Consider the following 105,690-nt stretch of genomic DNA (forward strand, 5'->3'; position numbering starts at 1 on the left):
CGTGGGACACGAAGGCCTCCTGGTGGTGAAGCGGTGAACTAGACAGCTCCACTTCACACCCGGGGGCCTTCTTCCGTCAGCCCGACTCACCGCCGCGAGGCGGGACAACCTCCCTGGACATCACAACTAGACCGGCTTCTCGAGCTCCGCGGCGATCGCCTCGACGCCGGTCGCCACATCGGTGAACGAGGTGCTGAGCGGACTCAGTCCGAGTCGGATCCCGCTGGGGCGTCGGAAGTCCGGGATGATGCCCCGCTCCCACAGTCGCGCCGTGATGCGTTGCGACTCGGGGTGGTCGATGGTGACGTGGCCGCCGCGACGGTCGGGGTCGCGGGGTGTCGCGACGGTGACGCCGTGGTCGGCAAGACGTTCGTCGACGAGGGCGATCGCGAATCCGGTGAGCGCCGTCGACTTCTCGCGGATCGCATCGACACCGGCCTCGTCGATGAGGTCGAGCATGTCGATCATCGGCTGCATCGCGACGATCGGCGGTGTCCCGCTCAGGAGGCGTCGAACACCATGGGCGGCAACGTAACCCTGCCTCATCTCGAATGATGACTCCGCACCCATCCATCCCCAGATGGGCTGGGTGACGTCGGCGAGGTGTCGGTGCGCGACGTAGGCGAAGGCCGGCGAGCCGGGCCCACCGTTGAGGTACTTGTAGGTGCAGCCGACGGCGAGATCGACGCCCCACTTGTCGAGGTGGATCGGCAGGGCCCCGGCGGAGTGGCAGACGTCGAGCAGGACCAACGCTCCGTGGGCGTGCGCGGCATCGGTGATCGCCGCGGCGTCGAGCAGGTGCCCCGAGCGGTAGGCGACGTGGCTGACCAGGACCAACGCCGTCTGATCGCCGAGCACCGGCGCGAGGAGATCGGCGGTGACCCCGGCGTCGTGGTCCGGGTCGATCCAGCGCAGTGTCGCACCGGTCTCGGCGGCGATGCCCTCGGCGAGGTAGCGGTCGGTGGGGAAGTTGCCGCGGTCGACGACGATGTCGGTGCGGCCGGGTCGCAGCGCCAGGGCCGCGCGGATCAGTTTGTACAGCAGGACGGTCGTCGAATCCGCGACAACGGTCTGTCCCGCAGCGGCACCGAGGGTGACCGCGCCGATCCGATCACCCAGTCGCAGCGGCAGATCGAACCACCCCTCGTCCCAGCCCCGGATGAGTCGCGTGCCCCACGCCTCGTCGACGAAGGCGCGCATCCGTTCGGCCGTCACCCGCAGCGGGCGTCCCAGCGAGTTGCCGTCGAGGTAGGCCTGCACGTCGCCGCCGCTGACGAATCGATCGAGATGCGGGCGTAGCGAGTCCGCAGCATCGAGGTCGGCGGCCTGATTCTGCGCGGTCGATCGTGACGTGGTGCCCACCCGACGAGGTTACGTGCCCAACTGCGGGGTGTATCTGCCCAACTGCGGTCGTTACGTGCCCAACTGGCGGGGTGGGGTGGGGCAGGTCAGGGTGTGGCTGCGGGGATCTTGGCGGTCGCCTCGATGAGGATGGTGCCGGCGAGTTCGCGGAACTGGTCGAACTGGGTGCGACCGTATTTCGCGCGCAGGGTCGGGTACTCGGCGAACGCCGCCGCTGCCACGATCGCATTGGCCTCGCCGAGGTAGCCGGGCAGCACGTTCTGGATCGACGGGTCACGACGCAGCCGCGTCACCGTGTCGCGATGGACCGCGGAGTTGGCCTTGTACTTCGTGATCACAACACCGAGTTCGACGAGGCGACGGCCGATCTCGTCGCCGAAACGGCCGATGTAGGTCTGCACCTGCGGAATACCGTAGGTGGACAGCACATCCGGGATGGTCGGGATGATGTAGGCGTCGGCCAGGGCGAGGCCGTTGAGGGTGATCGGCCCCATGTTGGGCGGACAGTCGATGAGGACGATGTCGTAGTCATTCGTGATGGGCGCCAGCGCATCCCGTAACGCCGACACCCCGGCCAGGGTGTCGTCGGTGCGTACCCGCATCGCGCTGACCTCCTCGGTCACCTCGATGAGGTCGAGCGACGACGGGATGAGGTCGATGCCGCCGACCCCACGGACCGTGGACACTCCTCGCTGGCGGGTGTTCTCGAGCGAGAACTCGGCGGTGCCGTCGACGGCGTCGGCGAACAGGGTCGCCAGAGTGTGCCCGGCGGAGTTCAGTGCGAGCCACCGCGCGTCGCCGAGGAACATGGTGGTCAGGTTGATCTGCGAGTCGAGATCGACGAGCAACACGCTGCGTCCGAACTCACCGGCCAGGAACTCCGCGACCCCGGCGGTCACGGTCGTCTTGCCGACCCCGCCCTTGAGGCTGATGGTCGCGATCACCGCGGTCACGCGCGCACCCCAGCCGGGGCCGGTGTCCGCGGTGCGCGCATACCGATGAGACTAGGGAGCCGATCGCCACCACGGCGACCGGACGCGCGAATTCACCGCGGCGTGCCGACCGCCTTGCGCCACGCGCTGAACGACCGGACCGGCGCCCGCCGCGGCGTCACCAGCCACGTCCACGGGTGCAGCTCCACCGGCGTGACCTGCGCGGAGATGCGGCCGAAACCGGGGACGGGCGCCCACGTGGCGGCCAGCGAGCGGCCGTCGAGTTCGTCGGCGACGACACCGCGGCGCACCTCCACCTCGCGGCCGGCGGCGATGTCGCCGAGGCATTCCGCCAGGAAGACCAGCCGCTTCCCGGACAGCCGTAAGCGTCGGAGCAGGGGCTCGTCGAACACGAACACCGCGGGCCGGTCGGGGTCGGCGGCGAGAGCGGGATCGTTGTGTCCCAACGATTCCGCGGTCAACCAGACCTGGTCGGCGCCCGCACCGTCGACCTCGGTGGGTCCGGTGGGGATGTCGGAGGCACCGAGATACGGCCCGTCGAGAGGTGCACCGTGGTCGCTCGGCGGCCAGTCCTCGATGGGACAGTCGGCGTTCAGCGCGCACTCGCCGCACAGCGACGGCGATCGTTTCTGCACCTGCCAGCGACTGAACCCGTAGGGCTTGCCCGAGCCGGTCCCGACGGTCCACTGCCAGCCGAGCCGGTTGGCCGCGCGCGATCCGTCGAGCAGGTGGGCGAACATCTCGTCCTCACCCTCGCGCCACGTCGCCCCGACCCGCACCGTCCACTGCGACGCCATCCACATGCGGGCCTGGTTCACCAGCCACCCGTCGTCGTGCAGCTCGTCGAGCGTCGCCGACATGCAGTTCATCTCGGTGGGCCAGGGGTCGCCGCCGAACGGCCGATCCTCCGGCGCCACCGGGCGTCGGGGTTGCTCGTACCGCAGCGACTCCCCCAGCTCGGTTCCGACGCGGGCGTAGAGGTGTCGGGCGTACTCCTGCCACAGGAGTTCGTCGCGGTACTTACTCTTGTCGCGGCCCGATGCGTCGGACACCGCGTCCCACACCTCGCGCAGTGACAACAGCCCGTGGCGGATGTAGGGCGACATCCGGCTGGCGCCTCGACGCCCCACGGGCAGCACGGTGTTGCGGTCGCGCGCGTAGCCGGTGATGTCGAGCGACGCCAGCGCGACGTCGGCCGCGGTCTGGCCTCCGGTGAACGCGCCGGCGGCGATGTCGGTCGGGTCCTCACGGGCCAGATCACCGAGATGCTCGGCGACCCAGGCGATCGTCGCGCTGTGGTCGTCGGTGCCCGTGGGCGCCGGCGGAGTCGGTATCAGGGCCATGTCATCGACAGTAGCCACGGCCGCCGACACCGCCTCGGCGGTGACGTCAGACGAGGCGCTTCTCGGGGCTCTTGGTCAGCGACGCGTCGCGGATGATGCTGCCCGACAACGCCTCGTCGATCTTCGCGAGCACATCGGCGTCGAGGGTGACCTCGGATGCCTTCACGTTCTCGCTGATCTGCTCGGGCCTCGAGGCGCCGACGAGGGCCGCGGCGACGTTGTCGTTGGCCAACACCCATGCGACGGCGAGCTGCGCCATCGTGATGCCGAGGTCGGCGGCGATCGGTTCGAGCTTCGCGACGTCGGTCAGCACCGAGTCATCGAGGTAGCGCTTGATCATCTGATCGCCACCTTTGTCGTCGGTGGCGCGCGACCCGGCCGGCGGTGCCTGGCCCGGCTTGTACTTACCGGTGAGCACGCCCTGGGCGATCGGCGACCACACGATCTGCGAGATGCCGAGCTCCTCCGACGTCGGCACCACCTTCTCCTCGATGACGCGCCACAGCGCGGAGTACTGCGGCTGGTTGGAGATGATCGAGAAGCCGGCCTCGCGGGCGAGCCGCTGGCCTTCCCGCAGCTGCTCTGCGGTCCACTCCGACACCCCGATGTAGAGGGCCTTGCCCGACCGGACGACGTCGGCGAACGCCTGGATCGTCTCCTCGAGCGGCGTCTCGTGGTCGTACCGGTGGGCCTGGTAGAGGTCGACGTAGTCGGTGCCGAGGCGACGCAGGGACGCGTCGATGCCCTCGGAGATGTGCTTGCGCGAGAGACCGGTGTCGTTGGGACCGCGTTCGCCCACCGGGAAGTAGACCTTGGTGAAGATCTCCAGCCCCTCGCGACGCTCCCCGGCCAGCGCCTGACCGAGCACCGTCTCCGCGGCACCGTTGGCATAGACGTCGGCGGTGTCGAAGGTGGTGATGCCGGCGTCGAGTGCGGCGCGCACACACTTCTCGGCGATGTCGTTCTCCACCTGCGAACCGTGGGTCAGCCAGTTGCCGTAGGTGATCTCGGAGATCTTCAGGCCGCTGTTGCCCAGGTACCGATACGCCATCGCTCCACACACTCCTCGTCGTTCGTGCCCACCGGTCTCCTGACACGGTTCGCCGTCCACACGACTGTAGGCGCGCGGCCTGAAGTGCCCGAGGGCATGGGTGTGACCTGCGACTCTTACAAAATATTTGCACTCGTTCGCGACCATCGGGCCTCGAGAGCGAGGTGGTGGGGATGAGCCAGCGGGAGATGCAGGACAGCGAGGTCGGTGGCCGCCGACCTGTGGACCGTGATGAGCAGACCGACACGCTGCGACGGTGGGCCGGGCGCGCGTTGCGGGTCGGCCACCCGCTGACCGCGGGCGGTGCGGCGATCAGCGGGCACCTCTACATCGACGACACCGATCCCGTCTCGGTGCGACACCGGATGACGGTGCTGCCCCGTCACGGCCGGGCGACCGTCATCGGTGCAACGGAGTTCCGCTACGCCCCGACTCGCGCCGCACTCCGTGCCGCCGCGACCGGCGGACCGACCCACGACACCTTCGTGGTGACCGGCACCGAACGCAGCGGCACCGCACGCCGTATCGCCGTGGTGGTCCCCGTCGGCACCGGGTCGCCTGCGTCAGAGGTGGCGACCAGCGCGAACACCTCGAGCGCGACGATCCCCCTGCCGCACACCCCGTGCGCCCTCGTGTCGAGTCCCGACCGCGAACGGCTGTTTGCGATCTCGCCCGACGCCGCCGTCGCGATGGTCGTCGACGCGATGTCGTGTCGCGTGGTGGAGACGTTCGACCTCACCGGTCCGGCCGCCGCCATCGTCGTCGATCCCCTCCGGCCGCGGTTGTACGCCGCGATCGCCGGGAGCAATTGCGTCGACGTGGTCGACTCGCGCTCCGGCGAGATCCTCGATTCGCTGTGGATCGACGACCCCATCCGGCTCGCGGTGTCGTCGGACGGGTCGCGTCTCGTCGTCGCGACCGGCGGGGGGGAGATCGAGGTGATCGACACCGCGACGACCCGCACCCTCGTGAACCTCGACGAGCTCGGGGCGGTGCGCGATGTCCTGCTCTCGCCCGACGACTCCCGGCTGTACGTGATCGCCCACGACGGTGCGGCGTGCACCGTGCAGCTCATCGAGTCGCCGATGCACGCGCCGCTACCGACCCACCGCTTCAGTGCGCGCGGCGTGATCGGCGGTGTCGCCATGTCGGCCGACGGTCGCCGCCTCGCGCTCCTCGACGTCGGCTCCGATCACCGCGGGAACGGCGACCGGCTCGTCGTCCTCGACGCCGCGACCCTCATGACGCGGAACATCGTCGCGATCGCACCGGGACACGGTGCCCCGGCGTTCGCCGCCGATCAGCGATCGGTGGTGATCGTCAACGCCCTCGACGAGACCGTCACCGTGATCGACATCGATGGCGAGCGCACCGGTGCGGTGACGGTGCGCGCCGGCGCACGGCCCCGATGTGTGGTCGTCGCACCCGACGGCGACACCCTCTACTGCGCGGGGGCCGACGGCGTGACGGTGCTGTCGCGGACGGTGACGGGCACCGTGCTCGGCGGCCTGCTCGACTCCGGTGTCCACCACGAGCTGTCGCGCGCCCCTCGCCACGGCACGGTGTCGGTGTGCGAGGACGGTTCGTTCGTCTACACCGCCGACGGTCCGTTCGTGACCGACGATCGTTTCGCGGTCCGGATCACCGATCTCTACCGACGCAATGCTCCCGTCGATGCCGACGTGGTGGTCGTCGGCGTCCACTGAGCACCGACGGACGCGTGCTCGATCGTCAGACGCCGAGCGCGTCGGCGAGCAGGGCGACACGACGCACGATCGCGGTCGCCCCGATGCGTTCGGCACGCGCCGACACCGCCTGCAGCTCCCCCGGCTCGACGCCGGCGCCGGTCTCGGCCGCGAGCATCAGGGCGAGGTGCTCGGTCTCGATCTCCCACGCCACGTAGCCGCGACGTCGATGCTCGCGACGCGCGTCGGCGAGATGCACGGCCGCACATGTGTGGTCGCCGAGGGTGACGGCGAGGTGCGCCAGATGGTGGTGCACCACACCGAACACCGCCGCCCACACCATGACCGTCTGATCGGCGAACGGCAGCAGTCGCGCGTACACCGCACGGCACGCCTCGAGGTTGCGCGTCACCGCCGCGGCGCGGGCGAGCGCCGCGAGGTACAGCGACGACAGCACCGACGTCGGGATCTCGGCGACGCGTTCGGCGGTGTAGTACTCCATCACCTCGACGGCCTCGGCCCGCAAGGCCGCCGCACCCTCAACGTCGGTGTGTCCGATGTCGTCGAGGGCGAGTGCCAGGATCGGTCGGAACATCGGCACCACGCGCGCGAGCTCGGCGAACGTGTCGCGTTCGGCGACCTGGGCGGAGAAATCACCCCGCAGGGAGTTCACCGCCAGCAGCGACAGTTGCAGCCGCCCCCACTTGCCGTGATCGCCGGGCGCGGTGGGCAAGGCGTTGAGCATCGCGATCCGTTCCTCGGCCTGCGCGAGACGGCCGACGGTGACGTCGATGCCGACGAGCCCGTACTGCACCAGCGCCGCCAGCTCCGGGTTGCGTGATGTCTGGGCCTCGGTGATCCGGTCCAGGATCCGCAGCGCGACATCGGGATCGCCGTGCTCGACCTCCGCGCGTGACGACCAGATCGCCACCGCGGGGTCACGGACACGACGGGTGGCGAGCGACATCAGGTCCGACAGCTCGGTCCGCGCCAGCTCACGCAGATCGGCGCATTCGGGCACCCGCAGACCGATCAGCACCGAGAGCATGACCGCGGCGAGTGCGTCGCGGTCGCCGGTGGCGCGGGCGGCGGCCAACGCGCGCAACGCGAATCCGCGGCGCGCCTCCCAGTCGTTCTCCCACCCGAGTTCGATCACCAACTGCGACAGCAGACGGGCCGTGTCGGCGTCGTCGGCGACACCGGCGGCCTCCTGCGCCGCGAGCGCCTCACCAAGACTGTCGACCCGCTCGTGGTCGATGCCCTGGATCTGGACGAACAGGATGCCCTCGAGCGCATTCGCCAGCGTCGCGGCGATCTGCAGGTCGAGTTCACCGAGGCGACGCGCCATCGCCGCCGCCTCGAACAGGGTCGGGCGGGCCTGCGGATCGCGGATCCGGCGCATCGACCGACCCCGGGCGATCAGCACTTCACAGCGGGCCACCGAGTCGCCCCGCGGGACCATCCGCTCCAGCGCGTCGCCGAAGTACTCGATCGCGTCCTCGTAGGCGGCGACGCGATGGGCGCTCTCCCCCGCGCGGCGCGAGTACATCGCCGCGGCAGGCCGATCGGCGTCGAGTGCGCGACTGAAGTGATAGGCCAGCCGCACGAAGTCGTCGGTGTCGACCGACGCACCGATCGCCTCGAGTGCGCGCGCCACCGACGAGTGCATGCGCGCGCGGACCGCGCCGGCGGTGGTCGCGTACAGCGTCTCCCGCACGAGCGGGTGTCGCAGTCGCATGGCGTCGTCGGAGTCGTCGTCGGACAGCAGGAAACGCCGCAGCATCAACTCGTCGATCGCCTCGGCGAACCGGGTGTCGTCGTCGAAGGCGTCGGGATCGAACGAGCGGGCGGCCTGCCGGAGCACGCTGCGCGACACCGACATCCCGATCACCGCGCACAGGTGCAGCAACCCGGCGGTGGCGTCGGACAGGCGTCGTTCGAGCTGGGCAACGGCATCGGCGACCGAGGAGGGCAGGGCCTCCTCGGGCATCCGCCAGTGCGCAGCCATCAGCGACGCGATGAACATGGGCAACCCGTTGGAGCGCTGGTGCAACGCGTCGGCGTCGATGTCGAAACCCGCGAGCTCGACGAGTTCCTTCACGTCGGTCGGCGTGAGCAACCCCAGCGGGATGCGGTGCAGGCGGCCCGCCGACTCGGCGGCGTGCATCGTCGCGAGGAGTTCGTGGTGCGGGGCGAAATCGTCACGGACCGTGGCCACCACACACAGATTCGACCGCGCGGACGCCCCGACGACGTAGCGCAGCACCGCCAACGTCGCCGCCGACGCCCACTGCAGGTCGTCGATGACCAACATCGTGACCGTGCCGGGATCACCGGTGAGCCACGTCGCCACCGCCTCCATCACCAGCGGCCGGTCGTCGGACACCGACGCCGGCGCGAGGTCTCCGAAGCGTCGCGCCGCACGGGGCGTCAGCCGCAGGATGTCGGCGCCGTGGCGGGTCAGCCACGCGCGGGTGTCGGCGGTGTCGCGGCGGTCGATCTCGTGGGTGACCGCCTCGACGAAGGGTTCGTACGGGGTGGCGGCGTTCTCGCTGCACCGACCGACGACGACCTCGACACCGGCCGCGCGCGCCCGGCGCGCGGCCTCGGTCACCACCGTCGTCTTGCCCGTGCCGCTCTCGCCGGACACCACGACGAACCGCCCGTGCCCACCGACGGCGGCCTCGATCGCGGTGTCGAGTTCGCGCAGCTGCTCACCGCGACCGACGATGTGCAGCCACGGATAGGTCGACCAGCCGACGGGCACCGGCTCGTCGGCGACGTCGACAGTCGCCGAGATGTGGGTCGCCGCGTCGTCACGCAGGAGGCCCGTGAAGACGGCGTCGGTGTCGGCGGAGGGGCTGACGCCGAGGGTGTCGGCGAGCACCCGACGACACCGTGCCGCGACCGACAGGGCCTGGGCGCGGTCGCCGAGCGCGGCGTAGGCACGCATGGCCATCCGGTAGCCGACCTCGCGCAGGGGATCGGCGGCGAGCAGCGCCTCGGCCGATGCCACGGCCTGCTCGTATTCGCCTGTCTCCAGCGACGATCCGGCGTCGAGGTCGAGGGCGCGCAACCGCAGGGTCACGCATTCGGCGCGAATCGGGTCGGCCCAGTCCCCCGTCACACCGACGAGCGCCTCGTCGGACAACACCGCCAACGCCGCACGTGCTCGTTCGGCCACCGCCCGGTGATCGATCTCGCCCCGGGCGTCGGGGATCGCCGGCCGACAGTTCGCCCGCGCCGTCTCGAGGTCGACGGTGGCGGTGTCGGGGAGCAGCAGCCGGACGTTGCCGCCGCGCGACCGCACGCACTCGCCCGCGATGCCGGCGGCCTCGACCGCGTCGCGGACCTTCGAGATGAGTCCCCGCAGTGCCGAGGTCCACGATCGGGGCCGCCCGTCGGGCCAGATGAGGTCGGCCAGTTCGGTGGTGCTCACCTCACGCTGACGGTGCAGGGCGAGGTAGGCCAGGATCTCGACACACCGCGGTCCACCGACCACGCGCGGATCGACGACGCGTTCGCCGTGGACCGCCGACACGACCCCGACCGACACGACGCCGATCAGGCGAATCGTGATCGGAGCCCCGGTGTCCATCCGACGACGATATGCCGATGTCCCGACGCCGACCCTGCCGAGGCGAGCGCCCGGCCCGATCCACGTCCGCAAATCGCGACTCAACCATCTGTGAACTGCGGTTTTTGCACTTTTTTCGCGCTTCGGGAGCACTATGGGTGTCGGCATCACACAGGTGATCTCGTGGCGGCGGGGAAGGCAACGCGCGAGGTCGAGACGATGAACATCTGATACGAACCAGCGGGGGCGCGACATGCACGGGGTGGACGAGAACGGTCCGATCGAGACGGGCGTGATCCAGAGACGGGTCGCGTCGCTCGACGGTGCACGGGACGAGAGCGGGATCGACGGACCGACGGCGACCGCGCCGCGAGCCCGTGGCGGCCCGGCACATCTGCCGACCCACCTCGACCCCGTCGCGCCGCGGCTCCATCCCGGAGTCCCGGCCGTCCCGACCGCACCCGTACCGGCGACACCGCGGTGGAAGACCTCACTGCGGCGACGCGTGTTCCACACCCCGACATCACCCGTCGGCGACACCGGCGTCCGACGGATCGTCGGTCGCGCCTCGGTCGTCGAGACCGGAGGGACGGACGCCGGCGACACCACCTGTCGTCACATCCTGGAATCGGCACCGCAGCACGGTCGGGTGACCGTGCGCGCCGATGGATCCTTCGACTATCTGCCGGGAACGGCGGTGCACCGCATGAGCCGCACGGCCGGCCCGATCGCCGACCGCTTCCGCGTCGTCGTGTCCGACGACGCGGGCCGACGTCACACCCTCGCGATCACCCCGATCGTGTCCGCGGACCCCACGCGCACGCCGGTACGGTTCACCGCGAACGCGACCGGCAGCGCGTCGATCGACCTGGGCGCGACCCCGCGGACCACGGCCCTCGACGCCACCGGCACCCGCCTGTACGTCATCAGCTCGGAAGCATCGACCCTGACGGTCATCGACACCGCCTCATCGAGCGTCATCGCGGTGGTCGATCTCGCGGGCGTCCCGGCGGCGCTGTGTGTCGACCCGACCGGCACGCGCCTGTTCGTCACCCTCACCGATGACGACACGATCGCCGTCGTCGACACCGCCTCGGCGACGGTGACCGGAGCCATCCGCGTCGCGTCCCCGGTGGCGATCGCGATGGCTTCCGACGCGACGCTCATCGTCGCCGGCGCCGACGGATCCCTGCGCATCCTCGATGTGTCCGGCCGCGAGCTCGGGCGCGTCGACGGACTGGGCCGGATCCGCTCCCTGCTGACCAGTGCCGACGACCGGCGCGTCTACGTGCTCGACGAATCGGGTTCCGACGCCGTCGTCCATGTCCTCGCGCTGCACGACGCGGCGACGGGCGCACCGCGTAGGGTCGGCGCGATCCGTGCCGACGGCTTCGTCCTCGACATGACCCTCGGCGCGGACGACACACGGCTGCATCTCATCTCGGCGAGCGCGCGCACCCTCCTCACCGTCGACACCCGCACCCTCATCGTCCAGTCGGCCATCGATCTCGGGGGCTTCCACACCGGCGTCGCCGCCGCACCCGACGGGCACACCGTCTACGTCGCAACATCATTCGGCGACGCCGTCTCGGCGGTCGATCTGCGCACCGGAACGGTGGTCGCCGCGGCACCCACCGGCGAGTTCCCCCGCCACCTCGTGTGCAGTCCCGACGGCACCCGCGTCTACGCGGCGACCGCCGACGCCGTCACCGTGCTCACCCGGTCGGTGCCGGGCGCGATCGTGGGCCCCGACGACGGCATCGGGCGGGTCTACACCGTCGCCGGTGGTCCGCGCCACGGCTCGGTCCGCATCGAGGCCGACGGCAGCTTCGTCTACACCTCGGATCTGCCGTTCGTGCAGAACGACGAGTTCCGCGTGCTCGTCGACGACGGCCTGCGCACCGCGGGCACCGCCGTCATCTCCCTCTGCGCCGCCCCGCCCGTCAAGGCCTGAGCCTCAGCCGTCGGTGTCGGCGGTGACCGTCCCGGCGAACTGGCTGTTGTAGAGCCGGAAGTAGGCGCCGCGGGCATCGATGAGCTCGTCGTGCGAGCCCTGCTCGACGATCTCGCCGCCCTCCATCACGAGGATGGTGTCGGCGTCGCGGACCGTCGAGAGTCGGTGCGCGATGACGAAACTCGTGCGGTCGGCACGCAACGCCTGCATCGCCTTCTGGATGAGCAGCTCGGTGCGGGTGTCGACCGAGCTGGTGGCCTCGTCGAGGATCAGCAGTCGCGGTTGGGCGAGGAACGCCCGCGCGATGGTGATGAGCTGCTTCTCGCCGGCGCTGACACCGCCACCCTCCTCGTCGATCACGGTGTCGTAGCCGTCGGGGAGGATCGACACGAAGTGGTCGACGTGGCCCGCCCGTGCGGCGGCCATCACCGCGGCGTCGTCGGCATCGGGGTCGCCGTAGGCGATGTTCTCGCGGATCGTGCCGCCGAACAGCCAGGAATCCTGCAGCACCATGCCCGTTCGCTCCCGCAGGTCCGCACGCGTCATGTCGCGCGTCTCGACCCCGTCGAGCGAGATGGTGCCCGAATCCACGTCGTAGAACCGCATGAGCAGGTTCACCACCGTGGTCTTGCCGGCGCCGGTCGGGCCGACGATGGCGACCATGTGACCCGGCCGCGCCGTCAGCGACAGGGCCTCGATGAGCGGGGCGTCGTCGCGATAGCTGAACGACACGTCGTCCACCACGACCTTTCCCGCGTCGCTGACGGGAACCTTCGGCGACACCGGGTCGGCGTCCTCGACCTCGGCGTCGAGGATGTCGAAGATGCGCTCGGCCGAGGCGACACCGCTCTGCATCAGGTTGAACATCGACCCGATCTGGGTGAGCGGCTGGGTGAACTGGCGGGAGTACTGGATGAACGCCTGCACCTCACCGAGACTCAGGCTTCCCGACGCCACCCGCAGACCGCCGACCACCGCGATCGCCACGTAGTTGAGGTTCCCCAGGAACATGATGGTGGGCATGATGATCCCGGAGATGAACTGTGCTCGCCAGCTCGACGCGTAGAGCGATTCGTTGCGCTCGTCGAAGCGGTCGGCGACCTCCTGGGCGCGCCCGAACACCTTGATGACCTCGTGGCCGGTGAACGCCTCCTCGACCTGCGCGTTGAGCGCGCCGGTGCTCTTCCACTGCGCAAGGAAGTGGGGCTTCGACCGCTTGGCGACCATCGCGGTCGCGAGCACCGCCAGCGGCACGGTGACGATCGCGATCAGCGACAGCAACGGCGAGATGATGAGCATCATCACCAGGATCGCGATGACCATCAGCAGCGAGTTCAGCAGCTGGGAGATGGTCTGCTGCAACGACTGCGAGACGTTGTCGATGTCGTTGGTGACGCGACTGAGCAGCTCCCCGCGCGGGGTGGTGTCGAAGTAGCGCAGCGGCAGTCGGTGGATCTTGTCCTCGACCTCGGTGCGCAGTTCGCGCACCGTCGACTGCACGGTGACGTTGAGCAGCAGGCTCATCAACCACGCCAGCAGCGCCGAGGCGACGTAGAGCACCAGCACGAGCGTGAGCGTCGACCCGAGCGCACCGAAGTCGACTCCGGTGCCCGGCGTGACGTTCATCGACGACACCATGTCGGCGAAGGTCCCGTCGCCGCGCTCGCGCAGACCCGCCACGGCCTGGGCCTTGGATAGACCGTCGGGCAACGACTTCCCGATCACGCCCGAGAAGATGATGTCCGTCGCGTGGCCGAGGATCCGCGGCGACAGCGCGGTGAGGACCACCGATCCGACCGCGGCCACGAAGATCACCACCAGCGACAGCCGTCGGGTCGCGAGCCTGCCGCCGAGGCGCTTCACCGACGGCTTGAACGAGCGCGCCTTCTCCCCCGGCACCCCGCCCATCGGGATGCCGGGGCCGCCGCCACCGGGGCGCGTCATCGGGCGTCCACCGCCATCTGCGACTCGACGATCTCGGTGTAGGTGGGGCAGGTGTCGACGAGGTCGTGGTGTCGGCCCACGCCGACCACCCGACCGTGCTCGAGGACGACGATCTGATCGGCGTCGATGATCGTCGAGATGCGTTGGGCGACGATGATGACGCACGCCTCGGTGGTCGCCGGCCGCAGCGCCGCGCGCAGGCGGGCGTCGGTGGCGAGATCGAGCGCGGAGAACGAGTCGTCGAAGAGGTAGATGTTGGGTCGCCGGATGAGGGCCCGGGCGATCGCGAGGCGTTGTCGTTGCCCGCCGGAGACCGTCGTCCCGCCCTGCGCGACGGCGGTGTCGAGCCCATCGGGCATGTCCCGCACGAAGTCCGCCGCCTGGGCGACGGTCAACGCCTCCCAGATCTCGTCGTCGGTGGCGTCGGGCCGTCCGTAGCGCATGTTGGTCGCGATGGTGCCGGAGAACAGGTAGGGCTTCTGCGGCACCAACCCGATGACGCGTCGCAACTCCTCGGGGTCGAGCGTCCGCACGTCGGTCCCGCCGACCGACACCGCGCCGCCGGTCGTGTCGACCAGCCGCGGGATGAGACCCAGCAGGGTCGTCTTGCCCGAGCCGGTGGAGCCCACCACGGCGGTGGTGGTGCCGGGGGTGGCGGTGAACGAGATGTCGCACAGCACAGGCGCATCGGCGCCGGGATAGCGGAACTCGGCACCGCGGAACTCGACGGTGCCGGGGTCGGCGACGAACGGCGCGGGCTTCGCCGGCGGTGACACCGAGGTCTCGGTGTCGAGGACCTCGGAGATGCGTTCGGCGCAGACCGTGGCGCGCGGGGCCATCATCGCGAGGAACGACGCCATCATCACCGCCATCATGATCTGCATGACGTAGCTGATCATCGCGGTGAGCGAACCGATCTCGACGGTCCCGTCGGCGATCTTGTAGCCGCCGAACCACACGATGGCCACCATCGTGACGTTGGTGATGAGCATGACGACGGGGAACATCAGCGCCATGAGGCGGCCCACGCGCAGCGCCGAGTCGGTGAGGTCGTCGTTGGCGCGGTCGAACCGCTCGCGCTCGTAGGGCTCGCGCACGAACGCGCGCACCACGCGGATACCGGTGATCTGTTCGCGCAGAACACGGTTGACGGTGTCGATGCGGCTCTGCATCGCACGGAACCCGGGGATCATGCGGGCGATGATGAGCGCCATGCTGCCGCCGAGGACGGGGACGGCGACGACGAGCACCCAGGCCAGCGAGCTGCCGACGTGGAGGCCCAGGACGATGCCGCCGATGCACATGATCGGCGCGGTGACGAGGATCGTGCACGCCATCACCGCGAGCATCTGCACCTGCTGGACGTCGTTGGTGGTGCGGGTGATCAGCGACGGCGCGCCGAACTGGCCGACCTCCCGCGCCGAGAACGTGCTGACCCGCCCCATGAGGTCGCGGCGGATGTCGCGGCCCGCACCGAGCGACGCACGCGCACCGAAATAGCTCGAGGCGATACTGCACAACACCTGCACCAGCGAGATGCCGAGCATCCACATGCCGATGTCGACGATGTAGTCGGTGTCGCCGCGTGCGACACCGGAGTCGATGATGTCGGCGTTGAGCGTGGGCAGGTAGAGCATCGCGATGGTGGCGACGAGCTGGAGAACCACCACGGCGAGCAGTTCACGACGGTAGGTCGCGAGATAGGTACGCAGCAGCCGGATCAGCATCGGCTCGACGATCCGGACATCTGACAGCGAGGGCCATTCACCCGGCTGAGGCTATCAACGTCCGACCGCGCGCGCGTCAGCCGAAAGTGCGTCACACGGTCGTCGAGATGGCCCTCGCGGGACAGCGGTCGACGGCGTCGGCGATCTGAGATGTCCGCTGCGTGACGGGTGCGTCGGGGAGGACATAGGAGATGCCCTCGTCGTCGGTCTGATCGAACACATCCGGTGCCGCGAGCACGCACTGGCCTGCGCCAACGCACGCGTCGCGATCGATCTCGATGCTCATGACGCCTCGACGGTCGGGGTGTCGAAGGTGATGGGGAGCGACCGGACGCCGTAGACGAACATGTCGTCCTTGAAGTCGATGTCGTCGAGCTCGGCGGCCACGGCGAGACCGGGGACACGCGTCACGAGGGCGCGGTAGGCGATCTCGAGTTCCAGACGGGCCAGCGCCTGGCCCAGGCACTGGTGGACCCCGAATCCGAACGCGACGTGGTGTCGTGCGGCCCGGTGGATGTCGAGGGTGTCGGGATCGCCGTCGAAGGCATCCTCGGCGCGGTTGCCGGCGTCGGCGGAGATGATGACGCCCTCCCCCGCGGCGATGGTGGTGCCGGCGATCTCGATGTCGTCGGTGGCCACGCGCCGCAGGCCCTGGTGCACGATCGTCAGATAGCGCAGCAGCTCCTCGACCGCGGAGGTCATCAGCGCGGGGTCGTCACTCGCGCGGAGCTCGGCGAGCTGGTCGGGATGACGCAGCAGCGCGAGCGTTCCCAGGGCGATCATGTTCGCGGTCGTCTCGTGTCCGGCGATGAGCAGCAGGCTGCACATGTCGGCGACCTCGGCGGTCGTGAGGTGACCGGGGCGCACCTGGTTCACCACGAGGTCGCCGATGAGATCGTCGCCGGGGTTCTGCACGGCCTTGTCGACCAGGTCCCGCAGGTAGTCGGCGAGATCGTCACGTGCGGCCTCACGCTCGGCGATGGGGGCGCTCAGGGTGAGCTGCACGCTGCTGCACCGCTGGAAGAAGTCGTGATCGGCGTAGGGCACGCCGAGGAGGTCGCAGATGACCAGCGACGGCAGCGGCAGGGCGAAGTCGGCGACGAGGTCGGCGTGGCCGTCCTTCGTCAGCATCTGCTCGAGCAACGTGTCGACCAACCCCTCGATGGCCGGACGCATCGACGCGATCCGCTTGACGGTGAAGTGCTTGATCAGCATCCGTCGCTGCTGCTGATGTTCGGGATTGTCCATCGAGATGAACGACCGCGTCCGCCGTGCCAGCACTCGCGCGGGGTAGCCGGGCCTGCGGAAGTCGGAGCTCAGGCGCGGGTCGACGAGGGCCTCGCGCTGCTCGTCGTATCCGGTGACCAGCCACGCAGTGGCGCCGGTCTCGATCCGTACCTTCGAGACCGGGCCGTTCTCGGTCTGCTCGGCGGGTGGGTCGAACGGACAGGTCCGGGTCATCGGATAATCCGGGATCACGTCAGACATCTAGCCTCCCTAATTACGTGTACTCACCAACCATATCGGAAACGGCGGCGGGAACGCGTCGATCACGTCACCATCCGACGTCGAGGGTTGGTGCGAACCGTTGCCATGAGGGAACAATCGACCCGGGTCGGTGACCTCATGAAGCAGAAAGTGACATCCATGCGCATCAGAGAACGAGTGACGGCACTGACCGTCGCGGCCGTGACCGTGCTGACGCTGGCGTCGACGCAGCTCGCCGGAGTGGCGAGCGCCGACGACGTCTATGGCGAGTACACCGTGGGCGGGAAGATCGAGGAGGCCTACACGGCCACCGGCGGACCCGACAAGTGGGGCAACCCGTTGATCGCGGAGTCCCCGGCGTTCCAGGGTGGGCGGTTCCAGACCTTCGAGAAGAACGTCTCGTTCTACTGGAAGGCGAACGTCGCCGGCGGCACCGCGCACTTCGTGGGTGGAGCGATCCGCGGCAAGTGGGCGTCGTTGCGCTACGAGCGCGGTGTGCTCGGCTGGCCTCTCACGAACGAGATCGACGTTCCCGGTCGCGGGAAGCGACAGGATTTCCAGGGCGGCAACGTCTACTACTCCTCGGCCGGCGGAACGCGCACGGTGTGGGGCGGCATCTTCAAGCGATGGGCGGCCAAGGGTGGATCGACCGGCTTCTTCGGCTTCCCGGTGAGCGACGAGTACCGCAACGGTCGGGGCTGGGCGCAGGACTTCAACGGCGGAACGCTGTTCTTCCCCTGATCCCCACCTCGTGAGCCCGATTGCGGCTCAGGCGAACCGGCGCATCCGTGCGTCGGTTCGCCGCGCCGGGTCAACCTCCGCGAGTTCGGCCAGCGCCGTGGCGACGGCGTCGCCGATGTCGCGACAGAACGCGACCGGGTCGTCCGCGGGATCGTCGGTCTCGGCCACGACGACGTCGACGAAGCCGTCGGCGAGCAGATCCGCCGCCGAGATCGACTGCGCACGTGCCAGTTCCGGCGCGTGGTCGGTGTCGCGGTGGACGATGACACTGGCCCCCTCGGGCGGTAGCGGCGAGAGCCAGCCGCTGCTGGCGGCGATCACCCGGTCGGCGGGATACAGCGCCAACGCGGCGCCACCCGCGCCCTGACCGAGCACCACCGACACCGTGGCCACCGGCAGCGCGATGAGATCGGCCAGGCAGCGGGCGATCTCACCGGCCAGTCCGCCCTCCTCGGAGTCGCGGGACAGGTCGGCCCCCGGGGTGTCGACGACGGTCACCAGCGGCAGGTCGAGGTCGGCGGCCAGGGCCATGCCCCGCCGGGCGACCCGGAGCGCCGCGGGGCCCAACAGCGATCCGGGCCGCTGCAGCCGACGGTCCTGACCGATCACCACCACTCCCCGACCGCCGATCCGTGCCATCGCCAGCAGCAGTCCGCGGTCGCTCTCCCCCTCGCCGGTGCCACTCAGCGCGACGACGTCGGTCGCGATGTGACGCAGCAGATCTCGCACGCCGGGCCGGTTCGGGTGGCGTGAGGCGAGGACGGCGTCCCAGGCGTCGGGCGCCGCGGGCGCTGCGACAGGGGCGTCCGCGGATCGGGCCGTGACGGTCCGGGATCGGTGGATGCGCAGCAGCGCGTCGACGTACTGCGGCAGGTCGGCGACCGGCGCCACGATGTCGACGAGACCGTGGGCACGCACGTTCTCGGCGCGCTGGACGCCCTCAGGAAACGGTTCACCGGTCAGACCCTCGTACACCCGCGGCCCGAGGAACCCGATGAGTGCTTCGGGTTCGGCGAGGGTGACGTGCCCGAGCGATCCCCAGGAGGCGAACACGCCGCCGGTGGTGGGGTGTCGCAGATGGACGAGGTAGGGCAGTCGGGCCGCCTTGTGGTCGACCACGGCCGCGGCGATGGCCACCATCTGCAGGAACGCCGGGGTCCCCTCCTGCATGCGGGTCCCTCCCGAGGCCGGCAGCGCCAGCAGTGGCAGCCCCTCGGCCGTGGCGCGTCGGACGGCGGCGACCATCCGGCGGCCGGCGGCGCGACCGATCGACCCGGCGAGGAAGCCGAATTCGCTGACCACGACCGCGACACGGTGACCCCGCACGAGTCCCGCACCGGTCAGCAGGGATTCGTCGCCCCCGCTCGTCTCACGCGCCCGGGCGAGATCGGCCGCGTACCGCGGATCGTCGGTCTCGTCCGCAACCGGAGCGTCCCACGACACCCACGTGTCCTCGTCAACGACGACGGCGAGGACCTGCGCAGCACTGCGGGGAGTCATCGACCGATTATGTCAATGCTCCCCGCAGCGCCCGGGCGAAAAGCCCGGTCCGATCTACTTCTGTTCGGGCAGAACGTGTTCGCCGGTCTTGTCACACGACAGCGCCAGCGACGAGATGTATTGCTTCTCGCCGTTCGGGCCGGGCTTGGCCGAGGCGATCATGTCGGGCCGCTCGAACTCGATGCCGGTGACGCAGCACATCAGGCGGGCGTCGGACGGGTTGCCGTTCTCGTCGAGCATCGGCAGGTCGATCCCGTCGTCGGTGCGACGCAGGTAGTACTTGCCCTTCGTCGCGACGGCGAAGATCGGCGGCAGCACCACCGCGAGGACCAGGGCCACGATCGGCGAGTACGGCTGGATGGCGTCGCCGAACACGTGGAAGTAGGTCATGATCGACAGCCCGCCGGCGATCACGACACTGCCGAACCCGACCGGGTTCACGCTGTAGAGCATCCCGCGACGGAACTCGGGCTGCTTGGGCGAGAGCTTCAGCAGGAACTTGTTGATCGCGATGTCGGAGGCGACGGTGGCGATCCACGCGATGCCGCAGTTGGCGTAGAAGTTCAGCAGGTTGTTGAGGAAGCTGAACATGTCGGCCTCCATCAGCACGATGGCGATGGCGACGTTGAACACCAGGAATACGAGTCGACCCGGGTAGGTCTTGGTGACGCGGGTGAAGCTGTTGGTCCACGCCAGCGAACCGGAATAGGCGTTGGTGACGTTGATCTTGATCTGGCTGATGACCACGAGGATCACCGCGAGGGTCAGCGCCAGCCAGTGCGGCATGAAGTCCTCGTAGATGGCGAGGAACTGCTCGACGGGCTGGTTGGCCACGCCGGCCTGGTCGGCGAAGTTGAGGATGAGGTACACCGCGAGGAACAGGCCGACGACCTGCTTGATCGCGCCGAAGAACACCCAGCCCGGACCGGCGGTGAGGACCGCGGCCCACCAGCGGCGGTTGTTCTCGGGGGTCTTGGGCGGCATGAAGCGCAGGTAGTCGATCTGCTCGGCGATCTGGGCGATGAGCGACAGGCAGACGCCCGCGGCCAGCATGGTGCCGGCGAACGACACCCCTTGGCCACCCTTGGCGTCGATACCGCCGCTGTAGGAGAGGAAGTCGCCGACGGCGCTCGGGTGGCTGATGAGCAGGTAGAGGAACGGGAGCACCATCATGACCAGCCACAGCGGGGTGGTCCACACCTGCAGCTTGGCCAGGGTGTTCATGCCGTAGATGACCAGTGGGATCACCAGCACCGACGACACGAGATAGCCCAGCCACAGGGGGATCCCGAGGCCGAGCTTGAGACCCTGGGCCATGATCGAGCCCTCGAGGGCGAAGAAGATGAAGGTGAACGACGCGAAGATGACGTTGGTCAGCACCGAGCCGTAGTAGCCGAAACCGCTACCGCGGGTGATGAGGTCGAGGTCGATGTTGTAGCGCGCGGCGTAGTAGGCCAACGGGTAGCCGGTCAGCACGATGACGACGGCGAAGAACAGGATGCCCCACAACGCATTACCGGTGCCGTTGGCGATACCGATGTTCGCACCGATGGCGAAGTCGGCCAGATAGGCGATGCCGCCGAGCGCCGAGATCGAGACGACACCCGGCCCCCACTTGCGGTAGCTCCGTGGCGCGAACCGAAGGGTGTAGTCCTCCAGCGTCTCTCGTGTCGCCGCGGCCTGCGGTCCGGTGAGAGCCGGATTCGGCTCCACTACTTCCTGGGTCATGCGTTCTCCTCGATCGCGCGTCGCAGTGATGTCCACCCCCTGGCGGGCAATATCGCGACGCTAGAGGCGACGTGTATCCCGAACGGTTCCAGCATGTTTCGAGCACGAAAACTCGCACCCTTTAGCCTTGCGCATGAAAGCCGGGTAGCGTAGAGCAAGTCATCGCAAATGTCGTAGGCTCGTCGAGATCACCGGGCCACGCAGGTCCCCCGAACATCGGAGCTCATGCTGTCCGGCAAGAAGTCCGCCACCACCCTGCCGACGGCCACCGTGTGTCGTGGCTGCTGCTGTGGCACCGCACGCAAACACCCCGACATCGACCACGACGAGCATCTCGACGCCCTGCGCGCGTCGGCGAGCGACGCCGCGCGGGTGCGCACCAGCGATTGCCTCGACGACTGCGCGCGATCGAACGTCATCGTGGTGTCGCCCTCACGGGCCGGTCGGGTGAAGGGCGGGCGCCCGGTCTGGCTGCAGAAGGTGTTGACCGCGTCGGCGATGGCCGAGGTGGGCGACTGGATGCGCGCGGGCGGTCCCGGCATCGCGCCGCCGCCGGCGTCGGTGAAGCGACTCGTCTACCGACCGGGGTCGTCGGTCAAGCGCCTGACGTAGTGCTCAGCGCCCGGTGAACCGAGGGCTGCGCTTCTCGGTCCGTGCGGACCGGCCCTCGGCGAGATCCTCGCTCTCCCAGGCGCGCATCATCGCGGCCGCTCGATCGGTCGGCACCTCGTCGCGGGCGCCGTCGCCGGCGAACACCAGCTTGTAGTGGGCGAGCGTGAGCGGCGCGAGTTCGGCGATGGTCGCCGCCCACTCCTGCGCCATCGCCAGATCGCCGATGCGATTGGCGAAACCCACCGACAGGGCGTGCTCGGCGGTGAGCGGGTCACACCCGATGAGCATCCCGCGCGCGGTGCCCGACCCGACCAGTGAGATGAGGCGACGGATCGTCCACTCGTCGACCGCGACACCGATCTTGGCCGCCGGTATCCCGCACAGTGCGTCGGGCGCCATCACCCGCAGATCGGCGACCATGGCCAGCTGCAGGCCGGCGCCGAGCGCGCTACCGTTCAGCGCCGCGATCACCGGCACCGGCACCGCCTCGATCCGTTGCAGGGCCGACACCAGCTTGGTCAGGAACTCGGGGTCGTAGACCGGACCCGACAGGTCGGCCCCGGCGCAGAACACCCGACCCTCGCCGGTGAGGACGATGGCGCGCGCACCGGCCTCGACAGCGGAGTCGACCGCGGACACCAAGTCGTCCACCATGGCGTGATCGAGCGCGTTGCGCTTGTCCGATCGCTGCAACTCGATGGTGGTGACGGACCCGTTCGACGTGCTCCCGATCATGGTCGTCAGCGTATCGCGCGACACATACCGCGCGGCCGCGACCACAGATCGAGCAGCGACGAGGGGTTTGTGTTCGAACACACTTGCGAATGTCGTATTCCCGAACTAGACTTGTGGCAGTCGATGCATCCGGGGGGGAGGCTGCGCTGGTGGGGAACACTCTGATCGCCAAATATGCTGCGCTGGAATCACTCCTGGCCGAGATCGCCGACGAGTCCACCGACGCCTTGACGGAGTCGGAGATCGCAGAGATCGCGATCACCCACGAACGACTCACGCGCACCATGGGGTCCACCGGACTTCGGCGAATCGCCGACGTGTCCGATCGCGAGGCCTACCGAACGGTGCAGTGCCGCAACCTGATCGAGTTCGTCGGCGAACGTCTGCGGGTCGCAACTCCCAGGAAGAGACTGCGCGAGGTCGCCGAACTGTCGTCGATGCTGTCGATGACCGGCGAACCGTTGCCCCCGCGCTGCCCGGAGACCGCGGCCGCCATGGCCGACGGCGATCTTTCCCATGAGCACGTCATCGCAGTGCTCGACGTCCTCGACAAGGTGCCTGCCGCAACACCTTCGGTCATGCGCGAGGGCGCCGAGGCGCAGCTCGCCGACATCGCCCGCGACTTCGGCCCGCGCGAGATCGCCCGCGCCGGCGCCCGCATCCTCGCCCATCTCGACCCCGACGGCGACCTACCGTCGGACCGCGATCGCGCCCGCAACCGCGGCGTGGGTATCGGCACCCAGGACTCCCTGCTGATGTCGAAGCTCACCGGACATCTCGACCCGATGACACGAGCGCTGTTCGACGTCGTCCTCGCAGCGTGGGCCGCGCCGGGAATGAACAACCCCGACGACGAGCACTCACCGCACGGCGGCAACGACGACGACGGCATCGACCCCGCCCTCCTGCGCGAGGCCGCCGATCGCGACCACCGCTCGCAGTCCCAGCGCAATCACGACGCACTGAAGGCCCTGCTGCAGGCAGCCGTCGACGGCGGGCTTCTCGGCAGCTCCCATCGAGGTCTGCCGCCCCACATCATCGTGTCCATCACCGACACGCAGCTGCGACAGCACGCGGGGATCGCCCACACCGCCACCGGCGCCGACCTCCCCATGACTGACGTGGTCGCGATGGCCGCCACAGCACAGATGCACCTGTCGGTGTTCGAGGACGCCACCGGCGAACCGCTGTTCTACGGTCGCGCCAAGCGGTTGGCGACCCAGGCCCAGCGATTCGTCCTGTTCTCCCAATACGGCGGATGCGGCAAGGCGGGATGTCCCGCACCCTTCGCACACGCTGAGATCCACCATGCCGAAAACGACTGGGCCGATGGCGGTGTCACCGACGTCACCGACCTCGCCCCCGCGTGTGGACCCCACAACCGCGCTGTCGGCGACGGCCCGGGCCAGTTCACGACCGTCAAGATCGACTCCGGGCCCGACCGCGGACGCTACGGCTGGGTACCCAACGGCAGCACCGGCCCACCACGCGCCAACCACCTGCACCGACCCGCGCAGATCGTCGCCGACCACGTGCCACCGGACCCCGTTTCGGAGGCGGTTCAACGACGGTTGCAGTTCCTCATCACCGAGAGCATCAGGCTCCCCCGTGTCCACCGGCAGGCCGCACTCGCTGAGTAGAGTTCTCGTCGTGTCCACCGACGAGCAGCTCGACTGCGTCGTGATCGGTGGCGGCCAGGCCGGACTCTCGGCGGGCTACTTCCTGCAACGCCGTGGCCTGGACGGCCGGTTCGCCATCCTCGACCACGCGCCGTCGTCGGGCGGGGCGTGGCAGTTCCGGTGGCCCACACTCACCCTCGCGGGCGCGAACCACGTCCACGACCTCCCCGGATACGGCCTCGCCGAGGCCCTCGGCGTCGACTGCGACGAGTGGCCCGCGTCGACAGCCGTCGCCGACTACTTCGGGCGCTACGAACGACGATTCGACCTCCCCGTCCGCCGACCGGTCCACGTGAGCGCGGTGCGCCTCGCACCCGGACGCGACCCCGACGACCCCCGGTTCACGGTGACCTCCGGCGCCGGCCCCGGTACCCCGGAGACCACGCTCGAGGCCGCGACCGTGATCAACGCGACCGGCACGTGGGATCGGCCCTTCGTGCCGCACATCCCCGGCGCCGAACGCTTCACCGGCCGCACCCTGCACACCCACGACTACACCGGGCCGCACGAGTTCGACGGACTGCGCGTGCTCGTGGTCGGCGCGGGGATCTCGGCCGTCCAACTCCTCATCGAGATCGCCCGTATCGCAATCGATGTGGAGACCTTCTGGTGCTCTCGCACCGAGCCGGTGTTCGCCGACGGCCCCTTCACCCCCGAGCAGGGCCGCGAGGCCGTCGCCCGGGTGGAACGGCGGGTGCGCGCGGGACTGCCACCGACATCGGTGGTGTCGGTGACCGGCCTCCGGCGCACCCCCGCGATCGCCGCGGCCCAGGCCGACGGGATCCTCGCGTGGCGACCGATGTTCACCCGCATCACCGAGACCGGCGTCGATTTCGCCGACGGAACGCACCTCGACGTCGACGTCATCTTCTACAACACCGGATTCCGCAGTGCGCTCGACCATCTCGCACCGTTGCGGCTGCGCAGCGCAGGCGGTGGGATCACCATGACCGGCCGCCTGGCGACGGTGGTCGCCGCGCAACCGCGAGTCCAACTGCTCGGGTACGGCCCGTCCGCCTCCACCATCGGCGCCAATCGCGCCGGTCGCGAGGCCGCGCGGGTGGTGGCCGAGACGATCGGGACGTGACCGACGCCCTCGAGCTCGAACACGCGTATGCTTAGCCAGACTATGGACATGAACGGTGTCGCCGAGCGATTCATCCTGCTGGCCCTCGATCCGTCCACCGGCGAGCCGCTGACGCAGGCCGGTTTCGCCGACGTGGCAATCGCCGGGGCGTTCCTCGCCGACCTCTCGCTCCGGGATCGGATCGCGATCTCCGACGACAGCGTCGTGGTGACCGACGATTCCCCCACCGGCAGCACCGCACTCGACGCCTGCATCACCACGATCGGCGAGAAGCCCCGCGATGCCGGCGCACTGATCACCGCGTTCTGCCCGATCGCCCATCGCCGACGCGACGAGGTGTTCGTCGAGGCGGAACAGGCCGGCCTCGTGGAGCACCTGACCCGGCGACACCTGTGGCTCTACACGACGCATCGGTACAAGCCCGTCGCCGGATCGTCGCTGGTCCACCTGTTCGCGGAGGTCCAGCGCGCCATCACCTCCCCCGGCGTCTCGATGACGCCGGAGATCGGCGCCCTCATCGCGGTACTCGACGCCGCCCAGATCGCCACCCGTCGCTTCCCCGGGGCCGACCAGCAGCAGATCGAGGCGGCGCGCACCGGCGCCTGGGCGCAATCGGCCGTCCGATCAGCGACAGAACAGATCCAACTGGCCGTGATGGTCGCGCTCACGGCCGCCACCACCGCAGCGACCACGGCGGCAATCACGTCCAACTGAACACATGCTCGATGACCTGGCGGCCTTCCGTTCAGCCTGATCGTTGCCCTGAACCTTTTACTTAACAATGCTATTTTGATCGGCGTGTCCGCTTACGCGTCGCCACCCGAACTGTCGGTGTTGCTGCCGTTCGTGCCACGACGCCCCGAACAGGTGCACCCGTTCTCCTCCCTGGTCCAGTGGACCCGGGCCGCCCGGTTGTGGCAGGGCCATGGAGCCACGATGGACACCTTCGGGACGTTCGCGGCGACCGCGGGCGCAGGATTCCGGGTTCCCGTGGGCGTCGGGGTCACGCTCATGCCGCTACGTCATCCCCTCGACATCGCCCATCAGGCGCGATCGTTGGCGAAGACCACGCAGCACCCCGTGTGCCTGGGTATCGGCCCCGGCGGCCGCGACTTCCAACGGGCCCTGCTCGGGGAGCCGTACCGCAGTCAGATCGGCGCGGTCGGTGAGTACGTCGACATCGTCGCGCGCCTGCTGCACGGTGAGACCGTCGACACCACGGGCGAGTACTTCTCCTGTCACACAGCCCTTCCCGCGGAACCGGTGCCCGACATCGAGGTCGGACTCGGCGTACTGCGTCCGGCCATGGCGCAGCTCGCCGGGCGCAGCGCGGACACCGCCATCACCTGGCTCACCCCTCCGAGCTACCTCGACGAGGTGATCGTCCCCGGGCTCGAGGCCGGGCGCGCGCAGCGTACCGCGGAGTCCACGCCGATCACCGCGACCGACGTACCGTCGCGTCCCCGTGTGGTCGCGATGGTTCCGGTCGCTCTGGATCGCCCGGGCCGTGACCGACACGACGTCGTCGTCGCATCGAGCGGGCGCCACATGGCCGCGCCGCACTACCGCGACATGCTCGATCGCGCCGGGATCGCCATCTCCGGCACCGAGCGGGCCGACACCGAACAGCTCGTCAAGGGAGGCGCTTTCGTGTTCGGCGACGCCGACGAGGTGCACGAGGCCCTGCTCGACTTCGGTCGGGCCGGCGTCGACGAGGTCGTGCTCAACACCGTCGGCGTCTGCGCCGTGAGCGGTATCGGGGCGGCACTGGCCGACCTCGGTGACATCCTCTCGGTGCCGCACCCCTGACCTCCCGACCTCGCCGCCCTGACCGCTGGATCGAAGGAGTACCGGATGACCGCGTCACCGTTCGACATCGCCGCCGCCACCAGGACGCTGCTGGTGGGTGACACGGCATCGGGCACATCGGGTCGGCCCGGGGTGCAGCTCTACGTGGCCGACCCCGAGGGTGTCGCCGTCGCGCGAGCGGCGATCGACCACGTCCCGGCGGCGGTGTTCACCCCCGCCGATCACGTCGACACCATCGCGGCCGCATTCGACCGATCGCCGGTCGTCGGGATCGACGGCGACATCGACGCTTTCGACGATCTGTACCTCGACGCCCACGGTGGCGCGGAGTGGACGCAGGTCGAACCGATCGCCGTGCGGATCCAGGACTACGCCTCGAGCCCATATGTCTCCATTCTCGGGACCACCCTCGTGCGGCTCGATTCCGACGACGACGTCGAGGCGTTCCTCGCCGATGCCGACGCCGCCCACGACGACGGCGTGTTCGCACCGTTCACGATCCACCCCGCGGTGGAGATCGCCGACTCCGGTGAGATCGACGGCCCTGCGACCCGCCTGTGCGTCCACCCCGGCGGTCACCTCTCCGTCTCCCCGTTCGTACCGACGACCGCGGAGTCGACCGCCCCGATGCTCGCCGCGGCGATCGGGGACGACGAGTGGTCGCGGCGCCCGTGGCTGCCGCGGTACCTGCGCGCCATCCGCGCGGTACGTCGGATCGGGGCCAACGGCCATGAAGGGGTGCGGGTCTCGGGCTTCGGCGCCCGGTTGGACAGCCGTGTCGCGCCCACGGGCGCCGACGTGTCCGACGCGCACCGGCCGATCCTCGCCTTCAGCCGCGAGAGGGCGTTCGTCGCCCAGGGCGGCGCGCTCGTCACCTGTTCACTCGAGGCCGGGACCCTCCTCGAACCCCTGCTCGCCGACGACGACGTCACGGAAACGACCGACACCGGGGAATCCCTTCGCCGGCTGCTCGACGCCCTGGCGTCGCAGGGCATCTCTGTCGGCACCCGTTCCGAGGCGGTGGTCGCGTGAGCACCGACATCGCCGACGACAGGACCGTGGCGCCGTCACAGGTCCCCGCCCCACTGCGAGAGCTGTTCGGCGATCGCGCGCGGTTCGTCGACCTCTACGGCGACCCCCGCGGCGCGGCGCTCTACGACGACATCGGGTTCTCCAACACCGCCGAGATCTACGAGATCCTCAGCGCCCTGCGCAAGCGGCCCGGCCCGGTGCTCGAACTGGCCGCGGGCAGCGGACGCATCACCATCCCCCTGCTGCGCGCCCACCACACGGTGACCGCCGTGGACCTCGCGGCGGACATGCTCGCGATCCTCGCCGACCGTATCGCCGCGCTGGGGTCGTCGGCGGGGTCCTGCGACCTCCGTTGCGCCGACATGGTCGACATCGACTGTGCTCCCGCCACGTTCGACTCGGTCGTCATCGCGACCACCTCGGCGTCGTTGCTGACCCCGGAGCAGCGAGCCGAGATGTTCACCGGGATCGCCCGCGCGCTCACCGACGACGGCATCCTGCTGATCTCCACCGTCGACTCGGCCGACGGTCACCGGGAGGGCGGCGACCTCGACATCTCGACGGTCACCGGCAGCAGCGGGACCACCTACCGCATGCACGAACTGTGGCCCGCCCACGCCGACGCCCGCCACCTCGCGGTCGTCGAGATCGACCCCGCCACGGGCGAACCCCGCCACGACACCGAGGTCCACCTCTCGCGGGTCGGGGTGGTGCCGGTGGCGACGCTGACCGACGAGCTGCGATCGAGTGGGTTCGAGGTGCGCCGCGAGCGCGCGATCCGCGACACCGCGGGGACCCGACACCGGTACGTCCTCCTCGAGGCGGCACTGCGATGACCGCGTCGCGGGATGCGCTGTGGCCCGCCCTGATCGACCACAGCCGCCACGGCGACACGGCCATCCGGACGCTCTCCGCCCGCGGCACGCGCATCGAGTTCGACTCGGGGTGGAAGTTGTGCGGCACCAGCGGTCTGTGGAACGTCAACCTCGGGTACGGCAACGAGGTGATCGCCGAGGCGATCACCCATGCCGCCCAGGACGCCTCGTACCTGTCGGTGTTCCGCCACGAGAACGCCTACGCACGGCGGGCGGCCGAGGACCTCGTCGCCTACACCGGCGGCCGATACCCGCGGGTGATGTTCTCGACGTCGGGCGGCGCCGCGAACGACCTCGCGATGAAGCTCGCCCGCCAGTTCCACGCGGTGTCCCCCGCCCGCAACCGCGACCTGTTCGTCTCCCTCGACGGGAGCTTCCACGGACTCACGTTCGGTGGATTCGCGCTCACCGGTGAGGATCTGGGCCAGGCGACCTACGGCGTGGACACCCGCACCATCCGCCACGTCCCACCCAACGACCCGCAGGCGATCACCGACGCGATGCGTCGATTCGGCAACCGGGTCGCCGCAGTGGTCGTCGAACCGGTTCTGGGCACCGGCGCGGTGGTACTCGACGACGAGTTCATCGACACCCTGCTCGGCCTTCGCGAGCAGTACGGGTTCCTGCTCGTGGCCGACGAGGTGGCCACCGGGTTCTGGCGGACCGGCCGACGATTCGCCAGCGATGCGTGGAGCAGCGCACCCGACGTGCTCATCACCTCCAAGGCCCTCACCAACGGCACGTGCGCGGGTGCGGCGGTCCTCGTCGGCGAGCGGATCGACACCGTGTTCGCCGAGACCGGAGCCCTGTTCGTCCACGGCGAGACCCAGGCCGGCACACCGATCACCTGCGCGGCCATCAGCGCCACCCTCGCCGAGATCGATCGCCTCGACATCGCCGGGCGCGCGCCGACCCTCGCCACGGGGATCACCGATCGCGTCGCGTCGTTCGTCGCCGACTCTCCGATCGCAGTGCACCACAAAGGGATCGGCGCCATGCACGCGCTGGCCTTCGCACCGCACGGCGAGCCCCTCGACAACGCACGGGTGCCCGAGCTCGTCGCACGGATCCGTGACGCGGGCGCGGTGGTCCATCCCGGACCCTCGGGGGTGCAGCTGCTGCCGGCGCTGGTCTACTCCGAGGCCGAACTCGACGAGCTGTTCGCCGCGATCTCCACCGGTCTCACCGATGTGCTCGCCGACGACCACACCACCGTCTCGGTCGGTGCACCGTGTTGACCTTCACCCCCGTCCTGCACGGTCTGGCGTCGCTGCAGACGCTGCTGAGGGATCCGGCCGCGTCGCGCGGTGCCGGCGCCCGGGCGATCGTGGCCCTCGACCCGGCTCTGGTGGGATCGGCAGCCCTCGCCGAGCTGACCTCGATGCTGACGTGGTGCGCCATCGACCACGAGATCGTGCCGACCCCACCGGTCGTCGATCTCGACGCCGTGCGCGGTGCCGCCGCGACGTTGGGCGGGGCGTCGCAGGTGCTGTCGCTCGGCGGCGGCTCCACCCTCGACCTGGTGAAGATCGGCCTGCACCTCGGCGCCGTCCCCGGCCTCGGCGACCACCTCGCCCGGTGCGGCCGGGCCGGACTCATCCACCTCGGCGACGACGCCCCGAACCGGCCGCGGCACATCGCGATCCCGACCACCCTGGGTACCGGCGCCGAACGCAGCCCGCGCGCGTGCCTGTCGCTCGACGGCCACAAGCGCCTCCTCGTGGGCGGTGGACTCGCGCCCGACGCGGCGCTTCTCGACGAGCGCGCCACCCGTGACCTCCCGCACCACCTGGTCACCTTCGGCGCGGCCGAGGCGTTCCTCCGCCTCGCGGGGGTGCTCACCGGCGACGTGGCGGCGTGGGCCGACGGTCTCGAGGACCGACTGTCGCTGGAACTGTTGGCGCACACGGTGGAACACGCCGACCGCGCCGCGGCCGCGCAGGGCCCGGTCTCGGGTGATGTACGACTGGCCCTGGCGAAGGCGAGTGCCTGGAGCCAGGCACCGGAGTTCCACCGCGTCGGTCGCGACCCCTTCGCCGCGAAGGGGTGGTACATCGCCAACGAGCTGTCGACGGCGACGGGCGCGACGAAGGTGTCGGCGTTCGGTGGTGTGACCGCCGCACTGTGGGCGCGTCTGCAGGCCGGCGATCTCCGCCTCGGATCGCCGCAGCGCCTGCGCCTCGTGTGGGATCGGGTTCGCGACGCGAGTCCGGGTCTGCCGCACGCACCGGCCGATGGCCTGCGAATCCTGCTCGACCGATGGGGTGTGGCGCCTCTCGCCCCCATGACCGCCTCGCAGAGCGAGGCGGTGGCAGCCGCATGCGATCGGCGGTGGGGGCGTGGACAACCCGCGCTGGGCGGATTCACCCGCAGCGAGCTGGCCGACATCGTCACCGACGCCGCGCCCGGTGTCGGTGCATCGGCACGCGCGGTTGACCTCGCCGTCGGGGCGGTGTCGTGATGGCAGCGGTCGACGAACGTCTGCGCGCACCCGAGCTCGCCGACAACGTCCGCATGCGCGAGATGCCCGACTCCCAGCCGATCCGGTGGGTCATCAGCGCCGGGACCGACCGCTACTTCCGGGTGGGCGCCGACCTCGCCGAACTCGCCCGCGCGCTCGACGGCACCCGAGGCGTCGACGACCTGTGCGCGACCCTCGGCGACCGGTGGGACCGCGACCGGGTCCTGGGCGGACTCGGCGTGCTCGAGACGATGCAGGTGCTCACCGACGACGACGGCGCGAGCCCCCCGACCCGACAGAGCCGCATCCGGTTCATCCCGCCGCTGACCGTCCAGATCTCGCTGATCGGCACCGCGGTCCATCGGATCCTGCCCGGCCCGTCGACCCGGCGCATGGGCACGGCGGCTCGACGACTGTCCGCCGTCACGGCTGCGGTCATCGCCGCGGTCGCAGTGGGATGTTTCGCGACGCTGGTCCCGACGACGATCGATGCACTGGCCACGACGATCGACCTCCGCGTCCTCGCGACCGTGATCGCCGTGTCGCTGGTCGCGACCGCGGTGCACGAGTACATGCACGCGTGGGCACTGAGCCGGTACGGCGGACGCGTGAACCGCATGGGCGTCATGCTCTTCTACCTCGTCCCCGCCTTCTTCTGCGACATCTCCGACGCCTGGACACTGGACTCGCGGCGACGTCGTGTCGTGGTCGCCCTCGCCGGGGGCAGCGTGCAGGCCGTGGTGTTCGCGGCCACGGCGATCGCCGGAGTGTGCGCCCGCCAGGGCGGCGCCGGCGACGACGTCGTCGCGACGCTGGCGCTGGTGTCGGCCACCAGCATCGTGATGGTGGTCGTCAACCTCGTCCCGTTCGTGAAACTCGACGGCTACATCGCCCTCATGAGCGCCACCGACATCCCGAACCTCCGCGACAAGTCCCTCGCCGCGTTCGCCGACCGTGTGCGCGCGGTGCTCTTCGGGACCCACGCCCCGGCACCGCTGCGACGGTGGCTGCCGTGGTTCGGCGGGGCCTGCACTCTCGTCCCGGTGCTCCTGGTGTACCTCGCGGTGTCGAACTGGTCGGGCGCCCTCGCGGCGACCGGAGCGGTCGGCGACACCATCGTGATGCTGCTGACCTGCTACCTGCTGCTCATCGTCGTGGCCGTGATCCGGCGAACGGTGGCCCGGGCCCGCGCGGACGGCGCCGGACTGATGCGCACCGTGGTCGTCGGCGTGCTCGGTGCGGCCGTCGTGGTCGGGGTCCTCGGCGGCGTCGACGTGACCCGCACCGCATCGGTGAGTTACCTGCGCACCGGCGACACGACACTTCTCGTCTCCACCGACCGCGCGACGCTGGCGCGGATCGGGGCGGACCGCGAGGTCACGCTCCTCACCAACGGGGTCGTGCTCCACCATCACGTGGGCCGCGCGGAGACCGGCGCCGGGGTGGAATCGGCCCGCTTCCCGCTGTCGGCGGTGCTGCCGACCCGATCGCCCGACCTGATCACGCCCGGCTACGCCGTCGTCGTCGAGGCATCGCTCGATCCGTCGGCACCGTCGTCGGGCCTCGCGCGTGTCGAGGTCGGTCGGACGTCGCTGGGCCGCGACCTGGTCGGCCGGTACCTCTGGCCGGCGTCGATGCGCGGCGGCGCGACCGACCTGTGGCGGTGGATGACCCGATGATCCCCGTCGAGTACTGCCACCCCGATTCGGTCTTCTTCGAGGCACCGGGCACGCGGCCCCTGCACGACACCTACGGCGAGGGACTGTCGATTCCGTCGCCCTGGACGGTGGGCGTGGGTCCCGACTGGACCATGGTCACCCACCCCGACGCCGTGCTCCCGCCGCAGGGATGGAAGGTCCACGTCTCGGCGACACCCGCGAACGCCACCCAGGTGGTCGGGGTCGCGGCGAAGTACTGCCTCGCCGAGGCGATCCCGTTCAAGTACATCCGCTCACCCGAGGTGCTGCTGCGCCGCAACGGGAAGTACGGATCGCGTTCGGGCAGCGGCAAGTTCGTGACCATCTATCCGCCGGCCGAGCGTCTCGACGACGTGCTGACCGACCTCGGCGGCATGCTCGAGGGTGTCGACGGTCCCTACATCCTCACCGACGTGCGTTGGCGCTCGGGCCCGCTCTACGTCCGCTACGGCGGAATCGCGCCGCCGACGGCCCGCGGCGTCGACGGGCAGGTGCGCCACCTCATCCAGGACGGCACCGGACGATGGGTTCCCGATTCCCGGCGTCCGTTCTTCCGTGTCCCGGAGGGGGTTCCGGTTCCCGAGGTCGTCGCCCGTGCCGTCGCCGACCGCGATCGCGCCACCCTCGGCGACTTCCCCTACACCGTGACCTCCGCGCTGCACTACTCCAACGGCGGTGGCGTGTACCGGGGTACCGACGACCGCACCGGGACACCGGTGCTGATCCGGGAGGCGCGTCCCCTCGCCGGGATCGATCTCGGCGGCAACGACGCCGTCGACCGGTTGCGCGCCGAACACGCCGCACTGACCGCACTGTCCGACATCGACGGCGTCCCCGCGGTGCTCGACCACCGGATGGGTGCCGAGCACCACTACCTGATCCGTGAGTACATCGACGGCGAGACGGTGGAGGCGGTGGCCGCGCGACGTCGGGCCGATTGCGACGCCGAGGATTTCACCGCCTGGGCACGGTCGACACTGTTCGCCGTCGAGTCGCTCGTCGACCGGATCACCGCGCGCTCGATCACCGTCGGCGACCTGCACCCGGGCAACCTGCTCCTCGACACCGACGGCCGGCTGCAGATCATCGACCTCGAGACGGCCTCGACCGCACCCGACGCCGCGCAGATCCAGGCCGCGATCGGATTCGTCGCCCCCGCCGACCGTGTGGGCCCCGCCATCGACCGCTACGCGCTGGCCTGCCTCGCCATCTCGGTGTTCGCGCCCGGACTGCCCGCGACCCTCGCGTGGAACTCCGACGCCGCCGACGTCATCGGCGACGTCCTCACCGCGCGCTTCGGCGTCGGCGACGACGACCTGCGCACCGTGCACGACCGCCTGGGTGCCACCCGCCCGACCGCAGTGCTGAGCCGACCGTCCGACACCGCCCCCGACGCCACGGCGTGCACCGACATCGTCGGTCTGGCACGCGGTGTCGTCGCGCGGGCCCGCGACTCCGGTGACGATCGCCGATTCCCGGCCGATCCCGGCGCCGACGCCACCCCGGAGGGACCGCTGTCGCTCGCGCACGGTGCCGCCGGGGTGATCGGCGCACTGGACCGCGCCGGTGTCGACACCACCGACCACGTCGACTGGCTCGTCGAGAGGGTCGAGCGCGTCCTCACCCGCGCGCCCGGTGACCTCGGATGGGGGCTCTACAACGGACTCGGCGGGGTGTTGTGGACGCTGCTCGATCGCGCCGACACCCACGACGACCCGCGCGGCCGCGTCGCCGCCTCGGCCCTCACCGCACACCTTCTCGCCGTCGACCGCGCGACGGCCCCGCTGACCGGAGCGCTCTACGGGGGCCTCGCGGGGATCGGGCTCACGATCCTGCGCGCCGAGAGGAGCACGCCCACCGCCGAACTGCGCGATCGCGCCCACCAGATCTTGGCCCGGATCCGCGAGATCGGGCCCGGCGCCGGGCCCCGTGCGCACGGGCTGATGCAGGGCGCGAGCGGTGCGGCGCTGTTCGCGACCGCTCTCGCGTGCCGATCCCGCGACCCCGAACTCCTCGACCTCGCCGTGGAGTGGATCGACCGCGATCTCGACGGACTCGACGCACGGATCATGCGCCCGACGCTCGCCGCCGACCTCGGTGTCGCGCTGCCCCTGCTGGGCCTGCTCTCGACTCCGACGGCGCCACAACCCATCCGGGACCGACTCGACGCGCTGCTCGCACATGTGCCCGCTCATCACGTCGCCGACGGCGCCGGACTCTTCCACGGGTGGGCGGGTGCCGCGACCGTACTGGGTGCAGCGCACGCACACGACATCGCCGACGCCGAGCGCCTGCGGCCCGTGTACGGCACCGACGTCCTGCGCGCCTATTCCGTCCGCATCGACACCGGGGTCGCGGTGCTGGGGTCGGCGAATCTGCGGTTGTCCGACGATCTCGCGACCGGGACCGCTGGGGTGATCGCCGCGCTCACCGGACTGCGGTCGGGGGCCGTCGGCCTCCCCGGCCTCGACACCGCACCGGGGGCACGGTGGTGACCGCGACCGGCGCACCGACGGTCTCGGTGATCTGCCCGACCCACAACCGGTCGACGGCGATCATCCCGACCATCGCATCGGTGCGCGCCCAGACGTTTCGCGACTGGCAGCTCGTCGTGGTGTCCGACGGCAGCACCGACGACACCGACTCCGTGGTCTCCGAGATCGCCCGCGCCGACCACCGCGTGGTGGTCGCCCGCATCGATCACCACGGCCATCCGTCACCGGCCCGCAACGCGGGCATCGACCTCACCGACGGTCCGATCGTCGCCTACCTCGACCACGACGACCGATGGCACCCCGAGCACCTGCAGCGTGTGGTCGACGTCGTCACCGGCGGAGCGGATCTCGTGGCGACCGGCGGCCGGTACGTCGACACCACCGGGGCGACGACGTTCGCGACCTCCGCGGGCAACGCGGTGTGGCATCCCGAGATGCAGCTGCTGGGACCGATGTTCGAGCCGTCACGCTTCGCCCACCGCCGCGAGCTGCTCGCGCGCAGCGGCCCGTGGAGGACCGGGCCCGGCGTGGAGGACTGGGATCTGTTGCTGCGCATGTCCGATGCCGACGCCCGGTTCGCCACCCTCGCCGCACGCACCGTCGACATGCTGACCTCGACCTCGGCTCGGCGCGGCCGCATCCGTCTGCGCCACCACGTGCCGCTGGCGACGTTCGCCACGGCCCGCCTCGCGCGGGCGGCGGCCGACCGGCTCACCGCGCCCGGCGCGGTCGCCTCGCTGCGCGCCGCCTACACCGCCGACGTCACCGCGTGGTTCGACCGTCTGCGTGACGGCCCCCGACTCGTGCTGCCACTCGACGCCGACGCAGACCTCGCCGTGGAGGAGTGGCGTCGCACGCGCCACGACCCCGTCGACCTCGGACCGCTCGCGGTCGTCGCCGATGAGGGCCGCTACAGCGTGGCCCAGCCGGTGGCCTGCGTGACCGCCGACCACGCCTCGCGGATCACCGCTGCGGCACAGACCATCCGGACCCACCAGCGCCGTGTCATCGCCGACCTCTGCGGCGATCTCGACACGACGACACCCGAACCCGCGGTACGGCCTGCGCCGCACCGCGCCACACACGTCCGTCCCGGGCGACGGCTGCAGCCCGCAGTCGGTTCGATAACGAAGGAAAGGTAGGAGATGAAGTCACCGCACGGAAACCCGAAGTCGATCGAGCTCGCTCTGCAGGAGTTCGAGGTCGAACAGCTCGACGATCTGGACGCCCCCGGTTGGAGTGACGCCCTGAGCGCGATCGGCGGCCTCAGCGTCGGCGGAGCGATCAGCTACTCGGCGGCCGTGTCGATCCTGACGTGATGCCCCGGTGCAGCGCATCCCGCGCTGCACCCACCGTCCAGAAAAGGATTCGCCATGTCGAAACCGGATTCGTCAGGATCACAACCGGCAGTTGTCGCTCTCGTCCTCGCCCTCGTCGTCGGTGCCGCGGTCTCGGTGACCTACGCACTGTCGGCCGGGTCGACGATCGCGTTGCCGGTCATGATCGTCGTCGACGTCGCCGTGATCGCACTCGTCTTCACGGCACTGTTCTACGTCCGGGCGCGCCGATCGCGTTCGTGACGACCACCGCACCACATCATCGACGGGTGTGACCCGTCGTCGGCAACAGGAGAACACCATGACCAGCAAGACCACCGAGCTCGCCCTGCAGGAGTTCGACGTCGAACAGCTCGAGGACCTCGACGCCATGGACTGGGGAACCAGCTTCGCGACGAGCCTGGGCGCCGGCGCCGCGGTCAGCGCCGCGATCTCGATCGCCGCTCTGACCTAGGTCGATCCCGACGCGTTGTACGGCGTCAGGGGCGGGTGTCACGCACACCCGCCCCTGACGTCTTTTCCACCATTTTGTTGTCGAGCATTGACATTGTGTTGTGTTTTCCTAATACTCAGTTGGGTGAGCCCAGTACGTCGCGGAGCACAGCTCCCCATCTACAACCGCATCGGCGTGTTGCGCGCCGAGCGGCGTATGACCCGCGCGGCGCTCGCCGATCTCGTGGGGATCAACGTGCAGTCGGTGGGCGCACTCGAACGCGGTGACAACTACCCCAGCCTCGATCTGGCGTTCCGGATCTGCGCCGTGTTCGAGCTGCCCGTGGAGGCCGTCTTCAGCCGCACCGAGTTCACCGCGATGTCGGCCGAGCTCTACTCGAACCGAAACGGAGCACACTGATGACCGATCCGCACTCGGCGATCCCGGAGCACGCGCAGCCACAGAGCTGGCGACGCTACGAGAACTGGCGCGCGCGACGGTACGAACGTCTGCTCGCCAAGAACGCCACCAGGTGGCCGCGGCTGCGGAACCGTCGCTGGTTCCGGCGGTTGGTGGTTCTTCTCGCGATGTTCCTCCTCCTGCTGCTGGTGGCCGCGGTCATCGCGTTCTTCACCAACGAGTGGTTGTTCTTCATCCCGTACCTGGTCTCGCTGTCGGGCATCCTCGCGACCTTGGTGCTGCTCAAGACGGTGACCGGTTCGGTGGCCGACGCACCGGTGTCGGCACTCGACGAGATCCAACTGGCGCAACGCAACTCGGCCCGGTCGATCGGCTATCTCGTGCTGTTCACGCTGTCGTTCATCCCGTTCATGATGCTGATCGTCATGGGTTCGGCGTTCACGCTGGTCTCCGGGCGCAACGTGTACGGCATCGGCGTCCTGCTCATCACCACCACACTCATCGGGACCTGTACCCCCACCATGCTGACCTCGTGGTGGATGACCGATCCCGACCCCGAGGACTTCGATGAGCTCGACGAGTTCGGCGAGAGCTCGACCGTCGAGGAGCAGCCCGGCCCCGCTGATCCGCCAGGCCCGCCGACTCCCATTGCGACGCAACCGCATCCGACCGCACACGACGACCCACCCACACCGGCGACATGGTGACGCCCGCCGCGGTGCACCGACCACGACCATCCGCGCTCGACCGAGAGAGGACGATCATGACCCACCCGCTCATCATCGACGGCCTGACCAAGAGATACGGCGATCTCGTCGCCCTGGCCGACATGACCTTCACCGTGCACCCTGGCGAGATCTTCGGCTTCGTGGGCAGCAACGGTGCCGGCAAGTCGACCACCATGCGCATCATCCTCGGTGTGCTCGCCGCCGACTCCGGACGTGTGCTGCTCGGTGACCGACCCATCGACCTGGAGATGCGTCGCCAGATCGGGTACATGCCCGAGGAGCGCGGCCTGTACCCGAAGATGAAGGTGGGAGAACAACTCCGGTTCCTCGCCGAGCTGCACGGGCTGTCGACCGCCGACGCCCGCGACAACGTCGAACGGTGGGTCGCACGGCTCGGCATCGCCGAACGCATCGACGACAACGTCGGCGACCTGAGCCTCGGCAACCAGCAGCGCGCACAGTTGGCCGCGGCACTCGTGCACGAGCCGTCGGTGCTGGTGCTCGACGAGCCGTTCTCCGGCCTCGACCCGGTCGCGGTCGACGTGATGAGCGACGTGCTCAAGGAGAAGGCGGCCGAGGGTGTGCCCGTGGTGTTCTCGAGTCATCAGCTCGATCTGGTGCAGCGGCTGTGCGACCGCGTCGGCATCATCACCAAGGGCAGCATGCGCGCGCTGGGCACCGTCGACGAACTCCGCGGCCGCGGCGGCGTGACCCTCCACGTCACCGGCCCCGACACCTCCACGCGGTGGGCCGACGGCCTGCCCGGTGTCATCGACGTCGACTACCGCGGCGCCGACAGCTTCCTCACGCTCGACGCCGGCGCCGACGACCAGCAGATCCTGGCCGCGGCCATGTCCCACGGGCCGGTGCACCGCTTCGCCACCAGCCTTCCCCACCTGACCGATCTGTTCCGAGAGGTTGTATCCGCATGAGCACCACAGGCCAGAACGCCCCCTCCTCCACCCGGCTCGGCGCCTCCCGCGCGGTGTCGCTGATCGCGCGTCGCGAGATCAGCACCCGCGTACGCGCCCGCTCGTTCCTCATCACCAACGCACTGCTCCTCGTGGTGATCATCGGCGGACTCATCGTCGCGTCGATCTTCACCGGGGGTGACGACAAGCCCGAGAAGATCGGCGTCGTCGGCACCAACACCGCGCTGTCGCAGTCGATCACCGCCGCAGGGCAGGTCACGGGCACGAAGGTCGAGATCGTCCCGCTCGCCGATGCCGCGCAGGCACGCACCCAGGTCGACGCGGGTGACGTGTCGGTGGCCGTGGCCCCCGGACAAGCCGGCGGGGCCGCGTTCAACGCCGTCACCAAGGACGGTCTCTCGGGTACCTCGGAGACCATCGTGCGGACCGCGATCGCCCAGCTCGCCCAGCAGCAGGCGCTGGCGCGCAACAACATCGACCCCGCGGCGTTCGCCGCGGCCCAGCAGGCCGGCAACCGACTGGACGTCACCGAGACCACACCGGCCAAGGCCGACGAGGGCCAACGCCTGGCCATCGCCTACGTGGGCGTGATCCTGCTGCTGTTCGCGATCATGACCGGTGGCGGAATGGTGTCGGCCGGTGTCGTGGAGGAGAAGACCTCGCGTGTGGTGGAGCTGCTACTCGCCACCATCCGTCCGCTCCACCTGCTGTGGGGCAAGATCCTCGGCATCGGCGCGATCACCTTCGGACAGCTCGTGGTCCTCGGTGGCGCCGGGTTGATCACCGCATCGGTGACCGGTCTGCTCACCGTGCCCGGCGCGGCGGTGTCGATGCTGGCAGCGGTGGTGGTGTGGTTCCTGCTCGGCTTCCTGTTCTTCGCGACCCTCTACGCCGCGACCGGCGCGATGGTGTCGCGACAGGAGGAACTCGGCTCGACGGCGGCACCTATGACCATCCTGTCGCTGGGCGTGCTCTACGCCGGCATCTTCGGCATCAACGCGCTCGACTCCACCTTCATCAAGGTGCTCAGCTGGATCCCACCGTTCTCGGCGTCGCTCATGCCGATGCGGATCGCCGCCGGTGAGACCGACACCGTCCAGGTGATCGGCACCGTGGTGATCATGGTCGTCGCGTGCCTCGCCGCGGTCTGGGCCGCATCGCGCATCTACCAGCGGTCGATCCTGCAGACCGGCTCGAAGGTGCGGTGGGCCGACGCCCTCAAGGGATCGGCGGGTTCGGCGCCGGCGCCCGAGAAGGTCGGCGTTACACAGGGTTAACAGCACAGCAACCACCGGCACCTAGCGTCGCCCCCATGGTTGCTCCCCACCCGTCCGTCGGTACCCGTCCCCCTGGGACGGGTATCGACGTCTCCGGGCTCACCAAGGTGTTCGGGTCGCGATCGTCGACGGTGACCGCGCTCGACGACGTGACCCTGCAGACCCCCGAGGGTTCCTTCCTCGCCCTGCTCGGCCCCTCGGGCTGCGGCAAGTCGACGGTGCTGCGCATCCTCGCGGGCCTCGAACAGGCCAGCGGCGGCACGGCGCTGATGAACGGGAAGTCCCCGCGCGACCTGCAGCGCGACCACGGTCTGGGGATCGCCTTCCAGGACTCGGCCCTGCTGCCGTGGCGCAGTGTCGCCGCCAACATCAAGCTTCCGCTGCAGGTCGCGGGCCTACCTGTCGACGACGGTCTCGTCGCGGAGCTCATCGACCTGGTCGGGCTGACCGGCTTCGAGAAGGCGAAGCCCGCCACCCTCTCGGGCGGTATGCGTCAGCGGGTCTCGATCGCTCGTGCCCTCGTCGTCCGGCCGACCGCGCTGCTCCTCGACGAACCGTTCGGTGCGCTCGACGACATGACACGCCAGCGCCTCAACATCGAGCTGCTCCGCATCTGGACCGAGAAGCCGGCGACCACCCTGATGGTCACGCACGGTATCGCCGAGGCGGTGTTCCTCTCCGACGAGGTCGCGGTGATGAGCCCGCGCCCGGGACGCGTCATCGAGGTGTTGCCCATCGACCTGCCGCGACCCCGCGTGCCGGAGATGATGCGCACGCCGGAGTTCCACGCCCTCCACGATCACCTGAGCGGACTGCTGTTCGGCGCTGCCGCCCCGGCCCAGACATGAGTTCGATCGACACGAGCACCGCGATCGAGGGCGTTCCCGTTCCGGGGGCGCGATGGGGAGGACTGCGGAGCGCCGGATCACGCTGGGGCGCAGGCGTCGCCGGACTCATCGCCGTCATCGCCGTGTGGACCATCGCCGGTGTCGCGCGATGGTTCTCCGGCACCATCCCGACGCCGTTGGCGGTGATCGACGCGCTCGGCGAGCAGGGCTCGCAGTTCTACTCCACCAACGTCACACCCACCGTCGAGCTGGCGCTGCGCGGATTCCTGTGGGGCAACCTGCTCGCGATCGTGGTGGCGCTGCTGGTGGTCGTGATCCCACTGATCGAGGGCCTGGCAACGCAACTCGCCATCATCAGCTACTGCACGCCCCTCATCGCGGTGGCGCCGATCATCCAGGTCGCGTTCGCCGAGGTGCAGACGATGATCGTGTTCCTGGCGGCGATCTCGGTGTTCTTCACGACGATGATCGGCACACTGACCGGTCTGCGGTCGCCTCCGCAGGCCGGGCTCGACCTGGTGCGCGTGCACGGAGGCGGGGTGTTCGCGCAGCTGGTGCGGGTGCGTGTCGTCGCGGCCCTGCCGAACATCCTCGGCGCAGTGAAGATCGCCGCCCCGGCCGCCGTGCTGGGCGCGGTGCTCGGCGAGTTCCTGTCGATGCCCGAACAGGGCATCGGCCCGGCGATGATCCTCGCCCAGCAGAGTGCCGCGATACCGCAGGTGTGGGCGATCGCCCTCATCGCCGGCGCCGTGGCCGGCATCGGCTACGCGATCGTCGCGGTGGTGTCGATCTTCGTGACCCGCTGGGCCACCGGGAAATCGGTGCGGTCCGGATCGGGTGTGGGCCGATGACCCGCTCCTCCGTCTTCTCCACGACCACCCGCTTCCTCGGCGCGCTCGTCGGCTCGCTGGTGCTGATCGTCGTCATCTGGTCGCTGTTCCTCCTGGCGTTCCCCGACATCGGGCCCATCATCGGTCGCACCCCGATCGACGTGTTCGAGTTCCTCGTCTCCGGTTCGGACGCCGCGTCGCAGAGGTCGGCGATCTTCGACGACCTGTGGATCACGCTCGGTGACACCGGGATCGGGTTCGTGACCGGCATGGTGGCGGCCATCGTGGTCGCCGCGGTGTTCGTGATGTTCCGCCCCGCGGCGCAGACGTTCATGCCGCTCGCGATGTTGCTGCGATCGGTCCCGCTGGTCGCGATGACGCCGCTGATCACCATGATCGTCGGCCGCGGACCGGCGTGTGTGGCCGTGATGGGCGGTATCATCGTGTTCTTCCCCGCCCTGGTGATGATCATGACCGGACTGAACAACGCGCCGCGGCAGATCAGCGACGTCATCACCGCATACGGCGGAACCCGGTTCACGACCATGCGAATGGCGTCGCTGCCCTCGGCCGTGCCCGCGCTGTTCGCCGCGGCGAAGGTGTCGGTGCCCGGCGCGATGATCGGTGCGACGGTCAGCGAATGGCTGGGCACCAACAAGGGTCTCGGCGCCAGCCTGCAACAGGCGCTTCCCGCCGCCGCCTACGACGAACTGTGGGCGTCGGTCGTCGTCATCACCGTCAGTTCCATCGTCCTCTACGCCATCGTCGGCGTCATCGAGAACATCGTGCTCGCCCGCATGGGCACCGAACCCACCTGAGGAGAATCATGAGTCCCACCTTCGATCGTCGTTCCTTCCTGCGCTATTCGCTGATCGCCGGGGGCGCCGCGACCGCCGTCGGCGGCTCGGGGCTGCTCGCCGCGTGCAGTTCGGGATCCTCGTCGTCGAGCTCCGACGCGATCAAGATGCAGCTGTCGTGGATCAAGAACATCGAGTTCGCGGGCGAGTACCACGCGCTCGACAAGGGGTACTACAAGGCCGCGGGCCTGTCCGCCGACCCCGAACTCATCACCGGTGGCGGCGCGGGAACCGGCGTCGAGACCGGCCTCACCTCGAACAAGGTGTGGATCGGCACCACCGCACCGCAGCTCACCGCACCGGTCATCCTGCAGGGCGCCAAGCTGAAAACCGTTGCCGCGACCTATCAGAAGAACCCGTTCTGCATCATGTCGTCCGCGAAGAAGCCCATCTCGACGCCGGCGGACATGAAGGGCAAGAAGATCGGGGTGCAGGCCTCCAACGAGAACGTCTTCAAGGCCCTGCTGACCGCGAACAACCTCAGCGAGAGCGACATCCAGAAGATCACGGTGCAGTACGACCCGACACCGCTCACCACCGGTGACGTCGACGGCTGGGTCGCCTACAGCACCAACGAGCCGATCACGCTGGCCGCGAAAGGGTTCCCCACCGAGACCCTGCTGTTCGCCGACTTCAACCTGCCGCTGGTCGCCGAGACCCTCGTGGTGCGTCAGGAGACCATCGACACCGAGCGCGACAAGCTCAAGAAGTTCCTCAAGGCGGAGGTGCAGGGCTGGAACGATGCCGTCGCCGACCCGCAGAAATCCGCCGAGCTCGCGGTCAACGTGTACGGGAAGTCGTTGGGCCTCAAGCTCGACGAGCAGGTGAAGGAGGCGCAGGCGCAGAACGAACTGGTCGTCTCCGCCGACACGAAGGCCAACGGATTGCTCACGATGACCGACGAGCTCATCGCCAAGAACATCGAGGCGCTGGCCAAAGCCGGCTACACCATCTCCGCCACCGACATCTTCGACATGTCGGTACTGGCCGAGGTCTACGCCGAGAACCCCGACCTCAAGAAGGCCTGACCCGACGCGACGCCGACGCGCATCCACCGTTCATCCGCGCAGGAAGCCTGGCGCGCGTGTGAACGAAGGGCGCGCGTTGTCCGTGCGGGTCAGCCGGTTCCGGTGACCGTGAGGGCGATCAGGGCGATGTTGAGGGCGACGACCACCACGGCGATGGCGATGGCGACGCCGCGCAGGCTGCGGGAGTCGGCGAACTCGCCCATCAGCGCCCGGTCACGGGTGAGGCGGCCCAGCGGGATGATGGCGAACGGGATACCGAAGCTGAGCACCACCTGGCTGATCACCAGGGCCCACGTCGGGTCGACACCGCTGCCGAGCACCACCAACGCGGGGACGAGCGTCACCAACCGCCGCACCACCATCGACAGCCGGATCCGCAACAGGCCCTGCATGATCGACGCCCCGGCGTAGCACCCGACCGAGGTCGAGGCGAGTCCCGAGGCGAGCAGGCCGACGGCGAAGACGGTCGCCATCACCGGGCCCATGGCGTCGCCGACCGCGCGCTGCGCGCCCTCGATGGTGTCGGTGCCGTCTTTGCCCTGCAGGTTCTGTGCCGCCAGCAGGAGCAGCGAGATGTTCACCGCACCGGCGACCACCAACGCGCACACCACATCCCAGCGCGTCGCCCGTACCAGGCGACGACGACGGGCGTCGGTCGTGCTGGGCCCGTGCCGGTCGACGACGAGCGCCGAGTGCAGGTAGATGGCGTGGGGCATCACGGTGGCCCCGAGCATGCTGGTCGCCAGCAGTACGGTGTCGGTGCCCTGGAGACGGGGTACGAGACCGCTGAACACGTTGCCCGCCGACGGCGGGTTGATGACGAGACCCGCGAGGAATCCGACGACGATGATCAGCAGCAGCCCGGCGATGATCGACTCGAAGGTGCGCTGCCGGTTGCGGGACTGGAATCCCAACAGCGCCATCGAGATGACGCCGACGATGGCGCCGCCCACGACGAGGGGGAGGTCGAACAGCAACTGCAACGCGATGGCGCCACCGACGACCTCGGCGATGTCGGTGGCCGCGGCCACGATCTCGGCCTGCCCCCAGAACGCGAGGCGCCGGCGACGCGGGAGCCGCTCACCGAGCAGCGCGGGCAGCGTCTTACCGGTGACGATCCCGAGTTTGGCCGACTGGTACTGGATGACCACGGCCATCGCGCAGGCCACGACGAGAACCCAGACGAGCAGGAAGCCGTACCGTGCACCGGCGGTGACGTTGGCCGCGACATTGCCGGGGTCGACGTAGGCGATGGCCGCGACGAACGCCGGCCCGAGCAGCGCCACGCCGGCGAAGCGACGGGTGCGTCGGCCGGCACCGTCGGTCGAGGTCGGGTCGGCCTCGGGATCCGAGGTCGGCGAGTCGACGGGAGGGGTGGCCATCGGACCAATCTGACACACCCCGACGCCGAGTTCAACTCGGGCGAAGAAAAAGTTTCGGCTGACCTAACTCAGCAGGCCGTTGGTCACTTCTTCGACAGCGCCTGATACCTGCGCAGGGCCTCTTCGCGTTCGGCCTTGTGGTCGACGATGGGGTCGGGGTAGTCCGACGGCCGACCGTCCTTCAGCTCGTGGACGGCCTTGCCCTCGATGTCGGCGAGCTCGGGCACCCACCGGCGGACGTAGTCGCCCGTCGGGTCGAACTTGAGGCCCTGGGTGGTCAAGTTGAACACGCGGAAATACGGCGAGGCGTCGGTGCCGCAGCCCGCGGTCCACTGCCAGCCGTGCTGGTTGCTCGCGAGGTCGCCGTCGATCAGCTGGTCGAGGAACCAGCGTGCGCCCCACTGCCACGGGACGTGGAGATCCTTCACCAGGAACGAGGCGACGATCATGCGCAGACGGTTGTGCATGAACCCCGACCCCGACAGCTGCCGCATGCCCGCGTCGACGATCGGGAAACCCGTCTTGCCCGCCTTCCACGCCTCGAACGCGGCGTCGGCGTCGGTGCCCTCGTCGACCTCGATCGCGTCGAAGTCACGGTTCCAGTTCTGCCAGGCGCTGTGCGGCCATTGCTTGAGGACCGAGGCGTAGAAGTCGCGGAAGCACAGTTCGCGCAGATACGAGGTGGCGCCGGTCTTCGTCTCAGCGTCGGACTCGAGGCGGGTGAGGTCGGCCAGCATGGTGCGCGGATGGATGTTGCCGTACTTGAGGTAGGCCGACATCCGGCTGGTCGCGTCGTGGTCGGGACGGTCGCGCTCGTCGTCGTAGTCGCCGACGGCGTGGTCGCTGTAGTCGCCGGTGCCGCTCCGGAACTGCTTCCACCGCTCGAGGGCCGCGCGCTCGCCGGCGGGGATCGACAGGTCGACGTCGAGGTCGGGGATGTCGTGGGCGTGGATCTCCGACGACGTCACGTCGGCGGGATCGACCCACGTCGCCGACGTCGGTCCGGACTTCGCGGGCGTGTGCCAGCCATGATCGCGCCACGCACGGAAGTACGGCGTGAACACCTTGTACGGCTCACCGTCGGACTTCGTGACGCGGCCCGGCGTCACCGCGAACGACGAACCGGTGGCGTGCAGTTCGACACCGTCACCCACCTTCGACAGCGCCGCCTCGACACGTTCGTCACGGGCCACGCCGTACGGGGTGTGGTCGGCGGAGATGTGGACCGAGTTCGCGCCGACCGCCTTCGCGATCAGCGGGATCCGGTTCTCGGGCTTGCCGCGCACCACCAGGAGTCGGCCGTCGAGCTGCTCGTCGAGATCGCGGAGCGAGTCGTAGAGGAACTTCAGGCGACGCTCGCCGGAGCTCGCGATGAGCGTCGGGTCGAGCACGAAGCACGCGAGCACCTCGTCGGCGGCGTCGGCGGCCGCCAGCAACGACGGCAGGTCGGCGAGACGGAGGTCGCGGCGGAACCAGAGCAGCGCGGTGTCGGTCATCTCCTCCATGCAACCACGACACCGCGCGCGCCGACCACGTGCCCGGCCCGGCGCGCTGGGCACAATGGAACCCATGCCCGACGAGTCGACCTCCGCCACCGACGTCAGTGTCCTCGTCGTCGACGACGACGCCGACGTGCTCCACTCGCTGCAACGCGGGCTGCGCCTGGCCGGGTTCTCCGTCGACACCGCCACCGGCGGCGCCGAGGCGCTGCGCGCGATGCAGGTCCGCCGACCCGCACTGCTCGTGCTCGACATCAACATGCCCGGACTCGACGGTGTCGGCGTGGTGACGGCCCTGCGCGCGATCGGCGACGACATCCCGGTGTGCGTGTTGTCGGCGCGGACGTCGGTCGACGACCGCATCGCCGGACTCGAGGCCGGCGCCGACGACTACCTCACCAAACCGTTCGACCTCGGCGAGCTGGTGGCGCGGATCAAGGCGCTGCTCCGCCGACGCCCCGCCGACGCCCCGGCCCCGGTCACCGCCGCGGCGGGTGGCGCGGAGCGCGACAGGACCGCCGTCGCGGTGCGCAGCGTCGCCCACGTCGACCTCGACCCCGGTGCGCGTCGGGTCTACAGCGACGGCCACCTCGTCGACCTGACGCGACGCGAGTTCGAACTCCTCGCGGTGCTGATGGAGCACCCCGGGATGGTGCTCAGCCGGGTGCAGCTGCTCAGCCAGGTGTGGGGTTACGACTTCGCCGCCGACACCAACGTCGTCGACGTATTTGTCGGTTACCTCCGCCGCAAGCTCGAGGCCCACGGTCAGCCGCGCATCGTCCAGACCGTCCGCGGGGTGGGTTTCGTGGTCCGGACGACGCCGTGACCCGCGCGGCCACGGCCCGGGTGCGGGCCCGACGCGCACGCACACCGTCACTGCGTACCCGCGTCACCCTGGCCGCCACCGCGGCCACCGTGGTCATCGTCGCGATCGTCGGCGCGGTCGCCTGGACCCAGGTGCACACCAGCGCCTACCGCGAACTCGACGCCCGCGTCGACACGCTCTCGGCGGCGATGCAACCCAGCATCTCGAACCCCAACGCGACGACCGTGGCCACCGGCGTGGCCGCCGGCGCGCTCGCCACCATCCGGCTCGGCACCCTCTCGGTCGCGTCGACGACACCGCCGGTCCCGTCGCAGTCGGTGGGTGTGCGCGACCAGACGATCAACGGCACCGACTACCGCGTGAAGACGGTGTCGGTGCTGGACTCGACGGTCCTCAACGGGTTGGCGACGGTGTCGGTCGCGATCCCGTTGCGCGACACCGAGAATCGCATCGACGACCAGCGCCGCGCACTGCTGTTCATCGCGGCGGGCGCGGTCGTGGCGGCGGCGGTGTTGGCGTGGCTGCTCGGCGGTCTCGCCGTGCGTCCCCTGCGTCGACTGGCCCGACAGACAGCGGCCATCGGGGTCGACGCCGGTCCCGAATCCCCCGAACGCACTGCGCTGCAGTCGGTTCGCGGCGCCCGGGAGGCCGAGGACCTCGCCGAGGCCATGGACGCCCTGCTGCACAGGGTGGACGACGAACGCACACGTACCCAGGAGGCGCTGGCCACCGCCCGCGACTTCGCGTCGGTCTCGGCCCACGAACTGCGGACCCCGCTGACGGCGATGCGCACCGACCTCGAGGTGCTCGACACCTTCGCACCCGACGCCGCCGCGCGGGCCGAGATCGTCGGTGACCTGCGGCGCGCCCACGCGCGGATCCAGGAGACCCTCGCGGCGCTGGAGAGTCTCGCCCAGGGCGAGCTCGGCGGGCGGCACCGCGAGACCCTCGACGTCGTCGACCTCCTCGACCGCGTGGTGACCGAGGCGAGCGCGCGCCATCCGGGGGTGCGGATCACCCTCGCCGGCGCGCGGTCGGTGATCGCGCCCGTCGTCGAGACCGGTCTGCGGATGGCGGTCGACAACGCCGTCCTCAACGCGATCCGCCACGGCGAGGCGACCGAGGTCGTCGTCGCCGCGCACCCCGCGCCGACCGGTGCGGCCGTCGTCGTCGACGACAACGGGCGGGGCATCCCCGTCGCCGACCGCGACCGTCTGTTCCGACGGTTCGAGCGCGGCACCAGCAAGCACTCCGGCTCAGGCCTCGGGCTGGCGTTGATCGCCCAGCAGTCGGCACTGCACCACGGCACCGCGACACTCACCGACAGCCCGTCGGGCGGGACGCGGCTCACGATCACCATCGGCGCCTGACCCCACGGCGCGGTTCTCCGGGCTGGTCAGAGCCCGAGCACTGAGCGTGTCCGATTTGTCACGCTACGGTGGAGGACAGGTCGCGACGCTGCAGAACCGCCGGTGCCTGCGCGGCCTCCACCGTGACACTCCATGAGGAGACTCCATGGCCCAGCACATCTCTCGCACCCGCATCTCCCGCGCCGTCGGCGTCGCGATCGCGGCCGCCGGTGTCGGCGCGATCGCCCTCATGCCCGCCACCGCGTCGGCCGCACCGGCCGATCGCGCCGTCCCCGGCACGTCGTGCACCGTCGGCCAGGTCGAGCGAGCCACCACCGCGGTGTCCCCCGCGATCGGCGGCTACCTCCGCAACCCGCAGATCCGCGCCGAGTTCGAGCGCATCGTGGTCCTGCCCGAGCCGCAGCGGCGTGCCGAGGTACGGCGCTACCTCGACCGCAACCCCGACGTCGCCGCCCAGGTCGACCGCTACCGGCCGCAGATCGACCGCGGCGTCGCCCGGGTGATTGCCACCTGCGACCGGTTCTGACCGACCCGCTCTGACCGACCGGGACTCAGCGTTGCGCGAGCAGCGCGCGCCCCAGATCGGCCGCACCCACGATCCCGGCGTCGTCGCCCAGTGCCGACACCACGAACTCCCGATCGGGATTCGGTTGCAGCACCCACGGGGCGGCGGCGTCGGCGATCCGGTCGGCCAGTGCGCCGCCGAGCTTCTCGGCCAGCCCGCCGCCGATCACCACGAGGTCGAGATCGAGCAGGTTGAGCGTCGAACCGATGGCGACGCCCAGGGTCTCGACGGCGGTGTCGAACAGCGATGTCGCCAGGTCGTCGCCGGACTCGAGGGCCTTCTTCCACACCTTCGAGGTCACCTTCGTCTTGCCGACCTCGTCGCGGATCTCGAACAGGCGGGTCTCACGGCCCGCGTCGACCATCGCCTGCGCGGTCGTCTCCATCGATCGCCGACCCGCGTAGGCCTCGACGCAACCGCGGCGCCCACAGCCACACAGCGCGCCGCCCTCCCGCACCACCACGTGGCCGATCTCGCCGGCCGCGCCGCGGGAACCGGAGAAGAAGGCCCCATCGAGGATCAACGCGCCGCCGATACCTGTACCGAGCCACACACCGAGAACGTTCGCGACATCGCGCGCCGCACCGGCACGCCACTCGCCACGCAACCCGACGTTGACGTCGTTGCCCAGTGCGACAGGCAGATCGAGACGGTCGCCGAGGTCGTCGTCGATCGCGACCCGCTCGTGCCAGTTCTCGAGATTGGGGACGGTGAGCACCTCACCGTCGTGCACGACGCCGGGGATGCCCACCCCGACCGCCGCGGGGCGGTGCTCCAGCGATCCGACGAGGTCGGCGATGGTCGACAGCACGGCGTCGGGTCCCTCGGTCGGTGTCGACGCCTTCGCGCGGTCGACCACCTCGTGATCGGCGTTCACCAACCCGACCTCGATGTTGGTGCCGCCGACGTCGACGCCTGCGACCAGTCCCGACCCGCGATGCTGTTTCACCGTCAAAGTCTGTCACGCGGCCGCGCCGTGCTGAGATCAACGGGTGAACGGTGAGAGTGCATGAACGACGACGTATGGAACGAGAACGTCCGCGGCGAGACCCCGATCGAACGCCTCGACCGCAACTGGTCGTTCCTGCTGCAGGAGATGCGCGTGATCCAGACCGGGATCCAGCTGCTCACCGGGTTCCTGCTGACGTTGCCGTTCCAGTCGCGGTTCACCGGTCTGTCCGACCGGGATCTCACGATCTACCTGGTGACGTTGACCGCGTCGGCGCTGGCAACGGTGTTCCTCGTGACACCCGTCGCCATGCATCGCGTGCTGTTCCGTCGGCACGCCATCGCCTCGGTGGTGCGATGGGCCAATCGGCTCGCGGTCGCCGGACTCGTCCTGCTCGGGGTCGCGGTGATCGGCGTGGTGACGCTGATCTTCGACGTCGTCGTCGACGAGACCGCCGGACTGGTGGTGGGTGTCGCGGTCGCGGTGGCCGCGATCGCATTATGGGCGCTACTGCCCCTGTCGATCAGGCGGCACACGCCGTGAGTGGGGCTATCCCACGCCCAGCAGGTCGATGACGAACACGAGCGTCTTGCCCGAGAGTCGGTGTCCCGCACCCGCGGGTCCGTAGGCCAGCTCCGGCGGAGCGATGAGCTTGCGGCGACCGCCGACCTTCATGCCGGGGATGCCCTGCTGCCAGCCCGGGATGAGGCGGTCGAGGGGGAAGTTCGCGGATTGCCCACGGTCCCATGAGGAGTCGAATTCCTCGCCGGTCTCGTACTCGACGCCGACGTAGTGCACGTCGACCATGCCGTGCGGCACGGCCTCGGCGCCGTCACCGACCACGAGGTCCTCGGTGACGAGCTCGGTGGGCGCGGGGCCCTCCGGGAAATCGACCTCCGGCTTGGTCTGGTCGGCCATCAGCGCTGTCCCATCTCGGTGAAGTCACGCTCGGTGTACCCGGTGTAGATCTGGCGCGGGCGGCCGATCTTCGTGCTCGGGTCGGCGTTCATCTCCTGCCAGTGCGCGATCCATCCCGGCAGACGGCCGAGGGCGAACAGCACGGTGAACATGCGCGTCGGGAAGCCCATCGCGCGGTAGATGAGGCCGGTGTAGAAGTCGACGTTCGGGTACAGCTTGCGCTCGATGAAGTAGTCGTCGTGCAGGGCGACGTCCTCGAGTCCCTTGGCGATGTCGAGCAGGTCGTCGGTGACACCGAGGGTCTTGAGGATCGTGTCGGCGGTCTCCTTCACGATGGCCGCGCGCGGGTCGTAGTTCTTGTAGACCCGGTGTCCGAAGCCCATGAGCTTGACCCCGGCCTCCTTGTTCTTCACCCGGTTCATGAACTCCTTGGTGTCGCCACCACCGGCGCGGATGTCGTCGAGCATCTCGAGGACGGCCTGGTTGGCGCCACCGTGCAGCGGACCCCACAGGGCGTTGATGCCGCCGGAGATCGAGGTGAACAGGTTGGCCTGCGACGACCCGACGAGACGGACCGTCGAGGTCGAACAGTTCTGCTCGTGATCGGCGTGGAGGATGAAGAGCATGTCGAGGGCCTTGGCGACCTCGGGATCGACCTCGTAGGGCTCGGCGGGGAACCCGAAGGTCATACGCAGGAAGTTCTCGACCAGGCTCAGCGAGTTGTCCGGGTACAGGAACGGCTGACCGACCGACTTCTTGTACGCGTAGGCCGCGATGGTCGGCAGCTTGGCGAGCAGACGGATCGTCGACAGCTCGACCTGCTCGGGATCCTTCGGATCGAGCGAGTCCTGGTAGTAGGCACTCAGCGCGTTGACGGCACTGGAGAGCACCGGCATCGGGTGTGCGTTGCGGGGGAACCCGTCGAAGAACCGCTTGAGATCCTCGTGGAGCAGGGTGTGCCGCTGGATGCGGTTGGTGAAGTCGTGGAGTTCGCTCGCGCTCGGCAGCTCGCCGTAGATCAGCAGGTAGCTGACCTCGATGAACGTCGACTGCTTCGCGAGCTGGTCGATCGGGTACCCGCGGTAGCGCAGGATGCCCGCGTCACCGTCGATGTAGGTGATGGCCGACTTGGTCGACGCGGTGTTGACGAACCCGCCGTCGAACGTGGTCATGCCGGTCTGGGCGAGGAATTTGCCGAGCCCCACACCGGCGGCACCCTCGGTGGCCTCGATGATCGGGAGGTCGAGTTCGCCCCCGGGGTACTCGAACTTGGCGGTCTGGGCTTCTGCCCCGTTGGACGAGACTGTTTCCGCGGACACTGGAGGCCCCTTTTCGACTGGCTGGAGGGCCTCGTGGGCCGTTTCCAGGGTGTGCGTATGCCTTCCGCTCAACCTAGTCGCTCGTCAGCTCCCCCGCCCACGGAGGGTCGGCGCCGGGTCGCGACACCGTGATCGCCGCGGCACGCGCGGCGAACGACAGCGCCGCCTGCCAGGCCTCGCGGTCGAGGTCGCGCACGGCCTGCGCGCCGAGCGACCCGTGGGCGCCGAGCCAGTGCAGCAGGGCCCCGACGACGGTGTCACCGGCACCGATGGTGTCTGCGGTGACCACGACCGGGGCGGCGACCTCTGCGGTGAAGTCGCCGGTGGTGACGGCGAGTCCGGCACCGCCGCGGGTGGTGACCACCGCACCGACACCGGCGTCGAGCCAGTCGGCGGGACGGGAACCGTCGGATCCGGCGGCGAGCCAGTCGGCGTCGTCGTCGGACACCTTCACCACGTCGACCGACGGCAGCCAGCTCAGGAACCGACGGCGGTAGGCGTCGGCGTCGGCGATGACCGGTGTCCGGATGTTGGGGTCGAGCAGGATCAGGCGTCCCTGGGCGTGATGGGTGTGCATCATCTGCTCGTAGACCGAGGCGCCGGGTTCGAGCACCAGAGACAGCGTGCCGAAGGCGAGCGCGCCGACGGTGCCCGGCAGCGGCCCGGGATCGACGACCCGACGATCGGCGGTGCCCTCGACGTAGAAGGTGTAGCTCGCCGCGCCGTCGTCGCCGAGCGACGCCAGCGCCAGCGAGGTGGGGGCGTCGGGGTCACGTTGCAGCAGAGACAGGTTCACCCCCGCCGCACGCAGCGACGCCACGAGTTCGTCGCCGAAGTGATCGGTGGACACGCGCGAGCAGAACGACACCGCCGACCCGAGCCGACCGAGCGCGACGGCGACGTTGAACGGCCCACCGCCCAGCGCCGGGCGCAGGGGCGCGAGCCCGCCGGTGTGCGCGACGAGGTCGACGAGCGACTCCCCGCAGACCACGATCTCCTTCACGTCGCACCGGCCTCGTGATGGGCGAGTCCCCAACTGCCCGACCACATCTGGCCGGGAGCGCAGACGATGAGGTCGGTGCCCGAGGCCAGGGCGTTCGGCGGCGCGGTCATCGGCTCGATCGCCAGCGCGCGTCCGCGGCCGGGGAACGCCTGATCGTGGGCCGGGTCGGCGGTGAACACCTGCGCCCACCCGAAGCCGAGGTCGGTCCACAGTTCGGTGGACCCGCCGTCGGGTGCGGTGAGTCGGTTGCGGTGGCGGCCGTCGGTCTCGACGAGGTCGGTGAACGGGGTGTCCATCCACACCCCGTCTATACGTCGGGGCGAGGAGAAGTCGAGGTCGGTGCCCGCGACGGGTGTCGGATCACCGGCGGGGAGCTGGCGCTCGGGGTCGAGCGGCAGCGTCGAGGCGCCGGCGAGTTGCAGCGTGCAGTCGTCGATGTCGGCGTCGCCGGCACGCACGAACGTGTGGTGGCCCAGCGCGAACGGTGCGGTGGTGTCACCGACGTTGGTGACGGTGACCGTCACCGTGAGGCCGGTGTCGGCGTCGAGGGCGTACTCGGCGACGAGGGTGAGATCGAACGGCCAGCCCGGGTGCCGGCCGATCGGGACGCCGAGGGTCACCGACCGGTCGGTGACCTCGTGCAGGTTCCACTCGACGGTGCGGACGAAACCGTGGTTGGCGTTGTTGCGGGCGGTCTCGGTGATCTCCAGCTGGTGGTCGACGCCGTCGAACGTGTAGCGGCCGTCGGCGGTGCGGTTGGGCCATGGCGCCAGCACCAGCCCCGCCGACAGCGGCGGTTTGCCGCCCTCGGTGGCCAGCACCTGCGCCGCGTCCCACGTCTCGGTCAGCAGTCGGTCGCCGTGCCGTACCGCCCGAAGGCCGGCCCCGCGGGCCACGATGTCCGCGCTGTAGTCGCCCGCCGCGATCCTGAATTCGCCCACGCCGTCGAGTCTGGCACACCGGGACCGGCCGACGACCGGGCTCGGGAACAGCGATCGACGCCGTCGCGGTGGTGCGCCACGGCGGACGCGACGTACGGTTGGCCGATGCGGGAGTTGCCTGCCGGAATCGACGCCGTGCTGCTCGATTTCGCCGACGCCGAGGCCCCCTGGCGCCACGCTCTGCTCGCCGCCGACGCCGTGCGCGCGGCGGCCGCCGACGGTGTGCTCACCGGTGTCCTCGACGTGGTCCCGACCGCGGAGACGGTACTGGTCCAGGGGACCCCCGGGGCCGGCCTCGACCGTCTCGGCATCCGTCGCGTGCTGCGCGCCGCGGGCTCCGCCCGACCCGACACCGCCGACCCCACCGCGCCGACAGCCCCGTCGATCACGGTCGACGTCCGCTACGACGGCGCCGACCTCGCCGACGTCGCCGCGGCGATCGGCGTCGACCCCGAGCAGGTCGTCGCCGCCCACACCGACACGGTGTGGCGGGTGCAGTTCATGGGTTTCGCCCCGGGTTTCGGCTACCTCGTGCCCGACTCGACCCGATCACCGGACGTCGCGCACGGTCCGACCCTCGACGCCCTGTGTGGGCTCGGCCGGCGCGCGGAGTCGAGGTCGTCGGTGCCGGCGGGATCGGTGGCGATCGCCGCGGGCTACAGCGCCGTCTACCCGCGCTCGAGCCCGGGCGGCTGGAACCTGCTGGGCACGAGCACGATCGACCTGTGGGATGTAGACCGCACCCCGCCCGCCGTGCTGGCGCCCGGCGCCACGGTCCGGTTCCGCGCGACATGACCGGGCCGACCGTCCTCGAGGTGCTCGCGACGGGACCGCTCACGACGGTGCAGGACCTCGGCCGACCGGGGCACGCCCATCTCGGGGTGCCGCTGTCGGGGGCGGCCGACCGGGGAGCGCACCGGCTCGCCAACCGCCTGGTGGGCAACGCCGAGACGGCGGCGACGCTCGAGGTGACCCTCGGTGGGTTGCGGTTGCGTGTGGGCGGCGACGCGTTCGTGGTGGTGACCGGGGCGCCGTGCGCGGTGACCCGCGGCGACACCCCGATGGGCCACGGTGCCGCGTTCGCGGTGCACGCCGGGGACGTGATCACCCTGGGCTCCCCGACCGTCGGGCTGCGTTCGTATCTCGCCGTCCGGGGCGGCCTCGACGTCCCCGCCGTGCTCGGATCGCGCGCCACCGACACCCTCTCGGGACTCGGACCGTCGATCGTGGCGACCGGGCACCGACTACCGATCGGGTCCGACGCCGCGGCGTGGCCGACCGCCACCGAATCGTTCACCGCCGCCGCCGCGCACCACGGCCCGGTCACCCTGGCGATCTCGCCGGGACCGCGCGCCGACGCCCTCGTCGACCACGACGCGCTCACCACCGGCATCTGGATCGTCAACCCCGCGAGCGATCGCGTCGGCGTGCGCCTCGACCGCGACCCCCGTCGCACCGATCCCCCGGCGGCCGTCCACCCGGCGAGCACCGAACGCGCCTCGGAGGGTGTGGCACTCGGGTCGGTGCAGGTGCCGCCGAGCGGACAACCGGTGCTCTTCGGCGTCGATCACCCGGTGACCGGCGGCTATCCCGTCGTCGCGGTGCTCACCGCCGACGCGATCGACGCCGCCGCCCAACTCGTCGCGGGCGAGCGGGTGCGGTTCGTCCCGACGGCTCGGTGATCAGGCCCGCCGCGGACTCCATTGACGAGCACGGTGAGACGGAATTACTATTTCGTCTCATGACGGCCACCCACCCCGACCGGGCCCCGCGCACCGACGACGAGATCCCGACGCTCGGTCCCGACTCGGTGACGTGGCGGTACTTCGGCGGGTGGCGCGGGATGCTCATGGGCCTGTGGTCGGGGTCGATGCAGAACATGCACCCGAAACTCGGTGCCGCGGTGTGGGAACACTCGGACTTCTTCGGTGAGCGGTGGCAGCGGTTGATGCGGTCGCTGTACCCGATCTCGGGCGTGGTGTTCGACCGCACGCCCGCCACCGGTCGCGAGGTGCGCGACTATCACCGCACGATCTCCGGGACGATGCCCGACGGCAGTCGCTACCACGCCCTCGACCCCGATGTCTTCTACTGGGCGCACGCCACGTTCTGGTACGGCGCGGTGCGGTGCGCAGAGGCGTTCGGGCCCCCGATCTCCGAGGCCGACAAGCGCGCGATGTTCGACGAGTCGCGGGTCTGGTACTCGATGTACGGGCTGAGCATGCGCCCGTGCCCGGACACCTACGAGGACTTCCTCGCGTACTGGGATCGCATGTGCCGCACCGTCCTCGAGGACCATCCCGCCGTGCGCACGGTCCTCGACATCGCCGAGTTGCCCCCGCCGCCGTGGATGTCGTGGATGCCCGCCGTGCTGTGGCGCCCGGCCGCGAAGGTCGTCGCGCGGGGCTTCGTGTGGGTCACGACGGGTCTCTACGACGAGCCGGTCCGCGAGCTGCTCGGCCTGTCGTGGTCGGCCCGCGACGAGCGACGATTCCGCCGGTTCGGTCGCGCCGTCGACGTGACGATGCGCCTGGTGCCGCCCCGGTATCGCCTGCATCCGCGTCCGCGCGACGCGTGGGACCGGGTGTCGGGTCGCGTCGCCGTCGACGCCCCCCTCGTGGAGACCCCGATCCGCAATCTCCCGCCGCTCGACCGCCGCGGCCTGCCCGAGCACTACTGCCCGGTGAGCGCTGCGCGGCGGGCCGATCTGCCCTGGCAGCGCTGATCGGCAACTTCAGAATCGACTTTCACACGAACCCTTGGCATGTGTTTTCTGTTGCTCTACAACCATTTCCGAGGCAATGTTTGATCCCACGTTCGGGGGACATACGCGTCAGAAAAGCCTTGTTAGCTTTCGTTCACCACTAGAAAGCAGAGGACCAAACGTGAACAACTCGATACGAAACCTGATCTCCGGGACCCGACGACGGAGTACCTACGCGGTTGTCACGCCGCTAGTGCTGGCGGTCTGCGCAGGGTCTCTTGTCGTGGGCACCGGGAACGCTATGGCTGCGCCGACGGCGAAGGTCATGACGCAGACACAACGAATGTCTGACGCGACATTGAACTCGCGCCAGTTGGGCACCTACGGGCGCGGCAACACACTGAGCCTGTCCTGCTACAAACGCGGGCAATCCGTGAAGGGCTATTTCAGCAAGTACATCGCGGGCGGCTTCGACAACCTCTGGTACAGGACGAGCGATGGCGGGTTCGTCGCGGATGTCGATATCGAAACGCGCTCCAACAACCCGGTGACGGGACCGTGCGCCGCCGCCGCACCCACAGCGCCGGCCCAGCAAACGCAACCCGCCTCGGGAGGTAGGTCGAGAGGCCAAACCCGCACGAGCAACGGCTTCTCGGCTCCCCAATGCACATGGGGTGCAGAGAATTTCTGGAAAGCCGCAACGGGTTCTTTCATCAACGTGAACGGCGACGCCAAGGACTGGGCCACCAGTGCGCGAGCGAACGGCTGGACCGTCACGAATGACCCGCAGCCACGAAGTCTGGTGGTGTTCGTGGGCGGCCACCGTCACATGGCGGGCTACGACAAGATCGGCAACATCTATCGCGGCCACGTCGCGTGGGTCGAGTCAGTCGAGCGTCGTGCCGATGGCCTCTACGTACATGGAATCGAGACCAATTACTACAAATCCCCGTATGCGGCTCACCAGTTCGTTGAGAAACACAGTGCGGGGATGTCTTACATCCTGGCGCCCTGACTGTCGGCGGCGGCGGTCCGGCTGGACTGGCCGGCCCGCCGCTGCTCTGCTCGACATCCCAGCACGGCATGGCACGGAATATATGACCGCGCATGTTGTTGTCCGAGGGGAAGCGGGCGCGACCACCGACGCCCGCACCAACAGAAACGGTGCGCCATGCAGATCGGTATCGACAACTTCGTCTCCTCGGTCGTCGAGTACGACACCGGGCGCGAGATCGACGGTCGGACCCGCATCGGGCATCTGCTCGAGGAGGTCGAGGTCGCCGACCGGTCCGGGGTCGACGTGTACGGCATCGGCGAGCACCATCGCCCCGAGTTCTACGATTCGGCGCCGACGGTGTTGCTCGCCGCCGCCGCGGCCCGCACGCGTGACATCCGGCTCACCAGCGCGGTGTCGGTGCTCTCGGCCGACGACCCGGTACGCCTGCACCAGCAGTTCGCCACCATCGACCTCATCTCGAACGGTCGCGCGGAGATGGTCGTCGGTCGCGGGTCGTTCACCGAGGCGTTCCCGCTGTTCGGACTGGAACTCGCCGACTACGACTCGCTCTTCGCCGCGAAACTCGATCTGCTGCTGCGCATCCGGGAGAACCCGGCGTCGGTCACCTGGAGCGGCCCGCACCGTCCGGCACTGCGCGGGCAGGGTGTGTACCCGAAGCCGGTGCAGGGCGCGATACCGATGTGGCTCGGCGTGGGCGGGAGTCCCGAATCATTCGTGCGCGCAGGCCGTCTCGGGCTGCCGCTGATGGTCGCGATCATCGGCGGTGAGCCACGACGGTTCCGTCCGCTGATCGATCTGTACCGCGAGGCCGGGTCGCGGTCGGGCTTCACCCCCGAGCAGCTGCCCGTCGGCATCCACGCGCCCGGGCTGGTCGCCGACACCGACGACGCCGCGGTGGCGGCCGCCTATCCGGGCTGGGCCGATCTGTTCGGACGCATCGGACGCGAACGCGGCTTCGGCGCACCGGGCCGAGCGGAATTCGACGCCATGGCCGGACCCCACGGGGCGATGTTCGTCGGCTCGCCCGACACCGTCGCGGAGAAGATCGCGCGCGTCTCCGACGATCTCGGCGGCCTCGCACGCCTCACCGTGCAGATGACGAACACCAAGCTGCCGCACGACGCGATGCTGCGCGGTATCGAGTTGCTCGGCGGGTCGGTGAAGCCCGCGGTGGCACAACTGATGGGGGCGACGACGCCGGCCGCGAACCCGTCGGCCACGGACCGGGCGTGATCGAGACCGGCGTCGGCGTCGCCGCAGCCGGGAGAGCGCCGGCCAACGAGGCCTGGGAGGCGCTGTACCGGGCGCAGGCGACGATCGCCCGCGACCTCGCCGACAGCGCCGTGTGGGACGAGGTGCACCCCAGTGAGTACGGCGTGCTGCACGCACTGTCGGCCGGCAAACGCGGAGCGGGCCGGGGCCGGCGGATCACCGAGCTCGCCGAGGACGTGTTGCTGACGCAGCCGGGCCTGTCGCGCCTCATCGCTCGCATGGAGGCCCGCGGCCTCATCGCGCGCAGCCGCGACGACGGCGACGGACGTGCGGTCGTCGTCACCCTCACCGCCACCGGCCGCGAGCTGGCACGGCGGGCTGGTTCCGCGCACGCCCGCGAGGTGTCGCGGGCGATGCGCAGCCGCCTGACACCGGGCCAGATGACGCAGTTGCGCGACCTGTGTCTGCTGGTGATCGACCCGCACGAACAGCCCGGATGACCGGACACCCACCACGACCGATGTATGCTGTACTGCATAGTCCGACGACACGGCTGAGGCGAGAGGTGGGCAGTGATGGCACGACGCGGTGACACACGCGCCCGCATGGTGCGCAGCGCCATCGGCCTCATGCAGCGCAACGGCGCCGCCGCGGTGACCGTCGACGCCGTCCTGGCCGACAGCGACACCCCCCGCGGATCGGTGTACCACCACTTCCCCGGTGGTCGCGATCAGCTCGTCGGCGATGCGCTGCGCAGCGCGGGCGACCTCATGACGTCGATGATCAGAGAGAGTGTCGACAAGCCGATCCCCGAGGCGATCGACACCTTCCTCGAGTTCTGGCGACACCTGTTGACCACGAGCGACTACCGCGCCGGCTGCCCCATCGCCGGCGCGGCGGTCGGCGGCGCCGAGAGCGACCCCGCCCTGCACGATCAGGTGGCCGCGATCTTCGCCGAGTGGCACGTGATCATCCGCGACGCCCTCGTCGCAGCCGGGGCGCCGGCCGCCCGTGCGCAGTCCGTGGCGATCATGCTCGTCGCCGCCACCGAGGGGGCGTTGATCCTCGCCCGTGTCGAGCGCTCGCTCACACCGCTCGACGACGTGGCCGACGAGATCCGGCACGTGATCGACTCGCTCGACCTCACGGCCTGAGACGGCGTCGCGCCTCACCTCCCCGCGGCCCGCGTAGGAGAGCCTGACCTTGCTGGTGCAATCGCTAACACGGTCGTAGCGTGATGCGTGCCAGGCGATCTCGACGCCCCGCGGTCGCCGTGCCCCACGATCACCCCGGAGGTTCCCATGGCCACTCTCGAGATGCCGCACGTCACCGAGTGTTCGGTGAGCGCGTGCTCCTACAACCACGACGGATGCCACGCATTCGCCATCAACGTCAGCGGTGACAACGGCACCGCCGACTGCGCCACCTTCATCCCCCTGTCGACCAAGGGCGGCCTCGACGTCGTCTCGCCCCAGGTCGGTGCCTGTCAACGGGCCGACTGCACACACAACGCCGACCTCGAGTGCACGGCCGCGGCCGTACGCATCGGCGCGGGCGAGTCCTCGGACACCGCCAACTGCCTCACCTACTCGAAGGCCTGACGCAGGCACTGCTCCATCGATGAGAACGCCCCGCGCTCCTTCGCGGGGCGTTCTCGCGTCCACGGGGCACGAGCGATGAGTTCTCACCCTCCCCCGAGTCGACCCCACCGACGAGAACATTCTCGAGGAGAGGACGACGCATGCGCGTGGTGGTGATCGAGCATCTGAGCCTCGACGGTGTCCTCCAGGGACCCGGTCGCATCGACGAGGATCCCCGCGGCGGTTTCGAGCACGGCGGATGGGCGCTGGCGGCGGCCGACCCGAGCACCGGCGCCGCGATGGGCGCGGCGATGGGCACCGACTTCGCCTGGTTGTTCGGTCGTCGCAGCCACGACGACATGCTGGCCCACTGGAACGCGGCCGGCGGCCCCTTCCGTGACGGACTCAACGCCACCACGAAGTACGTCGTGTCCCGCGACCCGACGACACCTCTCCCCTGGCCGAACTCGATCCTCCTCGCCGGCGACGCCGTCGAGAACGTCGCGCGACTGCGTGAGCGCCCGGGCGGGAACCTCGTCGTGATGGGCAGTGGTGAGCTCGTGCGAGCACTGCTGGGCGCCGGACTCGTCGACGAGATGCTGCTGATGGTGCATCCGGTCGTCCTGGGTTCGGGTACACGTCTCTTCGGCCCGGGTGATGCACCGATCCGCCTGCGGCTCGTCGACACCGCGTCGACGCCGACCGGGATCCTGATGACCACGTATCGGCCGCCGACCGACTGATCGCCCGGCGCCGACCCGACGCGGATGCGTCACGCGGTCACACGCGGGCCGGCCACCACACGCGGTTGCCGATGACGGCCATCGCCGCCGGCACCAGAACGGTGCGCACGATCACCACGTCGAGGATCAACCCGACGCCGATGGTGAACCCCAGCTGCAACAGATTGATGACCGTGGCGCTCATGAGCGCGAACATGGTGACCGCGAACACGATTCCCGCCGTGGTGATCACGCCCCCGGTGGAGCCGAACCCGCGCACGATCCCGCCGATCATCCCGGTCGAGGAGTGTTCGCGGATCCGTGACGCGAACAGCATGCTGTAGTCGGCGCCCACGGCCACCAGCGCCATGAACGCGATCGGGATCACCGACCAGTCGAGATCGATGCCCAGAAGGTGTTGCCACACCAGCACACTCACGCCGACGGTCGCGGAGAACGACAGGACGACCGCCAGCACGAGCAGCGCGGGCGCCAGCAGGCTCCGCAGCAGCACACACAGGATCGCGAACACCGCGAGGATCGCCACGATGGCGTAGAGCGCGAAGTCGCGGTCGACCTGGTCGCTCATGTCGGCCGACAGCGACGCCAGTCCGGTCGACGACACCTCGGCCCGCTCGAGCACGGTGCCGGCTGCGGCGGTACGCGCGGTGTCGGCGATCCGGCCGACGTCACGAAGTGCTCTGTATCCGTAGGGGTTGTCGCTGCGGATCACCAACATGCGTGCGGTGTGACCCGTCGGCGAGAGCAGCAGTCTCGACCCGGCGACGAAGCGTGGATCGCTCAACCCCTGCGCGGGGAGGTAGAAGCCGGCGCCGGGGCCCGAGGTGGTGTCGCGGGCCATCGTCTGCAGGTAGCCACCGGCCTGCCCGAGTCCGGCGGTCAGCCGTGCGGTGAGGGCGACGGTCTTGTCGGTTCCGTCCTTCACCTGACGTAATCCGTCGGCCAGGCGGTTCATCCCGCCCGTGAGCTCGCTCATCCCCGCGGTCAGTCGACCGAGGTCGCCGCGCATCTGCTCGATGCTGCGCCCGCCGAGTCCGTCGAGCAGAGCCTGTATCTGGCGCAGTCCGGTGCGGATCTCGGGCAGCGCGGCGGTGGCGCGAGCCACGACCTCACCGGGTACCCCGGCGATCGCCGACACCTCGCGCAGCGCCCTCGAGGCGCGTCCGGCGGTGGCCTGATCGAACATCCCGAACGCCGCGCGGGCGGCGAGGCAGCGCGGATCGGTCCGGCAGGTCGCGTCGGGGGCGGCGGTGAGCATCGGACCGAAGACGTCCTGCAACCGCGCCGCCGCGGCGAGGGTCGACGAATTGCTCTGCGACACATCACGGATGAGGTCTCCGAGCACGTCGGCGAGCACCGAGAGCGCGCGCACGCCCTGCGGCAGGTTCAGCGATCCCCCGGACGCCGCGGCGACGATCCGGTCGGCGGTGTCGGCGGCACCGAGCACCCCGTCGGCCAGCGACACCACCTGATCGGTGCCGGCGACGAGATCGGGCAGCCGGGCGGCCGCCGAATCGGCGCCGTCCCGCAGATCGGTGACACCCGAGGCCAACTGGCGCAGTTGTGGTGTCGCATCGAGCACCTGACGGTGGGCGTCGTCGAGTCGGCCGCCGACCTGTCCGACCTGATAGCCGGTGGACGCCTCCGGGATCGGCGCGCCGTCGGGTCGCGTGATCGAGCGGACGTGGGCGATGTCGGGCAGCTTCGACACCGCCATCGCCATCATCTCCAGGGCCGCGAGGTCATTCGTGTTGCGCATGTCGTGGTCGGCACGCACCACGAGGTATTCGGGGAGGATCTCGTTGACCCCGAAGTGTTTCAGGACCGCGTCGTATCCGCGCGTGGAGTCGTTGGCATACAGCTGCACCGACTCCTCGTCGAAACTCACCCGCATCGTGGGGATCACCATCGCCAACGCGATCAGCACCACCAGCGAGGCCGCGGCGAGCGGTCCACGGTGTCGGATCACCTGCGCGCCGCGCCGTCGCCAGCGACGCTCGGTGTCGGCGCGGGGCTCGAGGTGCCCTCGTCCGGCGGCGACCGCCATCAGCGCGGGGGTCAGCGTCAGCGACACCGCCAGGATGACCAGCACCCCGATCGCGGTGGGTGGACCGGAGGTGGCGAACATGCCCACCTTCGCGAAACCCATCGCGGCGGCGGCCGCGGCGATGGTGAGGGCCGAGGCGACCAGGATCGGCGACACCCGCCCGCTCGCCGTGGCTATCGCCGTGCTCGGATCCTCTCCGGCGCGACGCGCATCGTGGTAGCCCGCGATCAGGAAGATCGCGTAATCGGTTCCCGCGCCGAGCAACAACGCGGTCATGATCGCGATGGTGAAGTTGGAGATCGACACCACCTCGCCGGCGCCGAGCGCGGAGATGATCGGCCGCGCGATCCCGAGACCGACCCCGATGGTGATCAACGGGACCAGCGCCGCCACCAGCGAGCGGTAGGCGATGAGCAGCATCACGGTGATCAGCAGCAGGGACACCACCGTGATGATGAGCAGCGAGACGTCGATCGACGAGAAGAGATCGGCCAGGGTCGGCGAGGCGCCCGTGTAGTACACGTCCAACCCGGGCGGTCGCGGGATCGCGTCGATCTGCGAACGGATCTCGACGGTGCTGTGGTGCGCACGTGTGCTGCCGACGTCACCCTGGGCGACGACCATCGCGGTGACGGCCTTGCCGTCGGGGCTGCGCGCGGAGTCCCGCGTCGCGGGGTTGCCGTACATGTCGAGCACGTAGGCGACGTTGTCGGTGTCGGCGGCGAGCCTGCGGACCAGTTCGCCGTAGAACGTCGTCTCCGCCGGCCCGATACCGCGGTCGGTCGCGAGCACCACGTTGCCGACGGCCGTCGAGGCCGGTGACCCGAAATCGGTCGACATGTCCCGCAGCGCGTCCACCGAGGGCATGTGGTGGGGCAGGAACGCCGCGGACTTCTCGGCGGCGGTGTGTTCGATCTGGGGCACCGCCAGGTTGAGGCCCGCGACGGCGATCAGCCAGAAGCCGATGACCCACCATCGGCGGCGGGCCACGAACTCGCCGGTGCGACCGAGGACCGAACTGTGCCCGTGCGACATCGTGCTCCCACGCCTTCCTTACCAACCGACATTGTTATGTCGGAATGCATAGTAGGACACAGCGGTGGGTCGTTTGCCCACCCCGAGTGACGAGCGACACACAGGGGTCCAGGAGGCGGAGAGGAGGCGACACCGGGCCGCGGTCAGCGACCGGCGACCCACCGCGATTGCGGGACGAACGGTTCCGCGAGCGGAACGCCCCTGCGCGCAGGTGTTCCGATACCCGCGGTGAGCAGCGCGAACACGCCTGCCGCGACGACACCGATGGCGGCGAGCACGAGGTGACCCGTGTGCACGGCCCACACGACGGGGCCGATCGCGGCGACGACAGCGGTCAGCGCCGCGACGCCCGGCGGTACACCCGAGCGCGTCGAATCGGGCACGAGGATCATCGCGGCGCCCACCATGAACAGGGATCCGACGATGTCGCTGGGCCGATGCGCACCGACCTCCATGAGCCCCTGCCCGACCACGGTGGTCCACATGGCGCCGACGACCGCGACGACCGGAGCGACCACCCGGGGCGCCGCACGGATCGCCGCCGCGACACAACCGGCGGCGGCCGCGGTGTGACCGCTGGGAAAGGTGTTGAACGCGGCGCGGGCGATGTCCAACAGCTCGGGCCGCGGGAGGATCTCGGTCCGCAGCATCCGGGCGATCACCACACCGAGCGCGGGCAGGACGAGCAGCGCGATGATGCTGCCCCGGCGGCGCGCCAGCAGGCCCAGCACGATGACGACGACCGCGGCGATGAGCCACAACCGCGGATCGGTGACGCGTTGGAAACCGACCCGGTGCAACAGGTCCCGCCACGAGTCGGCGCCGTACATCGCCTCATAGACCCGTTGGTCGACACGTTGACCTGCCGTGGTCCACACGGTGACGAGATAGACGACCGTCATCGCGGCCAGCAGCACGACGCTGCCGACGATGCGTCCGGTCATCTCCTTCACCGGCTCAGGGTACCGACGCGGCGGGAGAACCCGCTGGGTCAGTGGACCAGGCGATACCGGACGAACGCCGGCACCGCGAGTGCCGCGACGACCGTGAAGACGATGACCGCGACACCGCCGCCCGCGGTGGTCACGGCCACCCCGGCGGTGGCCGCCACACCGCCGTGCGCGACGTCGGCGATGCGGGGCCCTCCGGCCACCACCACCGTGAACACACCCTGCAGGCGGCCGCGCACGTCGTCGTTGGCCGCCGACTGCAGCATCGACTGCCGGAAGGCCGCCGACGCCATGTCGGCCGCACCGCCGATCATCAGCAGCGCCACCGCGATCGGCAGCACCGGCAGCGTCGCTCCCCCGGCGAACGCCACCACCACGCCGAGCCCGGCGATCGACGCACCCCAGATGACGATGCAGACGATCACCGCCAGGCCCTGTCGCTGCACGCGCGACACCCACCCGGAGAACACGCCGCCGACGACCGCGCCCGCCCCGATCGCGGCGAACAGCAGCGCGAAGGCGAGGCCACCGCCGTCGGGACCGCCGAAGTTCTCGTGGGCCATCTGCGGGAACAGTGCGCGCGGCATGCCGAACACCATCGCGATGAGGTCGACGACGAACGACATCATCAGCACCTTGTGTCCGCGCAGGTAGACGAACCCGTCGATCACCGATCGCAGTCCGGCGACCCGTGGCGCGTCGTCGCTGCGTTCGGGTGTCAGCGAGGGCAGCCGGATCACCGCCCACAGCGTCGCGAACAGGAAGATCGTGTCGACGAGGTAGAGGGTGGAGTACCCCAGCTTCGGGATGAGTGCGCCGCCGATGACCGGTCCGGCGATGGCGCCGGCCTGCATCACCGTCATGTTCAACGAGTTCGCGGCGGGCAGGTCCTTGATGTCGACGATCTTCGGCAGGATCGCCGACTTGGTCGGCTGGTTGACCGCGAAGAAACCCTGCTGCACGGCGAACAGCGACAGGATGACCCACACGTTGTCGATCCCCGCGGCGGCCTGCAGCCAGAACAGGGCGCTGCACCCGATCAGGCCGATCGTGGTGATGATCAGCAGCAGCCTGCGGTCGACGATGTCGGCCACGGCGCCGCCCCACAGCCCGAACACGACCAGCGGGACGAGGCCGAACAGACCGGCGAGACCGACGTAGGCCGAGCTGCCGGTGATGAAGAAGATCTGCGCAGGCACCACCACGACGGTGAGCTGGGCGCCGATGACGGTGACGATGTTCGCCGACCAGAGTCGACGGAAGTGCGGACTGCGCAGGGGCGCGGTGTCGGCGAGCAGTCCCGCCATCAGGGCTGCAGCCTGCGGGCGTCCCACACGCCCGTGTCCGGGTCGCGTACGACGCGCACCCGATCGTGCAGGCGGTCGGCACCGCCCTGCCAGAACTCGACGGTCGTCGGTTGGATGCGGTAGCCACCCCAGTTGTCGGGCAGGGGCACCGGCTCGTCGCCGTCGACGCCACCGAAGCGATCGGCCACCGCGCGTGCCTGGGCCTCGAGATCGGCCCGCGACGCGATGGGGTGCGACTGGGTCGAGGCCAGCGCACCGAGCTGTGACCCGCGGGGGCGACTGGCCCAGTACGCCTGCGTCTCGGCACGCTCGATCTGCACCACCGGACCACGGAAGTGGACCTGCCGTTCCATCGCGATCCACGGGAACGTCGCCGAGGCGACGGGTTGCGCCGCCAGATGCCGCCCCTTGTCCGAATCGTGGTTGGTGTAGAACACGATTCCGCGGTCGTCGACCGCCTTGCACAGCACCGTGCGGGTCGCGGGGACACCCTCGGCGTCGACGGTGGCGACCACCATCGCGTTGGGTTCGGGGATGGCGCGGGCGACGCCCTCGGCCAACCACCGCTCGAACAGGTCGAGCCACACCGGCTCACCGGTCAGCGACTCCGGCCCCAGTCCGCCGCCCCCGGCCGACCCGTAGCCGACGCGCATATCGGACACGTTCACTGCCTCACCATCCACGCGAGACGACGCTACTCGCGGGCATTAGAGTTCACGTCGTCAGCAGTGCGCACGGGCGACGAAGGAGTCGACACGATGGCAGAGAGCTCACCGACCCCCTCGGACACCGCACACGTGCCCGACGACTTCGTTCCCGGGCTCGAAGGTGTCACCGCCTTCACCACCGACATCGCCGAACCCGACAAGGCCGGCGGCAACCTGCGCTACCGCGGTGTCGACATCGAGGACCTCGTCGAGAACCGGGTCACCTTCGGCGACGTATGGGCCCTGCTCGTCGACGGTCGCTTCGGTGACGGACTCCCGCCCGCCGAGCCGTTCCCGCTGCCCGTCCACACCGGCGACGTCCGTGTCGACGTCCAGGCCGCGCTGGCCATGCTCGCTCCCATCTGGGGCTACCAGCCGCTGCTCGACATCGACGACGCCACCGCTCGCGACAACCTCGCCCGAGCGTCGGTGATGGCGCTGTCGTACGTGGCGCAGTCGGCGCGCGGCATCGGTCAGCCCGCCGTCCCCCAGGCCCAGGTCGACGGATGCGACACCGTCACCGCACGTTTCATGACCCGGTGGCGGGGCGAGCCGGATCCGGCGCACATCCGCGCGATCGACGCCTACTGGGTCAGCGCAGCCGAACACGGCATGAACGCCTCGACGTTCACCGCCCGCGTGATCGCCTCGACCGGCGCCGATGTCGCCGCATCGTTGTCGGGGGCGGTAGGCGCCATGAGCGGACCGCTGCACGGTGGCGCGCCGGCACGCGTGCTGCCGATGATCGAAGAGGTCGAACGCTCCGACGACGCCCGCGGCCTGGTCAAGGGCATCCTCGACCGCAAGGAGAAGCTGATGGGCTTCGGGCACCGGGTCTACCGGGCCGAGGACCCGCGGGCACGGGTGCTGCGGCGCACCGCAAAGGAGCTGGGGGTGCCGCGTTTCGAGGTCGCCGCCGCACTGGAGCAGGCGGCGCTGACCGAATTGCGCGAACGGCGCCCCGACCGCGCCATCGAGACCAACGTGGAGTTCTGGGCCGCGGTGATCCTCGATTTCGCCGAGGTGCCCACGCACATGATGCCGGCCATGTTCACCTGCGGACGGACCGCGGGATGGTGCGCCCACATCATGGAGCAGAAGCGCCTGGGCAAGCTGGTGCGGCCGGCGGCGATCTACACCGGGCCCGGCCCGCGCCGCCCCGAGGACGTCGACGGGTGGGCCGAGATCTCCTGATCTCGCTGCGCGAGCATCGTTCTCACGGACGAGCGAGCGGTTCGACGAGGAAGGCGCGGCCCGCACCGGCGACCCGGGTGAGCACGATGAGCGCCGAGCGACTGCCGGTGAGTCGGAGCTTGGCGATGAGATCTTCCGGGACCACCTGCACGCCACGTTTTTTCACGGTCAGCGTGCCGACGTCGAGATCCTGCAGAGCCGCCCGTAGCTGCTTGGTCCGGTAGGGCAGTTCGTCGAGCACGAGATACCCGCGGGCGAACGGGGTGTCGGCGGGCTCGTCGGTGGTGATGTAGGCGATGTGCCGGTCGGGCAACCACCCGTCGATCTGCTCGGCCAGGTCGGCGACGAGACCGGCGCGGATCACGGCGTCGTCGGGCTCGAAGAGGTAGCGGCCCACCGGGCCCGCCTCGTCGGTGTCGGCCCCATCGGGCCCGGGGCGCCCGCCGCCGCTCATCGTGGCCCCCGACGGCAGCACCGTCGCGACTCGGGTACCGGCGTCGGGGTGGGCGAATCCCGCTCCCCACAGGCAACATTCGACGAGCTTGCCGCGCTCGGAGACCCATTCGGCGCGCACGCCGTCGCCGATGTCGTCGTGGCCGATGCCGGGCATCACCTTCGCGACCGCGCGCCCCGCCAGCCGCTGCGCCACGAGATCCCATGGTGGCGTGAGGCCGTCGAGCCGGAACACCCGGCCCCGCGCGGTGCGTCGGGCGGGATCGAAGAACGCGACCTCGTCCTCGGCAACGGTCGCGGTGGTGGCGTCGCCGACCTCGACGGTGCCCGGCAGAGCCAGCGCCGCGAGGTTGGCGCGCGCGATCTCGACGCGCACCGGGTCGATGTCGACGCCCCGCACCGCGATGCCGGCTCGCGCGAAGGCGATGAGATCCGACCCGATGCCGCACCCGAGGTCGACCACCGCATCAGCGCCGAGCGACCGCAGCGTCTGCGCACGATGGGTCGCGACCGAGGCGCGGGTGGCCTGCTCGAGGGCGTCGTGGGTGAAGTACATGCGCGCGGCGTCGTCGCCGAACTTGGTCCGCGCCAGCCCGCGCAGATGGTTCTGGGTGACCGCGGCGGCCACGAAGTCGCCGTCGTGGACGGTGCGCAGCCGGCTGCCCAGCGCGTGGTCGGACTCGACGCCGGCCCGCTGCGCGATCTCGGCGAGCAGCGCCTGCCCGGGTTCGGTCAGCAGTCGGCGAAACGTCTCGACATCCACGACCGCATCGTGTCACCTGACCGATCAGCGGGGGATGTCGCGGCGACCGAACCCCCACCCACCGAGCCCGAGCAGCACCGCCGCGGCCACCAGGCTCACGATCGGTGCGACAAGGCCGACGTCGCCGGGCGGCATGCCCGACACGTGGGTGTGGGGCGCGAGGTCGCGCACCCACACGGGTAGGCCGAACAACGCGCCGAACTGTGCGAACAGCATGTCGGCCAGTACCGCGGCCCACCCCACCGCGACGAATCGTGGTCGTAGGCCCCAGGCGGCGACACCGACGGCGACGACGACCAGGGTCCCGGGGATCTGCACGGCGCCGGCGGAGAGGACGGTCCCGATGTCGGGTGCCGCCGACGTCCCGGCGCTGATGCCGTGGGCGACCGCGATCGCGACCGATGCCGCCACGATCACGACGATCGACGCCCCCAGCGCGGCACACGCGGTGCTCACGAACCACCGCGTGCGTGACGTCGCGGTGGCGAGGACCTGCTCGGTGCGGCCCGCGGTCTCGTCGGCGCGGGCCCGCACCACCACCGCGACACCCGCGAGACCGGCGATCACCCCGACGAACCCGAGGACCGCGGCCATCACCGATTCGGCGAGCGCGCCACCACCGCCCAGGTCACGAAGGATGTCGGTCACCCCACCGCCCGACGGCACGAGATCGTTCACCGACGACAGCAGGAACCCCAGCAGCAGGCAGTACGCGGCGGTCGCCGACACCCACGGCGCGATCGTCGGCGCCGACACCCGCGCCACCACCGCCCCCACCGAGCGCAGTCGGCGAGATCCCGCGGGTTCGGGTCGCCGCACCAGCAGGCCCTCCCCGAGGTCGCGGCGACGCGCGATGGTCGCCGCCACCGCCACCCCGACGACACCCACCGCCACACCGGCGACCACGGGCAGCACCCGACGATGCCCGAACGGGTCGATCAGCTCGGCCCACCCCACCGGCGAGGCCCACCTCAACCAGGTGACCCCGTCGACGAGATCACCGACACCGCGCAGGACGTAACCACCGGCGAGGACCGTCACCACGGCGACATTCGCCCCGCGTGCGGTACCGAACACCTGATCGGCGACCGCAGCGATCCCGACGGCCGCGGCGCCGACCGTCACATAGCCGACCCCGACCATCACCGCCGACGCCGCCGACGCTCCGACAAGTGCTGTCGCACAAACCATCACGACGCCGAGGGCGGCGCCGACGATCATCGCGGCCGCGGCGGCGACGAGCACCGGGGCCGTGGGCGCGACGACACCGGCGCGCACGAGTTCGCCCCGTCCGGAGTCCTCCTCGGCGCGGGAATTGCGGATGATGGTGAGGGCAAGAAGGATTCCGGCGACGAGCACGAGGAACAGTCCGATTCGCCACGTCGTGATCGCCGCGGCCGAGGTGTCCTCGCCCAGCGGACCGAGCAGCAGCCGGAACGCGGGGTTGTCCGCGGCACCCGACCGCAACGCCTCGCGCGCGGCCACATCGGGGTACAGCGAGGCCATGGCCGCCCCGGTGACCACCACCAGAATCGGCAACGCGACGATGCCCAGCGACGAGCGGATCCGTTCCCGCCGCAGCGTGACACCGGCCAGCAGCCCCGCGCCCGCGACGTCAGTGCTCATCGCGGTCGGGCCCGTCACCGTGGTGTCCGTAGTAGCCGAGGAACAACTCCTCCAGCGACGGCGGTGCGATCTGCAGTGACCGCACACCACGGGTGCCGAGTGCGGTGAGCAGCGCCGACAGTCCCGCCGGCGCGACGGACAGGGTCACGGCGGTTCCGTCGGTGGTCGATGGCGTCGTCTCGAGGTCGGCGACGTCCGGGAGCTCGGCCAGGCCGTCGGTCGATCCGACGACCTCGGCGGTCACCCGCGTCCTGGTGAGATGACGCATCTGCGCGAGCGTCCCGCTCTCGACGGTGCGTCCGGCCCGGATGATGGTCACGGTGTCGCAGAGGCGTTCCACCTCACCGAGGATGTGGCTCGACAGCAGGACCGACGTGCCCGCGTCGGCCGCCTCGCGCACGCAGCGACCGAAGACGTCCTCCATCAGCGGGTCGAGTCCCGAGGTGGGTTCGTCGAGGATCAACAGATCGGCGCGGGAGGCGAACGCGGCGACGAGCACGACCTTCTGCCGGTTGCCCTTCGAGTACGCCGAGATCCGTTTCGTCGGGTCGAGATCGAAGCGGTCGATCATGGCCGCGCGATCGGCCGGGCGCGGTGTCGCCCCGCGCAACGCGAGCAGGGCGTCGATGCACTCGCCGCCGGTCATCTGCGGCCAGAGGTTCACATCGCCGGGGACGTAGGCGATCCGACGATGGATGGCGACGGCGTCACGCACCGGATCACCGCCGAGGACGCTGACCGACCCGCCGTCGCGCCGGTAGGTCCCGAGCAGCACTCGGATGGTGGTCGACTTCCCGGCGCCGTTCGGGCCGAGAAAGCCCGCGACGGAACCCTTCTCGACGGTGAGATCGAGGCCGTCGAGAACCTGGGTGCGGCCGAAGCGTTTCCGGAGACCCGACACGGCGACAACCGCTTCTGATTCGCTCATCGCTCACTCCCGCGGTAGGCGACGACGGCATCGAGGACGGTGGTGTCGGTGAGGACACCGTGCGTCGCGTATTCCGCGGCGGGCAGCATCGTGCGCTGCGCGTACGCGGCGACGATGGCGGCGCTGTCGGCGTGGTCGGGTGGCGGATGCACGGCGAGGTCGACGAGCATCGCCCCGATCGACTGCGCCACCAGGTACCGCGCCCGGGCCGCCTCGTCGAGCGAGGGACGGATGCGGCCGGCCGCGACGCCGACGGCCATCGATCGCTCGGTGTCGGCCACGAGCCGTTCGATGAACGTGCGCGCGAGGTCGCCGCCCTGCTGCACGCTGCGCAGGAGGTACATCAGCGACGGACCGGCGTCGGCGAGGTCGGCGAGTCGGTGGTCGAGCGCCACATCGTCTCCGACGGGTTCCCGCAGCGACGCGAGGTTGCGGTTCCTCGTCTGCTCGAGCACGTGGGTGTCGCACTCGGCGCGCAGACCGTCCTTCGACCCGAAGTGGTGGATGACCAGGCCGGGACTCACCCCGGCCGCCTCGGCGATCGTTCGCACCGACGCGGAGAACCCGTCGCGGGCGAACACGGCGATGGCGCTGTCACGCACCGTCGCACGCGCCGTGAGGTCGCTCATCGGGTCTCCTCCACTCGGTCGGGCCGCACGTCGATTGAACGCGCGTTCAGGACATTAAACAGTTGTTCAGCCGCGCGCAAGGGACAGGCCGTCGCGGCCGCGCGGGTGGGGCAACATGCGCCGTCGGTGACCTCGGATGCGGCAACTACGATTGCGGCCATGAGCGATTCCGCGATCACGATCCCCGCCGACCTCCTCCCCGCCGACGGCCGCTTCGGTTGCGGCCCGTCCAAGGTCCGCCCCGAGCAGCTGCAGTCGCTCGTCGACACCGGCGCGTCGGTGTTCGGGACCAGCCACCGCCAGGCACCGGTGAAGAACGTCGTCGGCGCCATCCGCGACGGTCTCCACACCTTCTTCTCGCTGCCCGACGGCTACGAGGTGGTCCTCTCCAACGGCGGCTCGACCGCGTTCTGGGATGCCGCGTCGTTCGGCCTCATCGAGAAGAAGTCGCTGCACCTCACCTACGGCGAGTTCTCGTCGAAGTTCGCCAGCGTCGCGAAGAAGGCGCCGTTCATCGAGAACCCGACCGTGATCTCCACCGACCCGGGTACCGCGCCGAACCCGGCCGACATCACCGCCGAGCAGGCCGGCGACGTCGACCTCATCGGCTGGGCGCACAACGAGACCTCGACCGGTGTCGCCGTGCCGGTGTCGCGTCCGTCGGCCGCCGGTGACGCACTCGTCGTGATCGACGCGACCTCGGGTGCCGGTGGCCTACCGGTGAACGCGGCCGACGCCGACGTCTACTACTTCGCGCCGCAGAAGAGCTTCGCCTCCGACGGCGGCATCTGGTTGGCGCTGATGAGCCCCGCCGCACTCGAGCGGATCGCGAAGATCGAGGCCTCGGGCCGCTGGTGCCCCGACTTCCTGTCGCTGCCGACCGCCGTCGACAACAGCTCGAAGAACCAGACCTACAACACCCCTGCCGTCGGGTCGCTGCTGCTGCTGGCCAACCAGCTCGAGTGGATGAACGCCCAGGGCGGGCTCGACTGGGCGACCAAGCGCACCGCAGACAGCTCGAGCCGCCTCTACGACTGGGCCGACGCGAGCGAGTTCGCGACCCCGTTCGCCGCGCCGGAGCACCGCAGCCAGGTGGTCGGCACCATCGACTTCGACGACTCGGTCGACGCCGCCGCGGTCGCCAAGACGCTGCGCGCCAACGGCGTCGTCGACACCGAGCCGTACCGCAAGCTCGGTCGCAACCAGCTGCGCATCGGCATGTTCCCGGCCATCGAACCCGACGACATCACGCAGCTCACGAAGTGCATCGACCACGTGGTCGCGGCCCTCTGACCCCGGTTCTGCCGTCGTTCCGGCGGAGGCGAACGTGACGCATGTGGCCCGTGGGACGATCGATCACAGCCCTGCTGAGCTGGTGTTTCCCGGTGTGTCATCGACCCGACACGCCGTCGCTGCACTAGGGTCGAGTGAACAGTCGCTCGGATGAACATCGGTCATGGCAGATCGGTACCACCCGCTCTCACTCGAGGAGGAGGGGCAGATGCGTGAACTGCGTGTCATCGGTCTGGACACCGACGGCGGATCGGTGATCTGCCAGGATCCCGACTCCGGTGAGAAGTTCCAGCTCCCGGCCGACGATCGGCTCCGCGCCGCCGCACGCGGTGACATCTCCCGACTCGGTCAGATCGAGATCGAGATGGAGTCGACCCTGCGACCGCGCGAGATCCAGGCCCGCATCCGGGCCGGGGCCAGCGTCGCGCAGGTCGCCTCCGCCGCCGGCGTGACGCCCGAGAAGGTGTCGCGCTTCGCCCACCCCGTGCTGCTCGAGCGGTCGCGTGCCGCCGAGTTGGCGTCGTCGTCGCACCCCATCCGCATCGACGGACCGGCCTTGTCCACGCTGGCCGAGGTCGTCGCGTCCGCGCTCGGCGCGCGGGGCCACAATCCCGAGGACACCGACTGGGACGCCTGGAAGAGCGAGGACGGTCGCTGGATCGTCCAGGTCAGCTGGCGCGTCGGACGGTCGGAGAACCATGCCCACTGGCGATACCAGCCGGGCTCGGGTGGCGGCACCACCGAACCGCTCGACGAGACCGCCGACGAGATCACCGATCCCGACCTGAGTCGTCCACTACGCGGGCTGACCTCGGTCGTCTCCCTCGCCTCGGCGGGTGAGCAGTACACCGTCGGCGCCGACGATCTCATCGGCCGCCAGCGTGCGCGGGTGGTCGCCGCCGACACCCCCGATCTGCTGCAGCCCACGCTCGTCGACCACCACGTCGAGCCGGTCGAGGACATCGACGATCTCGATCTCGACGACGTGCCGCCTGCCGAGATCGACAGGGAGCCAGCCGAGATCGCCAGGGAGACAACGGTCGAGCCGCAACCGCCAACGGCGAGCGACACCGAACCGCCGACGCCCGTGGCCGATCCGCTCGACATGCGCAGCAGCGCACCCACATCGGACGAGGCCCCGGCTCCTCGTCGGCGCAAGGCCGCACGCAAACCCGCGGTTCCGGCGTGGGAAGATGTTCTTCTCGGAGTCCGAAGCAACGGACACCAGTAGCGGGTTGAGGCGTTAGTGACCGAAAGGGTGCCTGTCGTGGCGACGACATCGATGCTCTGGTTGATCGACAGCGATGACCCCATCGCCGACCTCCGGGTCGGCGTCGTCAACGACCAGGTCACCGCGGAGACGTTGGCACGCAACGTCATCGGCGATTCGGTGCTCGTGCCGCGTGGCGAGACCACCCTGGATCGTGTCGCCTCGGGTGCCGACGACGAGATCGGCGTGGCCGTCTACGGACGACTCGCGGTCATCGCCGGCCCGCGCCTCGCCGCGACGGCCCCCTCGGAACTGCCGACCGAACTCGTCACCGCGCGCCCCACCGCGCACGCCTACCTCGTCCACACCGACACCGACGCCGCCTACGGCGTGTTCGCGCAATGGGATCAGGGGCGTCTTCGTCGTTCGTTCGCCGCCGACCCGGTCGACATCGTCGAGAACGAGGGCCTGCCCTTCCTCTTCGAACGTCCCTTCTGGGCCGGGGAACACCCGCTGCAGTACATCGACGGCGTGGCCCACGACCCTCAGGCACTGCCGTTCCACCCGGTCGAGTTCGCCGCCTGCGCCGCGCACACCTGGTTGGGGTTGCGTCTCGACGCGGCGTCGGCGTCTCCGAACGACACCGGTTCGGACTTCCCCATCTCCCGTCTTCCCGTGTCGCGCTTCGCGATCCGTCCCCCTGGCCACCAGCCGACCGACGACGACCACGCGCAGGTCACCTCGGCTCCCCCCGCCACCGACACCGACGCCGGGCTCGACGAGGACGACGCACCACCGGTGGTCAAGGTGGCGCGGTGGTTCGGATTCGGCAAACGCTGACTCACCGGGTCGCGGCGTAGCCGACCGCGACCAGCAGACCGACGACGAGGCCGATGAGCGCACCCCCGCCCATCCACCGCAACACCGGGCGACGCCGCCACACCCATGCCGACGGGGCGATGCCGCCGCACACGACGACGACTCCGAGCACGGCGAGCAGACGGCCGGTTTCCGCGATGACGCTGTAGACGCCGAGTACCGCCCCGGTCACGACCACCGCCGAGACCGCGGCCAGCGTGAGGCCCAGCGCCCAGGGCGTCGGCTCGGCGGACGACATGACTCATTGTCTCCCCGCGGGCGCGAGTGGGTAGCGTCGAACCCATGGGTCGCAACGTCGTGTCGCAGGTTCGTCATCCGGTGGTGGCGCTCCGATGACGACCGCCGTGGTGGTCGGGTCGGGTCCGAACGGTCTCGCCGGCGCCGTGCACCTCGCGCGCTCGGGCGTCGCGGTCACCGTGCTCGAGGCCGCCGACACCATCGGCGGCGGCACCCGATCCGGCGAACTGACCCTCCCCGGACTCACCCACGACCACTGTTCGGCATTCCATCCGCTCGGCGTCGGATCGCCGTTCCTGTCGCGTCTCGACCTGGCCCGCTACGGCCTGCAGTGGGATCACGCGCCGATCGACTGTGCGCACCCCCTCGACGACGGCACCGCGGCACTGATCCACCGGTCGATCGACACCACGGTCGACGGCCTGGGCCGCGACGGCCCGCGGTGGCGCGCACTGGTGGGTCCGCTGGCGGCGCGGTTCGACGACCTCGCCACCGAGGTCATGCAGCCGATCGTGCATCTGCCCCGACACCTGCTCGCCCTGGCGACCCTCGGCCCCCGGGCCCTGCCCCCGGCGACGATCACCGCGCGCCTGTTCGCGACCCCACAGGGCCGCGCCGCGTTCGCCGGTGCCGCCGCGCACGCCTACACCCGACTCGACCGACCACTCACCTCCGCGGTCGGACTCATGCTCGCCGCGTCGGGTCACCGCTTCGGGTGGCCGGTCGCCCGGGGCGGCTCGGCCGCGATCACCTCCGCGCTCGCCGCGATGCTCGTCGACCTGGGCGGCACGATCGAGACCGGACACCGGGTGACGAGCACCGCCGACCTGCCGCCGTCCGACATCGTGCTGCTCGACACCTCACCGCAGGTGGCGGCGGACATCTACGGTGACGCCCTCCCCCGCCGGGTGCAGCGCGCCTACCGACGGTTCCGCCGCGCACCGGGCGCCTTCAAGGTCGACTACGCGATCGAGGGCACCGTGCCGTGGACCGCGCCGGGCGTCGCCTCGGCGGGCACGGTCCACGTCTGCGGCGACGCCGACGAGGTGTTCGCCGCCGAACGCCAGGTGGCCCGGGGCGAGATGCCCGCCCGGCCGTTCCTCATCGTGGGACAGCAGTACGTCGCCGACCCGTCCCGCTCCCACGGCGAGCTGAACCCGCTGTACGCCTACGCCCATGTGCCGCACGGGTTCTCCGGCGATGCGACCGAGGCGATCACCGCCCAGATCGAACGGTTCGCACCCGGTTTCCGATCCCGCATCCGTGCGACCTCGGTGACCAGGACCGCCGACTTCGCCTCCGGCAACCCGAATTACGCGGGAGGCGACGTGATCGGCGGCTCCAACGGCGGGCTGCAGGTGGTGCTCCGCCCGCGACCGGCGATCGACCCCTACGCCACCGGGATCGAGGGTGTGTACCTCTGTTCGGCGTCGACTCCCCCGGGTGCGGGCGCCCACGGGATGGGTGGCTTCAACGCGGCCACCTCGGCGCTGCGCCACCTCTGACGGCGAGCAGCTACCGCGCGACGCGGGCGTAGAACGAGATCGCCGCGGCGGTGGCGACATTCAGCGAGTCGGTGCCCCGGGCCATCGGGATCCGTGCCCGCACATCGCCGGCCCGCATCGCGGTCTCCGAGAGTCCGGGGCCCTCGGCGCCCACCATGAACGCGACGCGATCGGCGCCGACGGCATCGGCGAGCGGTACCGCGTCGGCGTCGGGTGTCAGCGACACCACCGTGAACCCGCGCTCGCGGAGGTCGTGGAGATCGCCGGGCCAGTTCTCCGCGGCCGCGAACGGCACGAGCAGCGCGTGTCCCATCGAGACGCGCACGGCGCGGCGGTAGAGGGGGTCGGCGCACCCGCGACCGAAGACGACGGCGTCGACCGCGAGTCCGGCGGCGTTGCGGAAGATGCTGCCGATGTTCTCGTGGTCGTTGACGCCCTCGAGCACGACGACGGTGCGGGCCTGCGCGACGACGTCGTCGACGCTGAGACGTTCCGGTCGACGCGCGACACCGAGGACGCCGCGGTTCAGATGGAATCCGACGATCTCGGCCATCACCTCGGCGGTGGCGCGGTAGAACGGCAGCCCCTCGACCGTGGGCTGCGCGAGGTCGTCGGCGAGTTCATCGAGGCGTTTGTCGACCCCGAGGAACGCGTGCGGGGTGAACCGGGAGGCGATCATCCGCTGCACCACCAGGACGCCCTCGGCGACGACGAGCCCGCGTCCCGGACGTCCGCCGGGCAGCACGGGGAGGTCGGGACGGCGGTCGACGGAGTTCAGGTCTCGGAAATCGTCGACGCGCGGGTCGTCGGGATCGACGATGTCGATGACGTCTACGGACATCCGCCCATCCAACCCGACCGATCCGTCACGACGTCGTCTGGATGGGCAGGGGCGTGGTCGGACGGTCGCGTGCTCAGGCGGGGGCGTCCGCCGTCGCGGGTGTCGGGCGTGCGGCCTCCGCGCGGCGCTCGCGGACCAGCAGCAGCGAGGCGATGGCGACGAGACCGATCACCACGGCGGCGAACGTGATGCCCGCGGTCTTCACCCCCACCGCGCGCGAGAGGAACCCCTCGGCGACGACCGGCAGACTGATCGCGATGTAGGTGATCACGAAGTACGCCGAGGTCACCGCGGCCTTCTCGTCGGCCGGTGCGCCGGTCGCGATGCCCTGCAGACCGCGCGCGAACGCGATGCCCTGTCCGGCCCCGCCCACGATCCCGGCGACCGCGAGCAGCTCCCACCGTCCAACGACGAGGGTGATGATGAGGACGGCCATGCCGGCGATCATCGCGACGATCGCGAGGATGTCGGCGGCCTCGCGGGCGAGTGCGCGGCCGGCGAGCTGGCCCAGCAGCGACCCCGCCATCACCGACACCGTCAGCAGCGCCGCGCCGATCGCCGAGTGCACGCCGACGATCGTGGCCGAGATGGTCGGGGCGAGGGCGGTGAACAGGCCCATCACCGCGAAGCCCGCGAATCCGAGCAGTGCCGCCCGCAGGAAGAAGGCGCGGATCTCCTCGGGCACGCGCACCGGCATCAGGCCGAGCGAACGCTCGCGGTGGCGACCGCGGGTCTCGGGGACGGCCGCGATGATGGCCAGGGCGACGGCCATGAGGCCCAGGTGCACCCAGTAGGTGGTGTGCAGGGGCGCCGGAGCCCACGTGATGAGCATGGACGCGAGAACCGGTCCGAGTCCGAGCCCGCCGATCGTGGCCAGGGAGGCGATCACCGGGGCGCGTCCGGCCAGCCGTCCGCGGGCCATCTCGATGATCGACACCGACGCCGTGCCCACGAACACACCCGCCGACAGACCCGAGACCACCCGGGCCACCAACAGGACGGCCGTGTCGTCGGCGAGCAGGAAGACGACGTCGCTGGCCGCGGAGAACACGACACCGAGCGCGAGGATCGGGCGACGACCCAGCACGTCCGACCAGGTCCCCAGTCCGATGAGGGCCGCGAGCACGCCGACGGCGTACATCGCGTAGACGATGGTCACCGTCAGCAGCGAGAACCCGAACTCGCGCTCGTAGGTGGAGTACAGCGGGGTCGGCATGGTGGTGCCCAGCATCACCGCGCCGAGCACGACGGCGAGCCCGGCGGTGGGCAGAGCGCGCGTGCCGACCCGCTCGTCCGAGGCGGAACTGTTCGAGTGGCTCATGACCACAGTCAAGGCAGGATCGAGTCCCGATATTTCCGGGGCCGGCCTGTGTGAAAACGTAGAAGGTGTGACCGACACCGATCTGACCCTGCGGCGGGCCATCGACGCCGACTGGCCGGCGATCATCGCGGCCGACGCCCGCGCGTTCGCGTTCATCCACCCTCTCGACGCCGAGGCCGAGGCCGACATCCGCAGCAAGCTGCGCGACTCGGATGTGGTGGTGGTCTACGACGACTCCGGTCCGCACGGGTCGGTGCTCGCCGGTGTCGCGATGTTCTACCGGATGACCCTCACCCTGCCGGGCGGCACGCGCGCCGACCTGCCGGGCCTGTCGTGGGTGTCGGTGGCGGCCACGCATCGTCGTCGCGGCATCCTGCGCATGATGATCACCGAGCTGTTCGACCAGTGGGAACGCGAGGAGAGCGTCTTCTCGATCCTCACCGCCAGCGAGGCGACGATCTACGAACGGTTCGGCTACGGCCCCGCCTGCTTCGAGCAGAGCGCGTCGATAGATCTGAACAAGGCGGAGTTGCGTGACCCGCCGCCGTCGTACTCCCCGGTGCGGTTCGCGACCGACGAGCAGGTCCGTGAGCTGGTGCCCGACCTGCACGACCGGTGGGCGTCGATGAACCCGGGCGCGATCGTGCGGTCGCGGGTGTGGTGGAACATGATCTTCGCCGATCGAGAGATGTTGCGCGACGGCCGTTCTGCGCTGCACTACCTCGTGCACCCCGACGGGTACGCGAGCTACCGGATCAACCACGTCGACGGGGAGTCGCGTGCGGAGGTGTCGGAGTTCGTCGCGATCACCGACACCGCGCACACCGATCTGTGGCGCGTTCTGCTCGGCCTCGACCTGACGCCGACGGTCACCGCGTCGATCCCGGTCGACGACCCCCTGCCGATGAAGCTCACCAACCTGCGGGCGCCGACGGTGACGGCGATCAAGGACTCGATGTGGTTGCGCATCATCGACATCCCCGCCGCGCTCGAGGCACGGACGTACTCCGAAGACTTCGACGCGGTGCTCGAGGTCACCGACACCTTCCGCGGCAACGGCGGTCGTTTCGCGTTGTCGGTGCGCGACGGTCAGGCGACCGCGACACCGACCGAGGAGCCCGCGACGGTGCGCATGGACGTGTCGGTGCTGGGCAGCATCTATCTCGGCGGCTATCGCGCCACCGAGTTCGCCGCCGCCGACCGGCTCTGGGCCGCCGACCACACCACCCTGTGCGACCTCGATCAGGCGTTCCTCACCGACCGGAAACCGTTCTCGGGAACCTTCTTCTGACCGTCGCGCTGCCGATATCGTCCCCCTGAGCGCCCTCCGAGGGCATATCCCCCTCGAACGCCCACCACGGGGACGATCTCAGCCGCCGGCGGCGGGAACCGGGGTGAGCACGAGTTTGCCGTGGTCGACGTGGGGCCTGATGCGGCGGACGCGCATGAGGACGACGATGCACGCGACGGTGGCCACGACGCTGATGGCGCCACCGAGGATCAGCGGCGCACGCGGGTCGGTGACCTGGGCGATCCACCCGAGCAACGGGCTCCCGAGCGGCGTGCCGCCGAGGAAGCACAGCATGTAGACGCCCATCACGCGACCGCGCATCGACGAGTCGACCGACAGCTGCACGATGTTCATCGCCGACGTGCTGAAGGTGAGCACCGCCGCACCGGCGGGCACGAGCATCACCGCGACCCACGCGAAGTTCGGCATGAGACCGACGACCACCTCGAGCACCCCGAACGCCGTCGCCGCAGCCAGGAAGTGCCGTAAGCGCGCCGGGTTGCGACGCCGCGCGGCGAGGGTCGCACCGGCCAACGTCCCGACGGCGAGCATGGTCGACAGGAAGCCGTAACCGCCCGCCGACCCGGCAAAGGTGTTGGCGGTCAACAGGGCCAGCGACAGCGGGAAGTTCATGCCGAACGTCGACACCATGAACACGGTGGCGAACACGACGACGAGGTGTGGTCGGGCGCGCACGTAGGCGAGGCCGGCCCGCACCGACGACCGTCCGGTGGACCGTTCGCTGCGCAGCAGGTCGCCGGGCCGCATCAACGTCAACCCGATGAGCACGGCCACGAAGCTGACCACGTTGACGAGGAACACCGGGCCGGTGCCGATCAGGGTGATCAGGACGCCGGCGACGGCCGGGCCGATGATGCGCGCGAGGTTGAAGGTCATCGAGTTCAGCGCCACGGCGTTGGGCAGGTGTTCGGGACCGACCATCTCGACGGTGAACGACTGGCGGATCGGTGCGTCGATCGCCGAGATGCACCCCAGGATGAGCGACAACGCGTAGACCTGCCCCAGGGTGGCCATGCCGAGGGTGTCGGAGACACCGAGGAACAGCGCACAGAGCGCCATCCCGATCTGGGTGGCCATCAGCAGGCGACGTTTGTCGAAGCGGTCGGCCAGCGCACCGGCGGGCATGGAGAGCACGACGGTGGGTCCGAACTGGAGAGCCATCACGATGCCGACGGCGAGTCCGCTGTTCCCGGAGAGATGAAGGACCAACCAGTCCTGGGCGATGCGTTGCATCCAGGTGCCGATCAACGACACCACCTGGCCGCCGGCCCAGAGGCGATAGTTCCGTACCCCGAGGGACGAGAACATCAGGGGCAACGGCACCCGGCCATGTTACCGCCGCTAAGAACAGCTCAGATCCGACGAACCGACCCGTCGCTGCTCGACGTCGAGCTAATCGCTGCTCGACACCATCGTCGACATGATCTCGACGGCCTGGCGGAGGACGGCCTGCTCGGAGCCGTCGAGCTTCTCGAGTTGCCCGCGGAGCCATGCCTCGCGGGCATTTGTCTCGTCACGGACGACCTCGTTGCCGAGATCGGACAACGTGACGATGATCTGGCGGCCGTCGGTGGGGTGCGGATCGCGCTTGACCATGCCGAGATCGGCGAGTGAGGCGATCACGCGTGTCATCGACGGCGGCTGGACACGCTCCTGGGCGGCCATCGCGCCCGGGGTCATGGGTCCCTCGCGATCGAGGGTCGACAAGGCCGACAGCTGCGTCAACGACACCGTGGAGGACTGCCGCCGCCCGCGCAGGTGCCGCGCCAGGCGCACAACCGCAAGGGCCAGATCGCTGGCCAGCTTGTCGTCTTTGGCATTCACGGGCTCAACAATAGGTCACGTGATACCGAATGCACGCCGAACTACCAATGTGACGCGCCAACTCATGTGCACGACTGCGCATCGGTCATCGGTATGAAATGCGTGGTCAACGATCGATCAGCGTCTCGATGGGGCCCTTGGCGAAATAGACCACGAACAGCACCGCGATGATCCACAGCAGCGGGTGCACCGAGCGTGCTCTCCCGCGAGCCGCGGCGAGCACCACCCAGCTGATGAACCCGACGCCGATGCCGTTGGCGATCGAGTAGGTGAACGGCATCACGACGACGGTCAGGAAGCACGGGAGCGCGTACTCGAACCGCGTCAGGTCGATCGACCGGATCTGGGCGATCATCAGCGCGCCCACCACCACCAGCGCCGGTGCGGCGGCCTCGAGCGGCACGATCTGATACAGCGGCGTGAAGAACATCGCGACCAGGAACAGCAGCCCGGTCACCACGTTGGCCAGACCGGTGCGCGCCCCCTCGGCGATGCCCGACGCCGATTCGACGAACACCGTGTTCGACGACGCCGACGCGGTACCGCCGGCGATGGCCCCGACACCTTCGACGACCAGCGCGCGCCCCACGTTCGGCAGGTTGCCGTCGGCGTCGACGAGTCCGGCCTCCTTGCCCAGCCCGGTCATGGTGCCCATGGCGTCGAAGAAGTTCGACAGCACGAGGGTGAACACGAAGATCGACGCCGAGAGGACGCCGATGCGGACGAAGGCGCCGAAGATGTCGACGTCGCCGACGAGGCTGAGATCGGGCAGGTCACCGATGGTCCCCGGCCACGTCGGGATGTTGAGGCTCCATCCGCTGCGGCCGTTGCCCGAGGCGGGCAGGTCGGCGAAGGCCTGCACCACGACCGCGATCAGCGTGGTCACGACGATGCCGATGAGCAGTCCTCCGCGCACCTTGCGCACCACGAGCACACCCATCACGAGCACGCCGATCGCGAACACGAGCGTGGGCAGGGTGGTGATCGAGTTGCCGACACCGAGGCCGACGGGGACGGTGGTGCCCGCGGCATCGGGGGTGCGGGTGACGAACCCGGCGTCGACGAGGCCGATGAACGCGATGAAGCAGCCGATGCCGGCGGCGATGGCGGCCTTGAGTTCGGCGGGGATGGCCGCGAACACGCGACTGCGGAGTCCGGTCACCGCGAGGAGGACGATGATGATGCCGTCGATGACGACGAGGCCCATGGCCTCGGGCCAGGTGACGTCGGGCGCGATGCTGACCGCCAGCAGGCTGTTGATGCCGAGGCCGGTGGCGATGGCGAACGGGTAGTTCGCGATCACGCCGAAGGCGATCGACATGAGTCCGGCGACGAGCGCGGTCACCGCGGCGACGGCGGCGATCGGCAGCACGTTGCCCAGCACGTCGGCGTTGCGGTCGCTGCCGGCGACCCCGCCGATGATGATCGGGTTGAGGACCACGATGTAGGCCATCGTGAAGAAGGTGACCAGCCCGCCGCGCATCTCGCGGGAGATCGTCGAGTCGCGTTCGGAGACATGGAAATATCGGTCGAGCCGACCGCGCACGGCGCCGGATGTGACGGGGGTCGACCCCTGCGCACCGGTGTTCTCGGGATCGGTCTTCTCACTGGGGGTGCGCGGCACGCCCGCCTCCTGGTGTGTCGAGTTCTCGCGGGCCGATGGCCCGTGGGCTGTCCCCTGCCCGGAGGAGACCCTACGCTGGCACCCATGACCGATGCGGGCGATGCGCAGGCCCTTCCCCAACCGCCGCGATGGCTGATGACGCCCGACAACGTCGTCTACGTCGGGATGGCCGCGTGGCTCATCGCGACGGTCGTGATCGCGGCGACCGGCATCGGGTCCACGTCGACACTGGTGAGCGCGATCATCGGCCTGGTGGTGGGTGTCTTCGGCACCACCATCTTCACGGTGCAACGGCGCGCGAGCCGTCGCGGCGACCGCGCGGCGCAGCGCGGCCTCAACTGACGTCGACACCACCCTGCGTGTGTCCGAGGACGGGCCGTAGCGCCTCGGCCACCTCTCGCGGCGACTCCTCGTGGACGAACAGTCGGCCGCCGGGGATGGCGGCGAGCGTGACGGGCCCGCCGAAGGTCGGCATCATCTCGCGGGCCCGCTCCACCGGGAAGAACGCGTCGGCGTCGCCGTAGACCAGGACCACCGGTACCTCGATCGCGCGGTGGAGGGCCGGCAACGCGGCGATCGCGCCGACGTCGAAGGTGCGCAACAACTTCCCGACCGCCCACCGTCGGTCGGCGTCGTCCCGCAGCGGGTCGAGGAAGAACTCGGCGAACTCACCGTCGAGTCTTCCGCGATCGGCGAAGCAGTCCCCGAGCGCGACGCGCAGCCGCCGGAGAGCGGGTGTGGTGAGCGCCGCCGTGAGCGGTCGGCCGACACCCGGCACGTGGCGTAGAGCCAGGAACGACCCGAAGCGCAGGCTCTGACGGCCGGTCTGTTCGGTGGCGACGAGTCCCCACGCCCGGACCCTCGGGTCGCTCGCGAGCGCGTGCCGGGCGATCAGCCCGCCGCTGTCGTGGCCCACCACGGCGACGTCGTCGAGGCCCAGCGCGTCGACGACCGTGCGCACCGACGCGGCGTGCTCGGCGATCCCGAGCGGCGTGTCCCGGTCGAAGCGACTGTCCCCGGCGCCGGGGAGATCGATGACGTGGGAGCGGAAGTCCTCGGCGAGATGCGGTACGAGGTGGCGGAAGGTCGCCCCCGAGACCGGCCAGCCGTGCACGAACAGGACGTCGGGACCGGCACCGACGCTGCGGACGGCGACGGCGCCACCGGACACCTCCACGTGACGATCGGGCGGTGCGCGGAAGAGGTCGACACCGGTGGATGCAGTGCGGTCGTTCATCGTTCGTCCTCTCGTCGAGGGAGACACCGAGATCGGGGGCCTCCTCGAGACCATCGGAACGCACGACCACCGCGGCGGGCAATGACGTGGCGAGGTAGGTGCGGCCCCGGTGCCGGCTGTCCTACGCTGCGCCCATGGCCTCTCGCGAACCGGACTCCCCCGCCCGTCGCGGCGGGGTGTATCCGGCGCTGCTGCGTCACTGGCGTCATCGACGGGGTCTGAGTCAGCTGGATCTGGCGGTCACCGCCGACGTGTCGAGTCGCCACATCAGTTTCCTCGAGACCGGACGGTCGGCGCCCGGCGCCGAGATGGTGGTGCGGCTCGCCACAGCACTCGACGCGCCGCTGCACGCCACGAACGAGATGTTGCGTGCCGCCGGCCATCCGCCACGGTTCCCGGAGGCACCGGCGGGCGGCGATCCGCTCGCGCCGGTCCGCGCGGTCGTCGAGGTGATGAAGTCCCACCACGATCCGCTACCGCTGGTCGTGATGAACCGCGCGTACGCCATCCTCGACCTCAATCGTGGCGCGCAGGCGCTGCTGACCGCGGCGATGGCCGACCTCGACCCCGACCGGGTCGTGGCCGCCGGCCTGAACCTGGCGCGGCTGACCCTCGATCCCGAGATCGGACCGCGGATCATCGTCAACCATCGCGACGTCGCGCGTGACCTGCTGTGGCGAATCCACCACGAGGTGCTCGGCGACGCGAACGACGAGCTCGCCGCGCTGCACGCCGATCTCGTCCGATCGCCTCTGGTCGAGCCCGATTGGCGCTCCCCCGACCCGACGGTGCCCGCCGCACCCTCGCTCGAGCTCGAGGTCCGCGTCGGACCCGACATCCTGCGCTTCGTCGTGACCGTCACCGCGCTGCTGGCGCCGCTGATGGTCGGCGTCGACGACATCCGGGTCGAGCAGTGGTTCGCCGCCGACGCCGAGACCGCCCGGACGTGCGCGCAGATCGCGGGCGATCAGTTCGACGCGGCCACCTGACGACGACGCGTCCGCAGTGCCCGCGCGACCGCGACGGCGAGCACCACCCAGATCGCGCCGATCAGCCAGCCCGCGACGACGTCGGTGGTCCAGTGCACGCCGAGGTAGATCCGGCTGGCCCCGATCAGCAGCGACGCGACGGGGGCGATCGCGAGGACCGGGGCGTGCGCTCGAACCCAGACCGACGTCTGCCACGCCGCGACCGCGACCAGGCCGAGGACGACCGCCGACATCATGGCGTGCCCCGAGGGGAACGAGTAGGTGTCGATGGCGATCACCCGGAACCGCGGTTCGGGACGCGGGCGCGCGGCGAGGTGCTTCAGCGCCTGCATCAGCAGCCACCCCGAGGCCGATCCGATCAGCACGGTCAGCGCCCGGTCGCGGGAGCCGATGCGCCACAGGACGATCGCCGCGACGATCGCGATCAGGGTCATGGCGGCGGTGTTGCCGACGGTGGTGATGACGCGGAAGACATCGGTGAGCCACGCGGTCCGGTGGTCGGCGACCCACTCGGTGACGTCGTGGTCGACACCCGGTGTCGTCAACTGCATGTCACCTTTCTACCGGCTGTGTCCCACCGGTCGGCCCAGGTGGTGGATCCCCGCGTCGTCGACCCACCAGTCGACCTCGACGCGGCGGGTGTCGCTGCCCCGCCGCACATCGAGTCGCACGGTGTCGTGCAGGCGCACCTCGCCGCCGGGCGAGGCGATGCCGGTGGCCAGCGCGAAGGTCAGCGCCACCGCGCTCTGCGCCCACGTCGACGGCTCACCCGGTTCGACGACGGTGACCGCGATGTCCTCCCCCGCGGTCGCGATGTCGAGGATCGTGGCCAGGTGCGACGCGTCGGCCGACACCAGCGGCGGTGGCAGCACCACGGCCTCGCCTGGGTCGACGATCTGCAGCATCCACGGCGCGTCGATGACGACGGCGGTCTCGCAGACGGTGCCCGCGAGGGTGCGCACCCCGACCGGCGGATCCAGGTCGTCGAGGTCGAGCACGCCCCGACGATGTGCGCGCACCAACGCGGCGTGGGCCGTCGCGGCGACACCGGGGGCGATCGCGCGGTCGGGGTCACCGAGGCGACGCAGCACCACCGCGGCCAGATCGGTCGAGGTGACCTCGGCGCCGGCGAGCGCACCGGCGAGCAGAGCGGCGTGCGGATGATCGAGCGGGTCGAGAACACCGGCGAAGGTGGCGTCGTCGGGTGCGCGGAACCACCCCAGCGGCGTGTCGTCGATCTCCGCATAGGTCCGCAGCCACCAGGCGGTGTAGCCGGCCGGATCGGTCAGTGTGGCAACCGTCGTCGGGTCGGTCGCGAGGAGCGACAGAGCGGCGGGCCATCGGTCGGGGTCGACGAGATCGAGATCGCGCACCGCGACGAGTCGTTGCGGCTCGGCATCGAGGTGGTCCCACCACTGCGCCTCGTCGGGGAGGTCGTGGTCGGGGCCCGTGGGCAACTCGTCGGCGACGACGGTGAAACCCCACCCGACACCGATCCGACGCAGCGCGTCGACGCCGTGCCTCGTCACGACATCGGCGGCGACACGACCGAACGGCGCGTCGGCCACGAGCACCGACGCGATCGGACTGTCGGGCAGCAGGAGTTCGTCGGCGGGCCGCAGCGGGTCGTCGTCGGGTGAGTCGGTCCGGGTCGGGATGAGCAACTGCCCCAACCAGGGTGGGATGTCGGCCTCGGGGTCGGCGGCCACGAGACCGAGCACCTCGTGTGCCAACCGCTCCGCCGGGTCGTCGCCGGGGATTCCGTCGGACGCCCACGAGTCGGACTCGTGGGTCTCGGTGATGGCCGACCGCAGTGCGGGGTCGGCGAGCAGCTCGCTCACCGATCGTCGCTGCGCGCCGAGCCGTTCGAGCAGCGGGTGCTCGGCCTCGGGGTGCACCGTGGCGACCCATGAGATCGATGGCGGCGCGGTGTCGTCGGCGCTGTCGGCTCTCGCGCCGACGTCGGCCAGCACCAGGCCGCGGACCCCGATCGACATCCGGCCGTCGGCTCGGGGCACCGGGATCGTCGCGATCTCCCCTCGGACCCTGTCGTCGGCGATCATCGGCGAGATGGCCTCGTAGAGGTCGTGCCACCACCGCGGCGGGCGCGTCACGCCGGAGAGTCGTTCGCACACCTCGACGAGGGACGTCTCGGTGACACCGACCCCGGCGAGGCGGCGCAGCGACGTCGTGTCGGACAGCGCGGCGACGACGACACCGTCGAGGAACTCGGCCACCATGTCGGTGACACGCTCTGTGGCATCGGCGATCACGACGGCGCGAGCGGGAGCGACCAGTTCACCGTCGGCGGTGGGCAACCAACTGTGATCGGCGAGGTCGGCGATCACGGCGTCGCGGAGCACACCGTCGGTGGCGCTCGCCGGGAAACCCGCCGACGGGAGGACCGCGAGTCGGTGCGCGGGGTGCAGCGCCAGGGCGAGTCGATGGTATCCGTCGGCGACGACGCGGATGTCGGTGTCGGGGTGCAGCGCACGCCGATCCGGCGTGACCGCGACGTCGGCGACGCACATCGCGGGCAGGGTCAGGGCCAGGTCGGTGCGGGTGGGGGCGTGCAGGACGTCGGCGCCGTGTGGCACCGGCGCATCCGCGGGCCCGGGCATCAGCCACCGCGCGTGTGCGGTGCGGATCTGCGTCCAGGTCGCGGCGCCGATGGTGATGGTGTCGACGTCGTCGACGGTGCTGTCGTGTCGTCGCACCGACGTGTCGCCGCAGCGGATCGCCTGCAGCGCAGGCAGTTCCAGTAACAGGGTGGTGGCCTCACCGGCCATCGACGCGAGGAGCGCCGGTCCGTCGACGTCGTCGCGCAGCAGGATGACGACCTCGGTGTCGTAGCCGTCGGCGGGTGGAATCGGGTCCGGCCACGGCAACCGGAGCATGGGGACGGTCGACTCCGCGACGGCGACATCGCTGTCGCTCAACGCTTCCCGGGTGCGATCCAGCCCGAACACGACGCCGCCGGTCGTCGATCGGACAGACACCTCGACCCCGACCGAGGCGACGGCGTTGAAGCCCACGCCGAACCGTCCGACCTGTCCCGCTCCCGCATCCGACCCGGCCTTGGCCGACACCCGCAGCGCCGCCAGGGAACGCACACCCTCGGCGTGCAACGGCGAGCCGGTGTTCGCGACGTGGAGGACGGTGTCGGGTTCGAGCCACACCGCGAGCGCTCCACCACCGGCGGCGTGGGCGGCATCGGCGGCGTTGGCCGCGAGTTCGGTCAGCAGTCGATCGCGGTATCCGAACTCGACGAGTTCGGATTCGGCCGCGACGTCCTCGGCGAGCCGGGTGGCCGACGATTCCCACGACCGCAGTGTCGACGACCGGATCGATGCGGTGTCGAACGGGTCGTGGTCCGGCGGAACGACGGTGGTCATCGCCGGCCGCGAAGACGGATCAGCTGTCGGCGGAGGCGGATTCGTCGGCCACGGGCGCGACCTCCGCCTCGGTGGGTGCGTCGACCGACGCGACCGTGTCCGACGCCACCGTGTCCGACTCGGCTTCCGGCGCGGCAACGACAGGCGCGTTGTCGGCGGGTGCGTTGTCGGCGGGTGCGGCGGGCACGATCTCGATGGCGCCGTCGTCGTAGGCGTCGTAGGCGGGCGATCCCTCGCCCGAGGGCGCGACCGCGTCGGAGTGCGCACCGCAACCGTATTCGGCGGAGACGACGGTGCCGTCGGCGGCGTACTCGTTGGCGCAGACACCGAACGCGACTCGGAGGGCGCCGGCGACCGGGAGATAGAAGCCGCAACTCCCGCAGTGCAGTTTGCTGGCTCCGGCCATGTCGCTGTCGGGACCGTGGGCGCCCTCGAACCAGCGGGTCGCGGCATCGTCACGGCCTTCGCGCGAGAGCACGCGGGTGCGTCCGAGTCCGAGTTCGAGCATGACGGCGGACACATCTTCGAGGTCGGACTCCGACTGCAACGAATCGGAGTCGATGTGGTTCGGGACGAGACGCGGGTCGTCGGCCGGGGCGGCCAGGACGTCGCCGGGCCCGAGATCCCCGGGGGCGATCCGCTGCGACCACGGCACCCACTGCGGCGCGGTGAGCGCATCGGAGCCGGGCAGCAGTGCGATCTCGCTGACGGTGATGTCGATGTCATCGCCGGCGTCGACCGGCGGACAGGTCGCGAGCACCGAGCACCAGACCCAGCCGCGGTAGCCGGTGATGTCGGCGGCGAAGTAGTGCGACACGGTGCAGTCGCCCTCGACGACAGCTTCGATGTGCTCGCCCACCGCGCCCTCGCCGGAGGCCTCGACGGCCTCACGCGCGATGTCGACGGCGGCGATCAGGCGCGCCTCGAGATCGGCTGTCGACGTCGACCGGTCGGTCGGCGAGTCCTCGAACGCGGCGTCAGCACCGTCCACCACAGTATTCACACCGTCATTCTGCCGCATCGGACGCCGACACCCGCGTTGCGGGTTGGTCGCGATCGGAGCGATAGGGAAGAATCGGCACGGTGAACCGGCCCGGAGAGCGTCGCGGAGTACGTCCGCGTATGCGGCGCGCGCAGGCCGATCCGGCGGCTCCCACCGACCGTTTCGTGGGGCCCGGCGACCGGCCCGCCGGCGAACATCCGGGCGCCGCGAACTATCCCGTCGACGGGCGTCGTCGCGTCCCGATGCCGCCACGCTCCTCGACCGCACCCCGTACCTCGGCCTACCGGCCGCCGCCCACGCACAATCCGCACCTCGACCCGCTCGACGACCGCGTGGAGCGCGACCACCCGCCGGAGCCCGAGCGCGGCACGACGAGGGACGGTTCGCGCGCGATGCCGCGCAAGCTCACCGTCACCCGGGTCGCCGCCCTGCGCGGGCGCGAGCTCACCTCCAAGGGCATCGACAAACTCCACCGCGCCGCCACCGCCGACGGCGCCGATCGATCGGGCCTCACCGCGCTCACGTTCCCGGTGATCCTGAACAACGCCGTCGACGCCGCGATGACCGTCGCTCTCGCCAACACCCTGTTCTTCGCCGCGGCGAGCGCCGAGTCGAAGGGCAAGGTGGCGCTGTACCTCGCGCTGACCATCGCCCCGTTCGCACTCATCGCGCCGCTCATCGGTCCCGCGCTCGACAAACTGCAGCGCGGGCGTCGCATCGCGATGGCCACCACGTTCGGGATCCGGGTCCTGCTGGCCCTGCTCATCATGACCAACGCCGGGTGGGACCCGGTGAAGGACCAGTTGACCTACGACCCGTGGGTGCTCTATCCCTGTGCGCTGGGTCTGCTGGTGCTGTCGAAATCGTTCGGTGTACTCAAATCCGCTGTCACACCTCGCGTTCTGCCGCCGAGCATCGACCTCGTGCGCGTGAACTCCCGCCTGACCACGTGGGGACTGGTGGCCGGCACGGTCATCGGCGGCGCCACCGCCGCACTGTTCGAGACCATGCTCGGCCAGGTGTTGCCCCTGCACGTGCCGGGCGCCATGGTGTGTCTGGCCTTGCTCGCCATCGCGGGCGCGGTGTTCTGCATGCGCATCCCGGCGTGGGTGGAGGTGACCGCGGGCGAGATCCCCGCGACGCTGGCCTACCACGGTGAGCCGCCCGCCCGCCCCGGCACCGACCGCAAGGAACGCAGCTTCACGCCCGCGGCACTGGCCGCAAAGATGCGACAGCCGTTGGGACGCAACGTGCTCACCGGCCTGTGGGGCAACGGCACCATCCGCGTCCTCACCGGCTTCCTCACCCTGTACATCGCGTTCTGGGCGAAATCGAACCAGAACTCCCACACCGGCTGGATGCAGTTGGCGTTGATCGGTGCGGTCGGGGCGGCCGCGGGTGTCGGCAACTTCGTGGGCAACGCGACCGGTACGCGACTCGAGCTGCGGAACCCACAGAAGATCGTGGTCGCGGTGACCGGCGCGAGCCTCGCCGCCGCCGTGCTGGCCGCGGTGTTCGGATCCATCCTGTTCGCCGCCCTGGCCGCACTCGTCGCCTCGGGGACGAGCGCCATCGGCAAAGTGTGTCTCGACTCGTCGATCCAGGACGACCTGCCCGACGAGTCGCGCGCCTCGGCGTTCGGCCGATCGGAATCGGTTCTGCAGTTGTGCTGGGTGATCGGGGCCGCGCTCGGCGTGCTGCTGCCCTCGACGCTGTGGATCGGTTTCACGGTGGTGTCGGTGCTGCTGGCGCTGGGGATGTCGCAGACGTTCTTCACCTACCGCGGCGCCACCCTGGTCCCCGGGTTCGGTGGACGGCGCCCGGCGCAGACCCAACCCACCGGCGCCATCGACCTCGACCGCCTGGCCACCCGCCGCGTCCGCGTCGAGTCACACGAGAAGAACGGACTGTAGAGCCCCGTGTTCAGACTGAGCTCCGGCGAGAAGAAGTTCGTCGCCATCATCGCGATCATCGGTGTCGTCTTCGTGGCGGTGGTCGCGGGCGGCGTGTTCGCGCTGACCTCCGGCCACGAGGAGGAGGCGCCTTACCTGCAGGCCACCACCGGCAAGACACTGGTGAAGGTGCAGCCGACGATCCTGTGCGACATCGACCTCTCGAACTGTCGCAAGGGCGCCGAGGGCACCTTCGCGCGAGAGCTGCCCGTGCCGGTCGGTGAGCAGGCCATCATCTCGGTGTCGCAGGGCATCGCCGACGCCCCGTGGGCACTCACGATCGAGTACCTGACCCCGAAGGGCTTCGAGCAGGAGCCGCCGGTGTTCTACGCGCCCAACGAGCGGTTCACGTTCACCGTGTCGTCGACGAAGGACAAGATCGTGTCGAACGTGGAGGTACGCCTGCCCTCGGGCCGCACCGACGCCGGCGGCGCACCCATCACCCGCGGCTTCTGGTCGCTCAAGACCCTGCCGCCGAACACCGAGGTACCGGCCGCACGGTAGCGGCGTTCGCACGACGCCGTGTTGTTCGCACGTCGCCAGCGGCATGCGAACGGTCAGGGAGCGCGCGAGCGGTGTCAGAACAGGCGAGAACTCAGTGCTCGAGCTCCCGGGCGACGGCGCGGACGACCTCGGAGATGCGCTGCGCGGTCTTGCGATCCGGGTAGCGGCCGTGACGGAGGTCGGGCTGCACCTTGCCCTCGAGCAGGGTGATGAGATCGGCGACCATGCCGTGCAGCTCGTCGGGTGAATGACGCTTGGCGGCCGGCTCGCGCGCGGCGGCGGCCTCGCGGGCGTTCTTCGCGACGCTCGGGGCCGGTTCCAGCACGGTCACCGACAGCGCCTGCGGGCCGCGACGTCCCGCAGCCATGCCGAACTCGACCTTCTGGCCCGGTTTGAGGCCCTCGACGCCCGAGGGCAGCGCACTCGACCGCACGTAGACATCCTCCCCACCCTCCTGGGACAGGAAGCCGAAGCCCTTTTCTGCGTCGTACCATTTCACCTTGCCGGTAGGCACCGTGCTCACCTTCACATCGTCGTAGCGTCTCGAGTCGTCGGCCCGGGGAATGCCCTGGCACGACGAAAGCGCACCGAGGTGGAGACATCAGTCCCACTCACCGACGCGCTACTCCACCATTCTATGCCCTCGTCGTCGAGTGATTTGCCCGCACGGACTCCATCACCACCGACGGCGGGCGCCGATGCGCGCCCGACCGGCGCGCTGCTCTACCGTCGTGGGTATGCCATCGGCTTCCCGGAACCGGCTGCTCTACGCAGCGCTGATCTTCTTCGCGATCGGCTTCGCGGCCACCGTGACGATGTTCGCCGTCCCCGCACTCGACGACGGCACGCGCGCGCCCGCCCTGGTGTACCTGCTGACCCTCGGCCTGCCGATCGGCTTCGTTCTCGCGCTCGTGTTCGCCCTGCGTTCCGGGCGACGGCACCGATGACGAGGACACCGACGAGGGGGCACGAATGAGGGGATACCGATGACCGTGACCGTGACCGATCTGCGTCCCGCCGCCGACGGCGACGCCCTGCGCAGCGCATACAGCTGTTTCCCGTCGGGGGTCGTGGCGGTGTGCGCCGAGATCGACGGCGTCGCGGTGGGCATGGCCGCGAGCTCGTTCGCCACGGTGTCGCTCGATCCCCCGCTGGTGTCGCTGTGCGTGCAGCACACCTCGAGCACCTGGCCGAAGCTGCGCGACGCCCCGTCGATCGGGGTCAGCGTCTTCTCCGCCGGCCAGGACGCGCTGTGCCGCCAGCTCGCCGGCGCGGCCGATCACCGCTTCGACGGCGTCACCCCCGCGGTCACCGACTCGGGCGCACTGTTCGTCCCCGACGCCGCCGCGATCCTCTCCTGCACCCTCTACAACGAGATCCCCGCCGGCGACCACAATCTGGTGCTGCTCGAGATCACCGCGCTCGACGCCGACCCCGACATCGAGCCGCTGGTGTTCCACGCGAGCACGTTCCGGGCCCTGGAGGCCCGCGCCTGACCCCTGCGCGACCTCGCGGCCGTCGACGTGATCGTCACTCGCGGTCGGAGCTGGCTACGCTGGTGTCATGACAGCCATCGCCCTGGGCATCCCGCTCGCCGTGCCCGGCGTCTCGGGCGCGGCGGTCGACACCGAGGGCATGCCCACCGAGGGTCCGATGCTCGACACCTTCGGTCGTGCCGCCCGTGACCTGCGCGTCTCGCTGACCGATCGCTGCAATCTGCGCTGCACCTACTGCATGCCGGCCGAGGGCCTCGACTGGCTCCCCGGCGACGCCGTGCTCTCGGCCGACGAGATCATCCGGCTCATCACCATCGGTGTCACCGAGCTGGGCATCGAGGCCGTCCGGTTCACCGGCGGCGAGCCGCTGCTCCGCAAGGACCTGCCGCGCATCGTCGAGGCCGTCTCGGCACTGCCCGGGCATCCCGAGACCTCGGTGACCACGAACGGCCTGGGACTGCGTCGTCACGCGCGGGCGCTGGCCGACGCGGGGTTGAGCCGGGTGAACGTCTCCCTCGACACCCTCGACCGCGATCGCTTCGCGGCCATCACCCGCCGCGACCGCATCGCCGACGTGCTCGACGGTCTCGCCGCGGCCGCCGAGGCCGGCCTCACGCCGGTCAAGGTGAACGCGGTGCTCCATCCCGAGGGCGGTCTCGACGACGCCCCGGCCCTGTTGGCCATGTGCCTCGAGCACGGCTTCTCGCTGCGGATCATCGAGCAGATGCCGCTCGACGCCGAGCACCAGTGGTCGCAGGCGGACATGATCACCGCCGATCAGGTCGTCGAGCGGCTCTCGCGCGACTACGTTCTCGTGGCCGACACCGCACCACGCGGATCGGCACCGGCACAGACGTGGATCGTCGACGGCCACCACGTCACCCATGCCGACGGCACCGTCACGCCCGCGCGGGTCGGGATCATCGCCTCGGTGACCCGCCCGTTCTGCGGCGACTGTGACCGCACGCGCCTCACCGCCGACGGTCAGCTGCGCACCTGCCTGTTCTCGACCACCGAGACCGATCTGCGCGCACTCCTGCGCACCGGCGCCGACGACGCCGCGATCGCACTGGCCTGGCGTGGCGCGACCTGGGGCAAATTGCCCGGGCACGCCATCAACGACCCCGGGTTCCTGCAGCCCACCCGTCCGATGTCCGCGATCGGCGGATGAGCGTCGACCGCGGCACCGTGGCGGTGCAGGTGCGCTACTTCGCGGCGGCACGCGCAGCCGCCGGTCACGACGAGGAGACCGTCGAGATCGGGTCGTCGGCGACCGTGGGCGACCTGGAGTCGGCCCTGGGACGCGAGAACCCGGCGTTGGCGCAGGTCCTGCGGCGATGTACCTACCTGCGCGACTCCGTCGCCGTACGCGACCGTTCCCTGCCGGTCGCCCCGTGCGCCGTGATCGAGGTTCTACCACCGTTCGCCGGTGGCTGAGGTCACAACTGCGTATCTGTGAGATCCCGACTGCGCGACCACTTTTCGAGTGTCGACGGAACCATTCCCACCCACGTGAATCCATGCCCGATCCGCGCTGTGACCTTGTTCACATCACGGGGCGATAACGGATCGGACACGGACCGGCTATCAGCGCTGTGGCCTGCGATGACGACCGAAACGCGTTCGTCATACATGGCGACACGTCCACTCGTTCGTCATGCGAAGGTATGACACACCTGAGACGACCACGTAGCGTCTCGTTCGGCTGCACCTGCGGCCACACCCGAAACAACATGTTCTGTCTGCCGCGCCAAACCTCGTTCCGTGGACAGAGCCTCCAGAGACACACTTCAGGAACGAGGGCGGGGGACCCACCTCCGACATCGACGGTCACGACCGCCGGCATCGGAAACGGAGCTCGTCATCAATGACGAGTCCCTCGGGGTGAAGCTCCGCACTGCGGAGCCGGGCAACCTCTCAGCCCGAACCCGACAGCTGACTTCGTCGGCGCGTGGAGAGAGGAAACAACAGCTCTATGTCCGGACGTCATCGCAAGCAGTCATCCGCCACCCGTACCGTCGCCCGAGTGGCCGTGACCTCCGCCGTTCTCGGCGGTGGCGCCACCCTCCTCATGGGAGTGGGCAACGCCTCGGCCGCCACTGATGCAGAGTGGAACCAGGTCGCACAGTGTGAGTCGGGCGGTAACTGGGGAATCAACACCGGCAACGGCTACCAGGGCGGGCTGCAGTTCAGCCAGAGCACCTGGGCCGGCCACGGCGGCACCCAGTACGCACCCACGGCCAACGAGGCCACCAAGGAGCAGCAGATCGCTGTCGCCGAGCGCGTGCTCGCCGGCCAGGGCAAGGGCGCATGGCCCGTCTGCGGCACCGGCCTCGGCGCCCCGACCCCGCGTTCGGCCCCGACCGACGTGCCGAAGCTCCCCGAGTTCAAGGCGCCCGACCTCAACGGCAAGGCCTCGGCCCCCGTGAAGTCGCTGGAGGAGGCCGCACCGGCCAAGACCACCGCCGACGTCAAGAAGCAGGTCGACGAGGCTGTCGCCAAGCCCGGCGTGAACCCGGCCATCGCCGCGTTCTGGGAGCAGGCCAAGCGCAGCGGTTTCCAGCTCGACGCCGGACAGATCGCTCTGTTCAACCAGAACAAGGGACTTCTCCCCCTGCCGTGATCTCCTGACACGGCTCGCAGTCGAAGGGCCCCGCACGTGACCTCGCCGTCCGTGCGGGGCCCTTTTCCATTCCCCGACCGTGCCGAAACTCCCGCCGAGCGGGCCGAAGGTGTCCGCCGAACGTGCCGAGACGTCAGGCCGAGCCGACCCATTCGTCGGTGCCGTCGGCGAAGATCTGGTGCTTCCAGACGGGCAATGCCTCTTTGACGTCGTCGACGAGGCGGGCACAGGCGTCGAAGGCGGCGCGACGGTGGTCGGCCGCCACCGCGACGACGAGCGCCGCGTCGCCGATCACGAGATCACCGACGCGATGCGACACGGCGATCGCGCGCACACCGTCCGATTCCGCGGCGACCTTCGCGACGACCTCGGCGACCACGTCGCCGGCGGTGGGGTGCGCCGAGTAGTGCAGTGCGCGCACATCGCGACCCCCGTCGTGGTTGCGGACCGCGCCGATGAAACCGACGACCGCGCCCGCGGCACCGCCTGCGGCGTCGACCACGGCACGCTCGTGGTCGGCGAGGTCGATGGGCGCGTCGGTCACGACAGCGCGAGCGACGACCGCGGCCATCAGTGGTCGCCGCCGCGGATCTGATCGAGAGCGTGGGCGAGCACCGGCTCGAGCACCGCGAGACCGTCCTTCACGCCGCCGGTGGAGCCGGGGAGGTTCACGATCAGCGTCGAGCCGGCGACACCCGCGGTGCCACGCGAGAGGATCGCGGTGGGCACCTTGTCGACACCCGCGCCGCGCACGGCGTCGGCCAATCCGGGGATCTCGCGGTCGAGGACGGCGCGGGTCTGTTCGGGCGTCAGGTCGGTGGGATGCAGTCCGGTGCCGCCGGTGGTGATGATCAGCGACACCTGCGCCTCGACGGCGGCACGGAGCGCGTCGCCGACGCCGTCCCCGTCGGCCACCACGACGACGTCGTCGACCTCGATGGACCGCTCGGAGAGCCAGATGGCGATCACGGGACCGGTCCGGTCGGTGTAGACACCGGCCGCGGCGCGGGTCGAGGAGACGACGACGCGCGCGGTGTGGGCGGTCATCGCGACCAGGTGCCGCGTTTGCCGCCGGACTTCGTGAGCAGTCGGATGTCGGTCATGCTCGCCCACGGATCGAGTGCCTTGACCATGTCGTGCAGGGTGAGACCGGCGACGGCGACGGCGGTCAGCGCCTCCATCTCGACACCGGTGCGATCCGACGTCGCGGCGGTCGCGGTGACGTCGATGCTCTCGGCGGCGATCGTGAAGTCGACCGTCACCGACGAGAGCGCCACCTGGTGGCACAGCGGGATCAGGTCGGGAGTGCGTTTGGCGCCCATGATGGCCGCGATGCGCGCGGTCGCGAGGGCGTCGCCCTTGGCGAGCGCGCCGTCGGACAGGGCGTCGATCACCTGGGCGGTGGTGCGGAACGTCCCACCGGCGACGGCGACACGGTCGCTGACCGACTTTCCCCCGACATCGACCATGCGCGCGGCACCGGTCGCATCGATGTGCGTCAGACCGGAGGCGACGGGATCCCCGGGGAGGTCGTCACCCGGTGATCGCGAATCAGACACCGATCAGCGGTTGGGCGTGGTCTTGGCGTGCGTGTACGGCAGCTGGTCGACCGGCAGCGGGAACTCGACGTCACCGAAGGGCGACAGCGCTCCGGAGATGCTGGCGGCGAACTCCGACACGGCGTGCTCGTGATCACCCTCGTCCGACTGGGGCCAGCCGTTGTCGACGTATCTCTTCTTTTCAGCCACGGCGATCATTCTGCCATGGGAGCGGTCCCTATCATCGGTGGGATGAGTTCTGGGGATCGACGCGACGGCTCGATCGATGCCGCAGGTCCCGGCGGGCTCGCGGCCGACCTCGGCGCACGCACCGACGACCAGCTCGTCGCGTTGATGGCGGCGCGCCCCGACCTCGCCAGTCCCCCACCCGCGGGCACCGCGGTCCTCGCCCAGCGCGCCCTGGCCGGACCGTCGATCAACCTCGCGGCCGACGACCTCGATCTGCTCACGGTGGCCGTGGCCGAGCAGACGATCCGCCTCGGCACCGACACCGACCGCCGACGCATCGGTGTCCCCACGTCGGTCGACGCGGTCGTCGGGGCGCTCGACGGGCGGGCCGAGAAAGACGACATCGTCGCGCGACTCGATCTGCTGCGTACCCGCGCGCTCGTGTGGGGCACCGACACCGAGCTGATGACCGGCGCCCACACCCCCGCGCTGCTGCCCACCCGGGCACTGCATCTCACCGGCCCGTTGGCCGATCGGACCCTCGCCGACATCGCCGAGACGCTGTCGTCGGTGAGTGAACGCGAGCGGGAACTGTTGGACACGCTGGCAACAGGGTCGCCGCTGGGTCGCACCCGCGACGCCGCGCCCGACGCCGACCCGCAGCGCCCCGTGCCGCGGCTGGTGTCGCTGGGTCTGCTGGCCCGCGTCGACGACCAGACCGTCGAGCTCCCACCCGTCCTCGGACAGTTGCTGCGTGGCGAGAAGCCCAGCGAGCCACACGATCTGCGCGAGCCCGCCCTGGTCCCGGTGACCGGGGCACGGAAGTTCACCGTCGCCGACGTCGAGGCGGCCGCCGGTGGCGAGGCCCTGGAACTGCTACGCCACCTCACCGACACCGTCGACGCGCTGGGCACCACGCCGGCACTGGTGTTGCGGGCGGGCGGCCTCGGCGTCCGGGAGCTGCGCAAGCTGAGCAAGACGACCGGGATCGACGCCACCCGACAGGGTTTCGTGGTGGAACTGCTCGCCGGGGCCCGATTCATCGACAGCGGATTCCCCGATCCGCCCCTGGAGAGCGGCGAGCCGGCGTGGGCGCCGACGGTGTCGGCCGACCCCTGGCTCCACCAACCGCCCGAGCGGCGCTGGCTCGCCATCGCCGACGCCTGGCTGACGTTGCCGCGACGGCCCTGGCAGATCGGCGAGGCGAGCACCGAGGGCGCACCGATCCCCTCGCTCGCCGGTGACCTCTACGACGTCTCGGCGGTGGTCGAACGGCGAATGGTGTTGACCGCGCTGGCCGCCGGTGCGCCCGGCAAGTCGATCGACCCCGACGCGTTGATGGCCCTGATCGCCTGGCGACACCCCCGGTGGCAACGCCGGCTGTCCCGGCGGCTCGTCGATGCCACCCTGGAGGAGGCGCGCGCGCTGGGTCTCGTCGCGCACGGCGCCCTGACGGCGTCGGGCCGCGCGCTGCTGACGATGGCCGAGCGCGACGTCACCGCGGTCGACGTCGACAAGCCGGTCGTGGCCGCGATGGCCAAGGCGCTGCCTGACCCGATCGACTTCTTCCTCACCCAGGCCGACCTCACGGTCACCGCGCCCGGACCGCTCACCGCAGAGTTGTCGGCAGAACTCGCGCTCGTCGCCGATCTCGAATCCGGCGGCGCCGCATCGGTGTATCGCGTCACCGACACCTCGGTGCGCCGCGCCCTCGACACCGGGCGCACCGGCACCGAGTTGATGGGCTTCTTCACCGCGCACTCGAAGACCCCGGTGCCGCAGTCGCTCGAGTACCTGATCGACGACGTCGCGCGGCGCCACGGTCAACTGCGCGTCGGTGTCGCCTCGTCGTTCATCCGGTGCGAGGACGCGACGACGCTGGCGGCTGTGCTGTCCTCGCCGGTCACCGAGGCGCTGGCTCTCCGGGCCCTCGCCCCCACGGTCGCGGTGTCGCAGGCACCGCTGCGGCAGGTGCTCGACGAACTGCGCGCGGCCGGATTCGCACCCGCGGGCGAGGACAGTGCGGGCGATCTGGTCGACCTGCGTGAGCGCGGCGCGCGTGTGCCCATCCAGCGCAATCAACGTCGATCGGCCCGCCGACCACCCACCCCGAACGCCGACCAGCTGGCGACGGTGGTCACCCGCATGCGGATGCAGGACACCGCCGTCTCCGCGGTCCCGGCGCACTCGACGAGCGCGGTCCGCGCCGGCGGAGGCGAGCCGGCCACCGCCCTGTTGCAACTGGCGATGCGCGTGGGCCGCGAGGTGCGGATCGGCTACGTCGACGCGCACGGCTCGGCGAGCAAGCACGTGGTCGTCCCGAAGCTCGTCGGTGCAGGTCAGCTCGTTGTGAACGATGCCGACGGCGCCGACGAGCGCTACGCCCTGCACCGCATCACCTCGGTGGAACTGCTCGAGGGCTCCTAGCTGCGAGGGGCCTGTCCCACCGGCCGCGACACGGTCTGCGAAAACCGTGGACAATGGATCGGTGACCGAAGGCCCTTTGATCGTCCAGTCCGACAAGACCCTGCTCCTCGAGGTCGACCACCCCGATGCGCCCGCCGCGCGTGGCGCGATCGCGCCGTTCGCCGAGCTCGAACGTGCCCCCGAGCACGTGCACACCTATCGCATCACCCCGTTGGCGCTGTGGAACGCGCGCGCCGCCGGTCACGACGCCGAGCAGGTGGTCGACGCCCTGGTCAGCTTCTCCCGCTATGCGGTGCCCCAGCCGCTGCTGATGGACATCGTCGACACCATGGGCCGCTTCGGCCGTCTGCAGCTGGTGAAGAGCCCGGTGCACGGTCTCACCCTGGTCAGCCTCGATCGCGCGGTGCTCGAAGAGGTGATGCGACACAAGAAGATCGCGCCGATGCTCGGCGCGCGGCTCGACGACGACACCGTCGTGGTGCATCCGTCGGAGCGCGGTCACATCAAGCAGTTGCTGCTCAAGATCGGTTGGCCTGCTGAGGATCTCGCCGGGTACGTCGACGGCGAGGCGCATCCGATCGAGCTCGCCGAGACCGACTGGGAGCTCCGCGATTATCAGCAGATGGCGGCCGATTCGTTCTGGGCCGGCGGCTCGGGCGTCGTCGTGCTGCCCTGTGGCGCGGGCAAGACCATGGTCGGCGCCGCGGCGATGGCCAAGGCCGGCGCCACCACCCTGATCCTGGTGACGAACACCGTCGCCGGTCGGCAGTGGAAGCGCGAGCTCATCGCCCGCACGTCGCTGACCGAGGAGGAGATCGGCGAGTACTCCGGTGAGCGCAAGGAGATCCGTCCGGTCACCATCGCGACGTATCAGGTGATGACCCGTCGCTCGAAGGGCGAGTACCGCAACCTGGAGCTGTTCGACTCCCGCGACTGGGGACTCATCATCTACGACGAGGTGCACCTGCTGCCCGCGCCGGTGTTCCGGATGACCGCCGACCTGCAGTCGCGCCGCCGCCTCGGCCTCACCGCGACGTTGGTCCGCGAGGACGGTCGCGAGGGCGACGTGTTCAGCCTGATCGGGCCGAAACGCTATGACGCGCCGTGGAAGGACATCGAGGCACAGGGCTGGATCGCGCCCGCGGACTGCATCGAGGTCCGGGTCACACTCACCGACGAGGAGCGGCTGCAGTACGCCGTGGCCGAGCCGGAGGAGAAGTACAAGCTCTGCTCGACCGCGCACACCAAGGTCAACGTGGTGAAGTCGATCCTGGCCCGCCACGAGGATGCGCCCACACTGATCATCGGCGCCTACATCGATCAGCTCGAGGAACTCGGTGCCGCGCTCGACGCGCCGGTGATCCAGGGGTCGACCAAGAACTCCGAGCGCGAGATCCTGTTCGAGCAGTTCCGGCGCGGCGAGGTCTCGACTCTGGTGGTCAGCAAGGTCGCCAACTTCTCCATCGATCTGCCCGAAGCGTCTGTGGCCGTGCAGGTCTCGGGAACGTTCGGGTCACGCCAGGAGGAGGCGCAGCGTCTCGGCCGGCTGCTGCGACCGAAGAAGGACGGCGGTCAGGCCCACTTCTACTCGGTGGTCTCCCGCGACACCCTCGATGCCGACTACGCCGCGCACCGGCAGCGTTTCCTCGCCGAGCAGGGCTACGCCTACCGCATCACCGACGCCGACGACCTGCTCGGACCGGCGATCGGCTGAGCCGGCCGTTCAGGTGGGTGTGCCCGACGGCGGTGCGAGGCAGTAGCCGACGGGGCGCGGCAGCGCGAACCCGACGGCCCGACTGCCGTCCGGACAATCCGGCGTGATGTCGCCCGCGGTCCGGCGGGCGACCTGCACGATGGTGTTCGATCCGCGGGCGATCGCGGTGCATGCACGGTCGACGAACGCCGATCGTGAGCCGATCTCGTAGCACCGACCTTCGCGGAGATTCGGTGACAGACACAGTGATCCGTCTCCGGACAGCGAGACCTGGTCGTAGGCCGGGCCCGGGCACTGCGACCGTGACAGGTCCGACGTACTCGCGACGTAATAGGTGACCTCGTCGCGGCCACAACTGGCCCGCCGGACGCTGACCTCGTCGTTGTCGGCGTTGCGCACCGAGACGCAGTCCCCCACGGCGACGTCGTCCGTCGAGTCGACGCGGTTGTGGATGTTCGTGAACGCGAACACCGCGACGGCGATCACGAGACCGAGGATGACGACCAGCGCGGCCCAGAGGATCGGGGGCACCGCGCGTCGTCGCGCCGACGGCAGCGGGGGGTACCCGCCGTAGGGCGATGGGGGGCCGAGAGGCGGCGGCCCGAAGCCGGGGTGGGTCACGGACTCGTTCCTGTCATTGCGGGGTCAGCAGGGATGCGCAGTAGGTGAGCGGGTGCACCGACT

Annotated in this window: 99 protein-coding genes and 1 riboswitch; of the genes, 56 read left to right on the forward strand and 43 right to left on the reverse strand. The window is 70.1% G+C overall.

The annotated features are described in order from the left end of the window. Positions 1–126: 126 nt before the first annotated feature. The 4 genes from kynU to TU34_RS16975 all read right to left on the reverse strand — a co-directional run bounded on the left by kynU (position 127) and on the right by TU34_RS16975 (position 4,709). Positions 127–1,362 carry a kynureninase gene (gene kynU / locus TU34_RS16960; RefSeq protein WP_045824091.1) on the reverse strand — a complete coding sequence of 412 codons (1,236 nt, stop codon included), beginning with the start codon at positions 1,360–1,362 and terminating at the stop codon, positions 127–129. An 86-nt stretch (positions 1,363–1,448) separates the two neighbouring features. Beyond that, complete coding sequence (locus TU34_RS16965; RefSeq protein WP_045824092.1) at positions 1,449–2,315, reverse strand: ParA family protein; 867 nt, start codon at positions 2,313–2,315, stop codon at positions 1,449–1,451. A 92-nt stretch (positions 2,316–2,407) separates the two neighbouring features. After that, the gene (locus tag TU34_RS16970; RefSeq protein ID WP_045824093.1) at positions 2,408–3,658 is read right to left on the reverse strand and encodes an FAD-binding domain-containing protein; all 1,251 of its coding nucleotides are present in this window, start codon (positions 3,656–3,658) and stop codon (positions 2,408–2,410) included. 46 nt (positions 3,659–3,704) lie between these two features. After that, positions 3,705–4,709 (reverse strand): aldo/keto reductase family protein, encoded by a 1,005-nt coding sequence (locus TU34_RS16975; RefSeq protein ID WP_045824094.1) that lies wholly within the window; start codon positions 4,707–4,709, stop codon positions 3,705–3,707. 173 nt (positions 4,710–4,882) lie between these two features. Here TU34_RS16975 and TU34_RS16980 point away from each other — a divergent pair, with 173 nt between their 5' ends. After that, positions 4,883–6,415 carry an Ig-like domain-containing protein gene (locus tag TU34_RS16980; RefSeq protein WP_150116581.1) on the forward strand — a complete coding sequence of 511 codons (1,533 nt, stop codon included), beginning with the start codon at positions 4,883–4,885 and terminating at the stop codon, positions 6,413–6,415. Positions 6,416–6,440: 25 nt separating this feature from the next. On the opposite strand, the gene TU34_RS16985 is transcribed toward TU34_RS16980, so the two are convergent. Then, entirely contained in the window at positions 6,441–9,992 is a 3,552-nt protein-coding gene (locus TU34_RS16985; RefSeq protein WP_045824096.1) for an ATP-binding protein, read from the reverse strand. A gap of 271 nt (positions 9,993–10,263) precedes the next feature. Between TU34_RS16985 and TU34_RS16990 the strand changes: the two genes are divergently transcribed. Next, on the forward strand, positions 10,264–11,925 hold the full coding sequence (locus TU34_RS16990; protein ID WP_160298540.1) for a YncE family protein: 1,662 nt from the start codon (positions 10,264–10,266) through the stop codon (positions 11,923–11,925). A 3-nt stretch (positions 11,926–11,928) separates the two neighbouring features. On the opposite strand, the gene TU34_RS16995 is transcribed toward TU34_RS16990, so the two are convergent. From TU34_RS16995 to TU34_RS17010, 4 genes are all read right to left on the reverse strand, one after another. Beyond that, positions 11,929–13,869, reverse strand: coding sequence for an ABC transporter ATP-binding protein (locus TU34_RS16995; protein ID WP_045824098.1), 1,941 nt, complete (start codon positions 13,867–13,869; stop codon positions 11,929–11,931). Beyond that, a complete protein-coding gene (locus TU34_RS17000) occupies positions 13,866–15,596 on the reverse strand; it encodes an ABC transporter ATP-binding protein (RefSeq protein ID WP_045824099.1) in 1,731 nt (576 codons plus the stop codon). Before TU34_RS17000 ends, TU34_RS16995 begins: the two co-directional genes overlap by 4 nt. Positions 15,597–15,687: 91 nt before the next feature. After that, positions 15,688–15,882 carry a ferredoxin gene (locus tag TU34_RS17005; protein ID WP_045824100.1) on the reverse strand — a complete coding sequence of 65 codons (195 nt, stop codon included), beginning with the start codon at positions 15,880–15,882 and terminating at the stop codon, positions 15,688–15,690. Then, complete coding sequence (locus TU34_RS17010) at positions 15,879–17,084, reverse strand: cytochrome P450 (protein ID WP_045824101.1); 1,206 nt, start codon at positions 17,082–17,084, stop codon at positions 15,879–15,881. The genes TU34_RS17005 and TU34_RS17010 overlap by 4 nt, the downstream gene beginning before the upstream one ends. Before the next feature lie 159 nt (positions 17,085–17,243). On the opposite strand from TU34_RS17010, the gene TU34_RS17015 reads away from it, so the two are divergent. Further along, on the forward strand, positions 17,244–17,825 hold the full coding sequence (locus tag TU34_RS17015; RefSeq protein ID WP_045824156.1) for an LGFP repeat-containing protein: 582 nt from the start codon (positions 17,244–17,246) through the stop codon (positions 17,823–17,825). Between the two features lie 27 nt (positions 17,826–17,852). On the opposite strand, the gene TU34_RS17020 is transcribed toward TU34_RS17015, so the two are convergent. Both TU34_RS17020 and TU34_RS17025 read right to left on the reverse strand, forming a co-directional pair. Next, positions 17,853–19,325 carry a carboxyl transferase domain-containing protein gene (locus TU34_RS17020; protein WP_045824102.1) on the reverse strand — a complete coding sequence of 491 codons (1,473 nt, stop codon included), beginning with the start codon at positions 19,323–19,325 and terminating at the stop codon, positions 17,853–17,855. 54 nt (positions 19,326–19,379) lie between these two features. After that, a complete protein-coding gene (locus TU34_RS17025; RefSeq protein ID WP_045824103.1) occupies positions 19,380–21,053 on the reverse strand; it encodes a purine-cytosine permease family protein in 1,674 nt (557 codons plus the stop codon). Positions 21,054–21,278: 225 nt separating this feature from the next. Between TU34_RS17025 and TU34_RS17030 the strand changes: the two genes are divergently transcribed. After that, positions 21,279–21,665, forward strand: a complete 387-nt coding sequence (locus TU34_RS17030; RefSeq protein ID WP_045824104.1) for a hypothetical protein — start codon at positions 21,279–21,281, stop codon at positions 21,663–21,665. A gap of 3 nt (positions 21,666–21,668) precedes the next feature. Here TU34_RS17030 and TU34_RS17035 read toward each other — a convergent pair whose 3' ends face one another. After that, positions 21,669–22,400, reverse strand: coding sequence for an enoyl-CoA hydratase (locus TU34_RS17035; RefSeq protein ID WP_045824157.1), 732 nt, complete (start codon positions 22,398–22,400; stop codon positions 21,669–21,671). Positions 22,401–22,549: 149 nt separating this feature from the next. On the opposite strand from TU34_RS17035, the gene TU34_RS17040 reads away from it, so the two are divergent. From TU34_RS17040 to TU34_RS17140, 22 genes are all read left to right on the forward strand, one after another. Further along, entirely contained in the window at positions 22,550–24,040 is a 1,491-nt protein-coding gene (locus tag TU34_RS17040; protein WP_052689006.1) for an HNH endonuclease signature motif containing protein, read from the forward strand. A 10-nt stretch (positions 24,041–24,050) separates the two neighbouring features. Further along, positions 24,051–25,166 (forward strand): flavin-containing monooxygenase, encoded by a 1,116-nt coding sequence (locus TU34_RS17045; RefSeq protein WP_082080385.1) that lies wholly within the window; start codon positions 24,051–24,053, stop codon positions 25,164–25,166. A gap of 48 nt (positions 25,167–25,214) precedes the next feature. Continuing rightward, positions 25,215–25,880 carry a GOLPH3/VPS74 family protein gene (locus TU34_RS22425; RefSeq protein WP_160298541.1) on the forward strand — a complete coding sequence of 222 codons (666 nt, stop codon included), beginning with the start codon at positions 25,215–25,217 and terminating at the stop codon, positions 25,878–25,880. An 84-nt stretch (positions 25,881–25,964) separates the two neighbouring features. Then, positions 25,965–26,975, forward strand: a complete 1,011-nt coding sequence (locus TU34_RS17055; protein WP_203225485.1) for an LLM class flavin-dependent oxidoreductase — start codon at positions 25,965–25,967, stop codon at positions 26,973–26,975. A gap of 45 nt (positions 26,976–27,020) precedes the next feature. Continuing rightward, entirely contained in the window at positions 27,021–28,007 is a 987-nt protein-coding gene (locus tag TU34_RS23665; RefSeq protein ID WP_045824106.1) for a hypothetical protein, read from the forward strand. Continuing rightward, on the forward strand, positions 28,004–28,843 hold the full coding sequence (gene mpaM / locus TU34_RS17065; RefSeq protein WP_052689008.1) for a daptide-type RiPP biosynthesis methyltransferase: 840 nt from the start codon (positions 28,004–28,006) through the stop codon (positions 28,841–28,843). Before TU34_RS23665 ends, mpaM begins: the two co-directional genes overlap by 4 nt. After that, positions 28,840–30,120 carry a daptide-type RiPP biosynthesis aminotransferase gene (gene mpaD / locus TU34_RS17070; protein ID WP_045824107.1) on the forward strand — a complete coding sequence of 427 codons (1,281 nt, stop codon included), beginning with the start codon at positions 28,840–28,842 and terminating at the stop codon, positions 30,118–30,120. The genes mpaM and mpaD overlap by 4 nt, the downstream gene beginning before the upstream one ends. Further along, positions 30,117–31,343: a daptide-type RiPP biosynthesis dehydogenase gene (gene mpaC / locus TU34_RS17075; RefSeq protein WP_160298542.1), complete on the forward strand. Its 1,227-nt coding sequence runs from the start codon at positions 30,117–30,119 to the stop codon at positions 31,341–31,343. The genes mpaD and mpaC overlap by 4 nt, the downstream gene beginning before the upstream one ends. Beyond that, complete coding sequence (mpaP, locus tag TU34_RS17080) at positions 31,343–33,022, forward strand: daptide biosynthesis intramembrane metalloprotease (RefSeq protein ID WP_150116582.1); 1,680 nt, start codon at positions 31,343–31,345, stop codon at positions 33,020–33,022. Before mpaC ends, mpaP begins: the two co-directional genes overlap by 1 nt. Then, positions 33,019–35,535: a class III lanthionine synthetase LanKC gene (gene lanKC, locus TU34_RS23670; protein WP_052689010.1), complete on the forward strand. Its 2,517-nt coding sequence runs from the start codon at positions 33,019–33,021 to the stop codon at positions 35,533–35,535. Before mpaP ends, lanKC begins: the two co-directional genes overlap by 4 nt. Further along, a complete protein-coding gene (locus TU34_RS23115) occupies positions 35,532–36,677 on the forward strand; it encodes a glycosyltransferase family 2 protein (protein ID WP_160298543.1) in 1,146 nt (381 codons plus the stop codon). Before lanKC ends, TU34_RS23115 begins: the two co-directional genes overlap by 4 nt. Positions 36,678–36,680: 3 nt before the next feature. Then, positions 36,681–36,854, forward strand: coding sequence for a hypothetical protein (locus tag TU34_RS24125; protein WP_200932733.1), 174 nt, complete (start codon positions 36,681–36,683; stop codon positions 36,852–36,854). A gap of 54 nt (positions 36,855–36,908) precedes the next feature. Then, positions 36,909–37,115, forward strand: a complete 207-nt coding sequence (locus TU34_RS17095) for a hypothetical protein (RefSeq protein ID WP_045824109.1) — start codon at positions 36,909–36,911, stop codon at positions 37,113–37,115. A 58-nt stretch (positions 37,116–37,173) separates the two neighbouring features. Further along, positions 37,174–37,326: a hypothetical protein gene (locus TU34_RS23945; RefSeq protein WP_160298544.1), complete on the forward strand. Its 153-nt coding sequence runs from the start codon at positions 37,174–37,176 to the stop codon at positions 37,324–37,326. A gap of 123 nt (positions 37,327–37,449) precedes the next feature. Further along, complete coding sequence (locus TU34_RS17105; protein WP_045824111.1) at positions 37,450–37,725, forward strand: helix-turn-helix transcriptional regulator; 276 nt, start codon at positions 37,450–37,452, stop codon at positions 37,723–37,725. Further along, the gene (locus TU34_RS17110) at positions 37,725–38,432 is read left to right on the forward strand and encodes a hypothetical protein (protein WP_065973630.1); all 708 of its coding nucleotides are present in this window, start codon (positions 37,725–37,727) and stop codon (positions 38,430–38,432) included. The genes TU34_RS17105 and TU34_RS17110 overlap by 1 nt, the downstream gene beginning before the upstream one ends. Before the next feature lie 56 nt (positions 38,433–38,488). Then, positions 38,489–39,385: an ABC transporter ATP-binding protein gene (locus tag TU34_RS17115; RefSeq protein WP_045824166.1), complete on the forward strand. Its 897-nt coding sequence runs from the start codon at positions 38,489–38,491 to the stop codon at positions 39,383–39,385. Beyond that, positions 39,382–40,662 (forward strand): ABC transporter permease, encoded by a 1,281-nt coding sequence (locus TU34_RS17120; protein WP_045824112.1) that lies wholly within the window; start codon positions 39,382–39,384, stop codon positions 40,660–40,662. Before TU34_RS17115 ends, TU34_RS17120 begins: the two co-directional genes overlap by 4 nt. 35 nt (positions 40,663–40,697) lie before the next feature. Next, positions 40,698–41,510 carry an ABC transporter ATP-binding protein gene (locus TU34_RS17125; protein ID WP_045824113.1) on the forward strand — a complete coding sequence of 271 codons (813 nt, stop codon included), beginning with the start codon at positions 40,698–40,700 and terminating at the stop codon, positions 41,508–41,510. Next, positions 41,507–42,361, forward strand: coding sequence for an ABC transporter permease (locus TU34_RS17130; protein ID WP_420835195.1), 855 nt, complete (start codon positions 41,507–41,509; stop codon positions 42,359–42,361). The genes TU34_RS17125 and TU34_RS17130 overlap by 4 nt, the downstream gene beginning before the upstream one ends. After that, entirely contained in the window at positions 42,358–43,158 is an 801-nt protein-coding gene (locus tag TU34_RS17135; protein ID WP_045824114.1) for an ABC transporter permease, read from the forward strand. The genes TU34_RS17130 and TU34_RS17135 overlap by 4 nt, the downstream gene beginning before the upstream one ends. Before the next feature lie 8 nt (positions 43,159–43,166). Next, a complete protein-coding gene (locus tag TU34_RS17140; RefSeq protein WP_045824115.1) occupies positions 43,167–44,225 on the forward strand; it encodes an ABC transporter substrate-binding protein in 1,059 nt (352 codons plus the stop codon). A gap of 89 nt (positions 44,226–44,314) precedes the next feature. On the opposite strand, the gene TU34_RS17145 is transcribed toward TU34_RS17140, so the two are convergent. Together TU34_RS17145 and TU34_RS17150 are read right to left on the reverse strand one after the other, a co-directional pair. Then, a complete protein-coding gene (locus TU34_RS17145) occupies positions 44,315–45,607 on the reverse strand; it encodes an Nramp family divalent metal transporter (protein WP_082080388.1) in 1,293 nt (430 codons plus the stop codon). A gap of 83 nt (positions 45,608–45,690) precedes the next feature. Next, a complete protein-coding gene (locus TU34_RS17150) occupies positions 45,691–47,103 on the reverse strand; it encodes a cryptochrome/photolyase family protein (protein ID WP_045824169.1) in 1,413 nt (470 codons plus the stop codon). 73 nt (positions 47,104–47,176) lie between these two features. Between TU34_RS17150 and TU34_RS17155 the strand changes: the two genes are divergently transcribed. The 3 genes from TU34_RS17155 to TU34_RS17165 all read left to right on the forward strand — a co-directional run bounded on the left by TU34_RS17155 (position 47,177) and on the right by TU34_RS17165 (position 49,828). Further along, positions 47,177–47,932: a response regulator transcription factor gene (locus TU34_RS17155; RefSeq protein WP_045824170.1), complete on the forward strand. Its 756-nt coding sequence runs from the start codon at positions 47,177–47,179 to the stop codon at positions 47,930–47,932. Then, complete coding sequence (locus tag TU34_RS17160) at positions 47,929–49,302, forward strand: sensor histidine kinase (RefSeq protein ID WP_045824116.1); 1,374 nt, start codon at positions 47,929–47,931, stop codon at positions 49,300–49,302. The genes TU34_RS17155 and TU34_RS17160 overlap by 4 nt, the downstream gene beginning before the upstream one ends. A gap of 145 nt (positions 49,303–49,447) precedes the next feature. Then, a complete protein-coding gene (locus TU34_RS17165) occupies positions 49,448–49,828 on the forward strand; it encodes a hemophore-related protein (protein WP_052689012.1) in 381 nt (126 codons plus the stop codon). Positions 49,829–49,853: 25 nt separating this feature from the next. On the opposite strand, the gene TU34_RS17170 is transcribed toward TU34_RS17165, so the two are convergent. Next, positions 49,854–50,816 (reverse strand): ROK family protein, encoded by a 963-nt coding sequence (locus TU34_RS17170; protein ID WP_052689013.1) that lies wholly within the window; start codon positions 50,814–50,816, stop codon positions 49,854–49,856. A 60-nt stretch (positions 50,817–50,876) separates the two neighbouring features. Here TU34_RS17170 and TU34_RS17175 point away from each other — a divergent pair, with 60 nt between their 5' ends. After that, complete coding sequence (locus TU34_RS17175) at positions 50,877–51,359, forward strand: DUF6328 family protein (RefSeq protein WP_045824118.1); 483 nt, start codon at positions 50,877–50,879, stop codon at positions 51,357–51,359. Between the two features lie 6 nt (positions 51,360–51,365). On the opposite strand, the gene TU34_RS17180 is transcribed toward TU34_RS17175, so the two are convergent. The 4 genes from TU34_RS17180 to TU34_RS17195 form a co-directional block, all read right to left on the reverse strand. After that, on the reverse strand, positions 51,366–51,734 hold the full coding sequence (locus tag TU34_RS17180; protein ID WP_045824119.1) for an FKBP-type peptidyl-prolyl cis-trans isomerase: 369 nt from the start codon (positions 51,732–51,734) through the stop codon (positions 51,366–51,368). Further along, complete coding sequence (locus TU34_RS17185; RefSeq protein ID WP_082080390.1) at positions 51,734–53,053, reverse strand: citrate synthase; 1,320 nt, start codon at positions 53,051–53,053, stop codon at positions 51,734–51,736. Before TU34_RS17185 ends, TU34_RS17180 begins: the two co-directional genes overlap by 1 nt. 73 nt (positions 53,054–53,126) lie before the next feature. Continuing rightward, on the reverse strand, positions 53,127–54,056 hold the full coding sequence (locus TU34_RS17190) for a carbohydrate kinase family protein (protein WP_045824120.1): 930 nt from the start codon (positions 54,054–54,056) through the stop codon (positions 53,127–53,129). After that, positions 54,053–54,997, reverse strand: coding sequence for an aldose 1-epimerase family protein (locus TU34_RS17195; protein WP_045824121.1), 945 nt, complete (start codon positions 54,995–54,997; stop codon positions 54,053–54,055). Before TU34_RS17195 ends, TU34_RS17190 begins: the two co-directional genes overlap by 4 nt. Positions 54,998–55,102: 105 nt before the next feature. Between TU34_RS17195 and TU34_RS17200 the strand changes: the two genes are divergently transcribed. From TU34_RS17200 to TU34_RS17240, 9 genes are all read left to right on the forward strand, one after another. Continuing rightward, positions 55,103–55,792, forward strand: a complete 690-nt coding sequence (locus TU34_RS17200; protein ID WP_045824122.1) for a 5-oxoprolinase subunit B family protein — start codon at positions 55,103–55,105, stop codon at positions 55,790–55,792. Then, complete coding sequence (locus TU34_RS17205) at positions 55,789–56,679, forward strand: 5-oxoprolinase subunit C family protein (protein ID WP_045824123.1); 891 nt, start codon at positions 55,789–55,791, stop codon at positions 56,677–56,679. Before TU34_RS17200 ends, TU34_RS17205 begins: the two co-directional genes overlap by 4 nt. Before the next feature lie 59 nt (positions 56,680–56,738). Then, positions 56,739–57,722 carry an oxygenase MpaB family protein gene (locus TU34_RS17210; RefSeq protein WP_045824124.1) on the forward strand — a complete coding sequence of 328 codons (984 nt, stop codon included), beginning with the start codon at positions 56,739–56,741 and terminating at the stop codon, positions 57,720–57,722. 262 nt (positions 57,723–57,984) lie between these two features. Next, positions 57,985–58,716: a CHAP domain-containing protein gene (locus TU34_RS23120; RefSeq protein WP_160298545.1), complete on the forward strand. Its 732-nt coding sequence runs from the start codon at positions 57,985–57,987 to the stop codon at positions 58,714–58,716. A gap of 156 nt (positions 58,717–58,872) precedes the next feature. After that, entirely contained in the window at positions 58,873–59,952 is a 1,080-nt protein-coding gene (locus tag TU34_RS17220; protein ID WP_045824126.1) for an LLM class flavin-dependent oxidoreductase, read from the forward strand. Continuing rightward, positions 59,949–60,431 carry a MarR family winged helix-turn-helix transcriptional regulator gene (locus TU34_RS17225; protein WP_052689014.1) on the forward strand — a complete coding sequence of 161 codons (483 nt, stop codon included), beginning with the start codon at positions 59,949–59,951 and terminating at the stop codon, positions 60,429–60,431. Before TU34_RS17220 ends, TU34_RS17225 begins: the two co-directional genes overlap by 4 nt. A 75-nt stretch (positions 60,432–60,506) precedes the next feature. Then, entirely contained in the window at positions 60,507–61,085 is a 579-nt protein-coding gene (locus tag TU34_RS17230; RefSeq protein ID WP_045824127.1) for a TetR/AcrR family transcriptional regulator, read from the forward strand. A 147-nt stretch (positions 61,086–61,232) separates the two neighbouring features. Beyond that, positions 61,233–61,532: a DUF1540 domain-containing protein gene (locus tag TU34_RS17235; protein ID WP_045824128.1), complete on the forward strand. Its 300-nt coding sequence runs from the start codon at positions 61,233–61,235 to the stop codon at positions 61,530–61,532. Positions 61,533–61,672: 140 nt separating this feature from the next. Then, the gene (locus TU34_RS17240) at positions 61,673–62,254 is read left to right on the forward strand and encodes a dihydrofolate reductase family protein (protein ID WP_045824129.1); all 582 of its coding nucleotides are present in this window, start codon (positions 61,673–61,675) and stop codon (positions 62,252–62,254) included. A 37-nt stretch (positions 62,255–62,291) separates the two neighbouring features. On the opposite strand, the gene TU34_RS17245 is transcribed toward TU34_RS17240, so the two are convergent. The 4 genes from TU34_RS17245 to pdxH form a co-directional block, all read right to left on the reverse strand. Next, positions 62,292–65,336 carry an MMPL family transporter gene (locus TU34_RS17245; RefSeq protein ID WP_045824130.1) on the reverse strand — a complete coding sequence of 1,015 codons (3,045 nt, stop codon included), beginning with the start codon at positions 65,334–65,336 and terminating at the stop codon, positions 62,292–62,294. Between the two features lie 143 nt (positions 65,337–65,479). Then, positions 65,480–66,280 carry a phosphatase PAP2 family protein gene (locus TU34_RS17250; protein ID WP_238981367.1) on the reverse strand — a complete coding sequence of 267 codons (801 nt, stop codon included), beginning with the start codon at positions 66,278–66,280 and terminating at the stop codon, positions 65,480–65,482. Between the two features lie 47 nt (positions 66,281–66,327). Continuing rightward, positions 66,328–67,593 (reverse strand): MFS transporter, encoded by a 1,266-nt coding sequence (locus TU34_RS17255; protein ID WP_045824174.1) that lies wholly within the window; start codon positions 67,591–67,593, stop codon positions 66,328–66,330. Continuing rightward, a complete protein-coding gene (gene pdxH / locus TU34_RS17260) occupies positions 67,593–68,246 on the reverse strand; it encodes a pyridoxamine 5'-phosphate oxidase (RefSeq protein ID WP_045824132.1) in 654 nt (217 codons plus the stop codon). Before pdxH ends, TU34_RS17255 begins: the two co-directional genes overlap by 1 nt. A gap of 105 nt (positions 68,247–68,351) precedes the next feature. Between pdxH and TU34_RS17265 the strand changes: the two genes are divergently transcribed. After that, on the forward strand, positions 68,352–69,494 hold the full coding sequence (locus tag TU34_RS17265) for a citrate synthase 2 (RefSeq protein WP_045824175.1): 1,143 nt from the start codon (positions 68,352–68,354) through the stop codon (positions 69,492–69,494). Positions 69,495–69,516: 22 nt separating this feature from the next. Here TU34_RS17265 and TU34_RS17270 read toward each other — a convergent pair whose 3' ends face one another. The 4 genes from TU34_RS17270 to TU34_RS17285 are packed head-to-tail and all read right to left on the reverse strand — an operon-like array spanning position 69,517 to position 73,893. Continuing rightward, positions 69,517–70,710, reverse strand: a complete 1,194-nt coding sequence (locus TU34_RS17270) for a class I SAM-dependent methyltransferase (protein WP_045824133.1) — start codon at positions 70,708–70,710, stop codon at positions 69,517–69,519. 24 nt (positions 70,711–70,734) lie between these two features. Further along, a complete protein-coding gene (locus tag TU34_RS17275) occupies positions 70,735–72,354 on the reverse strand; it encodes a hypothetical protein (protein ID WP_052689015.1) in 1,620 nt (539 codons plus the stop codon). Further along, complete coding sequence (locus TU34_RS17280) at positions 72,326–73,264, reverse strand: ABC transporter ATP-binding protein (protein ID WP_045824134.1); 939 nt, start codon at positions 73,262–73,264, stop codon at positions 72,326–72,328. The genes TU34_RS17275 and TU34_RS17280 overlap by 29 nt, the downstream gene beginning before the upstream one ends. Further along, positions 73,261–73,893 carry a TetR/AcrR family transcriptional regulator gene (locus tag TU34_RS17285; RefSeq protein WP_045824135.1) on the reverse strand — a complete coding sequence of 211 codons (633 nt, stop codon included), beginning with the start codon at positions 73,891–73,893 and terminating at the stop codon, positions 73,261–73,263. Before TU34_RS17285 ends, TU34_RS17280 begins: the two co-directional genes overlap by 4 nt. Before the next feature lie 159 nt (positions 73,894–74,052). On the opposite strand from TU34_RS17285, the gene serC reads away from it, so the two are divergent. The 3 genes from serC (at position 74,053) to TU34_RS17300 (ending at position 77,236) form a co-directional block, all read left to right on the forward strand. Beyond that, a complete protein-coding gene (gene serC / locus TU34_RS17290; RefSeq protein ID WP_045824136.1) occupies positions 74,053–75,186 on the forward strand; it encodes a phosphoserine transaminase in 1,134 nt (377 codons plus the stop codon). A 208-nt stretch (positions 75,187–75,394) separates the two neighbouring features. Beyond that, positions 75,395–76,417 carry a septation protein SepH gene (gene sepH, locus TU34_RS17295; protein ID WP_045824177.1) on the forward strand — a complete coding sequence of 341 codons (1,023 nt, stop codon included), beginning with the start codon at positions 75,395–75,397 and terminating at the stop codon, positions 76,415–76,417. A 36-nt stretch (positions 76,418–76,453) separates the two neighbouring features. Next, positions 76,454–77,236, forward strand: a complete 783-nt coding sequence (locus TU34_RS17300) for a DUF6928 family protein (protein ID WP_052689016.1) — start codon at positions 76,454–76,456, stop codon at positions 77,234–77,236. 1 nt (position 77,237) lies between these two features. Here TU34_RS17300 and TU34_RS17305 read toward each other — a convergent pair whose 3' ends face one another. Continuing rightward, positions 77,238–77,513: a DUF2537 domain-containing protein gene (locus tag TU34_RS17305; protein WP_045824137.1), complete on the reverse strand. Its 276-nt coding sequence runs from the start codon at positions 77,511–77,513 to the stop codon at positions 77,238–77,240. Between the two features lie 94 nt (positions 77,514–77,607). Here TU34_RS17305 and TU34_RS17310 point away from each other — a divergent pair, with 94 nt between their 5' ends. Continuing rightward, positions 77,608–79,017: a phytoene desaturase family protein gene (locus TU34_RS17310; RefSeq protein ID WP_045824138.1), complete on the forward strand. Its 1,410-nt coding sequence runs from the start codon at positions 77,608–77,610 to the stop codon at positions 79,015–79,017. Positions 79,018–79,027: 10 nt separating this feature from the next. Here the strand turns inward: TU34_RS17310 and TU34_RS17315 are convergent, their stop codons facing one another. Next, complete coding sequence (locus tag TU34_RS17315; protein ID WP_420835196.1) at positions 79,028–79,858, reverse strand: TrmH family RNA methyltransferase; 831 nt, start codon at positions 79,856–79,858, stop codon at positions 79,028–79,030. 73 nt (positions 79,859–79,931) lie between these two features. Continuing rightward, positions 79,932–81,179, reverse strand: a complete 1,248-nt coding sequence (locus tag TU34_RS17320; RefSeq protein ID WP_160298546.1) for an MFS transporter — start codon at positions 81,177–81,179, stop codon at positions 79,932–79,934. Positions 81,180–81,246: 67 nt separating this feature from the next. On the opposite strand from TU34_RS17320, the gene TU34_RS17325 reads away from it, so the two are divergent. Further along, on the forward strand, positions 81,247–82,470 hold the full coding sequence (locus TU34_RS17325) for a GNAT family N-acetyltransferase (protein WP_045824140.1): 1,224 nt from the start codon (positions 81,247–81,249) through the stop codon (positions 82,468–82,470). A 78-nt stretch (positions 82,471–82,548) separates the two neighbouring features. Here TU34_RS17325 and TU34_RS17330 read toward each other — a convergent pair whose 3' ends face one another. The 3 genes from TU34_RS17330 to TU34_RS17340 all read right to left on the reverse strand — a co-directional run bounded on the left by TU34_RS17330 (position 82,549) and on the right by TU34_RS17340 (position 85,861). Beyond that, on the reverse strand, positions 82,549–83,799 hold the full coding sequence (locus TU34_RS17330; protein WP_045824180.1) for an MFS transporter: 1,251 nt from the start codon (positions 83,797–83,799) through the stop codon (positions 82,549–82,551). Between the two features lie 84 nt (positions 83,800–83,883). Next, positions 83,884–84,315 carry an Rv0880 family HTH-type transcriptional regulator gene (locus TU34_RS17335; protein ID WP_045824141.1) on the reverse strand — a complete coding sequence of 144 codons (432 nt, stop codon included), beginning with the start codon at positions 84,313–84,315 and terminating at the stop codon, positions 83,884–83,886. Between the two features lie 106 nt (positions 84,316–84,421). Next, positions 84,422–85,861 carry an NCS2 family permease gene (locus tag TU34_RS17340; protein WP_045824181.1) on the reverse strand — a complete coding sequence of 480 codons (1,440 nt, stop codon included), beginning with the start codon at positions 85,859–85,861 and terminating at the stop codon, positions 84,422–84,424. 162 nt (positions 85,862–86,023) lie between these two features. Between TU34_RS17340 and TU34_RS17345 the strand changes: the two genes are divergently transcribed. Next, entirely contained in the window at positions 86,024–86,281 is a 258-nt protein-coding gene (locus TU34_RS17345; RefSeq protein WP_045824142.1) for a DUF2530 domain-containing protein, read from the forward strand. Here the strand turns inward: TU34_RS17345 and TU34_RS17350 are convergent. Next, positions 86,274–87,176, reverse strand: a complete 903-nt coding sequence (locus TU34_RS17350) for an alpha/beta fold hydrolase (protein ID WP_045824143.1) — start codon at positions 87,174–87,176, stop codon at positions 86,274–86,276. The genes TU34_RS17345 and TU34_RS17350 overlap by 8 nt on opposite strands. Before the next feature lie 134 nt (positions 87,177–87,310). On the opposite strand from TU34_RS17350, the gene TU34_RS17355 reads away from it, so the two are divergent. Then, positions 87,311–88,165, forward strand: a complete 855-nt coding sequence (locus TU34_RS17355; protein ID WP_045824144.1) for a helix-turn-helix domain-containing protein — start codon at positions 87,311–87,313, stop codon at positions 88,163–88,165. On the opposite strand, the gene TU34_RS17360 is transcribed toward TU34_RS17355, so the two are convergent. Genes TU34_RS17360 through TU34_RS17370 form a run of 3 tightly spaced genes read right to left on the reverse strand, consistent with a single transcriptional unit; the run spans position 88,144 to position 92,476 of the window. Next, positions 88,144–88,716, reverse strand: coding sequence for a phosphatase PAP2 family protein (locus TU34_RS17360; RefSeq protein ID WP_045824145.1), 573 nt, complete (start codon positions 88,714–88,716; stop codon positions 88,144–88,146). The genes TU34_RS17355 and TU34_RS17360 overlap by 22 nt on opposite strands. A gap of 9 nt (positions 88,717–88,725) precedes the next feature. After that, positions 88,726–91,560, reverse strand: a complete 2,835-nt coding sequence (locus TU34_RS17365) for a sacsin N-terminal ATP-binding-like domain-containing protein (RefSeq protein ID WP_045824146.1) — start codon at positions 91,558–91,560, stop codon at positions 88,726–88,728. 19 nt (positions 91,561–91,579) lie between these two features. Further along, positions 91,580–92,476 (reverse strand): DUF3027 domain-containing protein, encoded by an 897-nt coding sequence (locus TU34_RS17370; protein ID WP_338063010.1) that lies wholly within the window; start codon positions 92,474–92,476, stop codon positions 91,580–91,582. 206 nt (positions 92,477–92,682) lie between these two features. Between TU34_RS17370 and TU34_RS17375 the strand changes: the two genes are divergently transcribed. Next, the gene (locus tag TU34_RS17375) at positions 92,683–94,476 is read left to right on the forward strand and encodes an MFS transporter (protein WP_045824147.1); all 1,794 of its coding nucleotides are present in this window, start codon (positions 92,683–92,685) and stop codon (positions 94,474–94,476) included. A gap of 6 nt (positions 94,477–94,482) precedes the next feature. Then, positions 94,483–95,019 (forward strand): DUF2771 family protein, encoded by a 537-nt coding sequence (locus tag TU34_RS17380; RefSeq protein ID WP_052689018.1) that lies wholly within the window; start codon positions 94,483–94,485, stop codon positions 95,017–95,019. 91 nt (positions 95,020–95,110) lie between these two features. On the opposite strand, the gene TU34_RS24510 is transcribed toward TU34_RS17380, so the two are convergent. Next, on the reverse strand, positions 95,111–95,533 hold the full coding sequence (locus TU34_RS24510) for a cold-shock protein (RefSeq protein ID WP_045824184.1): 423 nt from the start codon (positions 95,531–95,533) through the stop codon (positions 95,111–95,113). Between the two features lie 223 nt (positions 95,534–95,756). On the opposite strand from TU34_RS24510, the gene TU34_RS17390 reads away from it, so the two are divergent. The 5 genes from TU34_RS17390 to TU34_RS17410 all read left to right on the forward strand — a co-directional run bounded on the left by TU34_RS17390 (position 95,757) and on the right by TU34_RS17410 (position 99,138). Further along, a complete protein-coding gene (locus TU34_RS17390) occupies positions 95,757–95,966 on the forward strand; it encodes a hypothetical protein (protein ID WP_045824148.1) in 210 nt (69 codons plus the stop codon). Positions 95,967–96,005: 39 nt separating this feature from the next. Continuing rightward, the gene (locus tag TU34_RS17395) at positions 96,006–96,515 is read left to right on the forward strand and encodes a flavin reductase family protein (protein WP_045824149.1); all 510 of its coding nucleotides are present in this window, start codon (positions 96,006–96,008) and stop codon (positions 96,513–96,515) included. A 139-nt stretch (positions 96,516–96,654) separates the two neighbouring features. Beyond that, on the forward strand, positions 96,655–97,686 hold the full coding sequence (gene moaA / locus TU34_RS17400; protein ID WP_238981368.1) for a GTP 3',8-cyclase MoaA: 1,032 nt from the start codon (positions 96,655–96,657) through the stop codon (positions 97,684–97,686). Further along, positions 97,683–97,952 carry a MoaD/ThiS family protein gene (locus TU34_RS17405; protein WP_408068700.1) on the forward strand — a complete coding sequence of 90 codons (270 nt, stop codon included), beginning with the start codon at positions 97,683–97,685 and terminating at the stop codon, positions 97,950–97,952. The genes moaA and TU34_RS17405 overlap by 4 nt, the downstream gene beginning before the upstream one ends. Positions 97,953–98,342: 390 nt before the next feature. Continuing rightward, a riboswitch (cyclic di-AMP (ydaO/yuaA leader) is annotated at positions 98,343–98,481 on the forward strand. Positions 98,482–98,490: 9 nt separating this feature from the next. Beyond that, on the forward strand, positions 98,491–99,138 hold the full coding sequence (locus TU34_RS17410) for a transglycosylase family protein (protein WP_045824151.1): 648 nt from the start codon (positions 98,491–98,493) through the stop codon (positions 99,136–99,138). Positions 99,139–99,271: 133 nt separating this feature from the next. Here the strand turns inward: TU34_RS17410 and TU34_RS17415 are convergent, their stop codons facing one another. From TU34_RS17415 to TU34_RS17430, 4 genes are all read right to left on the reverse strand, one after another. Next, positions 99,272–99,709, reverse strand: a complete 438-nt coding sequence (locus TU34_RS17415) for a molybdenum cofactor biosynthesis protein MoaE (protein WP_045824152.1) — start codon at positions 99,707–99,709, stop codon at positions 99,272–99,274. Continuing rightward, the gene (locus TU34_RS17420; RefSeq protein ID WP_045824153.1) at positions 99,709–100,185 is read right to left on the reverse strand and encodes a MogA/MoaB family molybdenum cofactor biosynthesis protein; all 477 of its coding nucleotides are present in this window, start codon (positions 100,183–100,185) and stop codon (positions 99,709–99,711) included. The genes TU34_RS17415 and TU34_RS17420 overlap by 1 nt, the downstream gene beginning before the upstream one ends. After that, the gene (gene moaC / locus TU34_RS17425) at positions 100,182–100,607 is read right to left on the reverse strand and encodes a cyclic pyranopterin monophosphate synthase MoaC (RefSeq protein ID WP_045824186.1); all 426 of its coding nucleotides are present in this window, start codon (positions 100,605–100,607) and stop codon (positions 100,182–100,184) included. Before moaC ends, TU34_RS17420 begins: the two co-directional genes overlap by 4 nt. A 93-nt stretch (positions 100,608–100,700) precedes the next feature. After that, complete coding sequence (locus tag TU34_RS17430; protein WP_045824154.1) at positions 100,701–100,895, reverse strand: hypothetical protein; 195 nt, start codon at positions 100,893–100,895, stop codon at positions 100,701–100,703. A 33-nt stretch (positions 100,896–100,928) separates the two neighbouring features. On the opposite strand from TU34_RS17430, the gene TU34_RS17435 reads away from it, so the two are divergent. Both TU34_RS17435 and TU34_RS17440 read left to right on the forward strand, forming a co-directional pair. Beyond that, a complete protein-coding gene (locus tag TU34_RS17435) occupies positions 100,929–103,292 on the forward strand; it encodes a helicase-associated domain-containing protein (RefSeq protein ID WP_045824155.1) in 2,364 nt (787 codons plus the stop codon). Between the two features lie 61 nt (positions 103,293–103,353). Next, entirely contained in the window at positions 103,354–105,006 is a 1,653-nt protein-coding gene (locus TU34_RS17440) for a DNA repair helicase XPB (protein WP_045824187.1), read from the forward strand. 9 nt (positions 105,007–105,015) lie between these two features. Here the strand turns inward: TU34_RS17440 and TU34_RS22435 are convergent, their stop codons facing one another. Beyond that, complete coding sequence (locus TU34_RS22435; protein WP_150116584.1) at positions 105,016–105,627, reverse strand: LppU/SCO3897 family protein; 612 nt, start codon at positions 105,625–105,627, stop codon at positions 105,016–105,018. Positions 105,628–105,690: the final 63 nt, after the last annotated feature.

Source organism: Williamsia herbipolensis, assembly GCF_000964005.1.
Classification (GTDB): domain Bacteria; phylum Actinomycetota; class Actinomycetes; order Mycobacteriales; family Mycobacteriaceae; genus Williamsia_A; species Williamsia_A herbipolensis.

Excerpts from the sequence above, each read along its gene's own strand:
- TU34_RS16970 (WP_045824093.1), bottom strand. The coding sequence starts at position 3,658 with ATGGCCCTGATACCGACTCCGCCGGCGCCCACGGGCACCGACGACCAC.
- TU34_RS16975 (WP_045824094.1), bottom strand. The coding sequence starts at position 4,709 with ATGGCGTATCGGTACCTGGGCAACAGCGGCCTGAAGATCTCCGAGATC.
- TU34_RS16980 (WP_150116581.1), top strand. The coding sequence starts at position 4,883 with ATGAGCCAGCGGGAGATGCAGGACAGCGAGGTCGGTGGCCGCCGACCT.
- TU34_RS16985 (WP_045824096.1), bottom strand. The coding sequence starts at position 9,992 with ATGGACACCGGGGCTCCGATCACGATTCGCCTGATCGGCGTCGTGTCG.
- TU34_RS16995 (WP_045824098.1), bottom strand. The coding sequence starts at position 13,869 with ATGACGCGCCCCGGTGGCGGCGGCCCCGGCATCCCGATGGGCGGGGTG.
- TU34_RS17000 (WP_045824099.1), bottom strand. The coding sequence starts at position 15,596 with ATGCTGATCCGGCTGCTGCGTACCTATCTCGCGACCTACCGTCGTGAA.
- TU34_RS17005 (WP_045824100.1), bottom strand. The coding sequence starts at position 15,882 with ATGAGCATCGAGATCGATCGCGACGCGTGCGTTGGCGCAGGCCAGTGC.
- TU34_RS17010 (WP_045824101.1), bottom strand. The coding sequence starts at position 17,084 with ATGTCTGACGTGATCCCGGATTATCCGATGACCCGGACCTGTCCGTTC.
- TU34_RS17015 (WP_045824156.1), top strand. The coding sequence starts at position 17,244 with ATGCGCATCAGAGAACGAGTGACGGCACTGACCGTCGCGGCCGTGACC.
- TU34_RS17020 (WP_045824102.1), bottom strand. The coding sequence starts at position 19,325 with ATGACTCCCCGCAGTGCTGCGCAGGTCCTCGCCGTCGTCGTTGACGAG.
- TU34_RS17025 (WP_045824103.1), bottom strand. The coding sequence starts at position 21,053 with ATGACCCAGGAAGTAGTGGAGCCGAATCCGGCTCTCACCGGACCGCAG.
- TU34_RS17030 (WP_045824104.1), top strand. The coding sequence starts at position 21,279 with ATGCTGTCCGGCAAGAAGTCCGCCACCACCCTGCCGACGGCCACCGTG.
- TU34_RS17035 (WP_045824157.1), bottom strand. The coding sequence starts at position 22,400 with ATGATCGGGAGCACGTCGAACGGGTCCGTCACCACCATCGAGTTGCAG.
- TU34_RS22425 (WP_160298541.1), top strand. The coding sequence starts at position 25,215 with ATGAACGGTGTCGCCGAGCGATTCATCCTGCTGGCCCTCGATCCGTCC.
- TU34_RS23665 (WP_045824106.1), top strand. The coding sequence starts at position 27,021 with ATGACCGCGTCACCGTTCGACATCGCCGCCGCCACCAGGACGCTGCTG.
- mpaD (WP_045824107.1), top strand. The coding sequence starts at position 28,840 with ATGACCGCGTCGCGGGATGCGCTGTGGCCCGCCCTGATCGACCACAGC.
- mpaP (WP_150116582.1), top strand. The coding sequence starts at position 31,343 with ATGGCAGCGGTCGACGAACGTCTGCGCGCACCCGAGCTCGCCGACAAC.
- lanKC (WP_052689010.1), top strand. The coding sequence starts at position 33,019 with ATGATCCCCGTCGAGTACTGCCACCCCGATTCGGTCTTCTTCGAGGCA.
- TU34_RS24125 (WP_200932733.1), top strand. The coding sequence starts at position 36,681 with ATGAAGTCACCGCACGGAAACCCGAAGTCGATCGAGCTCGCTCTGCAG.
- TU34_RS17095 (WP_045824109.1), top strand. The coding sequence starts at position 36,909 with ATGTCGAAACCGGATTCGTCAGGATCACAACCGGCAGTTGTCGCTCTC.
- TU34_RS23945 (WP_160298544.1), top strand. The coding sequence starts at position 37,174 with ATGACCAGCAAGACCACCGAGCTCGCCCTGCAGGAGTTCGACGTCGAA.
- TU34_RS17110 (WP_065973630.1), top strand. The coding sequence starts at position 37,725 with ATGACCGATCCGCACTCGGCGATCCCGGAGCACGCGCAGCCACAGAGC.
- TU34_RS17115 (WP_045824166.1), top strand. The coding sequence starts at position 38,489 with ATGACCCACCCGCTCATCATCGACGGCCTGACCAAGAGATACGGCGAT.
- TU34_RS17120 (WP_045824112.1), top strand. The coding sequence starts at position 39,382 with ATGAGCACCACAGGCCAGAACGCCCCCTCCTCCACCCGGCTCGGCGCC.
- TU34_RS17125 (WP_045824113.1), top strand. The coding sequence starts at position 40,698 with ATGGTTGCTCCCCACCCGTCCGTCGGTACCCGTCCCCCTGGGACGGGT.
- TU34_RS17130 (WP_420835195.1), top strand. The coding sequence starts at position 41,507 with ATGAGTTCGATCGACACGAGCACCGCGATCGAGGGCGTTCCCGTTCCG.
- TU34_RS17135 (WP_045824114.1), top strand. The coding sequence starts at position 42,358 with ATGACCCGCTCCTCCGTCTTCTCCACGACCACCCGCTTCCTCGGCGCG.
- TU34_RS17140 (WP_045824115.1), top strand. The coding sequence starts at position 43,167 with ATGAGTCCCACCTTCGATCGTCGTTCCTTCCTGCGCTATTCGCTGATC.
- TU34_RS17145 (WP_082080388.1), bottom strand. The coding sequence starts at position 45,607 with ATGGCCACCCCTCCCGTCGACTCGCCGACCTCGGATCCCGAGGCCGAC.
- TU34_RS17150 (WP_045824169.1), bottom strand. The coding sequence starts at position 47,103 with ATGACCGACACCGCGCTGCTCTGGTTCCGCCGCGACCTCCGTCTCGCC.
- TU34_RS17155 (WP_045824170.1), top strand. The coding sequence starts at position 47,177 with ATGCCCGACGAGTCGACCTCCGCCACCGACGTCAGTGTCCTCGTCGTC.
- TU34_RS17165 (WP_052689012.1), top strand. The coding sequence starts at position 49,448 with ATGGCCCAGCACATCTCTCGCACCCGCATCTCCCGCGCCGTCGGCGTC.
- TU34_RS17175 (WP_045824118.1), top strand. The coding sequence starts at position 50,877 with ATGAACGACGACGTATGGAACGAGAACGTCCGCGGCGAGACCCCGATC.
- TU34_RS17180 (WP_045824119.1), bottom strand. The coding sequence starts at position 51,734 with ATGGCCGACCAGACCAAGCCGGAGGTCGATTTCCCGGAGGGCCCCGCG.
- TU34_RS17200 (WP_045824122.1), top strand. The coding sequence starts at position 55,103 with ATGCGGGAGTTGCCTGCCGGAATCGACGCCGTGCTGCTCGATTTCGCC.
- TU34_RS17205 (WP_045824123.1), top strand. The coding sequence starts at position 55,789 with ATGACCGGGCCGACCGTCCTCGAGGTGCTCGCGACGGGACCGCTCACG.
- TU34_RS17210 (WP_045824124.1), top strand. The coding sequence starts at position 56,739 with ATGACGGCCACCCACCCCGACCGGGCCCCGCGCACCGACGACGAGATC.
- TU34_RS17220 (WP_045824126.1), top strand. The coding sequence starts at position 58,873 with ATGCAGATCGGTATCGACAACTTCGTCTCCTCGGTCGTCGAGTACGAC.
- TU34_RS17230 (WP_045824127.1), top strand. The coding sequence starts at position 60,507 with ATGGCACGACGCGGTGACACACGCGCCCGCATGGTGCGCAGCGCCATC.
- TU34_RS17235 (WP_045824128.1), top strand. The coding sequence starts at position 61,233 with ATGGCCACTCTCGAGATGCCGCACGTCACCGAGTGTTCGGTGAGCGCG.
- TU34_RS17240 (WP_045824129.1), top strand. The coding sequence starts at position 61,673 with ATGCGCGTGGTGGTGATCGAGCATCTGAGCCTCGACGGTGTCCTCCAG.
- TU34_RS17245 (WP_045824130.1), bottom strand. The coding sequence starts at position 65,336 with ATGTCGCACGGGCACAGTTCGGTCCTCGGTCGCACCGGCGAGTTCGTG.
- TU34_RS17250 (WP_238981367.1), bottom strand. The coding sequence starts at position 66,280 with ATGACCGGACGCATCGTCGGCAGCGTCGTGCTGCTGGCCGCGATGACG.
- TU34_RS17255 (WP_045824174.1), bottom strand. The coding sequence starts at position 67,593 with ATGGCGGGACTGCTCGCCGACACCGCGCCCCTGCGCAGTCCGCACTTC.
- pdxH (WP_045824132.1), bottom strand. The coding sequence starts at position 68,246 with ATGCGCGTCGGCTACGGGTCGGCCGGGGGCGGCGGACTGGGGCCGGAG.
- TU34_RS17265 (WP_045824175.1), top strand. The coding sequence starts at position 68,352 with ATGGCAGAGAGCTCACCGACCCCCTCGGACACCGCACACGTGCCCGAC.
- TU34_RS17280 (WP_045824134.1), bottom strand. The coding sequence starts at position 73,264 with ATGAGCGAATCAGAAGCGGTTGTCGCCGTGTCGGGTCTCCGGAAACGC.
- TU34_RS17285 (WP_045824135.1), bottom strand. The coding sequence starts at position 73,893 with ATGAGCGACCTCACGGCGCGTGCGACGGTGCGTGACAGCGCCATCGCC.
- serC (WP_045824136.1), top strand. The coding sequence starts at position 74,053 with ATGAGCGATTCCGCGATCACGATCCCCGCCGACCTCCTCCCCGCCGAC.
- sepH (WP_045824177.1), top strand. The coding sequence starts at position 75,395 with ATGCGTGAACTGCGTGTCATCGGTCTGGACACCGACGGCGGATCGGTG.
- TU34_RS17305 (WP_045824137.1), bottom strand. The coding sequence starts at position 77,513 with ATGTCGTCCGCCGAGCCGACGCCCTGGGCGCTGGGCCTCACGCTGGCC.
- TU34_RS17310 (WP_045824138.1), top strand. The coding sequence starts at position 77,608 with ATGACGACCGCCGTGGTGGTCGGGTCGGGTCCGAACGGTCTCGCCGGC.
- TU34_RS17315 (WP_420835196.1), bottom strand. The coding sequence starts at position 79,858 with ATGTCCGTAGACGTCATCGACATCGTCGATCCCGACGACCCGCGCGTC.
- TU34_RS17320 (WP_160298546.1), bottom strand. The coding sequence starts at position 81,179 with ATGAGCCACTCGAACAGTTCCGCCTCGGACGAGCGGGTCGGCACGCGC.
- TU34_RS17330 (WP_045824180.1), bottom strand. The coding sequence starts at position 83,799 with ATGTTCTCGTCCCTCGGGGTACGGAACTATCGCCTCTGGGCCGGCGGC.
- TU34_RS17345 (WP_045824142.1), top strand. The coding sequence starts at position 86,024 with ATGACCGATGCGGGCGATGCGCAGGCCCTTCCCCAACCGCCGCGATGG.
- TU34_RS17350 (WP_045824143.1), bottom strand. The coding sequence starts at position 87,176 with ATGAACGACCGCACTGCATCCACCGGTGTCGACCTCTTCCGCGCACCG.
- TU34_RS17355 (WP_045824144.1), top strand. The coding sequence starts at position 87,311 with ATGGCCTCTCGCGAACCGGACTCCCCCGCCCGTCGCGGCGGGGTGTAT.
- TU34_RS17360 (WP_045824145.1), bottom strand. The coding sequence starts at position 88,716 with ATGCAGTTGACGACACCGGGTGTCGACCACGACGTCACCGAGTGGGTC.
- TU34_RS17365 (WP_045824146.1), bottom strand. The coding sequence starts at position 91,560 with ATGACCACCGTCGTTCCGCCGGACCACGACCCGTTCGACACCGCATCG.
- TU34_RS17375 (WP_045824147.1), top strand. The coding sequence starts at position 92,683 with ATGCGGCGCGCGCAGGCCGATCCGGCGGCTCCCACCGACCGTTTCGTG.
- TU34_RS17390 (WP_045824148.1), top strand. The coding sequence starts at position 95,757 with ATGCCATCGGCTTCCCGGAACCGGCTGCTCTACGCAGCGCTGATCTTC.
- TU34_RS17395 (WP_045824149.1), top strand. The coding sequence starts at position 96,006 with ATGACCGTGACCGTGACCGATCTGCGTCCCGCCGCCGACGGCGACGCC.
- moaA (WP_238981368.1), top strand. The coding sequence starts at position 96,655 with ATGCCCACCGAGGGTCCGATGCTCGACACCTTCGGTCGTGCCGCCCGT.
- TU34_RS17405 (WP_408068700.1), top strand. The coding sequence starts at position 97,683 with ATGAGCGTCGACCGCGGCACCGTGGCGGTGCAGGTGCGCTACTTCGCG.
- TU34_RS17410 (WP_045824151.1), top strand. The coding sequence starts at position 98,491 with ATGTCCGGACGTCATCGCAAGCAGTCATCCGCCACCCGTACCGTCGCC.
- TU34_RS17415 (WP_045824152.1), bottom strand. The coding sequence starts at position 99,709 with ATGGCCGCGGTCGTCGCTCGCGCTGTCGTGACCGACGCGCCCATCGAC.
- TU34_RS17420 (WP_045824153.1), bottom strand. The coding sequence starts at position 100,185 with ATGACCGCCCACACCGCGCGCGTCGTCGTCTCCTCGACCCGCGCCGCG.
- moaC (WP_045824186.1), bottom strand. The coding sequence starts at position 100,607 with ATGGTCGATGTCGGGGGAAAGTCGGTCAGCGACCGTGTCGCCGTCGCC.
- TU34_RS17430 (WP_045824154.1), bottom strand. The coding sequence starts at position 100,895 with ATGATCGCCGTGGCTGAAAAGAAGAGATACGTCGACAACGGCTGGCCC.
- TU34_RS17435 (WP_045824155.1), top strand. The coding sequence starts at position 100,929 with ATGAGTTCTGGGGATCGACGCGACGGCTCGATCGATGCCGCAGGTCCC.